The 115,343-nt window shown below is 59.7% G+C and carries 82 protein-coding genes, 3 pseudogenes and 1 riboswitch (1 of these 86 only partly in view); of the genes and pseudogenes, 29 read left to right on the forward strand and 56 right to left on the reverse strand.

Annotated features, from left to right (window positions below):
• Together EXY20_RS18625 and EXY20_RS18630 are read right to left on the reverse strand one after the other, a co-directional pair.
• Nucleotides 1-2,145: the 5' portion of an Ig-like domain-containing protein gene (locus tag EXY20_RS18625; protein ID WP_135553612.1), read on the reverse strand. It extends 1,005 nt beyond the left edge of the window; the window shows 2,145 of its 3,150 coding nt (coding positions 1-2,145); it begins with the start codon at nt 2,143-2,145; the stop codon falls past the left edge of the window.
• A gap of 371 nt (nt 2,146-2,516) precedes the next feature.
• Nucleotides 2,517-2,984: a RidA family protein gene (locus EXY20_RS18630; RefSeq protein WP_135553613.1), complete on the reverse strand. Its 468-nt coding sequence runs from the start codon at nt 2,982-2,984 to the stop codon at nt 2,517-2,519.
• A 221-nt stretch (nt 2,985-3,205) separates the two neighbouring features.
• Between EXY20_RS18630 and katG the strand changes: the two genes are divergently transcribed.
• The 3 genes from katG to EXY20_RS18645 all read left to right on the forward strand — a co-directional run bounded on the left by katG (nt 3,206) and on the right by EXY20_RS18645 (nt 8,085).
• Complete coding sequence (gene katG, locus EXY20_RS18635) at nt 3,206-5,386, forward strand: catalase/peroxidase HPI (RefSeq protein ID WP_135553614.1); 2,181 nt, start codon at nt 3,206-3,208, stop codon at nt 5,384-5,386.
• 589 nt (nt 5,387-5,975) lie between these two features.
• The gene (locus EXY20_RS18640; RefSeq protein WP_135553615.1) at nt 5,976-7,304 is read left to right on the forward strand and encodes a helix-turn-helix transcriptional regulator; all 1,329 of its coding nucleotides are present in this window, start codon (nt 5,976-5,978) and stop codon (nt 7,302-7,304) included.
• Nucleotides 7,279-8,085: a WYL domain-containing protein gene (locus tag EXY20_RS18645; protein ID WP_135553616.1), complete on the forward strand. Its 807-nt coding sequence runs from the start codon at nt 7,279-7,281 to the stop codon at nt 8,083-8,085. Before EXY20_RS18640 ends, EXY20_RS18645 begins: the two co-directional genes overlap by 26 nt.
• A gap of 4 nt (nt 8,086-8,089) precedes the next feature.
• Here the strand turns inward: EXY20_RS18645 and EXY20_RS18650 are convergent, their stop codons facing one another.
• Both EXY20_RS18650 and EXY20_RS18655 read right to left on the reverse strand, forming a co-directional pair.
• Nucleotides 8,090-9,322 carry a Gfo/Idh/MocA family protein gene (locus tag EXY20_RS18650; protein ID WP_135553617.1) on the reverse strand — a complete coding sequence of 411 codons (1,233 nt, stop codon included), beginning with the start codon at nt 9,320-9,322 and terminating at the stop codon, nt 8,090-8,092.
• A 206-nt stretch (nt 9,323-9,528) separates the two neighbouring features.
• Entirely contained in the window at nt 9,529-10,326 is a 798-nt protein-coding gene (locus EXY20_RS18655; RefSeq protein ID WP_135553618.1) for an AraC family transcriptional regulator, read from the reverse strand.
• Nucleotides 10,327-10,498: 172 nt separating this feature from the next.
• Between EXY20_RS18655 and EXY20_RS18660 the strand changes: the two genes are divergently transcribed.
• The 7 genes from EXY20_RS18660 to EXY20_RS18690 all read left to right on the forward strand — a co-directional run bounded on the left by EXY20_RS18660 (nt 10,499) and on the right by EXY20_RS18690 (nt 21,135).
• Nucleotides 10,499-12,166: a type 2 periplasmic-binding domain-containing protein gene (locus EXY20_RS18660; protein ID WP_167859353.1), complete on the forward strand. Its 1,668-nt coding sequence runs from the start codon at nt 10,499-10,501 to the stop codon at nt 12,164-12,166.
• A 109-nt stretch (nt 12,167-12,275) separates the two neighbouring features.
• Complete coding sequence (locus EXY20_RS18665) at nt 12,276-13,184, forward strand: ABC transporter permease (protein WP_235886087.1); 909 nt, start codon at nt 12,276-12,278, stop codon at nt 13,182-13,184.
• Nucleotides 13,185-13,211: 27 nt separating this feature from the next.
• Nucleotides 13,212-14,087, forward strand: coding sequence for a carbohydrate ABC transporter permease (locus EXY20_RS18670; protein ID WP_135553620.1), 876 nt, complete (start codon nt 13,212-13,214; stop codon nt 14,085-14,087).
• Nucleotides 14,088-14,117: 30 nt separating this feature from the next.
• The gene (locus EXY20_RS18675) at nt 14,118-15,275 is read left to right on the forward strand and encodes a TolB-like translocation protein (protein ID WP_135553621.1); all 1,158 of its coding nucleotides are present in this window, start codon (nt 14,118-14,120) and stop codon (nt 15,273-15,275) included.
• A 39-nt stretch (nt 15,276-15,314) separates the two neighbouring features.
• Complete coding sequence (locus tag EXY20_RS18680) at nt 15,315-18,254, forward strand: glycoside hydrolase family 2 protein (RefSeq protein ID WP_135553622.1); 2,940 nt, start codon at nt 15,315-15,317, stop codon at nt 18,252-18,254.
• Nucleotides 18,255-18,256: 2 nt separating this feature from the next.
• Nucleotides 18,257-19,168, forward strand: a complete 912-nt coding sequence (locus EXY20_RS18685) for a YitT family protein (RefSeq protein ID WP_135553623.1) — start codon at nt 18,257-18,259, stop codon at nt 19,166-19,168.
• A complete protein-coding gene (locus EXY20_RS18690) occupies nt 19,165-21,135 on the forward strand; it encodes an alpha/beta hydrolase family protein (RefSeq protein ID WP_135553624.1) in 1,971 nt (656 codons plus the stop codon). The genes EXY20_RS18685 and EXY20_RS18690 overlap by 4 nt, the downstream gene beginning before the upstream one ends.
• Before the next feature lie 409 nt (nt 21,136-21,544).
• Here EXY20_RS18690 and EXY20_RS18695 read toward each other — a convergent pair whose 3' ends face one another.
• The 8 genes from EXY20_RS18695 to EXY20_RS18730 all read right to left on the reverse strand — a co-directional run bounded on the left by EXY20_RS18695 (nt 21,545) and on the right by EXY20_RS18730 (nt 34,203).
• Nucleotides 21,545-22,153, reverse strand: coding sequence for an ECF transporter S component (locus EXY20_RS18695; RefSeq protein ID WP_135553738.1), 609 nt, complete (start codon nt 22,151-22,153; stop codon nt 21,545-21,547).
• A 53-nt stretch (nt 22,154-22,206) separates the two neighbouring features.
• Nucleotides 22,207-23,874: an ABC transporter ATP-binding protein gene (locus EXY20_RS18700; RefSeq protein WP_135553625.1), complete on the reverse strand. Its 1,668-nt coding sequence runs from the start codon at nt 23,872-23,874 to the stop codon at nt 22,207-22,209.
• Nucleotides 23,856-24,737: an energy-coupling factor transporter transmembrane component T gene (locus EXY20_RS18705; RefSeq protein ID WP_167859354.1), complete on the reverse strand. Its 882-nt coding sequence runs from the start codon at nt 24,735-24,737 to the stop codon at nt 23,856-23,858. Before EXY20_RS18705 ends, EXY20_RS18700 begins: the two co-directional genes overlap by 19 nt.
• Complete coding sequence (locus EXY20_RS39510) at nt 24,734-25,456, reverse strand: DUF4430 domain-containing protein (protein WP_207671295.1); 723 nt, start codon at nt 25,454-25,456, stop codon at nt 24,734-24,736. Before EXY20_RS39510 ends, EXY20_RS18705 begins: the two co-directional genes overlap by 4 nt.
• 427 nt (nt 25,457-25,883) lie before the next feature.
• On the reverse strand, nt 25,884-28,562 hold the full coding sequence (locus EXY20_RS18715) for an S-layer homology domain-containing protein (RefSeq protein ID WP_135553627.1): 2,679 nt from the start codon (nt 28,560-28,562) through the stop codon (nt 25,884-25,886).
• Between the two features lie 188 nt (nt 28,563-28,750).
• A riboswitch (cobalamin riboswitch) is annotated at nt 28,751-28,944 on the reverse strand.
• A 66-nt stretch (nt 28,945-29,010) separates the two neighbouring features.
• Nucleotides 29,011-31,140, reverse strand: coding sequence for a methyl-accepting chemotaxis protein (locus tag EXY20_RS18720; RefSeq protein WP_135553628.1), 2,130 nt, complete (start codon nt 31,138-31,140; stop codon nt 29,011-29,013).
• Nucleotides 31,141-31,414: 274 nt separating this feature from the next.
• Nucleotides 31,415-32,008 (reverse strand): Uma2 family endonuclease, encoded by a 594-nt coding sequence (locus EXY20_RS18725; protein WP_135553629.1) that lies wholly within the window; start codon nt 32,006-32,008, stop codon nt 31,415-31,417.
• Between the two features lie 845 nt (nt 32,009-32,853).
• Entirely contained in the window at nt 32,854-34,203 is a 1,350-nt protein-coding gene (locus tag EXY20_RS18730; protein ID WP_135553630.1) for a DUF455 family protein, read from the reverse strand.
• A 145-nt stretch (nt 34,204-34,348) separates the two neighbouring features.
• On the opposite strand from EXY20_RS18730, the gene EXY20_RS18735 reads away from it, so the two are divergent.
• A complete protein-coding gene (locus EXY20_RS18735; protein ID WP_135553631.1) occupies nt 34,349-35,239 on the forward strand; it encodes an AraC family transcriptional regulator in 891 nt (296 codons plus the stop codon).
• Between the two features lie 325 nt (nt 35,240-35,564).
• Here the strand turns inward: EXY20_RS18735 and EXY20_RS18740 are convergent, their stop codons facing one another.
• The 3 genes from EXY20_RS18740 to EXY20_RS18750 form a co-directional block, all read right to left on the reverse strand.
• Entirely contained in the window at nt 35,565-37,952 is a 2,388-nt protein-coding gene (locus tag EXY20_RS18740) for a family 78 glycoside hydrolase catalytic domain (protein ID WP_235886088.1), read from the reverse strand.
• A gap of 139 nt (nt 37,953-38,091) precedes the next feature.
• Nucleotides 38,092-39,297: a multidrug effflux MFS transporter gene (locus EXY20_RS18745; RefSeq protein WP_135553741.1), complete on the reverse strand. Its 1,206-nt coding sequence runs from the start codon at nt 39,295-39,297 to the stop codon at nt 38,092-38,094.
• A gap of 396 nt (nt 39,298-39,693) precedes the next feature.
• Nucleotides 39,694-40,041, reverse strand: coding sequence for a helix-turn-helix transcriptional regulator (locus tag EXY20_RS18750; protein WP_135553632.1), 348 nt, complete (start codon nt 40,039-40,041; stop codon nt 39,694-39,696).
• A 164-nt stretch (nt 40,042-40,205) separates the two neighbouring features.
• On the opposite strand from EXY20_RS18750, the gene EXY20_RS39060 reads away from it, so the two are divergent.
• From EXY20_RS39060 to EXY20_RS18765, 4 genes are all read left to right on the forward strand, one after another.
• Nucleotides 40,206-40,451: a hypothetical protein gene (locus EXY20_RS39060; protein WP_167859355.1), complete on the forward strand. Its 246-nt coding sequence runs from the start codon at nt 40,206-40,208 to the stop codon at nt 40,449-40,451.
• Nucleotides 40,452-40,615: 164 nt separating this feature from the next.
• The gene (locus EXY20_RS18755) at nt 40,616-42,004 is read left to right on the forward strand and encodes a spore germination protein (protein WP_167859356.1); all 1,389 of its coding nucleotides are present in this window, start codon (nt 40,616-40,618) and stop codon (nt 42,002-42,004) included.
• Nucleotides 42,001-43,107 carry a GerAB/ArcD/ProY family transporter gene (locus EXY20_RS18760; RefSeq protein ID WP_167859357.1) on the forward strand — a complete coding sequence of 369 codons (1,107 nt, stop codon included), beginning with the start codon at nt 42,001-42,003 and terminating at the stop codon, nt 43,105-43,107. The genes EXY20_RS18755 and EXY20_RS18760 overlap by 4 nt, the downstream gene beginning before the upstream one ends.
• Nucleotides 43,104-44,195 carry a Ger(x)C family spore germination protein gene (locus EXY20_RS18765; RefSeq protein WP_135553635.1) on the forward strand — a complete coding sequence of 364 codons (1,092 nt, stop codon included), beginning with the start codon at nt 43,104-43,106 and terminating at the stop codon, nt 44,193-44,195. Before EXY20_RS18760 ends, EXY20_RS18765 begins: the two co-directional genes overlap by 4 nt.
• 14 nt (nt 44,196-44,209) lie before the next feature.
• Here EXY20_RS18765 and EXY20_RS18770 read toward each other — a convergent pair whose 3' ends face one another.
• The 21 genes from EXY20_RS18770 to EXY20_RS18875 form a co-directional block, all read right to left on the reverse strand.
• Complete coding sequence (locus tag EXY20_RS18770) at nt 44,210-45,601, reverse strand: MATE family efflux transporter (protein WP_407944929.1); 1,392 nt, start codon at nt 45,599-45,601, stop codon at nt 44,210-44,212.
• Nucleotides 45,602-45,871: 270 nt separating this feature from the next.
• Nucleotides 45,872-46,519, reverse strand: coding sequence for an AraC family ligand binding domain-containing protein (locus tag EXY20_RS18775; protein WP_135553636.1), 648 nt, complete (start codon nt 46,517-46,519; stop codon nt 45,872-45,874).
• Between the two features lie 76 nt (nt 46,520-46,595).
• Nucleotides 46,596-47,639, reverse strand: coding sequence for an ABC transporter substrate-binding protein (locus tag EXY20_RS18780; RefSeq protein WP_167859358.1), 1,044 nt, complete (start codon nt 47,637-47,639; stop codon nt 46,596-46,598).
• Nucleotides 47,640-48,606: 967 nt separating this feature from the next.
• Entirely contained in the window at nt 48,607-49,713 is a 1,107-nt protein-coding gene (locus EXY20_RS18790; protein WP_207671296.1) for an eCIS core domain-containing protein, read from the reverse strand.
• A 191-nt stretch (nt 49,714-49,904) separates the two neighbouring features.
• Nucleotides 49,905-51,863: an FtsX-like permease family protein gene (locus EXY20_RS18795; protein WP_167859359.1), complete on the reverse strand. Its 1,959-nt coding sequence runs from the start codon at nt 51,861-51,863 to the stop codon at nt 49,905-49,907.
• Nucleotides 51,835-52,608, reverse strand: a complete 774-nt coding sequence (locus EXY20_RS18800) for an ABC transporter ATP-binding protein (RefSeq protein WP_135553641.1) — start codon at nt 52,606-52,608, stop codon at nt 51,835-51,837. Before EXY20_RS18800 ends, EXY20_RS18795 begins: the two co-directional genes overlap by 29 nt.
• A 425-nt stretch (nt 52,609-53,033) precedes the next feature.
• Nucleotides 53,034-54,029 carry a sensor histidine kinase gene (locus EXY20_RS18805; RefSeq protein ID WP_135553642.1) on the reverse strand — a complete coding sequence of 332 codons (996 nt, stop codon included), beginning with the start codon at nt 54,027-54,029 and terminating at the stop codon, nt 53,034-53,036.
• A complete protein-coding gene (locus tag EXY20_RS18810; RefSeq protein ID WP_135553643.1) occupies nt 54,026-54,727 on the reverse strand; it encodes a response regulator transcription factor in 702 nt (233 codons plus the stop codon). Before EXY20_RS18810 ends, EXY20_RS18805 begins: the two co-directional genes overlap by 4 nt.
• A 30-nt stretch (nt 54,728-54,757) precedes the next feature.
• Entirely contained in the window at nt 54,758-54,952 is a 195-nt protein-coding gene (locus EXY20_RS18815) for a hypothetical protein (protein WP_135553644.1), read from the reverse strand.
• Nucleotides 54,919-55,155: a hypothetical protein gene (locus EXY20_RS18820; protein WP_135553645.1), complete on the reverse strand. Its 237-nt coding sequence runs from the start codon at nt 55,153-55,155 to the stop codon at nt 54,919-54,921. The genes EXY20_RS18815 and EXY20_RS18820 overlap by 34 nt, the downstream gene beginning before the upstream one ends.
• A gap of 224 nt (nt 55,156-55,379) precedes the next feature.
• A complete protein-coding gene (locus tag EXY20_RS18825) occupies nt 55,380-58,829 on the reverse strand; it encodes a pyruvate carboxylase (protein WP_135553646.1) in 3,450 nt (1,149 codons plus the stop codon).
• 142 nt (nt 58,830-58,971) lie between these two features.
• Complete coding sequence (locus EXY20_RS18830; RefSeq protein WP_135553647.1) at nt 58,972-59,811, reverse strand: HAD family hydrolase; 840 nt, start codon at nt 59,809-59,811, stop codon at nt 58,972-58,974.
• Nucleotides 59,808-61,457: an extracellular solute-binding protein gene (locus tag EXY20_RS18835; RefSeq protein WP_135553648.1), complete on the reverse strand. Its 1,650-nt coding sequence runs from the start codon at nt 61,455-61,457 to the stop codon at nt 59,808-59,810. The genes EXY20_RS18830 and EXY20_RS18835 overlap by 4 nt, the downstream gene beginning before the upstream one ends.
• Nucleotides 61,458-61,590: 133 nt before the next feature.
• Entirely contained in the window at nt 61,591-62,472 is an 882-nt protein-coding gene (locus EXY20_RS18840; RefSeq protein WP_135553649.1) for a carbohydrate ABC transporter permease, read from the reverse strand.
• Between the two features lie 12 nt (nt 62,473-62,484).
• Entirely contained in the window at nt 62,485-63,480 is a 996-nt protein-coding gene (locus tag EXY20_RS18845; RefSeq protein WP_135553650.1) for an ABC transporter permease, read from the reverse strand.
• 1,525 nt (nt 63,481-65,005) lie between these two features.
• Complete coding sequence (locus EXY20_RS18850) at nt 65,006-68,188, reverse strand: lamin tail domain-containing protein (RefSeq protein ID WP_135553651.1); 3,183 nt, start codon at nt 68,186-68,188, stop codon at nt 65,006-65,008.
• 88 nt (nt 68,189-68,276) lie between these two features.
• Nucleotides 68,277-70,007: a type 2 periplasmic-binding domain-containing protein gene (locus EXY20_RS18855; RefSeq protein WP_135553652.1), complete on the reverse strand. Its 1,731-nt coding sequence runs from the start codon at nt 70,005-70,007 to the stop codon at nt 68,277-68,279.
• Between the two features lie 97 nt (nt 70,008-70,104).
• Nucleotides 70,105-71,709 (reverse strand): response regulator transcription factor, encoded by a 1,605-nt coding sequence (locus EXY20_RS18860; RefSeq protein ID WP_167859360.1) that lies wholly within the window; start codon nt 71,707-71,709, stop codon nt 70,105-70,107.
• Nucleotides 71,672-73,543, reverse strand: coding sequence for a cache domain-containing sensor histidine kinase (locus tag EXY20_RS18865; protein WP_167859361.1), 1,872 nt, complete (start codon nt 73,541-73,543; stop codon nt 71,672-71,674). Before EXY20_RS18865 ends, EXY20_RS18860 begins: the two co-directional genes overlap by 38 nt.
• A gap of 155 nt (nt 73,544-73,698) precedes the next feature.
• Nucleotides 73,699-75,306, reverse strand: coding sequence for a type 2 periplasmic-binding domain-containing protein (locus tag EXY20_RS18870; protein ID WP_135553655.1), 1,608 nt, complete (start codon nt 75,304-75,306; stop codon nt 73,699-73,701).
• Between the two features lie 120 nt (nt 75,307-75,426).
• Nucleotides 75,427-76,782, reverse strand: a complete 1,356-nt coding sequence (locus tag EXY20_RS18875) for a glycoside hydrolase family 18 protein (RefSeq protein WP_135553656.1) — start codon at nt 76,780-76,782, stop codon at nt 75,427-75,429.
• Between the two features lie 312 nt (nt 76,783-77,094).
• On the opposite strand from EXY20_RS18875, the gene EXY20_RS18880 reads away from it, so the two are divergent.
• On the forward strand, nt 77,095-77,724 hold the full coding sequence (locus EXY20_RS18880; protein WP_135553657.1) for a YfbR-like 5'-deoxynucleotidase: 630 nt from the start codon (nt 77,095-77,097) through the stop codon (nt 77,722-77,724).
• 44 nt (nt 77,725-77,768) lie between these two features.
• Here the strand turns inward: EXY20_RS18880 and EXY20_RS18885 are convergent, their stop codons facing one another.
• The 6 genes from EXY20_RS18885 to EXY20_RS18910 form a co-directional block, all read right to left on the reverse strand.
• Nucleotides 77,769-78,569 (reverse strand): alpha/beta fold hydrolase, encoded by an 801-nt coding sequence (locus EXY20_RS18885; RefSeq protein WP_135553658.1) that lies wholly within the window; start codon nt 78,567-78,569, stop codon nt 77,769-77,771.
• A gap of 48 nt (nt 78,570-78,617) precedes the next feature.
• Nucleotides 78,618-78,965: a DUF1801 domain-containing protein gene (locus EXY20_RS18890; RefSeq protein WP_135553659.1), complete on the reverse strand. Its 348-nt coding sequence runs from the start codon at nt 78,963-78,965 to the stop codon at nt 78,618-78,620.
• A gap of 35 nt (nt 78,966-79,000) precedes the next feature.
• Nucleotides 79,001-79,396 (reverse strand): VOC family protein, encoded by a 396-nt coding sequence (locus EXY20_RS18895; protein WP_135553660.1) that lies wholly within the window; start codon nt 79,394-79,396, stop codon nt 79,001-79,003.
• Nucleotides 79,397-79,806: 410 nt separating this feature from the next.
• On the reverse strand, nt 79,807-81,075 hold the full coding sequence (locus EXY20_RS18900) for an RNA polymerase sigma factor (RefSeq protein WP_135553661.1): 1,269 nt from the start codon (nt 81,073-81,075) through the stop codon (nt 79,807-79,809).
• Entirely contained in the window at nt 81,072-81,506 is a 435-nt protein-coding gene (locus EXY20_RS18905) for a YciI family protein (protein WP_135553743.1), read from the reverse strand. The genes EXY20_RS18900 and EXY20_RS18905 overlap by 4 nt, the downstream gene beginning before the upstream one ends.
• Before the next feature lie 506 nt (nt 81,507-82,012).
• Entirely contained in the window at nt 82,013-84,091 is a 2,079-nt protein-coding gene (locus tag EXY20_RS18910; RefSeq protein WP_135553662.1) for a sensor histidine kinase, read from the reverse strand.
• A 139-nt stretch (nt 84,092-84,230) separates the two neighbouring features.
• Between EXY20_RS18910 and EXY20_RS18915 the strand changes: the two genes are divergently transcribed.
• Complete coding sequence (locus EXY20_RS18915) at nt 84,231-84,956, forward strand: response regulator transcription factor (RefSeq protein WP_135553663.1); 726 nt, start codon at nt 84,231-84,233, stop codon at nt 84,954-84,956.
• Nucleotides 84,957-85,047: 91 nt separating this feature from the next.
• Here the strand turns inward: EXY20_RS18915 and EXY20_RS18920 are convergent, their stop codons facing one another.
• Nucleotides 85,048-91,041 carry an S-layer homology domain-containing protein gene (locus EXY20_RS18920; RefSeq protein WP_135553664.1) on the reverse strand — a complete coding sequence of 1,998 codons (5,994 nt, stop codon included), beginning with the start codon at nt 91,039-91,041 and terminating at the stop codon, nt 85,048-85,050.
• Between the two features lie 211 nt (nt 91,042-91,252).
• On the opposite strand from EXY20_RS18920, the gene EXY20_RS18925 reads away from it, so the two are divergent.
• From EXY20_RS18925 to EXY20_RS18945, 5 genes are all read left to right on the forward strand, one after another.
• Nucleotides 91,253-91,489, forward strand: coding sequence for a hypothetical protein (locus EXY20_RS18925; protein WP_135553665.1), 237 nt, complete (start codon nt 91,253-91,255; stop codon nt 91,487-91,489).
• Entirely contained in the window at nt 91,486-91,890 is a 405-nt protein-coding gene (locus EXY20_RS18930; protein WP_135553666.1) for a B-box zinc finger protein, read from the forward strand. Before EXY20_RS18925 ends, EXY20_RS18930 begins: the two co-directional genes overlap by 4 nt.
• A gap of 65 nt (nt 91,891-91,955) precedes the next feature.
• Nucleotides 91,956-94,103 carry an ABC transporter transmembrane domain-containing protein gene (locus EXY20_RS18935; RefSeq protein ID WP_135553667.1) on the forward strand — a complete coding sequence of 716 codons (2,148 nt, stop codon included), beginning with the start codon at nt 91,956-91,958 and terminating at the stop codon, nt 94,101-94,103.
• Nucleotides 94,104-94,193: 90 nt separating this feature from the next.
• Complete coding sequence (locus tag EXY20_RS18940; protein WP_135553668.1) at nt 94,194-94,709, forward strand: hypothetical protein; 516 nt, start codon at nt 94,194-94,196, stop codon at nt 94,707-94,709.
• Between the two features lie 135 nt (nt 94,710-94,844).
• Complete coding sequence (locus EXY20_RS18945; protein WP_135553669.1) at nt 94,845-95,357, forward strand: hypothetical protein; 513 nt, start codon at nt 94,845-94,847, stop codon at nt 95,355-95,357.
• Nucleotides 95,358-95,471: 114 nt separating this feature from the next.
• Here EXY20_RS18945 and EXY20_RS18950 read toward each other — a convergent pair whose 3' ends face one another.
• From EXY20_RS18950 to EXY20_RS18960, 5 genes and pseudogenes are all read right to left on the reverse strand, one after another.
• Entirely contained in the window at nt 95,472-96,998 is a 1,527-nt protein-coding gene (locus EXY20_RS18950; protein WP_207671297.1) for a DEAD/DEAH box helicase, read from the reverse strand.
• A gap of 63 nt (nt 96,999-97,061) precedes the next feature.
• Nucleotides 97,062-97,217: pseudogene (locus tag EXY20_RS40675) on the reverse strand (TOTE conflict system archaeo-eukaryotic primase domain-containing protein); the annotation flags it as partial.
• A gap of 32 nt (nt 97,218-97,249) precedes the next feature.
• Nucleotides 97,250-97,546 (reverse strand): annotated as a pseudogene (locus tag EXY20_RS40680) (restriction endonuclease subunit R); the annotation flags it as partial.
• A 131-nt stretch (nt 97,547-97,677) separates the two neighbouring features.
• Entirely contained in the window at nt 97,678-98,571 is an 894-nt protein-coding gene (locus EXY20_RS18955) for an Rpn family recombination-promoting nuclease/putative transposase (RefSeq protein WP_135553670.1), read from the reverse strand.
• A gap of 123 nt (nt 98,572-98,694) precedes the next feature.
• Nucleotides 98,695-99,543 carry a hypothetical protein gene (locus EXY20_RS18960; protein WP_135553671.1) on the reverse strand — a complete coding sequence of 283 codons (849 nt, stop codon included), beginning with the start codon at nt 99,541-99,543 and terminating at the stop codon, nt 98,695-98,697.
• A 232-nt stretch (nt 99,544-99,775) separates the two neighbouring features.
• On the opposite strand from EXY20_RS18960, the gene EXY20_RS18965 reads away from it, so the two are divergent.
• Nucleotides 99,776-100,171 carry a VOC family protein gene (locus tag EXY20_RS18965; RefSeq protein WP_135553672.1) on the forward strand — a complete coding sequence of 132 codons (396 nt, stop codon included), beginning with the start codon at nt 99,776-99,778 and terminating at the stop codon, nt 100,169-100,171.
• Between the two features lie 82 nt (nt 100,172-100,253).
• On the opposite strand, the gene EXY20_RS18970 is transcribed toward EXY20_RS18965, so the two are convergent.
• The 6 genes and pseudogenes from EXY20_RS18970 to EXY20_RS39880 all read right to left on the reverse strand — a co-directional run.
• The gene (locus EXY20_RS18970) at nt 100,254-100,655 is read right to left on the reverse strand and encodes a hypothetical protein (protein ID WP_207671299.1); all 402 of its coding nucleotides are present in this window, start codon (nt 100,653-100,655) and stop codon (nt 100,254-100,256) included.
• 138 nt (nt 100,656-100,793) lie between these two features.
• The gene (locus EXY20_RS18975; RefSeq protein ID WP_135553673.1) at nt 100,794-101,540 is read right to left on the reverse strand and encodes an RQC domain-containing protein; all 747 of its coding nucleotides are present in this window, start codon (nt 101,538-101,540) and stop codon (nt 100,794-100,796) included.
• Nucleotides 101,541-102,333: 793 nt separating this feature from the next.
• On the reverse strand, nt 102,334-102,648 hold the full coding sequence (locus EXY20_RS18980; protein WP_135553674.1) for a DMT family transporter: 315 nt from the start codon (nt 102,646-102,648) through the stop codon (nt 102,334-102,336).
• Nucleotides 102,648-102,998 carry a DMT family transporter gene (locus tag EXY20_RS18985; protein ID WP_135553675.1) on the reverse strand — a complete coding sequence of 117 codons (351 nt, stop codon included), beginning with the start codon at nt 102,996-102,998 and terminating at the stop codon, nt 102,648-102,650. The genes EXY20_RS18980 and EXY20_RS18985 overlap by 1 nt, the downstream gene beginning before the upstream one ends.
• 204 nt (nt 102,999-103,202) lie before the next feature.
• Nucleotides 103,203-103,418 carry a YiaA/YiaB family inner membrane protein gene (locus EXY20_RS39875; RefSeq protein WP_235886099.1) on the reverse strand — a complete coding sequence of 72 codons (216 nt, stop codon included), beginning with the start codon at nt 103,416-103,418 and terminating at the stop codon, nt 103,203-103,205.
• Nucleotides 103,419-103,454: 36 nt separating this feature from the next.
• Nucleotides 103,455-103,616, reverse strand: a pseudogene (locus EXY20_RS39880) (YiaA/YiaB family inner membrane protein); the annotation flags it as partial.
• Between the two features lie 305 nt (nt 103,617-103,921).
• Between EXY20_RS39880 and EXY20_RS18995 the strand changes: the two are divergent.
• Nucleotides 103,922-107,029, forward strand: a complete 3,108-nt coding sequence (locus EXY20_RS18995) for an ATP-binding protein (RefSeq protein ID WP_235886091.1) — start codon at nt 103,922-103,924, stop codon at nt 107,027-107,029.
• 55 nt (nt 107,030-107,084) lie between these two features.
• Here EXY20_RS18995 and EXY20_RS19000 read toward each other — a convergent pair whose 3' ends face one another.
• Both EXY20_RS19000 and EXY20_RS39070 read right to left on the reverse strand, forming a co-directional pair.
• Nucleotides 107,085-107,885 (reverse strand): amidohydrolase family protein, encoded by an 801-nt coding sequence (locus EXY20_RS19000; RefSeq protein WP_167859362.1) that lies wholly within the window; start codon nt 107,883-107,885, stop codon nt 107,085-107,087.
• A complete protein-coding gene (locus tag EXY20_RS39070) occupies nt 107,882-108,652 on the reverse strand; it encodes an amidohydrolase family protein (RefSeq protein WP_167859363.1) in 771 nt (256 codons plus the stop codon). The genes EXY20_RS19000 and EXY20_RS39070 overlap by 4 nt, the downstream gene beginning before the upstream one ends.
• A 200-nt stretch (nt 108,653-108,852) precedes the next feature.
• Here EXY20_RS39070 and EXY20_RS19005 point away from each other — a divergent pair, with 200 nt between their 5' ends.
• The 5 genes from EXY20_RS19005 (at nt 108,853) to EXY20_RS19025 (ending at nt 115,292) form a co-directional block, all read left to right on the forward strand.
• Complete coding sequence (locus EXY20_RS19005) at nt 108,853-110,466, forward strand: type 2 periplasmic-binding domain-containing protein (protein ID WP_135553677.1); 1,614 nt, start codon at nt 108,853-108,855, stop codon at nt 110,464-110,466.
• Nucleotides 110,467-110,559: 93 nt separating this feature from the next.
• On the forward strand, nt 110,560-111,468 hold the full coding sequence (locus EXY20_RS19010; protein ID WP_135553678.1) for an ABC transporter permease: 909 nt from the start codon (nt 110,560-110,562) through the stop codon (nt 111,466-111,468).
• Nucleotides 111,469-111,483: 15 nt separating this feature from the next.
• The gene (locus tag EXY20_RS19015) at nt 111,484-112,353 is read left to right on the forward strand and encodes a carbohydrate ABC transporter permease (protein WP_135553679.1); all 870 of its coding nucleotides are present in this window, start codon (nt 111,484-111,486) and stop codon (nt 112,351-112,353) included.
• An 87-nt stretch (nt 112,354-112,440) separates the two neighbouring features.
• Nucleotides 112,441-114,234 (forward strand): cache domain-containing sensor histidine kinase, encoded by a 1,794-nt coding sequence (locus EXY20_RS19020; RefSeq protein ID WP_135553680.1) that lies wholly within the window; start codon nt 112,441-112,443, stop codon nt 114,232-114,234.
• 2 nt (nt 114,235-114,236) lie between these two features.
• Entirely contained in the window at nt 114,237-115,292 is a 1,056-nt protein-coding gene (locus EXY20_RS19025; RefSeq protein ID WP_135553681.1) for a helix-turn-helix domain-containing protein, read from the forward strand.
• The last annotated feature ends 51 nt before the right edge of the window (nt 115,293-115,343 follow it).

The following is a 115,343-nucleotide window of genomic DNA, read 5'->3' on the forward strand; positions in this document are numbered from 1 at the left end:
ATCCGGTTTTTTGTCTGTTTTGATCAACAGGCCGGCAAAACCGGAATCGGCCACTTCCATGTAGGACAGCTCGAAGTTCGTCGCATAGTTGCCGATGCTGACGCCGTTGGTATTGCTGCGGCCCACCTCAATGCCGTAGTGGCCCGGGGAATTGGCGTAATCGCCGCCCTTATGGCCGGGATAATTGACATTGCCCGTCTTCAGGTCACTGTCGTATTCGCCGGTCAATATCCAGTTCGATCCTCCGCCGAGCACGACCGAGTATGTGAAGATGCCGGTCACCTTCACCTGCCCGCCGTAATTGGTAATAATAAGCGGCGGTTTGTTGGCTGCGCGCTTAGGCAAACCGTCAAGCTTGAGATACTGATAAGTGCCTGCGGGTATATACAAACGCTCGAGGTTCTCCCAATCGACATCGGGTAAATCTTTTGTAATGTCTCCGAAAAAAATGTCATTATGGCCCTGCACCGGAAGCACATACGACCTGAATTTGGTAATCTCGATTACGACCGATCCCACTACGTTTGAGCCGTCCTGGGCGGTTGCCGTGACGGTTACCGTGCCGTCCGTCACCGCAGACAACAAGCCGGTCGAACTGATGGTGGCGCTGCCGGTTCCGTTCGCGACCGACCAGGTATATGTGCTGTCCGTAGCCGTGTAGGGGAACACTTCGGCCGTCATTTGCAGCGTTTCGCCTTTCAGCACGCTGGTTGCGCCGCCGACGCCCGTTACGGTAATTTGCGTGACCGGAATTGTCGGCGCGTCCTGAATGCCGTTTCCGTTGGCGTCGATCCAGCCGATGATGGCGTATTCCTTCGCCCGATTCGTCATGGAAGCGGCGGAATGCAGGATCAAATACCGCGCCTTCGGCGCAACCGGGCTTCCGCCAACCTCGCTATCCTTGCGCCACGGCGTCGTCGTTCCGGTATTCAGTCCTTGCGCGGTGTTGAAATTGATCGCGATTTCCGTGAACCCGCTGTCATTGACGATGTTCTTGTCATTGTCCCACCACAATTCCTGATAAGGCGTCTGGTTGCCGACGGACGAGGCGCGATATTGGGTCCAGGTCGACGTGATTCTGACCTTGCTCCAATCGGGGCCAAAATCGATATAGCCGTACCGGTTGCTGTAATACGGGCCATCGTTCGTCCCCGCGCCGTCCGTCGGTTTGCCGTAGTTCGCATCGTAGGTCGGTTGACCGTCGAAAGCGTAGTTCATCGGAAAAAACTGACTGCCGGAACCGGTTGTCGTGCCGGCGTCGACGGGAGTAATGAGCTGCAGCACCTCATTGCCCTGCTCGGTCAGCGTCACCTGCTTCGTGCCGGAAACGCCGGATCCGTCCTGTGCTGTCGCCCGCACCGTTACGATGCCGTTCGACACTGCCGTCAGCAGGCCCCCCGCATCGATGGTCGCCCTTCCCGTTCCGTATTCCACCGACCAGGTCACCGCTTGGTCGGTTGCATTGGAGGGCGCAATCGCCGCCGACATCTGCAGCGAGCCGTGGTAGGTATCGATCGAGTCGACTCCGCCTGCCCCCGTCACCGTGATGCCGGTCACCAGCTTCTGGCTCGTGCCGACGATCGCATATTCGCTGGCCCGGTTCGTCATGCCAGAGGGAGACTTCAGCACCAGATACCGCGCCTGGGGCACAATCGGAACGGCATTGGCGTTGGTGTCCATTTTCCACTGCGCCGTTGCAAGGAACGGCAAGCTCTGCGCGCTGTTGAAGTTGAATCTCGTTTCGGTCAGGCCGCTGTCGTTCGTCGTATCCTTGTCGTCATCCCACCAAAGCTGGCTGTACGGGGTATGATTGCCCGCGCTGTAGGGACGATACTTGGTCCAGGTCGACGAAATCCGGATGTCGGCCCAATCCGGTCCGAAATCGATGTACCCGTACCGGTCCGAATAGTAAGGAGCGAAGACGGCTCCGTCATCGCCAACCGGCTCGCCCGTCACTGCATCCCAATGAATGTCCGTGCTGTCAAATGCGTTCTCCATCGGAAAATACGTGCTGTAGGTCGCCGTACCGGCAGCATACGGCGCAATAATCCGGAGCGGCGCGCTTGCCTGCGCCTGTTTCCCTCCGGGCAGCAGAAGCGCCCATACCAACGCAAGACTCAACACTGCACTGCACAACCTCTTCATCACTTTCCTCCTCTAATTGGGGATTAAAAATAAACCGCTTTCACGAAGGAGCCCAACTCCTGTAAAACAAGCCGCAGCCCCATCGACAACCTAAATCATACCAAATGGGATAATGTCCGCCTATGAGGGAATCCAACGATTTCCATTGTTATATTCCAAATTGTATACATTGAATACAAAATAAGAAAAGCTTCTATCGAAGCACTCCGAAGAAGTCGGCCCGGCTTTAGCGGTAACTTTTCATGCCGAATCAGGAAGTTCCGCTCCGAAGCTTATCCTTTCTGATTCTGTTAAAAATGACGATGAGCCTGTTTCCTTCTCCGAGGAAGCAGGCTCATCGTCATTTAACCGCCCTGTCGGGCAGATCCGAACTAAGCTTTGAACGAAACGATCATTTCGACTTCCGTCGACGCGCCGAGCGGCAGCGTATGGATGCCGAGCGCCGCGCGGGCATGGCGGCCGTCATCGCCGAACACGCCGACCAGCACGTCGCTTGCGGCGTTCATGATCGACGGGTGCTCCGTCACATGTTCGGCGCAGCTCAGGTAGCCGGTCACCTTCAGCACTTTGTCCAGCTTGTCGAGACCGATGACGCTATCGAGCGATTCCAGGCAATTGATGATCGACAGGGCGGCCGATTTTTTGCCGTCCTCGATCGAAACGTCGGCGCCGATGCGCCCCTTGTACTGGAGTTCGCCGCTGGCGAAAGCGACGTGCCCCGACACGTACGCGATATGGCCGTCAATGCGGACGCCCATCACCGGACCCGGCGCCTTCGTTCCCGGCGCCGGCTTGTAGCCGGCTTCCGTTTTCAACTGTTCGTACAACTCGCGATTCATTTGTGCTGCCTCCCGCTTGGGTCGATTTAAAGTAGAACGTGGAACGTTGTCCTTAACTAATTATAATACTAGGTTTGCGATCCATTGGACAGGCGAATCTTTCACCGCGTCAATTATCGCCGCACCTTGCCGATGAAAATTAATCCTTGCGCTACCCCTTCTCTTGTATAATGGAATGAGTATGATTCGCTCATTACGATTCATTGACGGGAGAGGTATGGATGGAAACTAAGAATGCCGCCGACGTCGGAAAATGCCCGGTGCATCACGGCAACAACGCGAGTCAAAGGCCAAGCAGCGTGTCGAATCGAGATTGGTGGCCGAATCAGGTAAGCTTGAACCTTCTCCGTCAGCATGACATCAAATCCAACCCGCTCGGCGATGATTTCGACTATGCCGAACAATTCGGCAAGCTGGATTACCAGGCGTTAAAACAAGACCTTCGCACGCTCATGACAGACAGTCAGGACTGGTGGCCGGCCGACTACGGACATTACGGCCCGCTGTTCATCCGGATGGCCTGGCATGCGGCGGGCACATACCGCACGGGGGACGGGCGCGGCGGCGCCGGAAGCGGCTCGCAGCGCTTCGCCCCGCTGGGCAGCTGGCCGGATAACGGCAACCTGGACAAGGCCCGCCGGCTGCTGTGGCCCATCAAGCAAAAATACGGAAACAATATCTCCTGGGCGGACCTGCTCGTTCTGACGGGGAATGTCGCAATCGAATCGATGGGCGGCAAAACATTCGGGTTCGGCGGCGGACGCAAGGACGTCTGGCATCCGGAAGAGGACATTTACTGGGGACCCGAGGCGGAATGGCTGGGCGACAAACGTTACACGGGCGACCGCGAACTGGAGAACCCGCTTGCCGCCGTTCAGATGGGGCTGATTTATGTCAATCCGGAAGGCCCGAACGGCAATCCCGACCCGCTGGGCAGCGGACGCGATATTCGTGAAACCTTCAAGCGCATGGGCATGAACGATGAAGAAACCGTCGCCCTTATCGCCGGCGGCCATACGTTCGGCAAGGCGCACGGCGCAGGGAGCGCCAGCCTCGTCGGCCGCGAGCCGGAAGGCGCTCCGATCGAAGCGCAGGGCCTCGGCTGGCTGAGCGGGCACGGTTCGGGCAAGGGCCGCGACACCATTACGAGCGGCGTCGAAGGGGCCTGGACCGCGAATCCGACACAGTGGGACAACGGCTTCTTCGATCTGCTGTTCGGCTATGAGTGGCAGCTGACGAAGAGCCCGGCAGGCGCCCATCAGTGGGCTCCCGTAAACCCCGCGCCCGAGCATCTCGCGCCGGACGCCGAAGATGCGTCGATTCGCGTACCGACGATCATGACGACAGCGGATATGGCGCTGCGCCTGGATCCCGCTTACGAGAAGATCGCCCGTCGCTACCATGAGCATCCGGAGCAATTCGCCGACGCGTTCGCCCGCGCCTGGTTCAAGCTCACGCACCGCGACATGGGTCCTCGTTCCCGCTATCTGGGGCCGGAAGTCCCCGAGGAGGAGCTAATCTGGCAAGATCCGGTTCCTGCCGGAAACAACAACTTGTCCGCTGCGGAGATCGAAGCGATCAAGACGAAATTGCTGAACGCCGATCTTACCGTCGGCGAACTGGTCGCAACAGCCTGGGCTTCGGCCGGCACATTCCGCGCAACGGATAAACGCGGCGGCGCCAACGGCGCTCGCATTCGCCTCGCCCCGCAGAATGACTGGGAAGCGAACGAACCCGCCCAACTGGCCAAGGTGCTTGCCGTCCTGGAAGCCATTCGGAACGATCTCGGCTCAAGCGTCAGCCTGGCCGATCTCATCGTACTTGGCGGCAGCGCCGCAGTCGAAAAAGCTGCGCGGGATGCAGGCTACGAAGCAACCGTTCCTTTCGCTCCCGGGCGCGGCGACGCCACGCAGGAACAGACCGATCCGGAAAGCTTCGCCGTGCTCGAGCCGGCCGCGGACGGCTTCCGCAACTACCGGAAGCAGCAGGATCGCGCAAACGCGGCGGAACGGCTTGTCGACAGAGCCCATCTGCTGGATCTTACGGCGCCGGAGATGACCGTCCTGGTTGGCGGCATGCGCGTGCTCGGCGCCAACTTCGGCGGCGCCGCACATGGCGTTTTTACGGATCGCGTAGGCACGCTCACCAACGACTTCTTCGTCAACCTGCTCGACATGGGCGTGCAGTGGGCTCCTGTCGGCAACGACGTATATGAAGGCCGCGATCGCAAAACCGGCAAAGTCGTCCGCACCGCAACTACCGTCGACCTTGTATTCGGCTCCAATTCGATTCTGCGCGCCATTGCGGAAGTGTACGCCCAGAACGATAACTGCGAGAAGTTTGTCCGCGACTTTATCGCCGCCTGGGTAAAAGTGATGAATGCAGACCGTTTCGATCTGTAGCGAAGGCTTCGTTCGCAAACCAACTCCCGCTGCGCGCGGGAGTTGGGATTCCGCTCAGCTTTTCCATACCACCTCCGCTCTCCCTGTTTGAACCATCGCCAAGCAGACACGTTGCACCGCCAACCAACAAATTCGCTTTTGTACCGCTCCCGATGAAATCTATTACCCACCTTCGCGTCCTCCATGCGGATGATGCGGTTCGTTTAAAGAGCAGTTGCGGAAGAGGAGCTTGCCGAAAGGCGGCTCCTCTTTTTGGGGTTTGTGCTTTGGCAGGGTTTTCGGAAATAAGCCATTTTTTATGGCCTATTTCGCTAAAAGGGGGCGGTCACTCCGAAATAGCCCATGATTTCGCTGGCTATTTGGCCGAAAACGCCGATTCAGGGCCAGTTCCATCGTAATAGCCAGTGTTTTCGCTGGCTATTTTCGGCGCAGCATGGGAAAACGGGCAAATAGGCCATTTTTTATTGCCTATTCGCCGCTTCTCCCTCCTCGCCTCGTGGAAACCGAATCATTTTTCCCCATTTCCATCCAGACCGGCAGTTGCTACAATAAAACGAGAACGATCAGCCGCATAACGGGAGGAAAACGCGTGGCCCGGGAAAGCTTCGATAAAGAGATCCAGTTTCTGCGCTTGCTGGCGCTGGCCGGGGGCGCGTACTCCAGGCAGCAGTTCGCTTCCCGCCTGGGCATTTCCGTTCACACCTACGACAAAACGCTGCGTTACCTCAAAGACATGAGAGCCTCGCTCGGCCGGCAAACGTTGTCCTCTGCGCAGGAGACCGATTTGACGGACGGCTTCCGCTACAATTATTACGAAACCGCCGACCCGCTGCTGCTTTTTCTGTTTCGCGCCAAAGCGGTCAAAGCGTCGGAAAGCGCCCGGCTCTCCCTCATCGTTGCCCTGCTGCAGGAGCAGGCGCTGACCGCAAGCGAGATTCTCGACGCCTGCAGCGACGGCATGCCGCCCGACCTCCCGTGCCCCGACGAAAAGACGATCCGCGCGGACCTGAAGTATTTGGAGGAAGTGGGCGTGCTTGCGCGTGCGGACGGCGGGCGGCCTTACCGGTACCGGGCGGCCAACGAGCTGATCGACCGGCTGACGGACGAGGAACTGCTCGATCTGTACGATTACGTCGACGTGCTGGCGGGCACGCAAGTGCCGGCCGTGCAGGGCTACTTGCTGCGCGATACGCTGAAGAAGGCGCTGCGGAGGCGCGGCTTCGACGCGGCCGCAACGGAAACCCACCTGTACAAATACCACTACCACTCGCGTATCCTCGACGAAGCGCATCTGTTCCCGATCGCCTCCGCCATTCGCTCGCGACGCATGCTGCATTTCCTGTACCTGTCGCCCAAACGGGGCAAAACGTACGCTTCCAAAAACACCAATCCGCTGTTCGAACGCGACACCGAAGGCAAAACGATCGCCGCGCTGCCGCTCCGGGTCGTCTACGACCACCAATACGGACGCTGGTATTTGATCGGATACAAGAGCGGAGCGGGCACGGTCAGCTACCGGATGGAAGGCATGACGCAGATCGCCGAGGGCGAAGCGGTGCCGGAAGCGGATTTCGCCGCAAGGCAACGCGAGATGGAGCGGCGTACGGAGCGGAGCTGGGTCACCGACACGACTCGTCCGGTCAAGGTCGTCGCCCGGTTCTACAATCCCGAGCGCGCCGGCGCGAACTTCATCCGCGAGCGCGTGGAGGCGCAAGGGCAGTGGGGGACGCTGACGGAAGAGAGCGAAGCGGCGTTTCGTTATGAGATTACGGTCAACGGGACGAGCGAAATCAAGCCGTGGCTGCGCAGCTTCGGCTCGAGCTGCGAAGTGCTGGAGCCCGCCTCGCTGCGCGAGGAGTTCATCGCCGAATGGAAGGAGCTTCGCGCTTATTATGAATCCGTTCGAGAAAATATTTAACTACCAGCTGATCTCCCGCCTGGACGAGTCGAGCGCGATCGCCCTGACGTCGCAGGAGCGGTCCTGGCTGCAGGCGATGCTGGCGCACGAGGCTTCCGCCGACGCCTTCGCCCCCGCCACGCTGGACAAGCTCCGCGAGCTGCTACGCGCCGCCGCTTCCGCCGACTTCCGCGGCATTGTCGCGGAAAAAGCCAAAAGCCGCGAGCGGCAAGTGTACCATCCGCTGCTGCGTCCGCTCCGCCGGCTCATCATGCGCGGCGCGGGCATCCGCATCACCTACCGGATCAAGCACGGGGGCGTGAAAGACGGCCAAGCCGGGCTGCCGCTCAAGCTCGAATACAGCATGGTCAAAAGAGAATGGTATCTGCTCTGGTACCACATGCGCAGCCGCGCGCTTTATGCCACGAAGCTGCAGCATATCGTCGCCGCGGAAGAAACGGCGCTTCCGCCCGAACGGGCCGCCCAACTGAAAACGTGCGCAGCGGCGATGCTGGAGGAGCGGCGGGAGAGCGCCGTGATCGAAGTCGTCCGGCTGTACAACGCCGAGTTGTCCCGCATCCTGTACGCTTTCAGCTGCTTCGACAAATCCGTCGACTACGATGAAGCGACGCACGTCTACCGCGTCCGGGTCCATTATTTGGCCGACGAAAGCGAATTTCTGCTGTCGAAAATCCGCTTCCTCGGCCTGCGGGTCCGCGTGCTCGAAGGCGACCACCTCCGCCGGCGCATGCGGGAATCGGCCGCACGCGCGCTGGAACGCTACGGGATCGGCGACGTCTGATTCCTCAATGCATGGCACAATCCGCTGCGGACAACAGCTCTTCAATGCGGACAGGCCGGAGCTCCAGGATCGATTGGTTGGCAGCGGCTCCGATCAGCAAAGACATGGCGCCGGCTCTTGAGCCTGCTTGTTGGCCCAGCACGTCCGGCACATCCTGCGCGAACAGCATGCGGCGCAGTCGCCGGTCGCCGCCGCCGTGCTCTCCGGAGGATTTGGCCATGCGCAGCGTCGATAATTCGCCGCGGTGATTGTACAGCCGGATCTCGTCCGTCGTATCGGCGCTGCCGGGACCGCTGTACGTCTCCCCTGCCTCCAGGCGTCCCTTTGAGCCGACGAAAGTCGCCCGCCAGCCTTCATAGGGACTGTAAGCATTCAGCGAATACGTCAGCAGCGCCCCGCGGCCGTACTTGACGGCAACCGACATCGTGTCGTAAATATCGATATTGTCGCCGAATACGCATTGATCGCGGTAATATCCATCGTGTCGCTCCGCTCCGAGATAGAACGATTGCGTAAACGCATCCGCCGCGACATCGTAGTAGAACGCGCACGTTGTTTTATGCTCGCACGTTGCGCAACGTTCGCCCCTCGACTCGCGCGTCGGCCCGTAAAATTGCCTGGAGCCGTTCGCAAATACGTACTCCGGCTCGTCGTCCAGCCACCAGTTCACCATGTCAAAATGATGCGTCGACTTGTGAACAAGCAGCCCTCCGCTATTCTCCATCCGCCGGTGCCAGCGGCGAAAATAATCGGCACCATGGCGCGTATCGAGCGACCATTCCAGCGTTACGCCATATACGTCGCCGATCGCTCCTTCCCGAAGCAGCTCTTTGACGCGAACGACATAAGGCATAAACCGGCAGTTGAACGTGACAATCACCCTTTTGCCCGTTCGCCGTTCCGCGTCGAGAATGGCACGGCATTTGGCCGCGTTCGTCGTCATCGGCTTCTCGGCGATAACGTCGCAGCCCGCTTCCAGGGCGCGAATAATGAAGATGTCGTGCAAACTGTCCGGCGTCGTGACGATGACCGCATCCGGCTTCGTCCGTTCGATCATCGCATCGAAATCGCCGAATGCTGGCACGCCTCCGCATTGCTCGCTCATCAATCTCGCGCGTTCAGGATTTGTGTCGCATATGCCTACGAGCGCCGCAACCCCTTGCAGCTCATTGGTCAGTGGACCGCTAAACATGTGATAAGCCCGGCTTCCGGCACCGACGATCGCTATTTTAGTCAATCCGGTTCCTCCTCCTCATTTTCCGCTGCCTCGTCCAAAGCCGCGTACGCTTTTCTCAGAAAAAAATCCCGATATTTCCATATAGTAATCGATTACTTTTCTATGGCTACGAGCATATCATGCCTCTCTCCTGCTGTAAAGATGGCGCTTCTCTTGATGAAGCTTTTCTTTTTTGCTTTTATCGCCGGCCGATGAAGGCCGATTGTCTACCATTCGATGGCTTTATGCTTCCGATAATCGCTGGCGCTCATTTTCATCTTCGTTTTGAACACGTGCGAGAAATGAGACAGGTCGTAATACCCGAGCCGGTTGGCGATCGCCTCGATCGACATTTCGGAGTTGATCAGCAGGGAGCACGCCTTGTTGATGCGCAGATTGTTGTGCAGCGCAATGACTCCGGAGCCGAATTGCTGCTTGGTCAGCTTCTCCAGTTGGGAAGTGCTGATGGAAAACTCCCGGGCAATGCCGTGCAGCGTCACTTTCTCCGACAGATTGCCGCTCAGCAAGTGGAGCAGCTTGTTGCGGAAGTCGATTTGCGCCCGGTTGTCCGAGTCTTCCATGCAAGAGAGCAGGAACTGATCCATCATGCTCGCCATTTTCAATCGGGCGTAAATGGTTTGGTTCTCGATTTCCTTCACCAACTCGGATACGGCGTACAGCAAGTCGGGTTTATTCAGCAGCGTGAAATCCTTGAAGCGATTGCCGAGCAACTCGCTTAACCCGCGGCTGTCCGGCTCCGCATTCAGATCGATGCCGAGCTGCTGGTATCCGTTGTCGGCAGTATGCAGCGAATGTTTCAGCAGAGGCGGGATGACCGCAAGCTGTCCGCGCGAAACGCCGACATGCTGGCCGTTCAGGGCAATAAACACAACGCCGTCGATGACATAGATCAGTTGATAGAAGAGATGGTCATGCTCATGAATGGACCAGCCTCCTCTCCGTAGAAACAGAGTGGCATTCTGGTACGGTTCGGGCAGATCGGTCACAATGGCATTGCCTTTCATCGAAACATCGCCTCATTCGCCTTCTATTGTAGCCGATTATACAAATTGATGATTCGTTCCTCAATGTAAATCAGGGATCGACTTCCGTATAATGAATGATGTAAGCGCAAGCATTGAGTAAAACTCATTATATCGGATCGTGCAAAAAAATACCATCCAGGGGGTAGTGACATTGACGAAAAAAGGGTTGGGCGCGGGGATCGTCTCCGGTTTGGTGACCGCCTCGCTTCTGTTTGCCGGATGCTCGAACGGCAGCGGCGATTCGTCGGGCGCGCCAAGCGCCTCAAGCGCTCCGAGCGCGTCGAATTCGCCGCAGGCATCCGCACAACCGTCGCAAGGGCAGAATACGGCCAAAGCTTCGGATAAGCTGATCACCGTTAAAGGTTGGGCTGCGTTTACCCCCCCGACAGGGTCGGAAGGAGTTTCGACCTACAACGATCATCTCGTCTGGAAGGAGCTCCCGAAGATCACGAACGTGAAGGTGGATTGGACCGCTACAACCGACGATTACAAAACCCAGCTTGGTCTCATTACCGCTTCGGGCAATTTGCCCGACCTGATCGGCCGCATCGATCCGCAGCTTGCTGCCCAGTACGGAAGCCAGGGCGCATTGATGCCGCTGGAAAGCCTGATCAAGCAGCATGCGCCCAATCTGCAGAAGATCTTGAACGACAATCCGCAGATCAAAGCGCAGCTGACAACGCCGGAAGGCCACATCTATTTCTTCCCCCGCCTGCTGTTTGACCCGCGCACGCAGGCATTTAACGGCTTCTTCATTCGCAAGGACTGGCTCGACCGGCTGGGCCTGAAGTCGCCGGATACGACCGACGATTTGTACAATGTGCTGAAAACGTTCAAGGAGAAGGACGCCAACGGCAACGGCCAGAAGGATGAGGTGCCGATGGCCGGCGATCCGCGGCCGCTCATTTGGGCGTTTGGGGTAGGCAGCCGGGGCAACGGCAGCGCCAACGATTTCTTCGTGGAAGGCGGCAAAATCAAATACGGGCCGACCGACCCGCGGTTCAAGGATGCGCTGGCCTACATCAACAAACTGTATACCGAGGGGCTGCTGGACAACGAGTATCTGGGGCAAACCTCGGACAATTATACCGCACGGTTCACGAATGAATTGTCCGGCTTTACCTACGGCTCCCATGCGGGCGTGCTGACCCGGTACAATTCCTTGCTGGAAGGCGCAGGCAAGAAGCCCGGCCTGGCCGGGGTGATCCCGCCGAAGGGCCCGACGGGCGAAAGGAATATCCTGGGCAAGCATACGGAAATCGACCCGGGCGTTGGCGTATCGATCGCCAGCACATCGAAGTACGGCGCGGAACTGGTCAAGATGATGGACTATTTCTATACCAAGGAAGGCAGCTTGCTGCTTTATTTCGGCAAAGAGGGCGTGACGTATACGATGAAGGACGGCGTTCCCGCATACACGGACAAAGTAGCCAAGGATCCCAAGCTGTCGGTGCTGAACTACATGAACGCCTATGTCGGCCAGGTCAGCACATGGGCATCGTCGGTTATTCCCGAACACTACCTTGCGACGATCAGCGATGCGGGCAAGCAGTCGAATGCGGTGACAGTAGCCAATGTCGGCAACAAGAAGCCGCCGCTGCTCAACTTCACCCAGGCCGAGCTCAAGGAAGTGCAGGGGCTGCAGCGCGATATCGATACCTTTGTGGACGAGAATGTGCAGGCGTTCATCCGGGGCAAGCAGCCGATCGGCGACTATGACAAGTTTGTGGCTGGGCTGCAAAAGATCGGCAGCGATAAGCTGCAGAAATTGTACGAAACCGCATATGAACGGTTCTTATCCGTCAAAGGCGGCAAATAATCCGTCCGGGCATCAGGGCATTTCCATCAGGAAGCGAAGCGGTCGGCGGCTCGTCCATGTGGACCGCTGCCGCCCGCTTTCAGGTTGTTGGGAAGGGGAATGAATACCAGTGCGCAGTCCAATTACGCGGGCGCTCATGCGGCATAAAGTGTTGTATTTGTTTCTGCTGCCGGCGTTGTGCTATTACGTCATCTTTCATTACGTTCCGATGTACGGCGCTCTGATCGCGTTTCAGGAGTACAATCCGTTTCGCGGCATGCGGCACAGCGACTGGGTAGGACTGAAGCATTTCGAAAGCTTCGTGCAGTCGATTTACTTTTTCCGGCTTATGCGCAACACGTTCCTGCTGGGGCTGTACAATGTCGTGTTCGGGTTCGCCTTCCCGGTCGCGTTCGCGCTTCTGCTGCGGGAGGCGAAGCATCGCGGCATGCGTACGGTGGCGCAGTCGATCAGTTATTTGCCCCACTTCATCTCTACCGTCGTCATTGCCGGACTGGTGGTAACGTTCCTTTCCCCTTCGACCGGCATGGTCAACAGCTTGATGAAGGCGGCAGGGCTGTCCCCCATCGACTTCATGAGAGAACCTTCGTGGTTTCGCACGATTTATACTTCCTCCGGCATTTGGCAGCATTTGGGGTGGAGCTCCATCATTTATTATGCCTCCTTGTCAAGCATCAGCCCGAGCCTGTACGAAGCGGCAGAAATTGACGGCGCAAGCCGGTGGCGCAAAATACGGCATATCAGCCTTCCGGGTATCCTGCCCACGGTAATCACGATTCTGCTGCTGGATCTGGGCCATGTCATGGAGGTAGGCTTCGAGAAAGTATTCCTGCTGCACAACACGAGCACCTATTCAACCGGAGACGTGCTGAGCACGTACGTGTACAGGGCGGGACTAGTCGACCAGCAGTACAGCTTTGCCGCGGCGGTGGGATTGTTCAATTCCGTGCTTTCCCTTGTGGTGATTGTTTCGTGCAACCGGCTTGCACGCAAACTAAGCGGCTATTCGCTCTGGTAGCACGACACGAAAGCAGGTGAGCGTAAATTGAATCCCCGAATGGGCAAAACGACATTATTCGACGTCGCGGTCTATGCCGTGCTTTTATTGGTATCGCTGGTTTTCGTCTATCCGTTTCTCTATATCCTGGCGGCATCGCTCAGCGACCCGGTACGGGTGTTCAACGATCCGCTGCTGTTGTACCCCAGGGGCTTTACGCTGGAGTCATACGATATTTTGCTCGGCTTCCGCGCGGTATGGACCGGGTACGCCAACAGTACGCTATACACCATCGGCGGGACAGCGCTCAGCACCGCCGTTACGCTGCTGGCGGCCCATTCGCTCTCCCGCAGGGACCTGGCGGGGCGAGGCGCCATCGTGTTCATTGTCGTCTTGACGATGTTCTTCAGCGGCGGCATGATCCCGCTCTTCCTGGTCGTCAAGTCGCTCGGGCTGCTGGATACGAGGTGGGCCATGATCATTCCGACGTTGATGACGACCTGGAACCTGCTTATTGCCAAGTCCTATCTGGAAACGAACGTGCCCGGCGAGCTGCGCGATGCGGCGGAGGTGGACGGGGCGTCGGAAATAACGTTTTTCGCCAGAATCGTACTGCCGCTGTCGAAGCCGATCATTGCGGTGATCGCGCTTTTTTACGGCGCCAGCCAGTGGAACGCCTATTTCGGCGCGCTGATTTATTTGCGCGATCGTTCGCTTTATCCGCTTCAGGTGTTTTTGCGGGAAATACTCATTCTGGATCAGAATAGCGAAATGATGGGGGCGGTGAGCGATAACCGGGCGATGTATGCCCTGACGTTAAAATACGCCATTATGGTCGTCGCTGTGGCTCCGCTGCTGATCGTGTTTCCGTTCGTGCAGCGCTATTTTGTCAAAGGGGTACTGATCGGCGCTCTGAAAGAATAACCATTCATCGGGAATAACAGGAGGAACGACATGTTTGCGATAGATCGCGGTACGGTTGGCGTCAAACGGATTACAGGCGACGACGGCCACTACTTTTACGGGTATTACGACAATCCGGCCTGGCATGTGAGCGACAAGCTTCATTTGTGCCACCGGGTGCAATTCTGGGATCGTCTTCCCGGGCCGGAGGACCGCGCGGAGCTGGGGGTGCTGGATCTGCACGGGGGGTTCCGGGCGGTTGCGGAAACAACGGCCTGGAACTTCCAGCAAGGCTCGATGCTGCAGTGGCATCCGGGATCGCCGGAGGACGAAATTATCTACAATACGAAAGAGAACGGCCGATTCGCAGGCGTCAGGCTGAATATTCGCACCGGCGCCAGACTGTTGCTCGATCGCCCGGTAGCCAACGTGGACGCTGCCGGCAAATACGCGCTGAGCGTCAGCTTCGAACGCATGTTCGATTTCCGTCCCGGTTACGGCTACGCGGGAATAGAGGATCCTCGCTTCGATTCGAACCATCCCGCGGATGACGGCGTGCATCTGGTAGACTTGGCGAATGGAACCGGCAAACTGATTTTATCGCTCGACGATATTTGGAGAATAGTAGAAACCTATTTTCACGGGCAGGACCGCAAAATTCTGATTAATCATATCACCTTCAATACGGACGGCAGCCGGTTTCTTTGTCTGGTCCGCTACTTCCCTCGCGAGGGAGAGAATTGGCAAACGGCGCTCATAACGGCGAATACGGACGGCAGCGATCCGTTCCTGCTTGCCGATTTCGGATATGCTTCCCACTATCACTGGCGCGACAAGGATCACATTCTGATCCATTCGTCGGGACTGCCGGCAAGTCCGGAAGGCCATCAGCTCTATGTGCTGAAGGACAAAACCCGCGAAGTCGCTGCGGTGGATACGCAATTTTTCCGCTTCGACGGCCATTGCAGTTATTCCCCGGATCGGCGGCAAATCTTGTATGACAGCTATCCGGGCAAGGACAGAATGAGGCAGCTGCTCGTCTATGATCTTGAGAGCCGGATGGGGAGCCGGTTGGGCAACTTTTATTCCTATCCGACGGCAGCCGGGGATATTCGCTGCGATCTTCATCCGCGGTGGAACCGTTCCGGCACCGCCATTTCGTTCGATTCCTCGCACGAAGGCCGCCGAAGCGTATATGTGATCGATTGAATCGGGGCTGGCCAATATCGCATACAAGGTGGAAACGACATGACAACTATCGTCTCGCGATCGTTCGAGCTCCGCTATTTCAGCAGCGATCCTGCCGCTGACGGGGAGACGGATTTCAAAGGGCAAACGTCGGTTTTCGATACGGAGCAGCGGGTGGAGTACTTGCGCCAGTATGCCCGGCATGCCCGCCATTTCTTCGGCAATCCGCAATGGAATCGCCTGGCGGTGACCGATGAAGAGGTCGCACGGGTTGCCGCCGCCATCAAGCCGCAGCCGATTCCCGGCATCCGCCGCCACATTACGCTTCGGCAATGGCGGCGGATCGGCAGCAAGGAAGGCAAGCGCGACTTGCGGGAGGCCAGGCTGGCCCACTGGCGCCAATTTTCCGGCGTCATGGTTGAGGAAGGTACGTTATGCCTGACGGAGGATGGCGCACATGCGGAGGTTCGGTTTGACGGGCAATCGTGGCGATTGTGGCTGGAGTGGCGGGTTAAGCATGCTGCCGGCAAAGCGGCGCGGTGCCTGATCGGTCATGCGCTGGAAGCGGGCTGCGACGAACGGGGCCGTCACTATTACCGGACGGATGGAGACAACATCGATTGCGGTCCGGCGGCGGCTGGGCAATGGACGGTCTATAAGGCGGAGATCGATCTGGCGTCAAGCCGGTTCAACTTATGGATCGGCGATCGGCAAGGGGCGGATTTTGCGCCATGGCCTTCGGTCGAACCGGTTGACTCCCTCCGCCTGGAGGGAGGGGCAGGCACGACGTTCGGCGAGTTGCTCGGAATCGGGTTTGCGCCCAAGGAGCTCGAGGAGAATGGGAACGGCGGCGACAAACCGTTTACGATCGCTACCTTCCTGGACGAGCCGTTCGTCGCGCATCCCGATCTGCAGGGGTGGACGACGAAGGCGTATGATGACCGGTTATGGGTACAGACGGACCTTCCCTGCGTTCACGGCGGCGAGCGTTATGCGGGCGAGAGGCTATATTTGCGCAGCGTGGTGGAAACCGGCGATTTCGCGCGCGCTTATCTGAATGTGGAATGTCTGGATCCGGGGGGCGAAATATGGATCAACGGCGAAGTGATTGCCGTTCGCTTCGACCGCCATCCGGGCCGGCTCGACGTCACTCGCTTCCTGTCGAAGACGGAGCCGAATTTGCTATGCGTGAAAGTATTCCCGAACGAAGCGGAGACGAACATGCGGCATACGTCCACCGACCGGCATACCGGCTGGTTCGCGGGGAGAATGTCGCTCGACTTGACCGCGGACCGGCATATCGAGGATGTCTTCGTCCATTGCCGCTCGCTGCACGAGGATCTTGCCGTAGCGCAGGTGCAGCTTACGCTGCGAAACGACAGGCATCCGTCGACCTCGCGGGAAGCGCTGGACAATCTGAGCTTTGCCGGCACGGTGCGGGTACAGTGGACGCCGTGGTTCCCGGACGAGTCGGAAACGGTTGCTGCGGAGATCGGTTTCCCGGTCGAAGTAGAGATGGGCCGAAGCCTCGTCCTGTCGAAAGCGATGCGAATCCCGAATCCGTTGGTCTGGACGCCGGAAAGCCCTTGCTTGTACAAGGTGCGCGTCACGCTCTACGATGAAAGCGGCCATGAGCTGGACGAGTCGGTCGCAACGACGGGGCTTCGTACGGTCGGTCAGGAAGGCGGCGTGTTCCGGATCAACGGCAAGCCGGAAATGATGAACGGTGCGCTGCTGTTCGGATTCCGTTACCCGATCGACAAGATTGCGGCCTGGGATCGCTGTTCGCCGCCGGAGTGGATCGTGCGCGACTTGCTGATGCTGAAGCGCATGAACGGCAATACGGCGCGCATGAGTCATCATAACAGCATGGTCGGCGGGATCAACGACCCGCGATATGCCGAAATCGGCGATCAACTCGGCATTCTGTTTCAATGGGCCACGTCGTCCTGGGTTCGCGACGCGAGTCCGTGGCTGCTCGACTTTGACGGCTTGCCCAAGTATGTCCGGCAAGTGCGGAACCACCCCAGCATCGTCATGTGGCAGCCGGCCAACCACCCGTCCTTCGCCGGCTTCGAGGCGGGCATGCCCTGGTACGAGCGGGTGTACGAGACGCTGATGAAGGAAGATCCGAGCAGGCTGATTGCTCCCTCGGCCAATCTGACCCGCCTCAAAGCGCGCAACGACGACGGGACGCTGGATTACGAGGGGCGAACCGTTCACCCGATTGCGGTATGGACGGCGCCCAATCTGACCAGAGGCAACATGGACGGCGCAACCGGTTACGGCGCGGAATGGAGCGTATTGCGCAAGTGGCCGTTCCCGCCGGAGTGGGAAGGTCAGGACGGCTGGCGGGATCCGACCTACAAAGCCGATTATTTGAACAGTGCGGAACGCGCCTACTTCGAATACGAGAACGAAGAGTCTGTCGGGCAGACGAATTGGACGCTTCACGGCGGCAAGCCGGAATACCGGATCAAGTCGTATGAATGGGACTATGACCGCGGCTCGATCGGGCGCGAGCTTGACTTTTCCGAGTGGGAGGAGAGCCAAGCATGGCAAGCGTTCAGCGCCTATGAGTCGATTCGCAAGAAACGCTGGCTTGGTTATGACGGCTTCGCCTGGTGCACGCTTCGCGGCGGCGGAAACAACGCCACCTATATGAAGCCGCTGACCGATTATTACGGGTACGGAAAAATGGCGTATTACGCCGTCGGCATGGCCTATCAGAAAATGCTGGCGGGAAGCGGCGACGTCGACGTCGTTTACGGCCCCGGCGACGCAATCCGGCCGGTGGTCATTCACACGGGCTCCGCTTGCCGCGTCGATCTGCACATTGCCGTTCTTGACGCTGAACGCAAGGTCGTTGCCGAGCGGCTCTACGCCGATCTGGCGATTCCGGCGGGCAAGACGGTGTCGAAGCTCGATTCCTTCCAGCCGGTTCTGCCTCCAGACGCGTATTACGCGGTGGAATACCGGCTTCTGTCGCGCGGTGATTGACCGTGATCGACGCTGCCAGAGCCGTGCTGGATCGTCATTTGTTCATCACCCACTCGATCATGATTCTAATCGGTGCGGCATTGTTCGCGCTGGCGATCCAGTTGTTCGCCATTCCCAATCAGTTTGTCGAAGGCGGCGCCACGGGCATTGTGCTGCTGCTCCATTATGCATTCGGCTTCAAGCCGTCGTTGACGACGTTTCTCCTGAATATCCCGGTTTTTATTGCAGGCTGGAAGGTGCTGGGGGGGCGTGGAATCGGGTTTTCGGCCATCGGCGCCTGCGGTTTGTCATTCTTCCTCTGGGTGCTGGAGTATTTGCAGCATGAGGGCTGGCTGGTTCCGTTCGTTGCCGGCGACTATTTGCTGGCCGCTTTATACGCCGGTCTGACCAGCGGTCTCGGTCTTGGCTTGATTCTGCGGTACGGGGGGTCGACGGGCGGAACGACACTGCTCGCCCGGATGCTTCATTTATCATTCGGCTGGCATCCGAGCAAAATGATTCTGCTGTTCGACGTCGTCGTCATCGGAGCCGCCGCTCTGTATATCCCGCTGGACAAAGTGCTGTACACATTGGTGATGGTTTACGTGGCTTCCCGCGTCATTCATCTGGTCAACAAGGAACAGTGCCCGGTCAAAGAAATGACGGTATATGCCAAGGCCGGTTCCGAATGGGCGTCGCAGCTGTTCGGCGGTCTCGCTCATGGCTATGCCGTGTTCGAGGTCACATTCGAGCCCGGCGGGCAGCGCATGCAAGCGATCCGCTGCCTGGTTTCCCGTTCGGAATGGTATCGCTTGAGGCGGGAAATCAGGAAAGCGGATCCGGCAGCGATCATGATCGTTCACGATGTGCACGACATGGCGGGGGAACGCCCGCCTTACGCAAGCGACTATAGCCAGGAGGCAGACCCACGATGAACGTGCGTGAATTGGAGCGGTATTCGATTCATCTGCATCAGGTGAAGGATCAGTGGAAGCGGATCGTTTACGAGCTGTCGGAGGAATCGTTCCGACGCGGCAAGACTGAGCGGGAGCACATCCGTACGGTTGAGCGGGTCAGGGAGCGCCAGCGATTTATTCGCTCGGCGTTTCTGTCCTGCATCGGAGGGCTGCCGACGCATGACCCCGGCGTTCCGCAGCAGTCCTTCATTACGGGAGTTGTTCCGCTCGAAGGCTTCCGAATCGAAAAAGTAGTCTTTTCATCGAGGGATGGCGTATGGGTGACGGCCAATCTGTACGTTCCGGACGACCGGAATGGCCCCGGCGGCGCCGTTCTGTTCCTGTGCGGCCATTACGACCGGGCGAAGCATGCTCCCGAATACCAGATGGTTTGCCAATACCTTGTTCAGGCCGGCTTGGTCGTACTGGCGATCGATCCTCCCGGGCAAGGAGAGCGGTTGCAATATGTCGATCAAGCAGGAGCGCCCCGCAGCGGGATCGGCGTCAGCGAGCACGACTACGCGGGAGCCCCGTGCCTGCCGCTCGGCGACTGTCTGGCGCGGTACTTTCTGCACGATGCGATGCGGGCGGTCGATTATTTAATATCCCGGCCCGAGGTCGATCCTTCCCGGATCGGAGTGACCGGCAATTCGGGCGGTGGGCTGCAAACGTCCATGATGATGATGGCGGATCCGCGTATTGCTGCGGCTGCGCCAGGCACCTTTATCATGAGCCGCCAGTCGTATCTGTATGCCGATCAAGCCCAGGATGCGGAGCAGATCTGGCCTTCCTTCAGCGCGAAGGGGCTGGATCACGCGGACATTTTGCTTGCGGTGGCGCCAAAGCCTGTGCTGGTGCTCGCTTGCGCCTACGATTTTTTTCCCATTGAAGGAACGAAGGAAACGGTCGACCACGCGCGGAATTACTGGCGGCTGATGGGCGAAGAGTCGCGGCTCGGCCTGCTGATCGACGATTCGCCGCACCGCTATACGCCTCGTCTGGCGCGGGGAGCGGCCGCATTCCTGGCCGAGCATCTGAACGGCGCGCTGCCGGAGCGCTACGAACCGGCTGCTGCGGTTGTCGATCCGCCGCAGCTCTGGTGCACGGGGCGCGGTCAGGTGCTGATCGACACGGCATTGCCGCAGCCGCAGTTGACGCTTCATGATGAAATCGCGCACCGCGCCCGCCAGCTTCATGCGTCAAGGGAATCGGTCCCGGAGCCGGAGCGCCGGGAGTCGGCGCTGCGTTGGCTGAAGAATGCCATTTACGCCAACCGGCAACCGGTTCCGTTCCATCCCAAACTGCACATGCTGCGCGAGCATGTGCATGAGATCGATGTCGATAACGCGATCTGGTGGTCGCAGAAACGATTGATGAATCATGGCATGCTGTTCCGCGATCACCGGTTTCGCGATATGAACCTTCCGCTCACGCTCGCGGTTTGGGAAGGCGGCACGCAAAGCCTGCAGCGGCACTGGGAATGGATCCGCACGGAATGCCGTTCGGGAAGAAGCGTGATGGTCTTGGACGTCACCGGCTCGGGAGCGCTGCAGCCGGAAACGAACGCCCTGCACGACCCGCTTGCTCTCTTCGGCATGGCGCACAAGCTGGCCGACGATATGATCTGGCTCGGGGACAGCGTGGCCGCGATGCGCGCTTACGATGTCGTCAGGGCGGTGCGGCTGGCGGCTGAGCTGCCGCTGACCGATGGACGGGATGTAACGGTCTACGCTTGCGGTCGTCAAGGCATGTATGCGGAGCTCGCAGCTGCGGTGGAGGACGCGTTCCCGCCGCTTCGCCTGGAGCAGCCGCTGGCCAGCTTGACGGAATGGGTGCAGACGAAATATTACGACCCCCGGGACAGCCGCAGTATTCTGTTGCCGGGTATGCTGCGGTATTTTGACTTGCCCGATCTCAGAAGATGGCGGGATGGTCGTCTGACATAGCAAGTAGAAATTGGGTTCGCTGACATTCCAATACAATGCAAAATTACGTGTCTGCTGGCTGGTTATCCCACCGACTCAAGCTGGCGCGATGGCGAGGGGGCGGTGGTCGACTGAAGGAAGTGTTTGCTGGTTATCCCGTTGGCTCAAGTTGGCGTTTGGGCGTATCGAGTTTGAAGTGTATACCTGAATGGCGTCCCTGCATCGTAGGGGCGCTTTTCTTGAAACGGGATAAAAGCTGCCGATGCTTTTCCACGCCCCATCGCTTGAAATACAAAGGCTTGCTCACGTCATAGCTCAGTTCGTCCGCGCCGGATTGTTCACCTCCATCATACCAAATTTTACCATATACTCAACGATAGATTCGCTCCTTGCTTAACCTGACAACATTGACCCCCGCCCCCCGCCCCGCCTACGGCTCCAGGCCGTACTTGACCTGGTACCGCTGCAAAATGCGCACCCACATCGCGCCGAAGACGGTAAGGAAAAAAACATTGCTGAGCGCATGCGCCAGGTCGAAGTAGAAGCTGGCCGCATAGGCGGCGGCAACGGAGCGCCAGGTGATGTCGGAGAGGTAGCCGAGCACGAACGTCACGTTCATGATCCAGCCGAAAAGAAACCCCCACACGAAGCCGAACGCCGCCCGGCCCCAGGTCAACCTCATGAGCAATGTGTGCCGCAGCAAGCCGGCGGTGAAGCCCATCATGCCCCATCCGAACATCTGCCACGGCGTCCACGGGCCTTGCCCGAAAAACATGTTCGACACGAGCGCCGCCGTCGCCCCGATCAGGAAGCCGGCCTCGGGGCCGAACACAAGCGCCGACGCGATGATCACGAACGAAGTCGGCTTGACGCTCGGCAGCGACGCGAACGGAATACGGCTCGCTGCGGCGAGCGCGGCCATCGCGGCGACCAGCACCAGCTGCCGCGTGCCGAACGATTGGCGCTCGAGCCGCACGTAGAACGGCACGAGCGCGGTGACGACCAGCATCAGGCTGATCAGCAAAAAGTGATCTTCCATCGCCTCCGACAGCGATGCGGCCAAACCCGCGGCGTACAGCACCACAAGTCCGGTTATGAAGAGAACGCGGGAGCGCACGCGCCGATCACATCCTTCACGGTTATCGCGTTCGGCTGCCACTCGCGGATAAGCCGGTTGACCGCCGTCGTGTAGAAATAGTTGCCGCTGAAGAACGCGGCAGGCTCGGCATCGGCAACGATCAGCCCGTCGAACAGCATCGCGCAGCGCGTCGCATGCGCCGCCGCAAATTCTACGTCGTGGCTGGCCATCACGATCGCGCCGCCTTTGTCGCATTCCGCACGCAGCCGCACGGCCAGCGCACGCTTCGCTTCGGGGTCGAGCCCTTTGGTCGGCTCGTCGAGCAGCAGCAGCTTCGGCTGCGTCGCCAGAATGCCGCTCAGCGCGAGCTGCTGCCGCTCTCCTCCGCTCAAGTCATAAGGGTGGCGCTGCAGCAGGCCCGCCGCGGCGAACGGCGCGAGCAGTTGATCTTCCGCCGCCGGCAAGCCAAGCGAATGCGCGCGGGCCGCGGCCGTGCGCAGCTCCGTTTCCACCGTTTCGCCGAGGAAGTGGAGCAGCGGATTTTGCGCCAAATAGCCGATCCGCACATATCGCTCCCGCTCGTCGATTCGTTTGAGCGGCTTGCCGGCGAACGCGACCTGCCCCGATTGAACCGGCAGCAGCCCGCACAACGCCTGCAGCAGCGTCGATTTGCCGCTGCCGTTCGCGCCGAACAACACGAGCAGCTCGCCGGCGGCGACATCGAGCGACACCCCGCGCAAAATCGGCGCCGCTTTGCCGTAACGGAACCAGACGTCGTCCGCGTGCAGCTCCGGCGCCGTGCGGCCGCGCGATCTCCTGTCCGCCGCACCGCGCGCGCCGCCATCGGCGGCAGCCGGCGGCGCGCCAAGATGCGCGCGCAGCGCTTGCCGCGCCTCTTTCGCACGCAGAAACGGCGCGCCGCCGATGCCAAGCGCGCGGAACAGCTTCCCCGCCTCCGGCAGGAAAGCGGCCGCGGCCGGGTCGTCCGTCCGCGCCAGCTCCGCGGGTGTTCCTTGCGCCGTCACCCGGCCGTCCTGGACGATGACGATCCGGTCCGCCAGCGGCCACACCTCTTCCATCCGATGCTCCGTGACAATGACCGTAATGCCGAATTCTTCGTTCACGCGGCGTACCAGCTGCAGAAACTCGCGCGCGGCGACCGGATCGAGCTCGGCCGTCGGTTCGTCGAGCAGCAGCACCTCCGGCTGGAGCACCAGCACCGCCGCCAGGTTGATCAGCTGCCGCTGGCCGCCGGACAGCTCCAGCGTCGGCCTCGCGAGCAGCGGCTCCAGATCGAACAGCTGGGCGATTTCCGCCACCCGCTTGCGCATGTGCATCGGCGCAACGCCGACATTTTCCAGCGAAAACGTCAACTCCTCCATGACGCGCTCCATCACGATCTGGCTTTCCGGATTTTGCATCACCATGCCGATGCGCTGGCTCAGTTCAAGCGGCCGGAACGACGCCAGCGGGCTGCCATTGAAACGGACTGCGCCCGTGAGTCGGCCAGCCGGAAGCAGGTCGGGCTTCAGCAGCTTGAGCAAGGTCGATTTGCCGCTGCCCGACGGGCCGCAAACGACGACGAATTCACCGGCTTCCGCCGCCAAGGTGGCGCCGGCGAGCGCGGCTTGCCGCTGGCCCGGGTACGTATACGCCGCATCGGTTATCGCAATTTGCGCCATCGGAGACGATCCCTGCCTTCCATCGCGAGCGGAATGCATAAGTACGCCGCATACCCCGCCCAAAAAATAACTTCCGTTCCTTGCGGCATCACCGTCGTCGGCAGCGTCGGATACACCTCGTACCTCGTGCGGCCCAGCGCCCAGCCGACGGCGCACAACGCGCCGGCCGCGGCGAACGCGGCCGCAAACCGGCCGTCCCGCCGCCGCCACCGATACGGCCAGAACAACGTTCGCGGCCCGCTGCCGTAGCCGCGCGCTTTCATCGAATCGGCGGTTTGCAGCCCTTCCTCCAGCGTCCAGGTCAGCATCAGCTGCACGAACGCCATGCCGTCGCGCGCCCGTTTGCGCAGCGGGCCTTCCAGCGGGTTGACGCCTTTCGTCCGCTGCACGGCGGCAATTTGCCCGAACCTTGCGGCGAGCAAGGGCAAGCTCCGCAGCGCCATTGCCAGCAGCAGCGCTCCTTTTGGCGAAACGGCGCCGAACAGGTGCATGATTTTGTCCGAGGTGAAGACGTGCTGGATCGAAAGAAACCAAATCATCACGGCAAACAGCGAAACCGCCGACAACGCGCCGTACGCAAACGATTCCAGCGTAAACGGCTGGTCCAGCCAGTAAAACAAAATGTGCGAGCCGCGGTGAGAAATCAGCGGATTGAGCAAAGCCGTCGCCAAGGCGACCAGCAGGAAGAAACGGATCGTTCTGCGCCGCGAGGCCAACCCTCCCTGCAGGGCGACCAGCAGCAGGCCTGCGGCGACCGCCGCCAGCAAGTACAGCGGCTGCTTGAACACGAACAGCGACACGACAACGCCGATGTAGTAAAACAGGACGGCCGCCGGATGCACGAAACGAAGCCCGGCGTTCATGGCTTCGCTCCGATATCTTTGCCGAGGTCGAGCGTATACAGCCATTCGATGCGATCGCCGGCCTTCACCTCGTAAGTCCCCGCACCCTTGCCGGCGAATACGTCGTTGACGCGGAACAGCCAACCGCTTTTGGCGCCGCGGTCGTATTCGTACAGGTTGTCGATCCCTTTCACGTACGCCATGGCTCCCTTGCCGGAGTACTCCATCTGCAGCTTTCGGGCGCGAGTCGCTTCACTCAGGACGGCCAATACCGTCGTTTCGCCTTTAACGGGGACTGACGTTTCCTTCAGGATCTCGCCGTGCTTGTCATCGCCGACGATGCGCAGCGTCACCGCTTCGACAGCCGGCGTGGCCGCCGGGGCGGCCGATGGCGGCGCGCTTGCCGCTGCGGACGGCGCGGCGGCTGTGCTCGCTGCCGCTGAAGCCGGCGGCGTGGCCGTTGCGGCCGCAGGCGGCGCCGACGGCATTGGCGTCGCGCTTGCCGACGCGCTTGGCGCGGGCTGCGTTGGCGTTGGCGCGGCGGAGGCCGGCGTGGCCGCGCTCGCGGGCGGCTGCGCCGTTGCCGCAGGCGGCGATGCCGATGCAGCCCCTGGCGCGGCCGAAGCCGACGGCCCCGCCGCATCGCCGGACTTGGCGCCGGCGCAGCCAACAAGCATGAACAAAACAACGATCAGCGCCGCCCATACGGCTGCGGTTCTCCTTGCATACCCTCTGGTCAAGAACGATCCCCTTTCCGCTTTCCCGCAAAATAGCCACTATCCGCGATGCACCCGCGCCTTGAAAACCTGTAGCAGCCCATCCAACTGCCCCCCGCGACCCGCCAGCAAAATAAGCCACATAAAATGGCTTATTGCCGCCATTTCGCCCGCCTCATCAAAAATAGCCAGCGAAATCATGGCCTATTTGGACCAAAACGGCCCCCATTCGAACTTTCGCAGCGAATAGCCAGTGAAATCGCTGGCTATTTCCGCGAGACCGGCCGTTTTGGGCGAAATAGGCCATAAAAAGCGGCTTATTTCGTCTGGCCCAACCTGCCCGGAGCGACGACGCCGATTTAAGCCGATTTTCCGGCTTATTTCGCCAGGCCCAGCCTAACAGCGCGGTAGGGAGCCCCAAACTGACGTCAGGCTCCCCGTCCACAACCGCTTATCGCACGCTTTCGTAAGCGCGAACCGCCACAACGGCCAACATCTCGCGCGTCACCGTCGCTTTCGGCGCAAAATGCGTGTCGTCCACGCCGGTCATCAGCCCGGCCTGTTCGACCGCAAGCAGCGCGTCCTGCGAGTAGTCCGCCGCTTCGGCGGCATCGCGGAACCGCGGAACCGCGACGTGCTCCGCCTGAAGCTGCAGCGCACGGGTCAGCATCAGCGCAAGCTGCTCGCGCGTCACTTTCGCCTCCGGCGCGAACCGGTCGTCATCGACGCCTTGCACGATGCCTTGCTTGCGCGCCGCTTCGATATAGCCGGCATACCAGCTGTCCGCCGGCACATCGGCGAAGGCCGACTTGGCCGAGCCGTCGACCGGGATGCCCAGCGCGCGCACGAGCGATGCCGCCAGCTCCGCGCGGGTCAGCTCCTTGTTCGGCGAGAAGCCTTCGCCGCCGGTGCCTTGCAGCAAGCCGAGCTTGCTTGCTTCCGCAATGTACGGCTTTGCCCAGTCTGCCGCTTGCTCGTAATCGGCGTACAAGTTCAGCGGCTGCGCATATCGGACCACGCTTGGCGAACCGTTCGGCTGGTAACCGGTCACCACGATGGTGTAATTGCCGTTCGGCAATCCGCCGGCGATCGTCGCCTTGCCTGCCGCGTCCGTCGTATACGACTTGCCGTCCACTTCCACCGCGAGCCCGGTTCCCGGTTTGATGACGCGCTCATTTTTCGTCCAGTCCCATGTTTCCTGGGTTACGGCAAGCTGAATGCTTTCTCCCGCCTTCGGCTGCTCGGGAGCGACGGCCACCTCATGAACGTAAGCGGCGGAATATCCGTAGTAGATGTATATGCGGTCGTTCGGACGCAAATCAAACTGATCCATGGCAAGCGACGGATACTCCCAGGCACCGTCGCGCAAGACGGCGAACATCCAGCCGTCCGCCGCGTCGGCAGCGGCGTCGCCGATAGCCGCGACGTAATTGCCGTATGCGGATGACTTCATTTCCACGTTGACGCCGTTTGCGGCGGCCAACCGCTGCAGGGCATCCAGCGCATAAACGGCAGTAACGACGCCTTCCGCGATCGGCCCTTTTGGCCCTTCGACGTGCAGCGTCACATTTACGCCCGCCGGGATCACGTTCAGGCTGGCGACCGCTTTCAACAACGACGGCGCCGCGCCTTCCTGATAGCCTGTAATCGTAACCGCCGCTGCTCCCGCGGCCGAAACGCCGTCGAACGCCGCCACGCCGCGCTCGTCCGTTGTCGCTTTTTTGCCGCCGATTTGTACGGTTGCTCCCGCCGCCGGTTCGACCGCTTCCTTGTTCGCCGTCCAATCCCACGACGACTGGTAAACCGTCACCGTAAACGGTTGCCCCGCTTTCGGCGCGGCCGGCTTCACGTTGACGTCGTGCACGAATTTCGTCGTGCCGCCGTAGTAGACGATCAGCCGGTCGTTCGGCTGCAGCTCGAAATCGCTCATCCCCACCTGCGGATAAACCCAAACTCCGCCGCGCTCGACTGCGTACTGCCAGCCGTCAAATCCCGACGCGGCAATGCCGTTGATGCCATTCACATAGCTGCCGAAAGAGGCAGTAACAATGTCGAGATCCAGCTTCTGCTGACCGGCAAATTTCTGCAAAGCTTCCATCGCATTGCTTGCCGACGCGTCGCCGGTTGCGAGCGTGCTTTGCGGACCTTCGATCCGCAGCGAAACGGCCGCATTCGTGCGGATATGATGAAACAGCGTGCCTTGCTTCGCGGCGTACAGGCGATAGGCCACGAGCGCTTCCAGCGCCTGCTCCGTCGACATGGCGGAAGACGCGCCTCCGGCCGCATGCGCATAACCGCCGTCCGCCTGGCGATAGCTCGCCAGGTGCTCGAGCAGACTCGCTTGCTTCGCGAACGTTTCGCCCGCCGGATCGAGCCCCAGGCTCGTCAGCCCCACAATGGCTTGCGCCGCGCTTTCGCTGCTGTTGCTCATGCCGTCGAAGCCGCCGTTGTCTTTCTGCTGCGCGGCCATCCAGGCAACCGCCTTGTCGGCGGCTTGCTTGACTTCTTCCTGCTGGCCGTACAACGGCGCCAGCGCCGCGACCGCCATAGCCGTGACGTCGACCGTGCTCGCTTCGCCGGTAATATACGACCAGCCGCCGTCCGCCGCCTGCTGCGCGAGCAGCCATTTGGCCAGGCTGTCCGGCGTATTGACCGCTCCCTCGGGAAGCGTGTGGCTGCCGCTGTTCAGCGCCAGCAAGCCAAAAATCGCGCCCATCGCCCCCGACTTGGCGATATTGCCTTCCGCGGCAATCGCCCGGATCAAGTTTACCCCGGCGAATGACGCCGGGTTCTCCCCGATCGCCTTCACGACCAAGGCATAACGCTCGGCGTCGGTGACACTGGCGAATTTGCCGCCCGTTTTGCCGATCGTTTGCTCGAGCTTGTCTTTATAAGCCTGCGGCACCTCGTACCCGGCGCGCGCCAGCGCAAACGCCGACCAGTCGGACAACTCCGCGCCCGAGCGCTGCAGCCAGGCGGCTGCCCCCGCAATCGCCTCTTCCGTCGTCGGCGCAGCCGAATCCGTCCGCGCCGCGGCCGCCACCCCGGCGAACGCATGCAGCGCCACCAGCAGCGCAAGCAGCGCGAGTGCCGCCCTCTTTTTCACCTGTCGTGCCGTCCAACCAACCATTCTTCGATCCTCTCCTCCGCCGAAATTCCTGCTTGCGCAAACAACCGAGCGCGCCGGTTTCCCCGCACGAACAAAAAAAGCACCCCCGCACCGGGAATGCTCGACTATGCTAGCGAATGAACGTTAAAGAAGCGGACAGCAAACCGCCGGACGGGTTCCCTCGCACACATAACCTATTCCTCGTAGGCTCCATGTTGTCGATTCGGGCAGGTCTCCTGACTCGCAAATCATCGCGGCTTCCTTCGCCTTCCCATCCGGCCCATCGCCGAACAGTGGCATCGATTGCGGAAGCGCTCCTCGCATACAGTGGCGGGACCGTGCCGGCGTTGCACCGGACTTCCCTATTAAGCTGACACGCAGCACCCGAATCTATGAAACTATGAAGTTGTTTGCCCCCCTATCTTAGCATCCGCCTTTCCGATTGTCCATGCAATCGGAAGGCGCGCCCCTATAACTTGAACGGCTCCACCAGCGTTTGCAGACGACCGGCCATAGCGGTCAAATGGACGGAGGACGCGGCGATGTCTTCCATCGAAGCGAGCTGCTCCTGTGCGGCGGCCGATACGTGCTGCGTGCCGGCTGCAGATGATTGCGCCACATCGGCGATGGCGGCGATCGACTGCACGACCCGCTCGGTCTCCTGCGCCATGTGCCGGGCCGCGGCCGCAACCTCGTTCACTTCGCCGCTGACGCCGCCTACGTGGCGCTCGATGTCGGCGAACAATCCGCCCGCGGTCTGCACGACCTCCAGTCCGATGCCGACTTCGCTTGTCGCCAGCTGCATCGACTGATGCGCGCTGCGGATTTCCGCTCGGATGCTGTGCACGAGGCCGGCAATCCGCTCCGCCGACCGCGCGGACTGTTCGGCCAGCTTGCGCACTTCGCCCGCCACCACGGCGAACCCTCTGCCTTCTTCGCCCGCTCTTGCCGCTTCAATCGCGGCGTTGAGCGACAGCAGGTTCGTTTGCTGCGCCACTTGGTTGATCGCTTCCGTAATGTCGCCGATTTCCCGGGAAGTGTCGGCAAGGCGGGCGATGACCAGCGCCAACGCGTCGACCGAGCCGCTGATCGCATTCATTTGTCCCGCGGCCGTCTGGATGGCGCGCCGGCCTTGCGTCGATTTCTCCGACGCCTGCACCGTGCTTGCGGCGACCGACTGGGCGCGGGCGGCGATTTGTTCGATGCGGCCCGACACCTCGCGCACCGTGCGGGCGCTCTCTTCGACGGATGCCACTTGAAGATTGGCCCCGTTCGCCATCCGTTCGACAATGCCGGCGATATGTTCGGTCGCGCGGGAAGTTTGTTCGGCGCTCGCCGACAGTTGGTCCGAGGAGGCGGCCAGTTGATGGGACGACTCGCCGATTTGCGCCAGAACGGCGCGGAACGATTCGCCGACGCGGCTGAAGCTGCCGGCGATCGCCTGAAACTCGTCCCTGGACCGAATCGCGAAGCCGGCCGTCAAGTCGCCGCTTGCCAGTCGAACGGCCGCCCGCTCCAATTCGCGCACGGCTTGCGCGATCGCCCGGTACAGCGCCACGAACAAATAAACGGACGCCAGCACCGCCAGTACGGCCAGCGATTGAATCAACAGCGCCGACTTCCGGTAGCTCGACGCCTGTTCGTTCAACTCCCGATCGAGCCAAACGAACCGGCTCTCCCGCTGCTCCTCGATCAGCCGATTCGCCGTTTCCGCTTGCTGCTGCCACTCCTCCCGAGTCCATAACGGCTTGATCGGCATCAGCAGCTTCGAGCGAATGTCCTCCAGCAGCCGCGCAATCGCTTCCTGCGCGGCTTCGTCGCCTGCCGTACTTCCCGCGACGGTTTCCCCGGCATGTTCGTAAATGGCCGCCCATTCCGTGCGGACCGCTTCGCCTTCGGCGGCGATCCTGTTTTTGTCGTCCGCTCCGATGCCCGTTTGGGTAAACGCCCACTGGAGGTCGGCCTGAAGGCTGCTCCATTGTACGAGCAGCGACGGGAACAGGCGGATGACTTCATTTTTCGTCTGGAACAGCTCCGCCCGCGTATCGAGCAGCAGCCCGGACGATTGGCCCGCCTGATCGATCAGCTTGACGGCCGATTTCATCAGCGAGGCATGTGCGTTGGCGCTTTCGATGCGGCTCCAACCGGCGCTCTTCGCTTTCAATTCGCTCCATTGCCTGGCGAGCTCGTCCCATGTCGGCAGCAGCGACGAATCGTCGGCCTGTTGTCCGATATACGCTTCCACCACCGCAAGCGACCGGTCGCCGTTCGCTTCGATTGCTTTCCGCTTCGCGTCGTCCGGCGCGCCGGCGCGGGCACGTTCCCCCAAGTCGCGATGCGTCTCCGCAACGGCGACGAATTCGCTCAGGGCGCGAACGGCTGCCAAAGCGTCCAACTGCTGATTCACCCGGGCAAACGATTGCCGCGACTCCAGCGCCGAACGGCCGGCGAGCACCAGCAGCGGGATCAGGACGACAAGCCCGATCAAAGCGAACTTGCGGCCGAAGGACAGGCGGCCGAGCAGCCAGATGCCCGGCTTCAAGCCGGCCGCCAGGAAGGCGAGCGGTTTCCGTGCGAATGTGTCGTCGTCGCGTTTCATAATAAGCTCCCCTTTGAATCGATGTTGTTTTACCAATAATTCATACCTATTTACTTGGTTTTAAATGTAGCATGACCGTCATATTCTGTCAATCGTCGTCAGCCGGGACGAGCCGCAGCGCGTCAGCGGCGGCAACGGGCGGGAGCTCGGCCTGTTCGTCGTCGTCTCCCGCGTCCTGAAGGACCTGCAGCACAAAAACGAAAACCACTATTACGGCTGCTAGGGATCGCCTCCAACGCTTCGACGGCCTGCCGCTTCTTATCGTTACACAGAATCAGGTGAGCAGTTTGCGGACAACAGGGTCCTGAAGCAGCTCGCCGACCGTAAACGACACGCAAGGAAGCTTGTCTGACACTACCTTGTCCCCCTCCTCAAACAGGTCGGCGATCACATATTGCTCCCCGCTAAGTACATATCGTTCCAATGTGCGCGCCCAAGCATCGATAATCCAGTATTCAGGCACGCCGTGTCTGGCGTAGATCGCCGCCTTTCTGACCTTGTCGCGTTTGCGGGAGCTCGGCGACAGCACTTCGACGACAAGATCGGGAGCACCTTCGATGCCCCGAAGGGTTACGATGTTGAGCCGATCGCGATGAATCATCACCAAATCCGGCTGCAGCACATTCGTCCGGGTCAGGATGATATCCAGCGGCGCCATAAAGATGACGTAATCCTCGGCGCAGCTCTGCATGAGCAGGTACAGTTTCCCGCTGACTCCCTGATGAACCGTCGACGGACCCGGAGACATCATCTCCAGCTCGCCGTCGAGAATTTCATACCGGTTGCCGTCATCCGGCATTTCCGCGTAAACCTCGTAAGTGACCGGCGACTCTTTCACTTTATCCTTGTTTTCTTTGCGATTGGACATGCAGCACGCCTCCTCGTTCAAAATAAAAGCACCCCGACAAAGCAACACACTGGTGTGTCAGGCTTTGGCAAGGTGCTTCCTCGCTGCAAATCATATAATCTCATTGTATACAGCAGCCGTTGCCCTGTCAATTATCGCGATAAGCGGCCCAGGGCAAACGCTTACGAATGGTTACGATTCACCGTCCCCCTGCTCCTGAGACACGATTCCATGAAGTAGCGGAAGGAGGTTCCGCTATTCCTCCAACGTTGGCCTTCCAACACGCCTTAGCGGAAGTCGGTTCCGCTATTGCGCCAAGGTGTCTTTGAGGCCCTGGACTATGGCTGGCTGCGAATCGTAACGATACCTTTTCAGGAAGCTGGAGGACGTTCCGTACGTTATTGGGGTCCAAGCCGCAAATGTTCCGCTTCGCACAGGTCATGTCCAGCGTCTCGTGCAGGGTGCTTTCACTCCTCCGGTGACTGCGGCGGACCTGCAAGAGTGGCTCGGCGGTTGCCCCTTTTCACTGTGAATGAAATAGCTGGTTTCACCCGATTGTGCTCCCATTGTCCCGCGGCTTGCAACGGAGCTTTCGCTTGGGGAGCACTTCGTGTTCCTATCGTTGACTTGCAGGATTGACTTGCGGGACATAGTCGGCCCCTTGTTCGATGATCGTGGCTGCACTCTCTTTTTGAGTGCGCATCGCATCAATCGTGACGATCCTTCTTTTGAGATCGAGCAGGTGCTTTCATTGCTTGTTTGATCATCGGCAACTCCCCTTGTCTTTTTCCAGCTTGGGTTTACTTTCGTAAGCGATTGCCCTGAGAAGCGGCCAGCCACTGCTTACGTGCATGCGGCGCCCCGCCTTAATAGTTCCCATACTCCAGTTTGCTCGTATGGAAGCCGCAGAACGCCGGAAAATTGCGCGACAGCTTGTCGATTTCGTCCGGCAGCACGTGCTGCAGCTCCTCCAGCCGGCGTTTGCGCGCCCGCTCGGCCATCACTTGCGGCGTCACCATATCGCCGATTTGCTTGTACAGCTCCGGCCCCCACTTGGTGCCGAAGTCGACGTGCAGCCGTTCGTCCACGATGTCGAACTCGCTCTGGATCGCCGCCATGGCGTCGCCGAATGACCAAAACGCCTCGACGGCCTTGCGCTTCTTCGCGAACGAACAAGCCTCCGCAACCATCGTCAGCCAGGCGTACATATCCGCGTAACGCGCGTCGCTATCCTCCGGCAGCACGGAGGTGCGCAGCCACTTGAAGTCCGTCGTCGCGTAGCCGTACTGCCCCAACCGTCGCATGCCCATCTCGCTGTGGCGGAATTCGTCCCACATGTGCCGGGCAAAATCGTAATAAAACGCCAGTGGCATCTGCTGGACCGAATAGTATAAATACGTCATGGTCTCCGCCGGGGCAATTTCCGTGGCGTTGATGTACACCATCTGCCGAACCGAATGGAACAGCGGCGACATGCCTTCGTCCGAATAAGCGGTCGCCGGGCCGGCATGGCTTTCCAGCGGCGGAAACCGCGCTTCGTCCATAACCGGCACCGCCGGAATCGGGCCGGCCGGCTCGTACGCCGGAGCGGGCGGGAACGACGGCGCCTGTCCTGCGGCCGACGCCGTCTCCAGCGCCGTCCACAGCCCGGCCGCGTATGCCTTCCATTCGTCGGCCCGCTGCGCTTCCGCGCTGTCCAGGCCAACGAACCGCTGCTGCTCGGCGAGCCAGGCAAGGATGTCGCCGCGGTCCAGCAGAACGATGCGAAGCTGGTCGACGGTCGGCGCGTCGAGCACCGGATCGGCCTGCTGCAGCAGCCGGTCGCAAGCGGCCAGCACCTGCCGGTAAAATAGTTCGTACCCCGCCAGAAAAGCCGCCGTCGACGGCGCCGAGGCGAGCCGCTCGTACGCCTCGCGAATCGGCGCCGGACTACGCTCCTCGCCAAGGCCGCCCGGCAGCTCGCGCAACCGTTTCTCCAGCGCTTCCACATGCCGGATATGCACATACGTCCAGCGCCCCAGCTTCAGCTTCGTTTCGTATGGCTTGACTGCCGTAACCCAGCCCGCCGCCGCCCGGGACAATTCAAATTCGTGCCACAGCAGCGGCTTCAGCAGCCGCGCCGTGTCGCTCGGCCGCAGAAACGGCGACCGCCGGACGGCGTCCCCCGCCTGCTCCCGCGCCACATCGACAATGCCTTGCACATGATGATCGCTCATGGTTCTACCCCTTCTCCTCTTCGTCCGCGCAATACGTCAACTGTAGCAAAACAAACGCCGGCCATGTCGCGCCGGAATGCGGAAAAAATGTTGCTACTTTGCGGTTTTTTTATTATGGTGAGGACAAGGGGAAGGACGTGCCGACATGAACATTCAACCGTTCGAAATGAACGAGAGCCTGGTCTATTTTGCCTACCGGCGAACGAGCCGCGAAACGAACGACGATCACGAAATTTTCCACTCCCATCAGGGCATCGAATTCCTGTTCGTCCACCAGGGCACCGGCACCCTGGTCATCGACCATAAAACGTACGAAATCAAGCCGGGCATGCTGATTGTGTACCAGCCCTACCAGTCGCACCATCTGCAGGTGGCGACAAATGCCGACGCCCCGTTCGTCCGCAGCATCCTGCTGTTCGAGCCGTCGCTGTACGAGACGTATTTCCGGCCGTGGCCCGAGCTGCACGCCTTCTTCAACCGTCTTGTCGGCAGCAAGCTCCCGTTTCCGTGCCTGTACGACGCGGCCGAGCATGCCGGCCTGGCCGGCTTCTGGGAAGACGTCAACAGCTGGCTGCCCGCCGTCGACAAAAAAGACCAGCTCGAACAAATCTCGCTGGCCATCGTGGTATTCATCCGCAGTTTGAAACAAATTTGGCTGCAGCACGAAACCCGCCCGCTTCCCGCCGTGCCGCGCAAGACGCACCAGGCCGAAGCCGTGCTGGAGTGGATCCGCCGCCACCTGGACGAACCGTTCCGTCTGGAGCATGTGGCGCGCGAGCTGCATCTTTCCACGTTCCATCTGTCGCATCTGTTCAAGGAAGCGATCGGCGTCAGCATCTCCGACTACATGGCCGCCCAGCGCATTCACAAGGCGGTGCAGCTGCTCACGACGACCCGCCTGCCCCTGCCGCAAATCGGCGAACGAATCGGGATCACCAACAGCTCGTATTTTTGCCAGTTTTTCAAAGCGCACATGGGCATCACCCCGCACCAATACCGCAAAAAGTGGTTTCGCCCGTCCGTCGATCCGTCATAACGGCAGGTAATCGGCTTCTATGTCCGTGAGCAAGACGGTTCTCGTCCGCAATCCCCCTCCGAAACATGCCGCCGCCAAAATAGCCCGCAAAAAATGGCCTATTCGCCCATTTTCCCGCGGCACAACAAAAATAACCAGCCAAAACACTGGTTATTCTCTGCAAATCAACTCCAAATCGAGCATTTCAGCGGAATAGCCAGCGTTTTCACTGGCTATTTCGTTGCTCCGCCCTATTTTGGGCGAAATAGCCCACAAAACATGGCTTATTCTGTGCCGCGGATGCCATAGAAGCAAGGGACGGCTCCCCCACTCTCCACGGAAGCCATTACCCGCTAACAACCGGCACCCCTTCCGGCGCCTCAACCTGCAGTTTCCCGTGTGCGTATGCAATCCGGATCGTCCCCGTCCGCACGCGGCAGGCAAAGTCGAAGCGCTCCAGCGAATCCGGGATACGCGGCGTCAGCTTGATCGTTTCCCACCCCGGCGCTCCGGGCTTCAGCCCCATGATCTCTTCAATAAACAGCGGGATCGGCCCGCTCGCCCATGGATGGCACAGGCTGGTGTTCCATTTCTGCTCCTTGCCCCACGCCTCGAAGCAAGTGGTTGCGCCTTCTTTGACCATATTGCCCCATGAATGCTCGTCATCCGCCGTCAGTCTGGCGTACACGTACTCCATTTCGCCGGCCGCCGCCAGCGCTTTCAGCAGGAAGTAGGAAAAATACACGCCGCAATTCATATTGCGGCTCTTGAGCCAGGAAGCGACGGACGAAACCGCCTCGTCCGGCACAAGCCCGAACAGCAGCGGCAGCGCGTTCGCGTGCAGCGAGGCGTGCTTCGAACCGACCGCGTCGACGAATCGCCGGTTGTCCGCGTCGTAGAACGCCCGCACAAACTTGTCGCGAAATTGCTCCAACTCGGCCGCCGCCCCATCCGCTCCCGCATCCATCCCCAGTGCCGCGCGAATGTCGGCAAGCGCCTTGCACGCGCCATAATAGAAGGCGTTGACCACATTGTGGCAGCCGGGTCCAACCGGACGCGTCAAGGGGAAATCGTAGCCGTCGCGCAGCCCTTCCGGCCAGTCGACAAGGTTCCACTTGTCGCTGACATGCTCGAGCAGCCCGCCGGCCTGGCGGTAGCGATCGAAATATCGCATCATCGCCCCGGCGATCGGCTCCATCTCGCGCAGGAACTCAATGTCGCCGCTATGGCGATAATATTCGAGCAGCTGCATCGGCCACTGGAAGGAGAAGTCGGCGATCTCCTGCATGAAGCTCCCCGGCGCCACCGCCATGCCGCCCGGACAAATATGCTGCGCGGCAAGCGCAAAATCGGCGAGCGCCTTCCTCACCATCCGCAAATCGCCGTTTGCGTACATATGGGCATGCATGATCACCGTGTTGTCGCCCAGGTATTGGCCTTTTTCGCGGCTCGGGCAATCGACGAATTGTTCCTGCGTGCCGTATTGCAGACCGTTCCGGCAGATCGTCCAGACCCGATCGAACATCGCGTCCGAGGTGTCGAGCCGGCAGCTGTCGCTGTCCAATGGATAGTGGCGCACGACAGCGGCGAACGATGCCGCCCGAATCGCCGCCGGCGAGCCGATCACCTCGACATAACGAAACGCCTTGTATTCGAACGGCTCCAGCATGTCAAGCCCGCCCGACAGCGTCCACCATTCGCTGTACTTGCAGTTGCAGCGCATCTCATACCGCACCTGCCCGCCGGTCTCGTCCAGTTCTTCTCCGCAGCGAATTTCCAGCCGTTCGCCGGGTTCGCCGCACGCTTCCATCGTGAACTGGCCGGTCAGCTCCGTGCCGAAATCGATCAAATAACGCCCCGGCTCCGGATTAACAACCGATGCCGGAGTGCGCCGATACACGGCAAGCGGAGGGGTTGATTGCAGCACCAACTCATGATCGTCATACGGCGCCGGATGACACGCGCTCCAGTCGCTGTCGTCGTATGCCGGCTCCCGCCAGCCGCGGTTTTCCAGCCTGCTGTCGATATGCTCGAGAAACTGCGTCTTGTAACCGACCGTCTCCGCGCTTCCGTCGCCGTATTGGCGGGCAACGGTATATTTCCAGGTATCGTCGCTCGCCAGCAGCAGCCGATCGTCCGCGAACAGCTCGGCGATCATGCCCTGCCGCAAGTCGCCGCTGTTGTAAGCGCGATTGATTAGCCCCTGGTAATATACATGCACGGCGATTGCATTTTCGCCCGGACTCAGCCATTCCGTGACATCGAGACGCAAGTACGGGTAATGAAACGCATATCCTTGCGCAGGACCCTGCGCGACGAACGCGCCGTTCATGTACAGCTTGAAATAGTCGTCGGCCGTTATATCGAGCCACATTCGTTTGCCCGCGCACTCATCCGCTCCGAGCGTGAATACGCGCCGCACCAGCATGTGCCGGTTCAGCAAATCGGCCGGGTGTTCCGGCAGTGCGATTGGCTCCATTTCCTTATGCAGCAGCTGCAGCGGCGCGAAACCGCCGAAGCTTGCGTCTTGGATCCATTTGGCTTGCCAGCTTTTCTGCTCATCCACCAGACAACAACCTCCTCTTATAACGAGTCTACTCCCTTGCCGCAGCAAACGACAAGGGAGCAGATGCGAAACGAACGCCTTGGCGAACGATTGCAGCGACAAGTAGCCCACTTGTTCGGCAATATCGCCCACCTTGGCGGCGGTTTCGGTCAGCAGCCGTTTCGCCATGGCGATCCGGCGCTCATGGAGCATCTCCTTGATCAAACACGATGGGGGGCGGGGAACCCGGGACTGCGGCGGCAAAATTAAAGACGCCTACCCGAATGGAACATTCGAGTAGGCGTCTTTAATTTTGCGGCACGTACCGTCAGCTTGTTTGCCGTTGCCGGCTGCTGCGGACGAGCCAGAAGTACGCCGCCATCGCAATCGCGCTGGTCATTAAAATAATGACGCCGAGCGGAACGGCCGTATGCTCGCCGGCAATGCCAACCAGCGGCGTCACCACGGCGCCGAGCAGGAACGGAATAACGCCGAGCAGCGCGGCGGCGCTGCCGGCCATGTCGCCCTGGCTTTCCATCGCCAGCGGGAACGCCGCCGTGGACGTAATGCCGATCGCCGCGACGAAGAAGAACAGCGGAATAACCAGCGCGTACAGCGGTCCGTGCGCAATCGCCACCGCCAGGACGGCGAGGCTTGCCGCGCCGGAGAGGCTCAGGCCGAGCAGCAGAAACGTATGCTCCTGTACGCGATGCGCCATCCGGCCGACCAACTGGGAGCCGATGATCAGGCTGATGCCGTTCGAGCCGAACAGCAGCGCAAACACAGTCGGCGAAACGCCGTAGATCGTCTGGTAAATAAACGGCGTCCCCGACACATAGGCGAACACGCCGGCGATCATAATGCCCTGCACCAGCATATAGCCGACAAACTGGCGATCGCGCAAAAGCGAGCCGTAATTGCGCAGCTGCTGCACGAAATCGGCGGGCCGGCGGCGCTCCGCCGGCAGCGTTTCGCGCAGGCTCCATTTGGTCATCGCCTGCAGGTAGCCGCCGAGCGCGGCCAACGCGACAAACACGCCGGTCCACGCGGCGATGGCAAGCACTCCGCTGCCGGTTACCGGCGCGACGAGCGGACCCAAATTGCCGACCAGCAGCAGCAGCGAAAAAAACTTGGTCAACTCATGGCCGCTGTACAGGTCGCGGGCGATGGCCCGGGAAATGACGATCCCTGCCGAAGCGGCAAAGCCCTGGATGAAGCGGAAAGCGATCAATAGTCCGATATGCGGCGATAGGGCGCAGGCGAGCGAGGCAGCGACATACACGGCCATGCCGATCAGCAGCGGATTGCGTCTGCCGTAAACGTCGCTGAGCGAACCGGTCACGAGTTGGCCGATGCCGAGCCCGAGCAAACAGGCGGTCAGGCTGAGCTGCACCAGCGAAGCGGTTGTATCGAAGCGCTGCACAATCTCCGGGAATGCCGGCAAATACATATCAATCGTAAAAGGCCCCAGTGTGGAAAATAAACCGAGCAGCAAAGCCAATCTGAATACATGCGGTTGATTCTGGTTGGTCATCGTATAGCGTCTCCCGTCTCCTGTTCCTTGTTCCGTCTTCTGCGACTCTTCCTCTGTCGTTCGCTTGCGAATCCACGTCCGCCCGGCGAAAGCCGGCCGGCCTGTCCGTTCCGCAGCCGAGAGTCTATCGATCATCCTATCACAACTCCGGCAAAGCCAACAAATGAAATGAACAAGCAAAAATCCCCTTCCTCGTCCCCCGTGTCGGAAAGGCTGGTAGTTTCGGTAGTGCTGGAAGTCTCGGAAGAGAATCGCCTGTTTTCGGCTTGAGGTTTTGGCGGCATCGTGGCGATGTTGCGCAGGTTAACGCGGAACCGGAAGAGGATGGCGAAATAGGCCATTTTTTATGGCTTATTTCGCCAAATATGGGCTATAACCGAAAAATAGCCCATGATTTCACTGGCTATTCCTGAAAATGTGCCCGCCCGGCGACACGGGAGGAAATGAATCCATTTTGCGGTAGCTGCCTGCCGTTTGGCCGGTCCACTTCTTGAACGCGTTGTGAAATGCGACCGGGTCCGAAAAGCCGAGCGCATACGCAATTTCGCCGATCGACAAGGACCGGTTGCGCAGCATGCTCTCCGCCATGCCGCGCCGCACGGCCGCAAGCAGCTCCTGAAACGTCGTCCGCTCTTGCTGCAGCTGCGACTGTAGCGAACGAACGCTTACGCCAAGCTTGCGGCTGATGTCGCCGATGCGGGGGACGGTGCCGTCGAACTGTTTGACGATCGCGTGGCTTACCATTTCGGCAAAAGTTGTCTCCAGCCGCAGCTAAAAGCGCAGGTTGGTTGATGATCGTGTTTTCGCTGCTGATTGCAGGCAGTTGGACGGGGTTGATGACAAGTGATGAACGCGTATTTCGGCGTCTCCGTCGGCGAAACGCTGGGCTATCAGCACGGGAATATGGGATGCTTGCCGTCTCCGTCGCGATGCAACAAACCCGCTTCATGCACCGGATCGTACCGATCCTCGGCATCGCGTGCGGCGTCGGCACGATGGCCGGCGTGCTCGAATGGACCGGCGTGCCGTTCGCCGCCGACCTGAACGCTCATGCGCTGCAAGTGTGGCTGCTCCTGCTGATCGTCATCGGCGCGCGACTGGCATTTTGGCGCCCCTCAACCGACAAAAGGCCCCTAAACCTGCTTCATTATTAATGCCATATCCGTTTGTGCTGCCTGTTGTACTTTTTTGCCCTTCCGCCGGATGTTCAGCCGCATTTTATAGCTGCATTTTCGCCAAACTCCCCATACATCATTTGGCAATTGCCCGGGCAACCTACATTTGCCGCACCCTATGCCGAACTGTCCGGAGGACGCTCTTGCGCGATATTCCTGCCGACCTGTCCCGCCTCTCCGATCCGGGCGACCCGCTTTCGTTGTTCGAACGGCTCGGCGAAGCGTTTGCAGGCTCGTCCGACTATACGACAATACCGATCGCAACGACGGACGGAGACGAATGGCACCTGTGCCTGCTCCAGTCGCTCTGTTCGACGCAGAAACTGGGCTACTGGCTCGATGCGCCGGCCGACGGCGTTTGGTCGGCGCGACTGGAACGCTACACCGGCAACGAACTTGCCGAAGGAAGCTTCCTCCGCTGCAAGCAGGCGATCTGCGACGGATATGCCGTTATTTGCCGGCAGCGGTCGTCTTCCGGGCTCATTCTGGATTTGGCGGAAAGCCGGCACCGCTCCGTCTCGACGCCCATTACCGAAAATGTGCTTCAAGGCCCGATGAACGCCTTCATCGAAAGCCTCGACATCAACACCGCGCTGATCCGGCAGCAAATTCGCTCCTCGCGGCTGAATCTGTGGGAGACGGTCGTCGGGACGGACAGCCTCACCCGGGTGGCCGTGTTTTCCTATGCGGGCGCGGTCGATCCCGACCTGCTGGTCCGTCTGCAAGCCAAAATAGACCGCATCCGCACGGACGGCGTCCAGGACACCGGCCAGCTGCTGCGGCTGCTGAATGCCGACAAACGGCTGACGCTGTTCCCGCTTGCCGTCTCGACCGAACGGCCCGACCGCGTATCGGCCGAGCTGCTGGCGGGCAAAGCCGCGATCATGATCGACGGTTCGCCGTTTGCACTGATCGTGCCGTCCGTGTACACCGACTTCTGGCATTCGCCGGAGGATCGTTACGTGAACCCGTACGTGACCTACTTTTTGCTGGCGCTGCGATTTTTGGCCATGCTGATCAATTTGTTTCTGCCGGCGATGTATGTGGCGATTACGTCCGTCAACGTCGACGTCAATCGACTGGAGATCAGCCTTGCTGCCGCCGCCAGCCGGGAGGGCGTCCCGTACCCGGTATTCATGGAGACGCTGCTGATGCTGATTGTGATCGATTTTGTCACCGAAGCCGGTTTGCGTCTGCCGAAGACGATCAGTTCGACCGTCACGATGGTCGGCGGCGTCGTTCTGGGGCAAGCGATCATCCAGGCTCATATCGTCAGCCATCTGCTCGTCATCGTGGTGGCGATTACGGCCATTACGAACTTTATCGTGGTCGATTATCAAATGGGACTGGTACAGCGCATTTTGAAATATTTTACCGTGATCGGGGCGACGGTTGCCGGCCTTCTCGGCATTGTGTTCATCTGCGCCTGCCTGATCATTTATGCGAGCTGCCTGGAATCGTTCGGCGCGCCTTATCTCACTTCCATATGGCCCCGGAAGAAGCGGCCGGAAAGAAACGGAGCAAGTCCATGAAAAGCGCGGCGGCTCTCAAGCCTTACGAGATGCTTGCGGTGCAGACGCTTTATTTCGGCGCTGCCGCAGGATTTATTTACCCCGGCTTTCTGATCCGCAGCACGGCGGGAGCTTACTGGATTCCGATCGTCGTCTGGACGGCAAGCGCGCTGCTCAGCTCGTGGCTGTACAGCCGAATGCTGGGGCGGCTCAAAGGCGGCAGGCTGATCGAGTCTTTCCGTTCGTCGATCGGCGCCTTTGGGACCGGGCTGCTCTGCCTCCCCATCGCGCTGTGCCTGCTCGGCGCGCTGGTCGTCACGCTGCGGGCCTACTCGGAAATGGTGACGATGACGATGCTGCCGACGACGCCGATCTCGTTTCTGAACGGCATGGCGCTTGCGCCCGTCGCGCTGGCGATGGCCGGCATGATGCCGATCGTGCGCACGGCCAAGCTGTTCTTCCTCATCTCGCTGCTGTTCACCGTGGCGCTTCTGCTCCTCGGCCTAAGCGATATCCATTGGTCGTTGGGAGCGCCGTGGCTGCGGACGAACGGGGATTTCCTTGCCGACAAACGTTTCTATGCCGGGTCGTTCCTCTGGATGGGCTTTGCGATCGTGGCGCTGACCGGCCCGTATACGCGGCAGACGGCGCGGAGCGCCTGGAGCATTTACGCCCTTGCGCTGCTTGTGTCGCTGCCGATACTTGCCTGCTACATTTATTTGCCTGTACTGACGTTCGGCAGGGAATTGAGCCAGCGCATGACGCTTCCGTTTATCTCGAAAATGGATACGATCACCCATTATTGGGTCGTCTTCGAGAATGTGACCGCCATCTTCGTTTCCGTGGCCATGCTGAATGTGCTGTTCGTCATGGCGCTGATGGTGCACGCCCTGGGAGAAACGATTCGGCCGCTCGCGCCCCGCGCGAAGTCCGGGCCGATCTACGGCGCGCTGCTCGTCGTCGTATATGCAGCGGCAACGGCTCTGGCGTCCTGGCGAGAGCTCGAACAGCTTGCGATCGTGGCGATCGGCTTCCGCGTCTACATGATGTTCGCGTTCCCGCTGCTCGGCTTGCTGATCCTGCGCCGGTCGCCCGGCAGGCTGGGGAAGGGGGATGAAGCATGACCGCCAAATGGCGCTTGTGGAGGACGGCAGCCGCATGCTGCCTGATGGCGGCAATGGCAACCGGATGCTGGGATTCCAAGGATGTCGACAATCGCCTTCTCGTCGGGGCGATCGGGCTGGAACGAACGGCGCCGTCCGGTTTGCGGGTATGGTTCCGGTTCCCGCTGCCCAAATCGACGCAGGAGCCGTCGTCAAGCGATTTTTTTACGATCAGCCAGGACGGGCGCACCGTGCCGGATGCGCTGAACAGGGTCAAATACAAGCTGCCCAAGTCGCTCGACGCCACTTCCACGCGCGCGATTTTGCTGAGCGAATCGCTTGCCTCGTCGAACCTGGATCCGTATCTGGAGTTTGCGATCCGGGAGCGCTCCGTTCCGCTCGATGCGCTTGTCGCCATCGTCAGAGGCGACATGGAGCGCATCTTCCGGGGGCGGAATCCGACAGGAGAGCTGTCGGGTATTTATACGAAGCTGTTTTTTGAGCCGTATGCAGGCGGCATTCCGCGCAAAAACGTGACGAGGCTTTGGGAAGTATATGCCAAAGTGACCAACCCGTACCAGTCCAACCTGATTCCCATCCTGACCGAAAGCGCGCAAAATTCGTTTGAGTTTACCGGCAACGCGATCTTTGCCGGCGGGAAGATGGTCGGAGAGCTGGACAAGGACGAGTCGCTGCTGTACGAAATGTTCACGCGCCGGTTTCACGATTCGGAGGTCGAACTGATGAACCGGTCGGACGTGCGCATCGTGCACAACCGTACCCGCGTGTCCACCGCGTGGAAGGACGGCGCGCCGATCATCGGGCTCGATTGTTCGCTTGTGGCGACGCTGATCGACAGCTCCCGCTCGCAGCGGCAAACGGCCGCCGATATTACGGCCGAGCTGGACGCCAGATTGTCCGCTCTCGCCGATTCCATGTTCCGCAAAACCCGGCAGGCGGAAGCCGACATCTTCGGCTTCGGCAATCGTTTCCGCAGCCGGCTCGGGCCGGAGCAGGCCGACCGGTGGCCGGTGCTGTTCAAGTCCGCCCGGATCAGCTACCGGTTTCATATCGATCTGCGAAACACGGGCCTGGAATTTCTCGACTGAATGCGCCGGGCGTGTCAGCCGATCAGTCGGTGGGCATACCACTTCTTGCCGCGAATCCGCCAGAGGAAGATGGCGCCGCGCACGCCCCATTCGCAGTTCATCGCCGCCCACACCCCGATGATGCCGAAGCCGAGCGTAATGCCGAACACGTAGCCGAGCACGACGCGGAACAGCCACATGGACAGCATCGACGTGATCGAGGTGAACCGTGCGTCCCCCGCAGCCCGCAGCCCCGCCGGCAAAATAAAGCTGATCGACCACAGCGGCACCTGTGCGATCGCATTAATCACGATCAACCAGAACAGCTCGCGCCGGATCTCGACCGGCGGTTGGAACAAATCCATCAGCGGATACGTCAGCGGCAGCAAAATAAGCGCCATCAGCAGCAGCGATACGGACGACAGAACGACGAAAGCCCGGATGAATTTGCGGGCGTCGGCCACGTCCTGCCGGCCCATGCATTGGCCGACTACGGTGACGATCGTCAGCGACAAGGCGCCGGCCGGAATCTGGTATACCATCGCCAGCGTGTTCCCGATCGCGTTGGCGGCAATCGCGCCGGTTCCGAGGCTGACGATGAACACTTGCGTCAGCATCTTGCCACCGTTGAAAAACATTTGCTCCGCCGCGAACGGCAAGCCGATCGACATGATTTTGCGCAGCATGGACCACGGCACGATGACGAGCTCGCGCAGGCGCAGGCGCATCGTGGCGTCCAGCCGCAGCACGTAATAGAGCGCGCACAACGCCGCCGCGTAGCGGGCAATGTTCATCGCGACGGTCAATCCGAGCACGCCCATATCGAGGACGGTGATGAACAGCACGTTCAGCAGGACGTAAGTCAGGTTCATAATGAGGGAAAGCGCCAGCGATACGCGCGTTTTCCCGATGCCGCGCATCGCGCCGCTCACGGCCTGCACGATGCCGATGCCCAGATAGGAGGCGCAGCTGCCGATGAAATACAGCTTGGCATTCGCGAACACTTCCTCCGACGCGGCGCCGAACAGCAGCTTCAGCATCGGGTTGTGCGCCGCCGTCAGCAGCAGGCCGAGCCCGAGCGCAAGCAGCGAAACGGTTGCCACCGAACCGGCCGACGCCTTGGCGACCATCGCTTCGTTGCCGCTTCCCTTGTACTGGGCGACGATGACGGTGCCTCCGGTAGCTACGGCGACGAACACGTTGATGAGAAACATGTTCAGGGAATCGACCATGCTGACCGCGCTGATGGCCGCCACTCCCGACGAGCTGATCATCGCGGTGTTGAACAGGTTAAGAATAATAATGAATGCCTGATCGATCAGGATCGGCACAAACAAGGCGGCAATTTGCCGGTGATCCATCGATTCGCCGGTCAAATAGTTCGCCAGGAATCCGCGGCCGGGCCATTTGATTCGCACTGGTCTCAAGGGATCACATTCTTTTCGTTCGTAGTGTCGTTGCCGGACAGTAGTCCGGGGCGTGACTGGAAACCCCGAGGGCAGCAAATTGGGCCGAATTTTCGTTCCATGCAAGGAAGTTTTGCGCAGGCTTACCGGGGGTAAGTCAAGCAAAAGTGACGCAGCAGGGGGCGAAAAGGCGGTGCAAGATGCCACTGAGCGGGTTTTCAGACACGCCCAACGTCATTTTACACCACGAACGAACGCTTGGCTATTTGGTGAATGATTCCGACCTTGCGATTAATGAAGATGCGCTTCGTGCAGCGCAACCGTTTCGCGCAGCTGCGCTTCGATCGACAGCGGGTCGCTCGGGTACCACGGCGCCGCGTCGCATATCGCGACCCGGCCGCTTTGTACGGCGGGATAGGCGGCCCAGTAGTGGCTCGCCATCACCCGCCGCAACGTAAGCTGCGTCTCCTCTTCGTCCGACACCAGCAGGATCAGCCGGTCGGCGGCGTAATCCGGCAGCTGGTGCAGCGCGATGATCGTCTTGAACCGGTCCTGCTTCATCCGCAGCTCGCGTTCGACTTGCTCCGGCGGACGCAGCCGCAGCAGATCGTACAGCGGCAATTGAGGCGGAAGCGCAGCCTGTTCCGCTCCATAGCCGGACACGCGCGCGACGTCGAACGCCAGCGCGTACAGCCGCCAGTCGGCGGCTGGCTCCGCTTCGAGCGCCAGCGTTTCCGAGCCGGCCAGCAGCAGGCATTCGCCGCGCTTCATCCCGATGCGACGCATGCCCAGCCGCAGCGTGCCGCTGCCGCGCTCGGCCGCCAGCAGCGCGTACGAGCCGCCGCACTTCCACTCGTCGCCCGGGCGCAACCAATCCAGTGCCTTCGGCGCATAACAATTTTCCGGAAACATGCGCTCCTTCGTTTCCCCGTCGTTCATCACTTCTCCACCCCCGCTCGAACCATGTGCAAAAGAAGCCGCCCGACCGCAGTCGAACCGCTTCTTGCCTGTATCGTTATGGCGCCAGCGCCTTCAGCACGGCGTCGATCGTCAGCTTGTTCGTCGTCGGGCCGCTGCCGAAGAAACTGCCGTCCCGGCTGACCTTGATGACGTGGCCGGCTTTTACGGCCGGATGATCCCGCCATAGCGCATTATCCAGCAGCGGATTTTTGTTCAGATCTTCATTCGGATCGGCAACGATGAAGAAGATGTAGTCCGCGTCCAGCTTGGCAATCGCCTCGGTGGAAAGCGTTTCGTACGACTTGCCCTTGGCTATTTCCGGCGCGGCGAGGCCAAGATCCTCGTACAGCACCGGCGCGCTGTTCCACCAGCCGGTTCCCATCATGCCGAGCGTTTTGCCGGAAAGGTACAGAATCGCTACCTTCTTGCCGCCGACCGTCGCCTGCAGCCGGTTTTTGGCATCCTTCGCCTTCTGCTCGTATTCGGCGATCGCCTTTTCGGCCACGTCCTTCTTGCCGAACAACTCGCCGAATTTCAGCAGCGTCTTTCGCCAGTTGTTCGACCATTTTTCGGTGCTTGTCGCTTCCTCGTTGAAGATGTAGGTCGGCGCGATTTTGCCGAACGTATCGAACATTTCCGGCTTCAGCCAGCCGCTGTTGCTCAGGATGATGAGGTCCGGGTTCAGCGCCAGCACCGGTTCCGGCTTCAAACCGCCGGTGTAGTCGAGCGGCGGTACGTCCGACAGCCATTGCTGCAGGTACGTCTTGACCGCCGTGCCGAGCGCGTATTGCGCCACCGGCTTCATGCCGAGCACGAGCAGCGGGTCCTCGAAGCCGGGCGCGATCAGCCGCTGCGGCTTGAGCGGCAGCTTGACCTCGCGGCCGTAGTCGTCCTTGACGACGGCGACCGACGGAGACGGCGACGCGCTGGCGGCCGGAGACGCGGCGCCGGCGGCCGGGGATGCGGCGCTCGATGCCGGGGATGCCGGCGCGGCGGACGCAGGCGGGGATGCGGTCCTTTCTTTTGTTCCGCAGGCCGACAGGAGCGCCAGCATGAGCATGAGCCCCGCGATCGTAATGGAAGTTGCAAATCGACGCACAGCATTTCCCTCCAAATTGATATTGATTCTTATTATCAATGAAGAGTATACCGCATTCTTCTCCGTTTGGACACAGACGATCGGGCGATTTTCGCCGGACAATCCGGCGGTCGGCTGCCGGACAATCCGACGATCGGTTCGGCACCAAGCGGCGCAAAGCACGGATACCCCAAACAACCCGCCCCGCACATGCCAGCCCGGCTCACTGGCGGCAGCTCCCCCCAAACAACCTTTGCAACCTTGCAAACCACCAGCCTTTCAAACCGCCATCCGTTCAAACCTCCAGCCTTCCAAACCTCTAACCAATCCCCTTCATCAAAAAATAGCGGATGAATCGAGGCTTTCGATTAACTGTTTATCACTTCTGAAATCCGCGAGGCGCACGAAATTATATGCGAAAAATCATCTATATTCTCTGCATCCATCCGTTCTCGCCAATCGATCCACAGTTAATCGACAGCCTCGAATCACAACCTATTAGGCAGACTTGGCCTAATTCATGACAAATCACCATATCATCACCGGCATTGCAGAAATAGGCCATGTTTTATTGGTTATTTCACCAATAATGGCCCTCCACAACAAAATAGCCAGTGAAGTCGCTGGCTATTTCGTAGAAAAGATCGATTTGGCGGCTGGTTGGCCCGAATAGCCAGTGTTTTCACTGGCTATTTTCGACGAAGTGCCGAAAAATGGGCCGATAAGCCATTTTTTAGGGCCTATTTTCCGAGAGAGGTCGCGTCAAGTTCGCCTGGAAACGTTTCTCGCGAAGAAACTGGCCGGCTCGCCACCTACAGGACTGCGATCGGGTTTGTCCCCACCGATGCAGCTTGCCAAAACATGCATGCGGAGCAACCCTCCCGAATAATCCGCTATCGGATCGACACGATCCGATCGCGTTTCTCTCCCCGCAGCCCGTATGCAACGCCGGGAGCGCCGCCGCTCCGGACTGCCGCCGGCTTGCCGCTTACGAGAACCGGTGCGTACCGCTGCTCACGTCCCCGTCGAGATCGACGCGAATAATCGGATGCCCGTCCCAGTTGGTGCCGAGCTGCGTAAACGTGCAGACGTAGTTGCTGCCCAAATCGTGCACGTACGGCGTTTGTTTGGGGGCGCCGGACATTTTATCCGAGCGGTGGATCTTCGACGTGTCGCCATTGGCGATGTCGATCAAATCCTTCAACGCCTTGGGCGTCACGCCCTTGCCGTTCGTATTGACCCACGCCTGCATGCCGCTGTTCGTTTGCAGCGTGCAATTGGCCGGCGGGACGAAATGAGACGCCACCGCAGCAGCCAAATTGTCCTGCACGTCGTAAGCGTTCATGTCGGAGCCGGCGATGAACTGGTCCGCCGCCGTCTGCGTCGCGCCATTAAAGTCGCCCGCCAGCGTCACGTTCGGCAGCCCGAGCGTCGACAACTCCGTGTTAAGCGCGGCGAACGTCGTAATCTTTTTGTTGCCGGTGCCGTTCCACATCAGCTGCGCCGGTCCGCCGGTAGCCGGGCCGGGCGATGCGGCGGCTGCGGAGCGCTCGCCCGGCGCCGAATCGGCAGCGCTCTCCGGCAGCGCGCCGTCATGGCCGGCCGCTTGCGCCTGCGCGCCCATGTCGCTCGCTTCCTGCTCAAGCGTTGCGTCGTCGTTGATCGCCGTGTCGCCCATCTGCATCGACGGCTGCACACGGCCTTGCCGCTGCTGGACGACATGCCACGCTTCGTGCGGCAGGTGCGTCTCCTGCCCCGGCCCGAGGTGGATGTCGTCGCCCTGCGCATAAGCAAGCGCGTCCAGCTTGGCCGGCTCGGGCGAATTGCGGTGCACGTTCACGTCCGACAAATCCATGCCGGATAGATGCTCCAGCCCGGCCTGCAGCTCTTCCGGCATACCGGAGCCGTCCGCGGACGCCGTCGTCGGCGCCGCAGCGCCGGCTAGCGACGTCATCAGCTGCATCGTGCCCCGGTTGCCGAGCTTGCGCTGCATCTCGGCGACGGCCGATTCGGGCGCGCCCCCGCCGGCCTTGCGGCCCGTGGGGGTCGGAGCGGAGCGCGTTGCCCGGTTCGGCCTGCGCGAAGTGGTGTACATCATATCCCTCCCGTCATGATGCGATCGTCTGTTCTCCGCTGAAGGAAGCATCGCTCCCCTTTCGCTCCCCCTAGCTTCGACTTCCGCCGCCCGATTTCCTTCCCTCCCCGCCAAAATATGCCTTCCGGCGCAACCCTCCGGCTCGCAGCGCCCGTTTTCCTGCGTCGAAACTCCCGGCAACGCGCCTGCCGCTACACCATCGCGCGCCCCAGATGGCGCAAGTAGCGGCTGCGCACCGCCAGGAAATACGCCAGCTGCGCCAGCGCGAACAAGCCGATGCCCCGGATCGACGGCGCGAAGGCGTATGCGATCGCATGCTGCGATTGCAGCACATACAGCGCAGCCATGGCCAGGAGCGCCGCGACCAGCACCGGCAGGAAGAACAACACGCCGAGCTGGATGGTGGCGGAGCGCCTCATTTCCCGCAGGCTGAGCCCGATGCGGGACAGACCGTTGTACAGCCGGCGGTCCTGATTCAATTCCGCGTACAGCTTGAAATACAGGAAGCTGACGGAAGAGAGCGAAAAAATCGCGGCTACGAACATCCCGATAAACGTCAACACGTTGGTCGGCCGGGTCATGTCCGCGTACGATGCGGCGCGGGCGTGAAGGAAGCCGCGCGGCTGCACGCCGATCTCGAGTCGCGGCCCCAGCTTGTCCTGCCACTCGACGCTGATCCGGGTTTCGTCGTCATCCATTCGCGGCATGCCTTTGCCCCATCCCGGGACAGAGTAGAACACCGTCTCCTGTCCCCTCCGGCTCTCCCGCTCCGACCGCTTCAGCCGCTCGAATACGGAGTCCGACACGACGAGCACATCGCTCTCGGCAACGTACGGCAGCGCTTCCGGCTCCCACTGCTGAACCACGCGGATCGTTTCCTGCCTTTCGCCCACCGTCAGCCGGTCGATTTGCCGCCGCGCCGCGTCCTTGTCGTTCGTCGAACGCTTCGACACGAGCCGAATCGCCTCCGCATCCCTAAGCGGACCGGACGGCTCCGCCAACAAATAAGGCGCCAGCCGATCGAACGCAGACTTGCCAATGACGGTGGCGAGCTCAAAATCCGCTATCGCATCATATTCGCGAACGACAGGGTGGACGTAGGGAACCGCAACGGACGCAAACGCCACTCCTCGTTCGGCCAGTCCCTGCTCGAATGCGGCGATATCGCCCTTCCAGCCGTCCCCGGGGAAGGCGTCGTAGCGGAAGGCGAAAGGATTTTGCCGATACTCCTTCTTGCCGACTTCCTCCTGGGTGATGACAATGCCCGCCGCCACGCACGCCATCGCCATGACTGCCGTCACCATAAAAAACATCCGCGCATTGTCCTTGATTTTATAGGCCATTTCCGATATCCAGAGCAGGTTGACGCCGCGCCAGAAGAGCGGCCGGTTCCGCTTCAGCAGCCGGATCAGCAGCACGCTGAGCTGGGTGTAGAACAAGTAAGTGCCGATCAGCATGAACCCGATCAGCAGCAGTACGACCGGCAGCTGTTCCAGTTCGTTCGTGCCGAGCAAGTAGAACGCCGCGGCAAAACAAAGGGCCGACAGCGCCCCCAGCCATATGGACACGCGGGGCTCCGGCTTCGGCTTATGCGCGCCCTGCAGCAACTCGAGCGAGCGGCTGCGCCGGATGAACGCCGCCGTAAACAGCGATACGAGCATAAACAGGGCAGCGAACGCCGCCACCGTCAGCAGAGCGGCTTGCCACGACCAGTAAAACGGCAGCGGCTTCATTTCGATCACCTTGGCCCCGTACAGCAGAAACAGCTTGGACAGGACGACACCCGCGGCGATGCCGGAGACGATTGACGCCGCGCCGATCGCCATATTTTCGAGCCAGATGAGCCGGTTGAGCTGGCTGCCCGTCGCGCCGAGCAGCGTCAGCAGGCCCAATTCCTTCGAACGCGCCTTCAGGAAAGCGCTTGTCGAGTACAGCACGAACAGGAACGAGAACAGAAACACGACCGCTTCCGCCGCCTGCATGCCCATGCGCACGCTGGCCCCCAGCAGCTCCTTGTCGAAGTCCGGATGAAACATGAACATCGCGTACATGAAGAAAATCGTCACCGAAAACCCGCTGCTCAGAAAAAAGGCGGCGTACGCCCTGGCATTGCGCTTTACGTTAAGGAACGCGAACCGGCGAAAGCTCATGCGCATTCCCTCCCAGAAACGACAGCATGTCGAGAATCGACTGAAAAAACGTTTGACGGTTGTCGCCGCGATGAAGTTCGTTGTACAATCGGCCGTCCTTGATGAACAGGACGCGGTGGCAGAAGCTGGCCGCCAGCGGATCGTGGGTGACCAGCATCGTGGTCGTGCCGTCGGTTTCGTTCAGCTTCGCCATCAGCTCCATCACGGTGCGGGACGACCGGGAATCGAGCGCTCCCGTCGGCTCGTCGGCGAGCAGCAGCGACGGAGCGTGGATGACCGCCCGGGCAATCGCGGCCCGCTGGCGCTGACCGCCCGACACTTCGTACGTCCGTTTGCGCAAAATATCGGCAATTCCCAGCTTGTCCGCGACCTCCTGCAGCTTCGCTTCCATCTCGCGCAGCTTGACGTTGTCGAGCGTCAGCGGCAGGACGATGTTTTCCGCGATCGTCAGCGTGTCGAGAAGATTGAACTCCTGAAACACGAAGCCGAGGTTCCGGCGGCGAAAGCGGGCAAGCTCGTTTTTGCCCAGCCGAAACGGGTTGTTTCCGCCGATCAGCAGCTCGCCCGCGCTCGGGGCGTCGATCGTGGCCACCATGTTGAGCAGCGTCGTTTTGCCGCTTCCCGACGGCCCCATGATGCCGACGAACTCGCCTTGTTCGATGACGAGGCTGATGTCGGCCAGCGCCCGGGTCAACACCTGGCCTTCGTATACTTTGCTCAGCTTGTGGATACGGAGCATCTCCATCCGCTTTGTTCTCTCCTTCCCGCTTTCGGTTGTTTCTATCGTATCCCATCCGCCGCCCGCGAACCATCGAATCGTCTTACGCGAACCTTACACCGGTGTAAGGCGGCGTTGTCGCTGCGCTTCAAAAAGCCAGGTGCGTCGCTCGGTACCCCCTGTCACCAAATAGCCCATAAAAACTTGCTTATTCGTGCCATTACACTCGTTTAGGGAGAAATAGCCAGTGAAAACACTGGTTATTTCCCTGTAACATTCGGATTTGGAGCGATTTTGCGCGAATAGACCATGTTTTCACTGGCTATTTTTGAGGAAATGGAGGGAAATGAGGAAATAAGCCATTTTTCATTGGCTATTTCGATGATCAAGCTCCATGATTGCAGGGGCCCCGGACGCCAATCGTTTTTTTGTAAGCAAAAAAAAACCGCCCCTCAACAGGAGCGATCTTTCGCTGCAAATACAATACGCACCGTCGTGCCGGCGCCGACTTCCGATTCCAGCTCCACCGCGTGGCCGAGCCGGGCGCAAATTTCGCGCACGAGGTACAGCCCCATACCCGTCGATTCACTGAACTCCCTTCCGCGGCTCCCCGTAAAATAAGGCTCAAACACGCGGCGAATGTCGTGCTTCGGGATGCCGATGCCGTAGTCCCGGACTTGCAGCACCGTCTGCAGCTCCCGTTCGTCCGCCGAAATCTCGACGTTCCGCCCCGAGCCGGACGAGTATTTGACGGCATTCGTGACGAGCTGATCCAGCGCAAACGCCAGCCACTTCTCGTCGGAGTAGACGAGCGCCGTCTCCGCGATCCGCACGTCCGGGTACACCCGGTTGCGGATAAACAGCCGCCGGTTCGCCGTCACCGCCTGCCGGGCGATCCGCAGCAGCGACACGGGCTCCACGACAAAGTCGTGCTCGAACCGGTCGAGCCGGGACGTGTAGAGCACCGTCTCCAACCCTTTCTGCAGCCGTTCGGCCTCCTCCTGGATGCCGAGAAACGGCGGGCCGTCTTCCTCCTGTACCGTCATCTGGATGACCGACAGCGGCGTCTTCATCTGGTGCGCCCATTGGGTGATGAACGTGTCCCGCGCGAGCAGCTTCTCCTCCAGTTGGCCGATTCGTTGCGCATACCCGGCGTATTGTGCGGTCGTCAGCCGGCTCACCGCTTCGGCGAGCGGGGTTGGCCCGAGGTCCGGCGGCGCCGTTTCCTCCGGCGCTTGCGGCTGCGCGGACAACCGGCCATACAGCGCGCGCTGCGATACGAAACGATAGCCAAGATAGCCGGCAAGGATGGAGCCGCTGACGAGAGCGGCGTAGCCGATAATGGCGCCGTCCGTGAACCCGCCAAGCCAGTAGATCAGCGTAACAACCGCCAGCTGCGCCGCATACGCGGCGATCAGCGGGAACTGCTCGCGCACAAACAGCTTCACGACGGCGCCCTCCAGACGACGCGCAGCAGGTAGCCTTGCCCGCGCACCGTCTCCAGCGCTTCTTCGATGTTCAACTCCCGCAGCTTCCGGCGAACGCGCGTCACGTAAACGTTCAGCGTGTTGTCGTCGACGAACCTCTGATCGTCCCACAGCTTCTCCAGCAGGCGCTCCCGGCTGACCACGCGGCCGGCGCGCTGCATCAGCGTTTCCAGCAGCAACGCTTCCTTGTGCCCGAGCTCGGTCCTGTTCCCGTCCAGCGCCGCCTCCAGCCGCTCCGGGTACAACGTCAAGCCGGCAACTTCGACGGTCCGTTCGCCCCGCTTGCCCGAATAATCGCCGTACGATCGGCGGAGATGGCTGCCAATCTTGGCCACGACCACTTCATAATGAAACGGCTTCGTGATGTAATCGTCCGCCCCGTTCTCCAGCGCCATGACCTGGTCCATCTTCCCTTCCCGCGCGGAAATGAACAGGATCGGGCAGTGGGACAACAGCCGGATCTGCCGGCACCAGTAGTAGCCGTCGAACTTCGGCAGGCTGACGTCGAGCAGCACCAGCTCGGGCCGCAGCTGCTGAAACTGCTCCAGCACGCGATCGAAGTCCGCCGCCACGACAGCCGCATACCCGTACCGCTGAAGGTGCGCCTGCAGCAGCCGGCTGATGTTGGGATCGTCTTCGACGATGAAGATCGTGAACAAGGCGAACCTCCTTCCTGGCGTCGGAAGCGCTCAATGCGCTTTGGCCAGCTTGGCGTCCAGCGTCTTCAGCTCATCCAGCAAGGCGGCGCGGCGCGGGTATTTTTCGCCCAGCAGCCGAATCGACTCCCGCGCCTCCGTTTTCGCCCCCGCGTCGAAATAGCTTTGGATCAGCTGGGCCTGATAAAGCTCTTTCAGCTTGCCGTAGTGGCGCTTGCCCCCACGCAAGCCCACTCGGATTCATGGACGCGATAGTACCCTTCCTGCCTCAGCCCGTCCAGGCACAGCTTCTCCGCCGCCTCGTATTGCTTCGCCGCCATGGCGCGCTCGACGGCCATTCGCCGCATTTCCACCGCGTCCAGATGCTCCATGATGTAACGCTCCGCCGCCGCTGCGCCGTCGAGCCGTTCCGTGATGCGGGCGACGATCACATGCGATTCGCCAACGAGTCCGTCATCGTCATCCCGCCATCCACTGAAAATTGGGTCAGCCGCCCGTTTGCTGTTTCCCTGCCTGACGCGCGACCGGGTTCACTGGTATTCTAGCATACTTGTCCGATTCCACAAGCTCGCCTCTCTCCCCGCAGCGACAAAAAAACGCCGCCGACGCGCAGGTTTCCCCGCATCGCCAAGCGGCGCCTAGCGCCCTCCAGCTCCTACTCCAGCTCCAGAAGCAAATCCTTCACTTCGATCGCGTCGCCTTCCTTGACGTGGATCCGTTTGATCCGCGCGTCTTTCGGCGCCTGTACGGTCGTCTCCATCTTCATCGCTTCCGTGACGAACAGATGCTCGCCCTTCTTGACCGAGTCGCCTTCCTCGACCATGATTTTGAGCACCTTGCCCGGCATCGTCGCGCCGACCTGGCTGGCGTTGCCCGGCTGCACCTTGGCCCGCTTCTTGACCGCCACATTCGCCTCCCGGTCGGCGATTGCCACTTCCCGCGGCGTGCCGTTCAGCTCGAAGTACACGATCCGCGTGCCGTCCGACTGGACCGGACCGATCGACAGCAGCTTGACGATCAGCGTTTTCCCTTTTTCGATCTCGATCGTCGTCGTTTCCCCCTGGCGGAGGCCATAGAAGAACGTCGGCGTATCCATGACGGCCACTTCGCTGTACTCTTTCAAATGGGCGTCAAAGTCCAGATACACTTGCGGGTACATGACATAGGAAAGCAAATCCTCCGTACCGAGCTTGCGCCCCAGCTTCTCTTCCAGCTCGGCGCCGAGCTTGGCCCAATCGACCGGCGGCAGCAAGTCGCCCGGCCGGCAGGTGATGCGCTCGCGGTCCTTCAGCACGATGCGCTGCAGCCGCTCCGGGAACCCCTGGTACGGCTGGCCGAGATAACCCTGGAACAGCTGCACGACCGAATCGGGAAAATGAAGCGTCTCCCCCTGCTCGTAAACAGCCTGCTCGTCGAGGTGATTTTGCACCATAAAGAGCGCCATGTCGCCGACGACCTTGGAGGAAGGCGTCACCTTGACGATATCGCCGAACATCCGGTTGACGACCGCGTACATGTCGACGACCTCCTGCCAGCGCTCGCCGAGCCCCACGCCTTGCGCCTGCTGCTGCAGGTTGCTGTATTGCCCGCCCGGCATCTCGTGGTGGTACACGTCGGTGTGGCTGCCCTTCAGCTGGCTTTCGAAGCCATGGTAGTAGCCGCGCACGTCTTCCCAGTAGCGGCCGATCGACTCGAGGCCGTCCCGGTCCAGCTCCGGCGAACGCTCGTCGTACGCCATCGCCGCCGCAAATGCATTAAGGCTCGGCTGCGAAGTCGAACCCGACATCGAGCCGATCGCCGCGTCGACGATATCGACGCCGGCTTCCGCCGCCTTCAGCAGAATCGCCACGCCGTTCCCGCTCGTATCGTGGGTGTGCAGATGCACCGGGATGCGCAGCTCCGCCTTCAGCGCCTTGACCAGTTCGTAAGCCGCATACGGCTTCAGCAGCCCGGCCATATCCTTGATGCCGAGCACATGCGCGCCCGCCGCTTCAAGCTCGAGCGCCAGCTTGACGTAGTAGTCGAGGCTGTATTTGGTCTTCTGCGGATCGAGAATGTCGCCGGTGTAGCAGATCGCCGCTTCGGCGATTTTGCCGCAGCTGCGCACGCTGTCGATTGCGCCCTTCATGCCTTCCACCCAGTTCAGGCTGTCAAAAATCCGGAACACATCGATGCCCGCCGACGCCGACGCGCGAACGAACCGGTCCGTGACATTGTCCGGATAGTTGGAGTAGCCGACGGCGTTCGCGCCGCGCAGCAGCATCTGGAACAGCACGTTCGGCACCTTCTCCCGCAGCTGGCGCAGGCGGTCCCACGGGCTTTCCTTGAGGAAGCGCATGCTCGTGTCGAACGTGGCCCCGCCCCACATTTCCAGCGAAAAGAGCCCGGGAGCCAGCTTCGCCGTCGTTTCGGCGACCTGCAGCAGGTCGTACGTGCGGACGCGCGTCGCCAGCAGCGACTGATGGGCGTCGCGGAACGTCGTGTCCGTGAGCAGCACCCGCGGCTGCTCCAAAATCCACGCGGCGAGGCCTTCCGGGCCGAGCCGGTCAAGCAGCTGCTTCGTGCCGTCCGCGAACGGCATGTCGAACGGCAGCTTCGGCAGGCGCGGCTTCGGCGCGTGCGGCTTTTTCTCTTTCTTCGGCAAACCCGGATAGCCGTTGACGACCGTGTTGCCGATGAACGTCAGCAGCTTCGTCGCCCGGTCGCGCCGCTCGGGGAATTCGAACAGCTCCGTCGCCGTGTCGATAAAAGCAGTCGTATAATTGCCGTCGAGAAACCGCGGGTGATCGATCACGTTTTCGAGGAACGGGATATTCGTTTTGACGCCGCGAATGCGGAATTCCTGAAGCGCGCGGCGCATCTTGGCCGCGGCCTTCTCGAACGTAGTTGCGCTTGAGCAAATTTTGACCAGCAGCGAATCGTAGTGCGGCGTAATCGTCGCCCCGGCGTAGGCGTTGCTCGAATCGAGCCGGATGCCGTAGCCGCCGCCGTCGCGGTAGACGGAAATTTTGCCCGAATCCGGCAGGAAGCCGTTCATCGGGTCCTCCGTCGTAATCCTGCACTGGATCGCGAAGCCGCGCAGCCGGATGTCCTCTTGCTCGCCGATGGCCACTTCCGGATCGGTCAGCTTGTAGCCTTCCGCGATGCGAATCTGCGAATGCACGATGTCGATGTCCGTTACCAGCTCCGTAATCGTATGCTCGACCTGGATGCGCGGATTCACTTCGATGAAATAAAACTGGCCGTCCGGCGTCACCAAATATTCGACCGTGCCGGCGTTGATATAGTCGGCATGCTTCATCAGCCGGATGGCCGACTGGCAGATTGCCTCCCGCAGCTCGCCGCTCAGCGATACGCCGGGGGCCACTTCGACGATTTTCTGGTGCCGGCGCTGGATCGAGCAGTCGCGCTCGAACAGGTGCACCGTGTTGCCGTGGCGGTCGGCGATAATTTGCACCTCGATGTGCTTCGGGTTGTCGATATATTTTTCGATGTAGACCTGAGAATTGCCGAACGCCTTCTGCGCTTCCGAACGCGCCCGGTTGAACGCTTCCTTCAGCTCGTCCTGCTCGCGCACGATCCGCATACCCCGCCCGCCGCCGCCGGACGCCGCCTTGATGATGACCGGATAGCCGTGCTCCTTGGCGAACTTCATCGCGTCCTGCAGCTCTTCGATCGGCTCCTGTGTGCCCGGCACGACCGGCACATTCGCTTCGATCGCCGTTTTGCGCGCTTCCATCTTGTCGCCGAACATGCGCAGCTGGGCCGGTCGCGGGCCGATGAAGGCGATCCCCGCTTCTTCGCACCGCCGGGCGAACGTTTCGTTCTCGGCGAGGAAGCCGTAGCCCGGATGAATCGCATCGACCTGGTTGCGCACGGCGATTTCGATAATGCCTTCGATGTCGAGGTACGCTTCGATCGGGCCTTTGCCTTCGCCGACCAAATACGACTCGTCCGCCTTGTAGCGGTGCAGCGACAAGCTGTCCTCGTCGGAATAAATCGCCACCGTACGTTTGTTCAGCTCCGTGCAGGCGCGGAAAATACGCGTGGCGATTTCGCCGCGGTTGGCGACCAATATTTTACGAAATTCGGAAATGGTTGTCATATATTCACTCCTATTCAAGGTGAATAGCCTTAAATAGTATATAATATATATTTAATGTTGTACATTATTTAGTGGAGACAAAAAATCGGCAGCCCGGGACATTCCGCCCCCGCTGCCGATATCATTACGAGCTTCATACGCGCTATCGCGACCCGGCCCCGGCTCCGGTCGTCGGGTCGTGCGCCGGCAAACGGTCCCAGCCGTTCGCCTCCGCCAGCTGCCGGAACGCGTCGATGACGCCGTCCGAGCAGGCCGCTTCGCCGACGAAGCCGCCAGTCGCGCGAACGCGCTCTTTTACCTCTTCGTGGGCGTTGGCCGGACCAATCGCGTGCGTCGCCACATCCGCCGCCATCATGCTCAAATCCATTCGTTCGTCGCCCGCGACGACGATCTCGTCCGGCGCCAAGCCGAGCAGCCGCGCCATCTCGCGCACCGCCGTGCCTTTGCGCAGAAACGCCGGATGGGCATAAAACCGACGCTCCTCCGCGATCGTTTCGATCCGCAGCTCCGGGCGGCGCAGCGCCTGCTCCTCCATAAACGCAAGCAGCCGCTCCGCATCCCGATCCAAGGCGGTCATCGCGTACCAGTAGCCGTTGAAGCTCATCGCCGCCGGGTCGAACCGGCTTGCCGTTTCGCGCATTAGCGGATACAGCTCGGCTTGCACCGCTACGGCCAGCCGCCGCTCCATTTCGCCCGTGTACGGCTGCACCTTGACCAGCGTCCCGTCAAGCGGCCGGGTCAGGTACAGGCCGGAACCGCCGACCACATAGGTCGGCGGCGTTTGCACCGTGCTGGCGTGCAGCAAGTTCAGCTGCGGCGGCAGCTCCCACGTCGTGCAGGTCGCCCAGCCGCATCCCCGCCCGGCCAGCTGGTCGAGGAAAGCCGCGAAGCGGTCGGGGAACCGCGCATAGGGCCGATAGCCGCCGCCGAGCGCCGTGCCGTCCAGATCGGTGACGAACAGCTTGGGGAACGGGCGCGTCATTTTTTGTACCGCTCGTAGGCGGCTTCGTAAATTTTCATATAACGGTCCAGCCCCATCTTCTTCAGCGTCGCCACATAGTTGTCGAATTCGCTGAACGGCGCCGTGCCTTTGACGAACTTCGCCATCATTTCATCGACATAAGTGCCGAGATCCGTTTCCAGCGCCTTGAACTCCGTCATTTCCGTCGTCGAGTACGTGAACTCGGGCCACAGCTCTTTCGGGAAAGTCGGCTTGATCAGCTCGGACACGCGCATGTTTTCCGGATCGCTTTCGGAACTGATGATGTATTTCGGATTGTCCATGCCCGGGTACCAGCCGCCGGCCCAGGTGACGTGTTTGCCGAGCTGGCTCGAGTCCTTCTTGAGCGCGTCGACGTAGTCGAACTTGCCGTCTTTTTCCGTGTAGCTGACGTCCTTGACGCCGAGGCGGAACAGCTTGCTGCCTTCGTCGCTGTAGAAGTAGTCGACCCAACGCACCGTTTCCGCCGGGTACTTGTTCGCTTTCGTAATCGCCATGCCGCCGGTCAGCACCATAAACGAGCGGGCGCGCGAGAACAGCTTGTCGCCGTGCGGTCCGGCCAGCGTCGCCACGCCTTTCATCCCGGTAATGTTCGGGTACGTCATGTTCGGGTTCGTGTACAACGAGCTGCCGACGGCGCCGGGCACGTACGCGGCCGTTACATCGTTAAGCGTTACGGTGAAGATGTCCTTGTAGAACAGTCCTTCCGTATACAGCTTGTTCAAATATTGCAGCACTTCCTTGTATTTCGGATCGGCCGGAATATACCGCAGCTTGTTCGTTGCCGGGTCGACGTCCACCCGCGGGTGCGTGTTGCCGCGCGTGCCGAGTCCCCAGGCGCCTTTCAGATGGTCGTACAGCATCGTAATGCCGCTGGCAAGGAACGGGATTTCGTCGGCTTTGCCGTTTTTGTTCGGGTCCTGCGTTTTGACCGCCTTCAAGTAGTTGTAATACTCTTCGGTCGTCGTCGGCATCTTCATGCCAAGCGCGTCGAGGAAGCTTTGGTTGACCCACAGCTGCGAGCCGATGATGCTCGACGTATGCTCCGGATCAAGCAGCGTCGGGAACGAATAGATGTTGCCGTCGGGCATCGTCAGCCCTTTTTTCACCTCGGGGTACTTGTCGAGAATTTTTTTCAGGTTCGGGGCGTACTTGTCGATCAAGTCGTTCAGCTTGATGAAAATGCCCTGCCCGCCGTAATTCGCCACGTCGACAGACGACAGCCGGGCGGTGTGGAACGCATCCGGCAAACTGCCGCCGGCCAGCGCCAGATTGCGCTTCTCGACGAGCGCGTCGACCGGGACGAGCTGGAAGTCGACGTCGACGTTCGTCATTTTTTTGTACTCTTTCCAGACGGTCGTGTCGTTCCAGTTGCCCAGGTTCGAATTCGACTTGCTGCCAAAAAAAGTGAGCTTGATCGGCTCCTTCACAATCGGGAAGCCGGTCGCGTTCAGGTTGGTTGCCGGCTCGTCCTTTTTGCCCGCCGTCGGCGACGCGGATGCGGATGCGGGCGAGGACGAAGACGCCGGGGACGCGCCGCCGCTTTCCTTGTTGCCGCTGCACGCAACGAGCAACGACATTGCCACTGCGGTCGCCAGACCGCCGTAAACCACTTTCCTCTTGTTCATTCTGATTCGGACCTCCTGTTTATATCGCTATTGAAAACCTCCTGCGCTGCCGCCCCGCGGACAGGCGGGCTGCTCTGCAGGAAGGTTTTAACGCCGGATGCAAGTGCAAGCAAGCCAAGCCGTCAAGCCGGGGTCAGCCTTTGATCGCGCCGACCAGCATGCCTTTGGTGAAATACTTCTGCAGGAACGGGTACAGCATCAGAATCGGCAGATTGGCGATGATGACGGCGGCGTATTTGGCCGTTTCCGCTTTCATCATCTGGGCGACCAGATCCTTGTTCAAATAAGAGATCGAGTCGGTCATCGTATCCTGGACGAGCATCTCGCGCAGAAACAGCTGCAGCGGGAATTTGTGCCGGTCGTTCAAATAAATCAGCGCGCTGAAGTAGGAATTCCAATGCCCCACACTGTAGAAAAGAATCATCACCGCAATAATCGGCATCGACAGCGGCAGAACAATCCGCATCAGCATGCGCAGCTCCGAGCAGCCGTCGATTTCGGCCGACTCGAGAATTTCCCCCGGGATGCTTGCCTGGAAGAACGTGCGCATAATAATGATGTTCCACATCGACACCGCGCCCGGCACGATCATCGCCCACATCGTGTTGAGCATGCCGAGGCTTTTGATCAACAGGTAAGTCGGGATGAGCCCCCCGCTGAAAAACATCGTAAACACCAGAAACACCGTCACCATATTGCGACCCCACAGCTGCTTGCGGGACAGCGGATAGGCGGCGCAAACCGTCATGGCGACATTCAGCGCCGTGCCGAGCGCGGTGTACAGCAGCGTATTGCCGTAGCCGACCAGCACCTCGTTGTTCGTCAGCACCTTCGTGTAGCCGCCCCAGTGAAAGCCGCGAGGCCACAGCCATACCTCCCCCCGCAAAATGGCGTTGGCATCGCTGACCGAAGCGGCGACGATAAACACAAGCGGATACAGCACCAGCAGAACGATCAGCGCCAGGACGGCGTAGACGAACAGGCCGAACAGGCGATCGCCGGAAGACGTTGACATGCGGGATTCCTCCTACCACAGGCTCGTTTCGTTCATCCGCTTGGCCAGCTGATTGACGATGATGAGCAGAATGAAATTGGCGACGGCGTTGAACAGCCCGATCGCGGCGGAATAACTGAATTGCGAGCCGATGATGCCGGTTTTGTACACGTAGGTCGAAATGACTTCCGACGCCTCGATATTGACCGTGTTCTGCATCAGGAACACCTTCTCGAAGCCGACGCCCATGATCGTCCCCGTGTTCAAGATCAGCAGCACGACAATCGTCGGCATGATGCAGGGCAGATTGATGTGCACAATACGCTGCAGGCGGCTGGCGCCGTCCACCCGGGCGGCCTCGTGCAGCTGGGGGTCGACCGAGGACAAGGCGGCCAAATAAATGATCGAGCTCCAGCCCATTTGCTGCCAGACGCCGGAAAACACATACACCGTTTTGAACCAGGAAGGATCAGTCATGAAGGAGACGGGCTTCGCGCCGAACAGGCCGAGCACCTGATTGACCATTCCTCCGTACGGCGAAAGGAACAGGAACAAAATCCCGACCAGCACAACCGTGGACAGGAAATGCGGCGCGTACGTGACCGTTTGCACGAACCGTTTGAACCCTTGGTGGCGCACTTCGTTGAGGAACAGGGCGAGCACGATCGGGATCGGAAACGACACGGCCAGCTCGTACAGGCTGATGCCGATCGTATTGCGCAGCAGCCGCCACAAGTAGTAGCTGTTGAAGAAGCGTTCGAAATGGGCGAAGCCGATCCAATCGCTGCCGGCGATGCCTTTGACGGCGAGGAAATTTTTGAATGCGATTTGCACGCCGTACATCGGGATATAGTGAAAAATCACGTAGTAGGCGATCACCGGCGCCAGCAGCAGGTACAGCTGCCAGTATTTGCGGATTCGTTTGCTTGCCCGGGAGGAACGCCGCTGATGCTGGCGCTGGCGCTGGTGCCGGGCGTGCTGGTCGGACGAGGCGGGGCCGGTTCCCGAGTGACGGACGGAATGCTCCATGAATGCGATCGACCCTTTCGTAGTGGATAGGTCCAGTATACGAAGCGGGCGGATCCGGCACATTCCACAAATTAAAGCACCGGCATGGAATAATTTTAGTAGTTTTGTTGTGCTGCTTTGCTGCAGCCGCCTGAGCACCACCACTCCCCTTCCGCTACTCCGGCGCTTCTGCTCCGCATCCCTCGCTTCCGCTACTCTGCTACACTTGCTCCGTATCCCTCCCCCTCCGCTACTTTGCTGCACCTGCTCCATATCTCTCCCCTTCCGCTACTCTGCTACACTTGCTCCGTATCCCTCCCCTTCCGCTACTTTGCTGCACCTGCTCCGCATCCCCTCCCGCTACTCTGCCACACTTGCTCCGATCACTCCCCTTCCGCTACTCCGGCGCTTCTGATCTTGAACGTGCGATGAGGGCGATATTTCGCGAGAACCCGGTTTCTGAGCCTTGTGCATATATCGTATGGCGGGAGACAATCCAAAAATGCGACGAAGTATCGGCAGCAGCACACTCGTGCATGATTTCACAATGTCAATGTTCAAAATAACCGCTCTTGCTCCGACCATCCGCAGCCAGCCCCGGTTATCCCGACAGCCCAGCAGTCTTAGCGGGAAAACCTCCTGTTATTTTTTCGTTTTTTACGGAAAAATGAGAAATAGCGGGAAAACCTCCTGCTAATTTCTTGCCAAATCCCGATTTTCGGGTAAATGGCGAAAATTAACGTGAGGTTTTCCTGTTATTTTGGTAAAATGACGTTTTTTTCTAGAAATAACAGGAGGTTTTCCCGTTAATCGTAAACCCTAACTGACCATCGTGTAGAGAACGCCCGTGAGGGAGCTTTATGTCTGGAGTAAGGTGCTGCATATAGGCACATCGATCAGAAAACGGGTGCCGGCGATATATAGTGAGCATGGAGAGCGGCGCAATGGGGCAGATGCAAGAACGGTGAGGGCGGCGGACGACAGTCGGAAGGTAGCAAGCTTCTGAGCGATGTGCATATATGCACATCGTTCAGAAAATGGGCACCTGCGATATATAGCGAGTTTGGGGAGCGGCGCAATGGGGCGATGGGGCAGAGGCGCGAATGGCGAGGACGGCGGTCAGCGGTCGGGCGAGAGCTCCTTCTGAGCGACGTGCATATAGGCACATCGCTCAGAAAATGAGCGTCGGCGATATGCAGGCCGCCCCCGATCCGTTTGACAAAAGGAAAAATAGGCCATGAAAAGTGGCTTATTTGCTTCTTTTCGGCGATCTCATCGAAAATAGCCAGTGAAAACACTGGCTATTTGGGCCAAGTAGCGCCAATCCGGGCAGATTGACACGAATAGCCAGTGAAATCACTGGCTATTTCGGAGTCAAGGCCAATTTCTGGCGAAATAGGCCATAAAAGGTGGCCTATTCCGCCACCAGCCACCTGTTCCGCGTTAACCTGACGACATTGGCCGCCCTTCTCGCTCCATCCGCCCGCTCATCCACCCGCCTGCAGCCCCGCCGAATCCGGCGGAGCTGCGCTTTTGCCAACCTGCCTTACGGCGCGATCTGATCGCTCGTCACCGTGCCCGGCGTCGGGGTATTCCCTTTGCTCATCTCCTGCAAATAATACGACCCGTTCACCGGATATTTGAACTTCAGCGCCTTGCCGTCGACGGAAGGATCGGCGCCGTGCGTGCCGACCGGCCCGTTCACTTCGCGCGTATCCGTTCCGTTGTTGTACCGCGCCTGCAGGATGCTGACGCCATCCGAGTCGCGCACCAGCTCGATGCGCGCCATGCCGTTGAATCGCAGCGGATTGTCTGCCCGCGCCACGCTCGTCTGGTACAGCTCGAGCACGTCGCTCGACGTCAGGCTCGTGCCATAGGCGGTGTTGAATTGGGCCAACGTCTTCGTGCTGCCCGTCTTTTTGAACCAGATTACCTTGGCGCTCTTGGCCGGAATGTAGAAGTTCGTCGTAATGTCGACCGGCGTTTCATACGTATCCTTCAGCTTGTAATCCTTCAAATTGACGGTGTTCTTGGAGTTGTTGTACACCTCGACGAAATCGTAATCCTCGTCAATATAATCGCCATGGCCGGAGCCGTCGTCGACGCCGGTGTTGCCTGGCGAGTTGGCGACGATTTCGGTGATGTATATTTCCGGCAGGTGGATGCCGCCGGTAACTCCCTTTACGACCCCGCCGACCGTTGCCGTCACGCGGACGAGAATCGTATACGTGCCCGCGCCGCCGGTCGGCGCCCAGGTCGAAGACGCGGTCTGCGTCGCCCCGGCCCCGATCGAAGAAAGCGTCACTTCGCCCAGCTTGTTCGCCGCCGCGTAGTTGTCGGTAGACGTCGTAAAATCATCCTTGTAAAACTCCACCTTCACGTTCGACAGTGTGCTGCCGGTCGTGTTCTTCACGCCTGCGTTGATTTGCACCGGCACGCCCGCGGTCGCCGTCGACTGCGTGCTCATCGTCAGTTCCAGCCCCGACGAATCTTCGATCCAGATCGGCGCGGATACCGCCCAATCGCCGTCCGTTTGCTCCACCTTGGCAAAATAATACTTGTACGTAGGCGCAATCGAAGTCGTATAGTGAGCGATGCGCGAGCTGTAAGTCTGGGAACCGATCACCTGACCGCCCGGGCCGTAAAGCGTAATTTTCGAAATCGTATCGTTGGTCGGGTTGGAAGCCATCACCGATACGTTAAGCGTCGACCCGGGATTGCTCAGCCGCGAGCCCATCGGTTTGCCGTTGATTTCGAAATTCAGCTTGAAGTCGCGGTCGCCGAACGTGGCGTACGTGCGCCGCTCGCGAATGGCGTCCATGATTCCCTCGCGCGTGTTCTCCTTCGCCAGCACGATCGTGCGGTCGTTGTTCTGCATCCACGTTTCGTTGTGAATGTCGCTGTTCAGCGTCGGCGATACATGCCAGCCTTTATCCAGCGCGCGGAAATACTTGTCGAAATGCTCCAGCATCAGCGAGCCGGCCTGCAGCTCGTAAAGCGCAACCTGATCGTCCGCCGCCTGGTTATAATAATCGAAGTCCTCAAAGTCGCCCCAATACCCGCTCGGATGGTTCATCTGCATAACCGCTTCCGGGTATTCCGCCATGTCGTCCCACAGGTCGTGCATGTTGTACTGCTCGCCGCCGATCGTGTCGTACCGGTCGACGATCCACGGCACGTTGAACACGTTGGCGTGGCCCCAAATGCCGGACTCCGTATTGTACGTCATCTCGAAGCCGGCGAAGGCGGAAAACTGGTACGGCACCGTCGCGTAATCGGCCTGGTATTTGTTGTCCGCCCACTCGCCGTTCGCGACGTTCGGGTCGCCCCCGTCCATCCGCTCCGAATGGTCGCTCAAGCCGTAAAAATCGCCGTCCTGCGCCTTGGCCGCCAGGTAAGCGTTGGCCGGCGTGTTCGTCGCCGCAGTCGAACCTTCGTGCGAATGCTTCGTGTGGTTGTGCAGCTGGCCGTTATAGTATTCGTACGGGATGCCCGGCGTCGGATATTGGCCGCTGGCCAGTTTGCGCATGCTTTTCGTGCCGTCGACCGGATAGCCGTACATGACGCTGGTGTCCGAAGCCGTATCGATCGTCGTGCTGCCCGGGCTCGCCGTACCGTCGTTGTACGTCGCGTCGACGATAACGGTACCCCCGTCAGTGCGCAGCTCGATTTTTTTCTGCCCGCCGTTGCCCATGCCCTGCGTCTGCGTTACGGTCTGCTCGTAAACCTTGGACGAAGTCAGATACGTGCTGGCGAGGTCAAAATGGTCGGCGAACTGCGCCAGCGTGTACGCCGGACCGGTGCTTTGCGTGCCCCGCGTCCAGACGACCATGTAGCCGCGGGCGGGAATGCTTTTGCTGGCGGTCAGGTTGTAGTCGTAGTAATTGGCCAAATTGGCGTAGTCCCAATAATACCGGATCGTATAGGCCGACAAATCGATCGCCGCGTCGGTATTGTTGTACAGCTCGATGAACTCGAACGCCTCCAGGTCGTCGACCGGACTTGACGAGTTGACCATCAACTCGGTGATCCACAGGTTCGGCGGCGTCGGCACCGTGCCCGGCGTCGGCTTCTGGTTGACGGCGACTTTGCGCATCGTGATGTTGCCGTCGACGAGGTAGTCGGGAAACTCGTATACGACGGAGCTGTTTTCCACGAGTGCATCTTCGTCAAGCGTGGTGCTGGTCGCGATGCGATCGTTGTATTTGGCGATGCTGACTTCGGTCCCGGCGTCCGTCGCCACGATCAGCTTCTTGAACCCGGTGTTGCCGAGCCCGCCGTTCGCGCCGAGATCGAGTGTGTACAAGGTCGAGGAGGTGAAGCTCGTGCCGTAATGGCTGTTGAAATTGGCCAGCGTTTTGCCTTGGGCGTACGTGTTCTTGATCCAGACGACCCGCACCGCGCCGGCAGCTAGCGTCTGGCTCGTCGTCAAATCCCAGGTCACGGACGCCGTCGGCGTGTACCAGAAAATAAACTTGTAGCCGGCAAGATCGATGCTGCCGCCCGTATTGTTGCGCAGCTCGACGTATTCGTAGGAATCCGTGATCGAGCCGGAATCGCCGTTCGAGTTGGCGAGTATTTCCGTTACCGTCAGCGCGGGCACGGTCGAGCTGGCATAAGCGCGGCCCGGCCCCGCTGCGCCGGGAAAACCGAAACCGGACAGCAGCAGCACGGCGGCCGCCAGCAGGGTGAACGCTTGTCTGGCGAATCGCGCAAGTCGTTTCGACATGAAGAATCGCTCCTTTTTCCAACGTTTGGTGTTCCTGTGCCTCCACAAATTGAAACCGCTTTCACAAATCGCATGCGCCTACCGCCCGCTAAGGGCCGATAGCCGCCAACGCTTCCTTGTATTTCGTTTCGTAATACGCGAATACGGCCGCCGCTCCCTTGGCCTTGTATTCCTCGAGAAACTTCGCTTTCGCCGCCGCAAATTCCGCATCCGACCGCTGGAAAATAACCCGGGCCACGTTCGCGATCAAATAGGCGTTGAGCTGCTGCTCCTGCGCCTGCACGTCGCTTCCCGGCTTCGCGGACAAATTGGCGATCACCGACGTATCGAACACGTAGGTCGGCACCCGGGTGAACGGCTCGGTCACCGTCTTGTAGCCGTAATGCGCCTTAAAATCCCGCTGCGCCGGAGTCAAAATCCGCTGCAGCGTCTCCGGCACGTTGTCGAACTTGGCCGGATACCCGTGCGGGTCGTTGAGCGGGCTGAACCGGATCAGACCGGCATATTTGCCGATTCCCGTCCGCAGCATGTAATTCGGGTCGTTCCGCCGTCCCTCCAGCTCGGACGCGCGGACGACAGGAACGCCGCCGACCATGTCGTAATGTTTGCCCTCCACGCCGTTCAAGAGCAGCTCGGCGCCTTCGTAGGAGTACAAATAATTGACGACCTTCATCGCCGCTTCCGCATGTTTGCTCGTCTTCGGAATGAACAGCTCGTACGTATTCCCGTTGTAGGTCGACTGGCCGGCAAAAATGCGTTCCGGATTCGCGTCGACAAGGAGCGGCACGAACCCTTTTTCCGTATCGCCGTTGGACTGGAACACCGAATCCGCGCCGCCGAGAAGCGTATAGGACGGCGCGGCCAAATAGCGGCCTGTCTTGTACTTTTCGCTCAGCGTGACCGCCTTCATCGTCGCCGATTCCGGATCGAGCAAGCCTTGGCGATACGCGCGATTGTAGAACGCCATCGCCTTCCAGAACATGCTGCCCGGATCGGATACGCGCGGGACGAGCTTGCCGGTGCCCATGTCGAGATACGCGTCGTTGGAGGACGTTTGCACGTATCCCTGCAGGTTGGCGATCGCCCGGTCCAGTATCAGATGCCCGGACGCATCGGCCAAACCGAGCCCCAAACCGTACGTCCGCTTCCGGTCGCGATTCGTCGGCTCCAGCTGCTGCATCCGCCCGAGCGCCGTCAGCAGATCGTCCAGCGTCGCAAGCGGAGGATAACCAAGCGCCTTGTACAAATCCCAGCGCACGTTCCAGGCGTAATCGTTCGTCAGCGGCGAAAATTCGACGTCGCCCACGCCGCCGGGCAGCACGTACAAGCTGTGCGTGTCGTCGGAATTGTTCGCCTTCGAGATGCTGATGGCCGAAGCGGCGTTGCGCCGAATGTCGGCGCCGTACTTGTCGATGAGCTCATCCAGCGGCATCGCCACCTTGGCGGCGAGCACCTTCGAACGGTCGGTCATGGCGTTGTAGATGACGATGTCCGGCAACTCCTTGTTCGCCAGCATGACGGACAGCTTCACGGACGGATCGGCGACGTTCAGCCCGGGGCTGAAATCGAGCCGGACCCCCGTCCTTCGCTGCAGCTCCTTCATGACCTCGTCGTCCTGGAAAGCCTGCCGCAGCACGGCGGTGTTCGCCGCTCCGAATACGGTCAGCGCGAAGCCGCCCTCCACGGCCGCGGTTGCTTCCGCGCCTTTGGTCGCGCGATCTCCCTCCGTTTCCTCGTGAACTCCGAAGCAGCCGGCAACAAGCCCGAGCAGCGCGATCGCCGGCGGGATTCGCCGGGCGCACGTTCTCCAATCCGCCATCCGATTCGCCCTCCGAACGCAAGCGGGGCCGCTTCCTGACTCGATTATAGAACCGGCAGGCGCCAGCGGCACTCCATAAAGTATAGGAACCGATTGGTTAAATTAAAGCGTCTTTCGCACCGACGGCGGGACGGGAGCGGCGGAATTCGCCGGGGTTCATTCCGCGCGCCGTTTTGAATTGCCGGTAGAAGTGGTCGACGTACTTGTACCCGACCTTCTCGGCGATTTCCGCGGCGGCCAGGCTCGTGTCCAGCAGCAGCCGGCAAGCGTGCTCGATCCGCAATTTATTGATGAAATCGTTGAAATATTCACCCGTTTCCTTCTTGAACAGCTGCCCGAGGTACACCGGGTTGATGTAAAACAGCCGCGACAGCTCCTTCAGGTTCAGTTCGCTGGCGTAGTGCTGCTCAATGTGAGCGAGGATGTCGCGCACGCGGCTGTCCATGACGCGAGTGCGCACCGTCGCGACGTGCCGGCAAAGCGGCAGCGCCAGCCCGTACAGGAAAGCGTCGAGCTGCTTCATCGCCCCGCGCTCGAGAATGCGCTCGAGCTCCCCGAACTTCCCGGCGTATAGCGACTGCCATTCGCCGTGAAACTCCTCCGTCAGCTTCGCCAGCCGCAGCAGCGTGGACATCAGCGTATATTTCAGCAGCTCGCGCGACATATACCGGCCTTCGAGCGGCGCAAGCAGACGCGTCGTTTCCGCGCGCAGCCGCTCCTCCTCCCCGTCGCGGATCGCCAGCAGCAAGCCGGCGTCGTCCCAGGCGATGTCCTGCCGCGCGGCGCTTTGCTCCTCCGGCGCATACACGAACACCCGCTCCGTATCGACGAGGAACTTGTATTCGAGCGCCTGCAACGCCGTCCGGCACGCGTGTCGGATCGCATTCGGCGACCGCACGGTTTCGCCGAGGCCGACCGTCACTTCTTCCTTGACGAACCGCGGCATTTGCCGCGCGATCGCATCCGCCGCCGCCTTCCCGGCTTCCTCGAACCGCTCCGCCGCACCGGTCAGCAGCACGCCGAACCGCTGCTCGCTCAGGTCGAACAAGTAGCTGCCCGGCGGCAGCAGCTCCGCAATGACGTTGCCGATCGCATACCGCTTCCAGCCGATCTCCTCTCCCGGAAGGGAGAGGAGAAAATCGCCGTAGCGGTCGATCGACACGACCATAACCGCGAACCGCTCCGCCTGCAGGTTCACGCCGTAAGGGCCGGCAGCGGCGACCGGATCGCCGTATATTTCCCCGCGCATCAACTTGCCGAGGAAAAAGTCGCGCAGCTTGCCGGCCTGCTCGTTCTCCTTCATCTGCTGCTGCAGGCTGCCCCACAGCCGGTCGTACACGCGCCCGAGCGAGCGGCCAAGCTCGTCCGGATCGACCGGCTTCAGCAAATAATCGGACACGCCGTGCTGCAGCGCTTCCTTGGCGTAAGCGAATTCGTTGTAGCCGCTCAGCATCAGCACCTGCGTCGCCGGCGAGCGCCCTCGCAGCTCGCGCGCCAGCTCGATGCCGTTCATCCGCGGCATTCTGACATCCGTGATGACAAGGTCCGGCCTGCGCTCGCCCGCCGCGTCCAGGGCGTCGGCGCCGTCGGCCGCTTCTCCGACGACGGTGAAGCCGTAGCGCTCCCATTCGATGATCGTCCGGAGGCCTTTGCGAATGTGCGGCTCATCGTCCACGATGAGTGCTTTGAACATGGTCGTCATCCCCCGTTCTTCCCTCATCCGCGAACCGGATCGGGATCGTAATCGTCACGCGGACGCCGACCGCGCCGCTGGCAAGAGACAGCCCGTAAGGCGGCCCGTATTGCAGCAGCAGCCGGTCCTGCACGTTTTTCAGCCCGATGCTGCCGGACTTTCGGATGTCCCGGACGGCCAGCTGCTGCTGCAGCTCGGCCAGCCGTTCGGGAGACATGCCCGCTCCATTGTCGCTTACTTCGATCGTCATCGCATCGGCGCCGATCGCCCGAACGACGATGGCGATGCGCCCCGGCCCCGCGATCGTTTCGATGCCGTGCTTCATCGCGTTTTCGACGAGCGGCTGGATCGTCAGCTTCGGGATGCGCGCTTCGGCCAGCTCCTCCGGCAGCTCCAGCTCGTAGCGGATGCGATCGCCGAACCGGTACCGCTGGATGGACAAATAGTGGTCGATCATCGCCAGTTCCTCGCCGAGCGCAACGAACTCCCCTTGCGTATACAGCGTGTTGCGGAACAGCTTCGACAGCTTCAGCACGATGACCGACGTCTCCGCGTCGCCTTTGTTGTGCAGCCCCATGCGGATCGACTCCAGTGTATTGAACAGAAAATGCGGGTTGATCTGGTTCTGCAGCGCGTACAGCTCGGCTTCCTGCTTGCGGATCGTAATGTCCTTCAGCTCGAGATTAACGACGTAATTGTCGTGAATCGAACGCTGCAGGTCGACGATCATGTCGTTGAAGCTGCGGGCGAGCGCGCCGATTTCGTCGGAGGCGCCGGTGTTCGGCATGACCGACAGCTTGCCGTTTTTCACCGTCTGCATCTTGCGCACGAGTTGCTTGATTCGCGCCGTAATCCGACCGAGCACGAACAGGAACACGACGCACGACGCCGCAACCGCGCCGGCCATCGCCAGCAGGAACAGCCGGCGGATCCGCTGCTCCTCGTCCATGATGCGATCGAGCGGCACCAGCGTCAGCAGCCGCCAGTCGAGAAACTGCTGCCCGTCGCCGAGGCTCGTTTCGATCACCTTGAACGTGCGGCCGGACACCGCATCGACAAAATCGAACGTATCGGACGCCGCCGCCTGCGGGCGGAAATAGGCTTCGCCCAGCAGCGAGCTGCCGACCAGCTCGCGGTCGCTGGACGTAATGACGGTGCCCCGGCTGTCGGCGATCAGCTCGGTTTTGCCGCTTTTTTCGCTTTCGGCGAGCAGCGCGAACAGCCGGCTCTCCGGAATCTGCAGCGACACGACGGCGGACAGCTGGCCCTGCGTGGCGTACATCGCCCGGGCGACATAGATGCGGCCGCGGGACGTGCCCCAGACGAGCCGGCCTTCCGCGGCGCGGGCCGCCCGGTATTCGGGCAAATTTTGCGCCTCGAAGTCGGCGCGGACGAAGATGATGCCGTCCTGCAGCAGCGTTTCGTTGTGAAAAAAGATTTTCAACTGCGCGTCCGGTTCCTTGTAGTTGTAGTCGTAGAACGTGGCCGGCCGCAAATACAGCTCGTACGCGTCAATGCTCTCCAGATCGGTCTTGTACACCCGCGAGGGGGTCAAATAGTCGTTCAACTGCTGGTCGTAGCTGAACCGGTTGACGATGTCGACGTATTGCGCCAGCAGCGCCTGCAGGTTGCGGGCCGTCTGCAGCGTATTTTCCCGCGTGATGCTCGACGTCTGCTCGATCACCTTGCCGCCGTAGACCGAAATGCCGATATACCCGATCACGGCCAGCGGCAGCACAATCGTCAGCATGTACAGCAGCACCAGCTTGGCGCGCAAATTCGCTTTCGGCACGGAGCGAAGCGGAAAGGCGGGCTTGCCGAAAGACAGCGGTTTCATTTTCATGCGCATGGCTCCCGGTCATTCAAGTTGGCGCGGCCCTTGCTCCCGTTATAAACCGGAAACGCCGTTTCGTCATTCCATAAAGTAAAGCTTCGGATTGGAAAAAATAAAGCCGTTTCGCCGGCTGCGCTGCGCCGATGCGCCCGCCCGGCTCGCGGTCAATTCGTTTTGTAGCGCCGGTAGGCGGCGTCGTACAGCTCCAGGTACCGGTTCATGCCCATCCTTTTCAACGTCGCTACATACTCGTCCCATTTCAGAAACGGCACGCTGCCGGTAATGAATTTCATCGCCATTTCGCTGACGTAGGCGTTCAAATCCGTCTCGAGCTCCGCATATTCGCCAACCTCTTCCTTCGTGAAGCTGAACGGCGGCCACAGCTCCTGCGGAAAATACGGCTTGATCCGCTCGGAGACGCGCACATTTTCCGGACTGGACTCGTGCCCGAGAAAATATTGCTGCTTCAGCACCGACGGGTACCAGCCGCCCGCCCACGTGACGTATTTGCCGATGGCGCCCGGGTCGGTGCGGATTTCGTCGATCCACTCCGGCTTCCCGTTCTTTTCCGTATAGCTCTTGTCCTTGACGCCGAGCAGGAACAGCTTGATGCCTTCGTCCCCGTAGAAATAATCGGCCCAACGCACGGTCGCTTCGGGGTACGGGTTTTTGCGCGTGATCGCCATGCCGCCGACCAGCGGCATCGGCGACTTCGCCCGCGAAAACAGCCGCTCGCCTCCCGGTCCCGCCAGCGCGCCGACGCCGATGTAGCCGGACACGCCCTGCAGCGAAACGTTCGGATTGACGCCGAGCGTGCCGCCGAACAGCCCGTCCGGGAACTTGGCGTTCACTTCCGCCGGTTTGATCGTAAACACGTCCTTGTAGAAGAAGCCTTCGGCATAGAAGCGATTGAGGTATTGCAGCACTTCCTTGTATTTCGGATCGGCCGGGATGTAGCGCAGCTTGCCGCCGGCCGGGTCGACGTCGACCTTCGGATGGTTGTTGCCGCGGTTGCCCAGCCCCCATGCGCCTTTCAGCTGATCGATCAGCCAGGACATGTCGTACAGCGCCAGCGGAATTTCGTCGGCCAGCCCGTTGCCGTTCGGGTCCTTCGTCTTCACCGCCTGGAAATACCGGTACAGCTCCTCCGTCGTCTGCGGCTCGCTCATGCCGAGCGCCTTCAGGAACGGTTCGTTGATCCAGAGCTGCGAGCCGATGATCGCCGACGTGAAGCCCGGGTCGATCAAGCTCGGGAACGCGTAGATGTTGCCGTCGGGCATCGTCATGCCTTTGCGGATTTCCGGGTAGCGGTTCATGTAAGCCTTGAGATTGGGCGCGTACTTGTCGATCAGCTCGTTCAGCCGGATCAGCACGCCCTGGCTGCCGTACGTCACCAGATCGCTGGTCGGCAGCACCGCGGTGTGGAACGCGTCCGGCAATTCGCCGCTGGCGAAGACAAGGTTGCGTTTCTCGGGCAGCACGTCGACATTCGTCAGTTGAAAATCGATCGTCATATTCGTCATTCTGGCGTATTCCCGCCAGATCAGCGTGTCGTTCCAATTGCCGGTATTCGAATTCGACTTGTGGGAGAAGAAGGTCAGGCGGATCGGCTCTTCGACAATGGGGAACCCGGTTTCGTTCAGGTTGGCGAGCCTGTCGCCGCCGCTTGGCTGTTGCGGGGTGGAAGCGTAGTCGCAAGCGGCCAGGGCGATCGCCAGAAGCGCGATCGCGAGCCCGGTCCGGACACTTGCTATCGTCGGTCTGCTGCTCATCTCTTGCGATCGCCCCTTTTGCTGCAACGAATGCCGGTCTTAAAAACAAGCCGCGGCCGGGCGTAAATGTTGGGTGGCCTGTTATTTACATCTTACTGTAGGGGACAGCTTCGCCATTTGTCAATAGCGCCCTTGGAATGGCGCTTTCGGCGACGGCGGCTGAGTCCGGCGAACAATCCGGCGCCGCTCCTGCTTCTTCGTCACGTTGAAATTGTCCTCGATCAGCAGCCAGTTCTGCGGGAAGCTCAGGCCAAGCTTCCAGTAGCTGACGCCGCGCAGCCCCAGCTCCTTGACCAGATCGAACTTGGCCTGGATCGAACGCGCATCCTCGAACCAGACCCGGTGCTCCTTGCCGTTATCGTCCCAATAGGCAAAGTGGGGCGCCTGCGCCTCCTCGTCGTACGCGATCGAGGCGTTCCGCTTGCGGGCGAGCGCGATCGCCTGCTGCGGGCTGAGCGCCTTGGCGTAAGCGCCGCCCGGCTTGTAAGGCAGCGTCCAGTCGTAGCCGTACAGGTTTTGGCCCATCATGATTTTGTTCGCGGGCATTTCCGTGATGGCGTATTCGAGCACCTTGCGCACCGGGCCGATCGGCGACACCGGCATCGGCGGCCCGCCGCTGTAGCCCCATTCGTACGTCATGATGACGACGAAGTCGGCGATTTCGCCGTGCGCCTTGTAATCGTGCGCCGTATACCAGGCGCCGGTCTGCTCCGCGCTCGTCTTCGGCGCAAGCGCCGTCGAAATCAGCAGCCCTTCGTTATGGATGCGGTCCGCCGCCTTGCGCAAGAAGCGGTTGTACGCTCCGCGATCCTCCGGCCGCAGGTGCTCCAGATCGAAGTGAATGTCGCGGAAGTTGTGCTCATGCGCGGTTCGGATAATCGTGTCGAGCAGCCGGTTCTGCACCTGCTCGACGTTCAGGATCACCTGCCCCAGCTCCGCGCTGAACTGATCGTTCTCCAGATTGGTTACCACCATCATGAGCACCGCTTGCTGCTCCGCGGCGATGGAGGCGAGATCGTCCAGCGGCGGCGGCGTCAGCGTGCCGTCGCGGTTGATGCGGAAGCTGAACGGCGCCAAATACGTGAGGTGCGGGGCCGCTTCGCGGGAAGCCCGGCGCAGCTCCGCCGACACGCTGCCGCCGCGCGGCTCGACGTAGGCGTTGAATTCGGCGTCCCGGCGCGGACGAGGCGGGATGTACAGGCGCGTGCCCGTCGCCAGCGTGCCTTCCGGCGGGATGCCGTTAACGTCCGCCAGCGTCTGCGCGGTAGTGCCGAATTGGCGGGCAATACTCGTCAGCGTATCGCCCGGCTTCACCCAGTAATAGGAGCCGACGATCGGAATGACCAGCGTCTGCCCGACAACCAGCGCGTCTTTCGGCGAAATTTCGTTCGCTTCCGTTATCGTTTCCACGGATACTCCGTATAATTGCGACAGTTGATAGAGCGATTGTCCGGGCTGAATCACATGAATTTGCATGGAGGAGCCTCCCCTCGCGGAAAACGCCGTTTCCCGGCATCCTTACAGCTTATTCGCGGGGCATATGCTTTATGAGCGGAAGCTTCGCCGGGGCCGAGCGCAGCGAAGAGCGGGGCAAAGCCGTGACTTCTGCGGCAAAATGACATATGGTAGGAGAAAGAGACGATGCGGCGGGGCCGGCCGGGTTACAGGCGAACCAGCAACTTCCGTCTTGCGGTTAATCGTCCCTTAACAATTGCAGGGTAAACTAACATTGGATGGTCGGGACAACCGCCATCGCCATTTTATCCAACCGGGAAAGGAGCTTGATACATGGGGATTCATTCTTATTTTCAATCGCTGACGGATTTGGAGCGCATCATTCGCTGCCCGGGGAAATTCAAATTTCAGGAGCACAGCGTTTCCGCCCATTCGTGGAAAGTCGTGCAGTACGCCAAAACGCTGGCCGACATCGAGGAATACAACGGCGTCGCCGTCGACTGGAAGAAGCTTTATGAAATTACGAGCAGCCACGATTACGGCGAAATTTTCATCGGCGACATCAAAACGCCGGTCAAGCACTATTCGGTCGAGCTGAAAGCGATGCTGCAGAAGGTCGAGGACGGCATGGTCGCCCACTACATCGACAACCACATCCCCGAGGAGTTCAAACCGATTTTCCGCCGCCAGCTGCGCGAAGGCAAAGACGGTTCGGTCGAAGGGCGCATTCTTGAAGTCGCCGACAAGCTGGATCAAATTTACGAGGCGTTCGCCGAAATGCAGAAAGGCAACACGGAGAAGGAGTTTATCGCGATGTACCGCAACGCCATCATCAAGATCAAACAGATCAAGCTGCATTGCGTCGATTATTTCCTTCAGCATATTTTGCCGGATCTGGTCAGCGAAGGAGCCCGCTCGCCAATCGATATCGAGCAGATCACGAACGAAGCGCTGGCATCCTGATTGTGGGCGCTTCATCCGTTTTCCCCCTCGTCCGACGTCTTCCCTTATTTCCCTGCAAAAAAATGCGTTAACACCGGCGCAAGCGCCGCCGGTTTGACGATATGCGTCTGGCCGGCCAGCGTCCGGTGCTCCGCGTGCGGCAGCGCATTTGCCAGCGCCTGCATCGCGTTCCGCATCCAGGCCGGGCTCTTCGAACCGGATGCCACAAGAGTCGGCGCCGTCACGTCGGCCCAATAGTCCGTCGGCAGCGGTTTGCCGCGCTGGAACGCCGCTGTCAGCTCGGTGTCGTAAGGCAGCGTGTGCGCGACGCCTTTCAGCTTCTTCCAGGCCGGCATCAGCGGCATGATCGCCACGACGAACGCCGGCAGCCCGACTCCCCGGCGCATAAAATGTTTGACCGCGGCGCCGCGGCTGCCTGCGGCGACAAGCTCGTCCATGCGCCTGGCATACGACTCCGGCACGGGAGGCCGGCTGCCGTCGACGACGAACGGCGCCTCGTACAGCGCCAGCTTCGCAATCTGCGGCAGCCGTTTGGCCGCTTCGAGGGCGAGCGCCGCCCCCGACGAAATGCCGTAAACGCCGGCCGAACCGCCGGCTTCGTTCAGAAGCGCTTCGATGTCCTCGACTTCGCGCCCGATCGCATACAGCGGCTCGTTGCCGCTTTCGCCCCGACCGCGACGGTCGTAGGTGTAGACGGTGAAATGCTCCGCCAGCAGCGCGGCCAGCGGCCCGTTCGGCCCGGACGCGCGGTAGCAGAGCGCGCCGTCGACGAGAATGAGCGCCGGCCCCCGGCCGATGCGGTCATAAGCGATGGCGGTGCCGTCTTTGGAAATGACGTGGGCCACGAGTCCCCACTCCTCCGTTTGAAATGGCGTTTGGCGACTGGCCGCCGGCTACAGCGTGGCGGAAGCCTGCGCCAGCAGCGGCGCAAGCAGCTCGCTGTCGACCGACTGGTCTTTGCGCAGCTTGATCGTTTTGCGTTCGGGCGGTCCGTCGAACAGCTTGTCCGGAACGGTCAGGCCGGCCGCGTTAAAAATCGTAAAGCTGACCGCATCCTTGGAAAGCGACATGACGGCGGCATATTTGCCGTTTTTTAGAAAATGCGGCTTCTTGTACTGCATGCGCTCCTGCGCATCCGGCACCGTCGCATGCACCAGCTCGTGCAATTCGCCCGCCAGCTTCGCCTGCCAAGGCTCCGCGATCGCGGCCAAATAGTCTGTTACTTCCGGGTTTCGGTTCATCGTTGTTCTCCCCTCGTTCGACACGCCCTGAGTGTCTATTGCTGCACGATTTGCCAGGTTACGCCAAACCGGTCTTCGATTTCGCCGTAGTTGGCGCCCCATGGCTGCGGCTCGAACGGGAACTTGATGCTGCCGCCTTCGCCTAGCCTGGCGAACGCCTGGCGCGCATCGGCCTCGTCTGCGAACGAGAGCGCCAGCGCGATCGCGCGATTGCCGGCTGCCGGCGCGGCGGCGTCGGTCAGGAACAGCGCGTTGCCGCCCGCTACCGTGATCGCCATGTGCATGACGCGGTCTTTGAGTGCGTCGGGCGTTCCGGGCAGTTGGCCGAACGTCATCACCGACACGACCTCGCCGCCGAGCGCCTGGATATACGTTTCCGCTTGCGTTCTTGCGTCTTCCGACAATACATAGGGAGTCAATTGAGCTTTCATTTTCTTCAACCTCTCTTTGATCGATATAGTGGCCTGTTGCGGCCTGTTCGGCAGGCTTGAATGCCGGCCTCTATACGGACAACGAACGGCCATCGACCAAATCGACACGGGTGAAGAAAATTTTTTTTGCAAAATGCGTGGGGCCGGCCGGATCGGCGGCGCGTCGGCGAAATAGGCCATGAAAAATGGCTTATTCGCCCGATTTCAGCTGCCCGGTTGGAAATAGCCAGTGAAATCACTGGCTATTGTGCTACATGCAGCCCCGAAATCGGGTTTTGCCGGCGAATAGCCAGCGAAATCGCTGGCTATTTTGCGGCGACCGGCCATTTGGGGCGGAATAACCAATAAAATCGGGCCTATTTCCGCGGATGCCCGCTTCCCGGCGCCGTTGGCGCGGCGATTCACGGCTTTCAGCCGCGTTCCCCCGCGGGCGCCGCGCAATCTGCGGCGCGCCGCAGCAGCAGCTCGCGCTCGCGGGCGTTGCGCGTCATCGCCGCGGCGCGTTCGAACTGCTCGCGCGCCTCTTCAATCCGCCCCACCTTCGCCAGCAAGTCGCCGCGTACGCTCGGCAGCAGGTGGTACTGCTGCAGGGACGGCTCGTCCGCCAGTTCATCGACGAGCCGCAAGCCGAACGCCGGGCCGAACGCCATGGCAATGGCGACGGCGCGGTTCAGCGCCACGATCGGCGACGGCGCGACGAGCAGCAGCGCTTCGTAGAGCGCCGCGATGCGCGGCCAGTCGGTCTCCGCCGCCGTGCGGGCCTGCCCATGGCAGGCGGCGATTGACGCTTGCAGCGCATACGGCCCGAGCGGACGGCCGAGCTGGCGGGCGCGCTCCAGCGCGGCGAGGCCGCGGCGGATCAGCAGTCGGTCCCAACGCGCCCGGTTCTGGTCCAGCAGCAGGACCGGCTCGCCGTCCGGTCCGACCCGCGTGGCCAGCCGCGACGACTGGATTTCCATCAGCGCGACCAGCCCGTGCACCTCCGGCTCGTCCGCCGCGATTTCCGCCAGGACGCGGCCGAGCCGCAGCGCCTCCTGGCACAACATCGGCCGCATCCAGTCGCCGCCGGCCGTCGCCGTGTAGCCTTCGTTGAACATGAGATACAACACCTCAAGCACGGACGCCAGCCGTTCCTGCAGCTCGTCGCCCGCCGGCACCTCGAAGTCGGCGCGCGCCGCGGTCAACGTCCGCTTCGCGCGGACGATCCGCTGGGCAACCGTTGCCTCGGGGATCAGGAAGGCGTGGGCGATTTCGTCCGTCGTCAGCCCGCCGAGCAGCCGCAGCGTCAGCGCGACACGGGCCTCTTGCGACAGCGCCGGATGGCACGTCGTGAATATCAGCCGCAGCAGATCGTCGCCGATTCCGCCCATCGCCGATTCCAGATCGGGCTCTTCGTACAGGTCGCTGCCGCGCCCGACTTCTTCGTACTTCCGGTCGCGCACCTTGTTGCGGCGCAGCAGATCGATCGCCCGCCGCTTGGCGGTCGCCATCAGCCAGGCGCCGGGGTTATCCGGTATGCCGGTTTGCGGCCACTTCTCCAGCGCGATGACCAGCGCGTCCTGAGCCAAATCCTCGGCGATGCCGACATCCCGCACCATCCGCGCCAACCCGGCGATCAGCCGGGCCGACTCGATGCGCCAGACCGCATCGATTTTCCGGCGGGCGTCGATCGCCGTCACGATTGTTTTTGCCTCGCCACGATTTCGCGCACTGCCGCATCCTTCGCCAGCGCCTCTTCATCGTCCGTGATATCGGCCGCTCCCATCACTTGCCGCAGCTCGATGACACCTTCGCCGAAGCCGTGCGGATCGGGCATGCGCATCGCCCACTCGATCGCTTCCTCGCGCGACTTCACTTCGATCAGCGTAAAACCGGCGATCAGTTCCTTCGCTTCCGTAAACGGCCCGTCGATCACCTTCGGCTTGCCGCCCGGCTCCGGAAAAGCGATGCGAATGCCGCTGGAGCTTGGCGCCAGCCCGTCCGCGGCCAGCAGCACCCCGGCGCGCGCCAGCTCCTCGTTGTAGCGCATGAACGCTTCAATCAGCTCCGGGCTGGGCGGAATGCCCGCTTCCGTATCCTGGTTCGCCCGAACCATCATCATAAACCTCATCATCGTTTCCTCCCGTTCGGTATGGCTTCAACCCAAACTTGTCGCACCACTTCCAACGATAGCATTTTCCGACTCTCTCTCATTATCCCGTCCGGAGCACACTATTGTAAACAAAATAACTTTTCTGACACCGCCGGGTTAGAACACCCCGGTGTGTTATACCGTGCATCCCGCGTCGAGCCTGCCGCGTCGAGCCTGCGGTGTGGAGTCGTACAGTTGGTGGAGTTGCTCGAACGTTCGCGCGTGGTGGACAGTTGGTGGAGCTATTCTATAACTTTCGGCGCGGGACGGGCAGTTGGTGGAGCTACTCTATAACTTTCGGCGCGAGGCGGGCAGTTGATAGAGTTGTTCAGTGTGGGCGGCGGCTTATTGCCACGGCCCGCGTGCAAGCAAATAAGAGATGCTTGAAACGTCAGCGAACTAAGGCCGATTTCAGCCTTACAGAAGCGTTTCGGCGAGTGGCGAACAAAATAAGGCTGATTTCCGATTAACCTGACAACATGGCCTTACTCCCCGCCAGCCGCCGCTTTCGCCGCCGGCAAAACCACCACAAACCGGCTCCCCCGCCCCGGTTCGCTCGACGCCGTGATCGTGCCGCCGTGCCGGTCGACGATCTCCCTGGCGATCGCCAGGCCGAGGCCGCTCCCCGTCGACGGGTCGGTTTGCTCGCCGCGGTTGGCGCGGTCGAATATGCCGCGCAGCGCCTCCGCCCCGATCCCGTTCCCTTCGTCTTCGACGGCGATCTGCACCCCGCCCGCGTCGATCTTCGCCTCCAGCCTGACCTGCCGGCCAGCCGGCGAATATTTGCAGGCGTTGTGCACGAGATTCGACAGCACCCGCCGCATGCCGTGCGGGTCGATCGTCATCACGGGATCGCAGTTGGCGAGCACCGTCTTTGAGCATTGCAGCCCGGCGATCTGCACGAATTCCTCCAGGAAAACGAACTCCTGCACGATCCATTGCTTCATGTGCAGCGCTTCGGTCGACTCGTACGCCGCCGCCGTTTCCTGCTCGGCCAGGCTCAGCCGGAACAAGTCGTCGATGAACCGCGTGATATAGCGTACCTTGCCGTACAGATTTTCCAGGTGCTTGTTCTGCTCCCCGGGCTGCACCTGGATGCCGAGCATCATCGCCCGGATGCCGGCCTGCACGACGGTCAGCGGCGACCTTACGTCATGCGAGATATTCTGCAATAGCTCGCTGCGCCGCCGCTGCGATTGCACCAGCTTCTCCGTGCGCTCGTGCACGGTCATCTCCAGTTCCTCGTTCCACCGTTCCAGCGTGCGCACCAGCTTCTCCTGATTGGCGATCATTTGCCGCTGCGCCTGATTTTTTTCCCGTTCGATCTGTCTGGTTTGGTAGGACAACGCGGCAGCCAGAATAATAAACTCCGCAATCGAACCGATCTGGTAGCCGTAATGCGTGAGCACGCTGTAATCGGCCAGACCGAACGTATACAGCACGGAAGGCGCCGCGCAGCCGATAATGGCCATCCCCCCGAGCACCATGTATCTTGCCGCAATATTGCCCTGGAACACGCTGAAGAAAATCGACGCGATCAGCGTCAGCCCAACGGCCATCTCGTACCAGATGGCGATCGTCGAGAAGCCCGGCCAATGAAACAGCAGCGCCAGAATAACGAACGGCGACACCCATTGCACCGCCTGCGCCGCATAACGCAGCCCGGGAGCGTACTTGTCCAGCTGAAGCATCCGGCGCAGGAACAACAACGCAAACCACAAGCACATAATAAAAAGGATGAGAAACACGCCTTCAGACGTATCGAACGTGCGCAACAGCAGTCGGATGACCCCGCTGCGTTCGCCGAACAGCTCCTGCGGCAATCCGTTCCAAATCAGCTGGGACAGCGCAAAGAAAAACACATACAACGCATAAAATACGTAAGCGGCATTCCGCATAAAAACGAAAAGGGAGAACATGTACGCCGCCATAAGCAGCACGAAGCCGTAGTACAAGCCGAACAGCACGTATTCCGTGCGAAGCTGGCCCTGGTATGCCATCGGCCGCATCAAGTCGAGCGGCAAAATCATCGAACCTCCGGTCGTCGCCCGCAGGTAGAGCGTCACGTCCCGCCCCTCGGGCAGCGCCAGCTCGTACGCCCAGTAGTGATCGTCCAGCCGGAAACCGGCTGCGCCGCCCGTTTCCCCGGACAATGCCTGTCCGTCCACGTACACCTCGACCGTATCGACGGTCGCGTTCGACAACCGCAGCACCCAGCGCTCCTGCTGGCTTTCATTGCGGATCGTCGCCCGCATCCAGTACGTGCTCCCGTCCAGCCCGAAGGCGGATCGCCCCGCCGCGGGAACGAAACGCTCCGCTGCCGGCGACGCCTGTGCCCCCGCATAAGTCAGCGCCCCTTCCGGATCGGGCAGCACCTGCATGCCGGCGTTCAAGCTGACGGTAGCAGACGCTGCGGTCAGCCGCACCTCGTCCCCCCGCCCATTGTCCGGCGCCTTCTCCCGCTCGTCCGGCATAAAGAAGAACCATACAAACGCAATGCCGACGACGAACAGCAGGATGGCGAGCAGGAACAACCGGTTGCGCTCCGCTAAGGTCTTGCTCATGAACGGACCTCAATTCTTTCCCGAATACTGGCCGATTATCTCTTCCCTCCCATAGTACCACCACCCGCGGAAAAATGTTACTATACCGATAGAACCATTCCGCAAGCCAGTTTCGCAAGTGGAGAGGAGTTTGGCGGAAGTGGAGCATCCGATCATTTTCGTCATTGACGACGACCCGGATATTCAGCAGGTGGTGACGGCCTTTCTGACCCACGAAGGGTATGTCGTGCGCAATGCGCTCAGCGCCGCCGCGGCGCTGGAATGGCTTGCGATCGAAGAACCGGATCTGATCGTGCTGGATATCGGGATCCCCGATATGGACGGCATTACGCTGTGCCACAATATTCGCAAGCAGTACCAACGGCCTATCCTGTTCGTGTCCGGTACGCTGCAGCAGGAGCAGAAGACGCTGTCCCTGAAGTCGGGCGGCGACGACTTTATTGCCAAACCGTTCGATCCCGAAGATCTGATGCTGCGGGTAAAAGCGAATCTGCGCTGGAGCCGGTTGCTCGGCCAAGCTCCCGCAAAGGAAACGAAGCTGGAATTTCCCGGGCTCAGCATCGATCTGGAGCGGATGACGGTAACGGTCAACCGCCAACCGGTGCCGCTCCTGGCCAAAGATTTTCAACTGCTGGTCGCGCTGGCCAAAAACCCCAACCAGGTGTTCCACCCGCGCCAGCTCTATCGCCAGGTGTGGGAGGACGAAGCCAACTATTCCAAAGACACCGTCAAAGCCCACATCTTCAACCTGCGCAAAAAAATAGAACCCCTGCCGTCGCTCCCCCGGTATATCATCACGGCGGGACGGCTGGGCTACAAGTTCAATCCGTACGGCGCCGTGGAGCCGGCCGCCACTTCCGAATAATCTTTTTCCGCCGCATCCGGATACTTGTCCGTTCCAATGCGGAAACAAGCGGCATCCCCGGGGGATGCCGCTTGTTCTGTGAACCCGCCGATCAGTGGGTGAAATAGTACATCATCGCCTTGTTCATCGCGCCCCGCAGCACAGACTGGAAGGTCGTCAAATTGTCGGCCAGGCCAAGCGAGGCGAGCGGCGCGACGGCCGTCATGATATTGAGAATTTGCCAGCCGAGCTCGTTATGATAGATGTCCCACAACGCGTCCCAGGTGTCGCTTGCGCCGTAGCCGGCCTGCACCAGCTGGATGCACGCCGGGATCCAGTCCCAGCCGAGCCGCTTCATGATGCGGGCGGCGTCGTTGCCGCTCATGCCCGCTTCGCGCATGATCGCGAACGGGATGCCTTCGCGGAGGTCGGTCAGCATGGCGCTGATGGCGCTGTCCAGGTCCGCTTGAATGAAGCTTACGCCGATATTGGTGGCCAGCGACTTCAACGCTTCATACACCTGCATATCCGTAAAATAGCGCTGAAAGTGAATCTGCGCTTCCAGCATCGAACGCCCCAGTTGGGTTAGCGTCAACGGCGAGTTCCGGGCAATCGCATCCCCGACCTGCGCGAGCGTCCACGAGGCGCCGATCGCCTGCTTGCCTTCCCACATATCGGTGACGTAATACCGCGGGTCGTCCTTGATCGCCACCAGCGCCTTGGCCATGTCGTCGATGCTCCGCCAGCCGCCGTCGTACAGGTTCTTGAGCATCATGCTCGTGCGGCTGTCCATGGCAAACGCCATGACAGCGGCTTGTTCCAGCGTGCCGTTCCACGACCGCAGATAAGCCACGGCCTGGACGGGAGTGAGTTCGTCGCTCCCCACCGTACGGCCGATATCGGCAGGCGCATACCCGAGCTGGAACAGCAGGCGCAGCGTTTCCTGCGCGCTGTAGCGCCAGGCGTCCTGCAGGACGCGGCGCGCCTCGTTCGCCGGCAGGCCGAGATTGCGCAGCTGCGCGGCCGCCGTCGCGTCTCCCCGGCCGAAGTCCGAATCGAGCATGGCTTTTTCCAATTCGGTGTAGAAGTACCCGCTCTGCTGCAAGGCAATGAGAATGTCGCCTTGCGCGCTGGCCGGAAGCGCGCCCCTGATCGCCAGGTAAGCGTCAAGCGCGCGGTAGTTCCGCTTGGCCATCTCCTTCGCAACGGTCTGCACATCCGTGGCGCCATACAGCTGCACCATGGCGAGCGCAATTTGCGGCGCCGCGTCCCCGTGATAATCGTAACCGAGCGCGTAAAGTATACTCGTTTGCGTATAGCCGGCCTTCTTCAACAGCAGCGCGATCTGCACGCCGTCGTTCACGCCGAAATACCCCTGCAGCAGCGGGAATGCGTCGGAAGCGCTGTAATACTGGGCGGCCAGCATGCTGACATAAAGGTCGACGCCCGCTTGGCCAAAATGGCTGCCGACCGCACCCGCGACATCCTTCGCAAGCGCGTGCGACCGATTCTGCAGCATGGCGCTCAGCATATCGACCGCATTCAAATGGTACACATGGTCGAGAATGTCGATCGTATCGCTCAGCGGACTGTTCAGCGACTGCAGCACGGAGATCGCATATTTTGCCGTGCGCGCGTCCGAAGCTTGCAGCGTGGTTTCCAGCCGGTTCGACACTTCCGGATACACGGCGGCAATGACGGCGTCCATCTTCGCGATGGCGCCCGTTGCGTAAATATAACCGTCGCAATACGTCTGGAAAATCGCGATCAATACGTTGTTCTGCGAGAAGCCGGCCGTTTTGAGCCCGCTCGCCATAACGACAGGATCGGCGACGCCAAACGAGGCTTTCAAGGATGTCGCCGCGAACGTCGCCGAATCCGGTCCGTCATGGTTGCGGTCGAACAGGTCCTTGGCCAGCACCGCAAACGGATCGACGCCGAATGCGTCGGTCACCGCTGCGGCCACGTCCGCCGGCGCATAACCGACGCCGGGAGCGTTCAGCATGTTCGTCACCTGCACGGCGTAGTTGCTGCCGGAGCCGAACATGTTGCGGAGCGCCATTGTCACTTCGTTCAAGGCATAGCCGAGGTTTTTCAACGCCAGCGCCATGTCCTCGAGCCGCACATTCCGTTTGCCGTAGAGGAACCAGGCCACGTCCGTCGCGCTGTAGCCCGCTGCCTTGAACGACTGGCCGTTCAGCGTCAGGCCCTCGCCGATCTGATTCGTCGTATAGCCCGCGGAAGCCAGATCGAGAATCAAGGTGGTCGTATCGGTATGGCCATATACTTGTTTCAAGATTTGCGATACCGCATATATGCCGGTCAAATCGGGAACGTAGGAGCCTCTTAACGCTCGGACGGCTTCCACCGCAGTCGCCCCGTACTTGTCTTTCAGCACCTGGCCCACGAACAGCATGTCAGGCAAGGAGCCTCGAAACAGACCGGCGTCCTGCAAAATCCGGATCGTGTCGACCATCGTCGAGCCGCTGACGTTCACCATGGCGCCGACCGCATCCATTTTGGCGAATGCGGGCTGCAGATCGTTCACCAGACTGATGTTGTTCGCCAGCCCCGCGCCGATCAGGAAAGCGGCGATTTCATCCGCGGAGCAGCCCGGAATCGGCTGGTTTGTCGCCGTATTCGTGCCGCTCATCGCCAGCAGCTTCGTATACCCGCTATTGGACGCGCTTCGATACACCTTGTAGAGCAGCGCGCCCAGGATGCTTTTCATGCTCGCCAGTTGGAATCCGCTCGCCCGCAGCTCGAGAATAACGGCGCTTGCCTGCGCCTCCGTCAGCGTCGATTGCGGAGCCAAATAAGAGACGATATCCGCAGCGCTGAAATTGGCGGCGCCGAGAGCGGCGGCGATCGTCATTTGCCCCGGCTGCCTCGTCGTTGCCGTCGGAACGCCGAACTGGGCGAGCAAGGACGCGATCTCGGCGATGGGAGCGCCGTACACCTGACGCAGCGCTGTGGCCACTTCGCCCGGATTGTACGCCTGGGGAACGCTTGCCGGCATCGGGTCGATCTGGAACAGCTGCGCCACCATATCCGCTTTGGTATGGATTTCGGCGTTGCCGAGCAGCGCTCTTGTCGTTTCCACCGCCGAATATCCGGCCTTGTTCATAAAATAAACCGTGTAATTCAGCCGCGCCCCGGTGAGCCTGTTCATGAGGTCGAAATATTCCGGCGCCGTGAAGGCGCTCTTCAAGGCGGCATACGGATTGTCTACCGTAAGCAGTCCTTCCCAAACCTGCTGGGCCGCGTATCCTGCCTTGCGCAGCGTCTGGGCCGTTTGCTCCGGCGTCGCCTCGTAAGTTTGCAGAAGCATGACTCCGATATCCGCAGCCGCGTAACCGGCTTCGCGCAGCAAGTCCGTCGCCCGGTCCCGGTCGACGCCGTAAACGGCTCGCAGCACTTCCCCCGCCTTCCCGGTATCGATGCCGGCTGCTTTCATCGCGGCTGCGGCCTGTCTGTCATCGTTCTGGTACACCTGGTACAACACTTGTCCGACATCGGCGCGGAAATTCGAATAGACGCTCAATAATTTTGCGGCTCTGTCGTTGCTCGTCCCGTAAAAGGTTCGCATCGACGCGGCCAGCTGAAGAGTCGGATAAAACCAACTGATGGCCACAACTTGCTCGTCGGTGTATCCCCCCTCCTTCAACGCCCTGATCCAATCGTCGGAATTGCCGTTCAGGTAGCTGAAGTTTTTGCCCAGGTTGTTGACATTCAGAATCCCCGCTTCCTTCATCCCGATCAGCAGATGATAGACGCTGATCCCGTAGGGCAGCAGCATGCCGGGCATGTTCTCATTGCTGATCCCGTACACGGTATTCAGCGCTTTGACCAGCGCATTCGTATTGTAGCCGCCGCCCAAGATCGCTTTCACCGCGTCGTCCGCATTGATACCCGCATTGTTCTTCAAATCGGTCGCCGTCTGCACGGCGGTCATCCCGAGCATCCTGTCGTAAGCCGCCCGGCCGCCCGGCGTGCCGCCGTTGGCAAACACCCGCCAGGTGAAAGCGGGCAGCGCCTTGTCGTCGGCGGAACGGACCGTACCCGGCGCATAACGCAGCTCCAGCGTGTTCGGGTGAACAGGCGCGCCCAGCGCGAACTCGATCCGCGTCGCCGACGCCGACAGCGCCGCACCCGTAATCGCCACCGGCGCGCCGGAGTCGGTGAGCGTGAAGCCGGCCGGCGCTTCGGGCAAGTCGGCCATCGTTTTGCTGAACAGCACCACAAGCTTGCGTTGATCGGGGCTCGTCATGGCTCCGGTGACCGCCGGCACGTCGGGCACGACAACCTTCATGCCGCTGCTGAACACATACCCCGGCATCGCCAGCGTCAACGCGTAGGAGGCGCCCCCGGTCAGGAAACCGTCTACCCGGTAGGTCGCGCCGTCATCCGTGCTGCGCAGCTTGGAGACGAGGGCGGGCATGCCGTCGGCATTCACCATGACAAGATTGGCGATCGACAGGTTCGGAACCGCCGGCGACAGCGACAGATCGAAGCCGTTCGCCGCCGGGTTGCCGACCGTTGCCGTCGCCCAAATCACCGACGGCCCGCTGTCTCCTCCGTCTCCCCCGCCGGCGGCGTTCCCGGCTCCCGCACCTGCTCCCCCCGCCGGCGCGCCGTTCGTTGTCGTTCCGCCGACATTCGCGGAAATACCGCCTGCCACGATCGTTTGCGCCGGCTTCTGGGCGACGGTGACGCCCGCCGAAGTGATCGACACCGTGTTGATCGCGCCGTCGCCTTTGATCGTAGCCGCTGCGCCCGCGTTGACAATGCCGACCTGCGTATTTTTTTGCAGCGTGACGCCGGCTCCCGCCGCTTGCTCCGTCAGCGTCAAATTGTCGACCTTGCCGCTGGTGACGTTCAGCTGCGCCGGCGCAACGAGGACGACGTTCGGGAAGTCGCCGTCGAGCGTCACTTCCCCTGTCGTCGACACCGTTACGGTGCCGTAGCTGGCTCCGCTGCCGCTGGCTACCTGCAGCGTGGCGCCGGATGCGACCGTCACTTGATCGACGGCCGTCGAACCTTCGATCACTACCCGCACTTGCCCGTCCACCTTCGTAATGAAGACGCGGGTCAACGTCGAGTCCAGCACGTGCACGCTGTTGCGGCCGCCGCCTTTGACGGTCGTTGTGCCCTTGACGACAACGCCGTCCAGCGCAACATCGCCTTCGCCAATGCCTTCGCCAAGCAGCAAATCGCCGGTGATCGTCACGTTGCGCAGCACGACGTTCGGCACGTTGATCGCCATGTCGCCTTCAAACGTTTCCGTGCCGGAAGCCGGCCCGTACGTTCCCGCCGTGTCGATGGAGGAAGCCAGTCCGGGTGGCGGAGTCGTTTCGCTTTCGGCCATCTTGCGCACGCGTTCCAGCAGCACGACCGCTTCGGCCCGCGTCAGCGGCCGGCCGGCACGAAATACGTTGCCGTCGTATCCTTCCATGATGCCGGCTGCGGTCACGGCGCCGATCGCGCCCCGGCTCCACGCCGCCATCTCCTGCGCGTCCGCGAACGGAGCGGCAGCAGCTGCGCCTTCGGCGTCCAGCTTCAGCAACCGCGCGATGACAACCGCCGCCTCCTGCCGGGTAATGGATGCTTCCGGACGGAACAAACCGTCGCCGCCGCCCTGCATGTACCCGGCTTCCAGCGCCCGCGCCACCTCCGGCGCATACCAGTCCGTCTCCGCTACGTCGGCGAACGGGACCGCCGCCGCCTTCGTATAACGGAACGCCCGGTTTACCAGCGCGGCCAACTCCACGCGGGTCACTTGGCCGTCCGGGCGGAAGCTGCCGTCCGGGAACCCGTTCGCCAGCCCCTGCCGCAGCCAGGCCGTTATGGCAGGCTCCGCCCAGTGCCCGGCGATGTCGGCTGCTGCCGGCAATGAGCCCGCGGACGCCTCTGCCGCCGGTGCTCCGGCCTCGGGCGTTGGCGTTATTGCCGCAGCCGTCGCTGCAGCCAGTCGTTCGGCGGCCATCGCCGCCTCCGCATACGACGTCTCCCGCTGGCCGGGAACCGCCACGAACGAGGCGAGCAATGACAGGACAAGCGCCACGACACCCGCCCGTTTTCTCCATCCCAAGCATTTCTTTTGCATCAATATTCCCGCCTTCCGATCCCATGATGATTCGCTTTCCTTGCGACTCGTCCCACGGCGAACAGCCGCCGGAAACGACGTCTTTAGCTTCATTTTAGCGGCAATCGGTAAAATAGCGGTTTTTGGGCAAACAAAATTTTTACGGGAGATAAGTCCGAACGAATCGTTTATAATGGACAAAGCCTATCTATCCCATGTAAAGGTGGTTGCCATGGCAAAAACGAACAACGGCGTTTGCGCATCCTGCAATAAAACATTCAGCAAAATGGCCATTGCGAGGCATTTGCAAAACTGCCCCGGCAGGGCGCCGAAAGCCGGGACCAGTCCGTATTTTCTGCTGAGCGCGCAAGGGCGGTATTCGCCGGAATACTGGCTCTATTTCGAGGCAAGCGCGGACGAAACGCTGGCGAAGCTGGACGATTTCCTGCGCGATACGTGGCTGGAATGAGCATGTTCGAGTTCGCGGATGAAACCTACTCTTCCGCCCCCGACCCGGACTATGGCGACAAAAGCATGCGAATCAAGCTGGGCCGCTTGCTGCACAAAGGCTTGACCTTCCGGCACGAGTACGATATGGGCTCAACGACCGAATTGACGCTGAAGGTGGTCGGAGAACGATCCGGCGCCAAACGCGCTTCCGGCATCGAGCTTCTCGCTCGCAACGATGCCCCCGTCCTCACCTGCACCGCATGCAAAAATGCGGAGGCGGCCTACGTCTGCTCGGATTGCCAGTATGACGAGTCCGGCTGGTTGTGCGAATCCTGCGCCGAAGAGCACGAATGCGGAGAAGAAATGCTGCTTCCGGTCGTCAACTCGCCGCGCGTAGGCGTTTGCGATTACTCGGGATGAGCTTCTTTTCCGCCCACTAACGAACCCCGCCTATGAACCACTACTGCCGAGAGGGGTGATTGTGTTTGCGTTTTATTGGAACCCTGATGCGCCTCATGCTGCCGTACAAGGCGCTGGGCTGGATGTTCGTGCTGTGCCTGCTCGTCGAAGTCGCCTATGCGGCGGCGGCCCCCTTGAGCTTGAAATATATGGTGGACGAAGCGTTCACGCCACGGAACTTTCATGCTTTTCTCGTCATCCTGCTGCTGTTGCTCGGCGGCGGATTGCTTAACATCGGCGCCAGCTTCGGCGGGGATTATGCGCTGGGCAACCTGGGCGGGCGAATGATCCGCAAGCTGCGCATCGACCTGTTCACCCATCTGCAGCGGCAATCGCTCCCTTTCTACCAGCATTACCAAATCGGCGATCTCGTCACCCGCTTTTCCACCGATATGAACGCCGTCGAGCGGGTCGTACGCGTGGCGCTTCCCTTTTTCCTGAAGGAGGCGCTTGGGGTTGTGCTCGGCTTGATTCTTCTGTTCTCCATCGAGTGGAAACTTACGCTGGCCATGCTCGCCGGCTCCACGCTGATGTTCGTCGGTCCGCGGCTGATGCAGAGACGTACGGAAACCGCCAATGTTCGCTACAAGGAAGCGCAGGAACGCTTCACCAATACGATCGACGAGATGGTCAAAGGGCACAAAACGATCCGCAGCCTGCACCTGCAGGAGCGGTTCCAGGAGCGCGCCCGGAAGCAGGCGCACGAGCTGTTCTCCTTCGGCCTGAACGTCCATCTGGCCGGCTCCCTGATGGAGCGGCTCCCGCTGATGGCGCTGCTTCTGCTGAACGGGATTATGATCGGCTTCGGCGGTTATTTGATTTTTCATGACCAGATGACGGTCGGCGGGTTCATGGCGTTCTTCACCTTGTTCCTGAGCGTGGGCCAGTCCGGATCGAGCCTGTCGTTCCTGATCCCGAACCTGATCGATTCGTCGATCAGCTTCCGGCGCATTCGCGACGTGCTGGACCAGCCGCCGAGCGTGCCGGAGGCTCCGCATCCGCTGGCGCTCCCACCGTCGCTCCCCGGCGTGCGGATGGACGAGGTGACGTTCGGCTACAGCGAGGAAACCGAGCAGCTCAAGCAGGTGAACCTGCGCATTGCGCCTGGAAGTTATGCGGCGTTCATCGGCACGAGCGGCTCCGGTAAAAGCACCGCGCTCCAGCTGCTGTCGCGCTTCTACGATCCGCGGCAAGGTACGGTGGCGATCGGCGAACACGACCTGCGCACCGTCAGCGAAGCGTCGCTAAGAAACACGGTGACGCTCGTCACCCAGGATACGTTCCTGTTCCATACGACCATCCGCGACAATTTGCTGCAAGGCAGCGGCGTGTCGGAGGAAGACATGATCGAAGCGGCGAAGCAGGCGAATATCCATGAAGTGATTGCCGGCTGGCCGGACGGCTACGATACGATGGTGCACCACGGCGGCGGCTCGTTGTCCGGCGGCGAACGCCAGCGCATTGCCATCGCCCGGGCGCTGCTGCGGCGGCCGAAGCTGCTGCTGCTCGACGAAGTGACGTCGGCGCTCGATCCGGCCACCGAAGCGGACATCAACGGGCTGCTGGAGCGGCTCCGTTCGAAAACAACGATCGTCGCCGTCACTCACCGGCTCGCCTCCGTGCAGCATGCCGACTGCATCTATGTGTTCCGGGACGGCCGCATCGCGGATTCCGGCACGCACCGGGAGCTGCTTGACCGGAGCGAGCTGTATCGCAGCCTGTGGGAGAAGCAATTCGGCTTCCACTTGTCCCAGGACGGTCTCCATGCCACAGTGGAACTGGAGCGGTTGGCCAAATTCCCGTTCTTCGAAGGAGTTGCGCTTCCGCTGCTGCAGGACATCGCCTCGCTGTTCGCCACCGAAACGTGCAAGGAAGGCGAGCCTGTCGTGAGCGAAGGCGAGCAAGGCAACAAGTTTTACATGATCGTGCGGGGCAAATTCGAAGTGCTGAAACGGATGGAGAACGGGGCGGAACGAAGAGTCGCCGTGCTCCAGGACGGGGATCATTTCGGCGAAATCGCGCTGCTGCACAACATCCCGCGGACAGCTACGGTGAAGGCGCTCGGGCCTTCCGTGCTGCTGTCCCTTCGGCAAGAAGCGTTTCACCGGCTGATGGACGAGCACCCGAACCTGAAGCTTGCCTTGGAGCGCATCCTCCTTACCAGAATCGGATGACAACAAATGCCAGGGCGTGTTTGAATACTCCGAAGACAGCAGATTGCACCTGAGCGAGTGTTCAAATACGCCCCAGGGAGGCGATACACAATGACGACAACATGCCATCTATGTGCCAGCGAGGACGATTTTGCCCGGGCGAGTTTGTTTCTGCTGGCCCACAAGCGCGACTTGCATCCCGCTTACACCACGCTCGAAATGGTGACGCTGATCTACTCGTACGCAACCAAGGGCCGCATCGTCAGCGCCATGGACGACAATCGCTGCGTGGTAGGCGTATCGGCCTACTATATCGGAACGCCGGAGCGCGATTTCATGGATCGGGACGTGGCGCTGCTGGATGTGGCTATCGCCGATCCGGCCTATCGGGGGGCGCGGCTGTTCCTTCAGGGGCTTGTTTACATGGTGCAGTCGATAATCGAGAAGGAACCGGAAGTACAAGAACTCCGGCTCGCCGCCCTCGCCGACAACGATTATTTGTGCCGGCTGTACGCCAAATTTGCCAAACCCGGTTACGAACGGGAGGGCAGTCACGGCAAAGAAATCGTATTTTGTGTGAAAATTAACACTCTTAAGGGTACCCTAAACAAATGGGCCAAGGTATAATGGAAGAGACTAATTACAACAGGAGGCGATCCCTATGTACCCGGCAAAACCAGATGTTAAAGAAATCGTCAAAGGAAGCGGCTTCGGCAGAATCGTCAAAGACAACGACTCCCTTCGCGTGATTGTGCAGTCATAATGCCGTTTGTGTTTCGCGCCGTCGAATTCGAGATGGATCATGAAGCCTACATTGACTTCCTGCTCCGTCATCACGACGAGCTGAACTTGCCTTACCCGTTCGCCATGAAGCTCAGCTTCATCAGCAGTCCGCTTTTCCTCGGCCAAGCGATGCTTGCCATCAACGAAGAGTCGTACGAGTTGGTCGGCGCCGCCGGCTTCGGCTACGGGACCGGCCCCGGCAACTACGAGGACAAGCATATTTGCCAGATCGAAGTAGCTTTCATCGAGCGGGAATGGCGGCGCTCGCCCTTGTTCGCACATGGCTTGCGCGCGCTGGTCGAGGCGATTCGGGCCGGCAATCCCGAGGTGAGCCAGGTGCAGTTCTGGATCGCCGCAGCGGATGCAGCCGGACGGCTATTCGCCAAATTCCTCGCCCTTCCCGGGGCGAGCCAAACGTTCGTCAATCAGTTGGCGCTGGTCACGGTGCCGTTCCACGAGCTGGAGCGGTACTGCCTCCGGCTGCGTTGCTGAAAAGCCTGTCGCTATGCAGCGGCAGGCTTTTTCGTTTTCGTGCGGCGGGAGCCGCGTTCCTTCCCGAAATAGGCCATGAAAAATGGCCTATTTCGCTCCCCCGCTGCCACATCGTCATTCCACGCCGCGGTAGCCCATTTTCCGGTATCCTTTGACCCGTTTCTTGAACATCCCCATCAGCATCGGGACTTGAAAATCGATATAGTCGTAAATCCGCACCTCTTCCTTGTTCGCATGCGATCGATGCAGCCGGCCGGCATATTGCTGCAGCGTTCCGGACCAGGAAATCGGGTGGACGAGAAACAACGTATCCAGCCGGGCATCGTCGAACCCTTCGCCGATCAATTTTCCCGTCGCGATAAACACCCGCTCTTCGCGATCCCCAATTTCCGCAATTTGCCGGCGAATGGCCTCCCGCTCCTTTTTTCCCATCCCTCCGCGAAGGACAATCACATTTTTGGCAAAGTTGCGCAAACGCTGCTCGAAATATTCCGCATGCGCCGTCCGTTCCACCAACAGCAGCGGCGAACGTCCTTCATCCAGACATTTCAGCAAATCATCAAAAATCATCGTGTTCCGCTCCTCATCCCGCACCAGGTATTGGTAAATTTCCTGGATGCCCGGGTTCGAAGCGTGCTCCGGCTGCATCGCAAACGTGGTATACCGCGGAATGACCGTCAGCGAAAATCCGCGGGAGCCGCTCAGCATCCTGGCATCAATCTTCATCCGGACCGGACCGAGCTGCATCGTGACGATCGGTTCTTGTCCGTCTTGCCGTTTAAGCGTGGCTGTCAGACCGAGCACATATCGAGCTGTCGCTTTCATGAGCACCTGTTCGAAGCTGAAGGCGGAGAGATGGTGACATTCGTCGACGATGATGTTACCGTATTCCGCGATGACTTCATTTACATTGCCCTTTCGATTCAGGCTCTGGATGACGGCAATATCGACCATGCCCGTGCGTTTGTCTTTCCCGCCGCCAATGACGCCAACGGCACCTTTCGGCAAGTCCAAGAACGTTTGCAGCCGTTCCTTCCATTGCTCCATCAGCTCTCGTCGATGCACCAGAATCAACGTATTGACTTGACGTTTTGCGATGATGTTTGCGGCAACGACCGTTTTGCCGAAGCCGGTTGCCGCCGACAAAATTCCCGTTTCATGCGCGAGCATGGCCCTTGCCGCTGCGTCCTGCAACGTGGTCAACTGTCCGACAAAAGAGGCTCCGATCGTTACTCCTGCGAATCGTTTGTCCTCCAGCGCTACAGTTGCGTTATTTTGCGTGGCGAAATCCGTCACCGCCTGATAACAGCCTCTCGGCAACGCGATGTGGCGAGGCAAATCTTCGGCGCAGGCGATTACCCTTGGTATGCCGTAAGTGGAAAGCCGCATCGCCTGTGCCTTGTAAAATTCCGGGTTGGCAAAAGCCGCCAGCCGCATGATGGCGTTGATTGCACGAGCCGATAAATCCTTCTTGGAAACATACAGCCGATCGGAAAGCGTAACCGCAATCTGCGGCGGCAGCGGTTCATCCAACAACCCGGCAGCAACAGACGGCATGCCGCTGTCTTCTGCAGGATCGCCTTCTCCCTCTTTTTCACCCCATCCGGCGCCGAAATGTTCGTCTTCCCGATTCATTTGCATGAAGCGGGATACTTCCTCCTCCGATAATTTCCGGACCCCGGAAAGAAAGCGCCACTGGTCCTCGTAAGGCACAAGGTTTTCATCAACGAATACACTGTTCCCTTGTTTCCGTGGTCCTCCTTGAAGCGGGAGCGCGATGAGATTGCCGAAGCCTCCTCTGGGCAGCGTATCCTGGTTGGGAAACAGCCGGTCGTAGGAGTCGAGACCGAGTTGCCGCATGCGGGCGAGTAGCCCGACTTTCCCTGTTTGCTGTTCCAACGAACCGGATAAACATCCTCCCTGCCGCGAAAATAACTTCGAAACAAAGCCAGCTTGTCTTCCACTTTGGAATATTGATGAACAGAAGCTGCGGGTTCTTGCGTTTGCTCCTCGTGGCGGACCTGCCCCTCATCGCGGATCTGAACCCGGCTCTGTTCCACCGCCTCCGCCGTAGCCGGTTCTGTGATCGGGGACATGAGCTTTATTTGGAGCTGCAAAGAAGCCACTTCTCGTTTCAGCGATTCGATCTCGAGCAAGGCCGCTTCGTACTTTTGCCGCATGTTGTCCATTCGCTTTCACTTCCTCGGAAAAAGTCCCGTTTGACCTAATCATTATAACAAACATTGTAGACAAATCCGCTGCAGCGAAAAAACCGCAGCGGAATACTCCGGCTGCGGCTTCATTCTAGGGCTTGCCAGGGCTATTCGCCCAGACGTGCAATTTCTTCCTCGGATAAGCCTGTCATTTCGGCAATCAGGCTTACCGCAAAACCTTTACTCAACATACTCAGCGCCACTTTTTCGATGCCTTGTTCGATACCCTTTTCGATACCTTGTTCGATGCCTTGTTCGATGCCTTTTTTGAGGCCTTTGGCTTCCGCCTCTGCCATCAGGCTGTCATGCTCGATGCGCGAAAACTCGCGCGCCTCATACAATCGCAATGTCTCCTCGTCGCCGCTAAGCCATTCCAACCATGCCTCTGTTTTCTGTATGACCGGATCCATACGAATCAACTCCTCCAACTGATTTTCCGGCAATTGATCATCCAGAAACAACAACCATCTGTGCAAAGGATCTTGCAAATTTTTATGCGCCGCGGCAAACTTCGGACATTCGATCATATGCACTTCGAACACGTCCGTCATCATAAACCGCTGTTCGTGATCCTCGTAAAAATGATACGTACTATGAAACCGCTCGAAAGCGAACAGATTGAAATCGAGCAGATTGATGGTGATCGTCTTTTTCAAATTTTCGTATTTGCCGCCGGACTTGATCGACTCCACATACATTTTGCTAAGATAGAACAAAGTACGTTTGATCATATTTTGCCGATCGATCAATTGCACTTCGATATTGATTTGCACCCGATCCAACGTTTCTGCGCGGATGTCCAGTCGGCCCGTTTTGTCGGTTACGAGTTCTTTCAATAGTTCCTTGTTCTTCTCCACCACAGTGAGGTCGACAATGCGACGATGATCCTCAAGCCGGAGAATCGCGTTCAACAGGGAAATCAAGCTTTCTTTCGTTTCCCGTTCGCCGAACAACCGCTGAAAAATGAAATCATTTTTCGGCTTGAGCCGCTTCCCCTTCATCGTTTACAGCTTCTCCTTATTATACCACAATCTATCGCCCCAAACGACACGAATAAACCTCCTCGAATTCCTCAAATAACCTGCATTGCCATACTAGCAGCAGACTGTTGATCTCTTTCTGTATTACTTCAGCAGCCTCGCTTTCCCGTGCCTCACCAAAAACATATTGCCGGACACCGGATAAGGATAAAGGTGAACGTTGCGATGCACAATCGAGTCAAACCCCGATTCGCGCACCAGCTCCGCCGCCTGAAGCATCGTCTCCATCGGCTCCTTCGAACGCAGCACCAGCGTGCACTGCCGATTGGGAAAAGCAATCACGTAGTGGCTCGGCATGCGGTTCTTCACCAGCTCCGCCTGCAGGAATTGGCACTCCATCGGAAACGGCGGCTCCAAATAAACATCGACCGTACAGGTGGATCGCAGCGGGCTGCGCAAGCGCAAACGCGGCGATTGCCAGCCTCCCTTTTGCAAATTGCGGTACGCCTGACGCTTCACCTCCGCTTCCGTCAGATGAGGATTTGCCGCCAGGAGGGAATGGGTTACGATCTTGGAGCAGCCTCCCTTGATTTCCAGATAAATTTGCCGAAGCCCGGGCAAATAATCGTCCGAGACGAAGGGCATTTCCTCGCCTGCCTCCTCCACATATCTCGTGTCCCTAATCGCGGGATAAAGATAGGCGGGATCGATTTGATACCCCTCTTCCAACCCGCTCATGTAACGGGAGGTTCGGACCACATCGTTCAGGTAATCGATCGTCACATTCAAATCTCCGCTCGCCCGATACAGGCGATACGTGTCGTGAAGACTCACGCGGACCTGGTGGTCCGGCTTGTTCGGATCGATTCCGATCTCCAGCAGCAAGGGTTCCTTCGCTTTTCGGCGCACGCTCATCTTCAGACTCTCCTTCAAATGCTGCACCATCATTTCCGCAAACTCTTCCGGCGTATTGTACAATCGCACAACCTTCATCTCAACTTGCCTCCTTTTCCCGGGAAAAGCAAAAAGCCCCAACCCGACGTCATCATGGACGTCGAGTCAGGGCGTGCTTCGCCTCTGTGTATGATGCTTTATTTTACCATATAAACAATCGAATGGGAAGCCGGATTTTTCAAAATATTTATACAAATCACTCCGGCATGGAAAGTATAATGGGGAGGAGCACGACGAAAAAGAGACAAGCCACACCTGGGAGGAAAGATCGATGGGCCGATTGATTCATTTTGAAATCCATGTCGACGACATGGAGCGCGCAAAGAAGTTTTACGGCGAAGTATTCGGATGGACGTTTGAAGATTGGAGCGAATACGCGGGAACACCTTATTGGGGCGCCATTACGGGCGATGCCAATGAAATGGGCATCAACGGGGCGCTGATGCAGCGCCGCGGCGCCGCGCCCGCGCCGGGCCAAGCGATGAACGGCTACGCCTGTACGATGGGGGTGGGCGATTACGACGCTGCCGAAGCCGGCATTATGCGGCTGGGCGGCAAAGTTGCGGTGCCGAAGCATGCACTGCCCGGAATGGCATGGCAAGGCTACTTCGTGGACACGGAAGGCAATGTGTTCGGCATTCACCAGCCGGACCCGAACGCGAAATAACGCTTCCGCCATGCGCGAAAAGGCGTCCTTCCCGGCAATCCGGGCGGGCGCCTTTTGGCTGTTTTTAGCCCTATACGTTAATCTATTCCGCAATAGCAACAGAGCGCTGCTCGGGCTTTTGCTCGATACGAACCTTGACATAGTGGGTCGAATAGTGCTTTTCAATTTGCGCTTCGCCCGATTTGGAAAATCGCAGCGGACGCTTCGGCCCTTTTCCCCATGACATGTAGGCGGTGACAGATTCCTTAAGGCCCATTTCCTTTGCCATTTTCCTGAACTCCTTCATGATGAAGCTGAACTGACCCAAGTTGCCATGAATCACACGCTCCAGATAAGGAACCCTGCCGAACCGCCATTCTTCCACGAGCTTGGGCGTCAGCTTGTCCAGCTTCAGGAACAACTCCAGCGGGCTGGCATATCCTTTCTCCCACACTAATTGATGCATCGCATGACGAACCTTTCGCTGCAATTCTTGTCTGTTCAAGCCTTCCGCTCCTCACTTCCTACTGCCCTCTAAAATATCTTGGCGAATCACGCAGCATGCGTATGTTAGCTTCAGTTATTCGCCGCACTCACCAAGAACAATGGGCAGAGCCTCTCCCAGCCGCCGCTATCACCCGACTCAACCCTTCCCCTCCACACATTCCGGGCACCAATCCGGAAATCGCAGTCCTGCTTCTCTCGTATAGTGAGCCGGATTCTCCTCATCGAAAATAAACAGTTCCCCACAGCGATGACACACCTGGAAAATCGGATCCTCCAATCGAACGATCAACGAGGCGGCCTGCTCCTTCGTTACACGTTCCCATTCCGCATGCTCCATTTCATGCCGCCGGCTCAGCGCGTCGGCTACTTTGCGGATTTCGGCCTGCACCTTTTTGAATGCCGTGCGTTCCCATATGGCCAAGAAGGGAATATACTTCGGATCCCCGGTGCACAACACCTTGTACAGGATCAGCAGGATCATGCCGCGATTCCGTTCCTTCAAATACTCCATACTGACCGGAACCACGCCGTTCGCAATCCAGTTGTCCCACTCCTGCAGAAACTCTTCGGCACGCCTTTCCCGCTCAAGCGCCCACCCGCGCGGAGTGGACACAATCATCGGAAGCTTGCCGCTGTACTGAATCTCCAAAAAATCGGTTTTAATCATATGATCGACTTTGGCCATGACCTGCTCCAGGCTCAGGTCCTGGTAAAACCCGTAGGAAGGGTTTCGCTCCAGGCCGAGCTCAAGCAGTTTTTTGTTGCGAGAGCCCTTCAGTATGTTGGCGAGCATCGACCGTCCGGCTTGGCCAATGAGGTCGTCGGCGGCCCGGAGAATCGCCCGCAGTTCGGCGTCGGGCAACGCCCGAATTCTTTTTCCCATCTCTGTATCAACTCTTTGCCTATTGGATTTACATAACCATTATAACCAATCACCCGCGCTGCAACGAAAAAAGCTGGCCCCGAACCGTCATCCACTTCGGCAAACCAGCCTCGTATCGTCCGCACTCTCGCCGCCTCATCCTTTCACCGAGCCAAGCAGCATGCCTTTGGCAAAATGCTTTTGCAGAAACGGGTACACCAGCATGATCGGCGGGCAAAGATTGCGGGCAACCATGGTGGAAAGACGCCACGCTCCCGCCGAACCCGCCGGGCGACCTGATTCCCGTCATCTGCCTGGAGACGGCCGAGAAGCAGGTGCTGCCCAACTCTTTGGATTCGTTGTGAGGGTACGCAAATAAAACCCGGAAGCTTGGCCCGCTCCATAGCGGCGGCAAGCTCCCGGGTCCCAACACCCCGATTGAGAGACGAAAGCAAGGCGCTGGATGCCTCACTCTCCTCTCGCACAAAGCGCAGCATTCTCCCCTCCGCCAACCAACAAATTTGCTTTTCATGCCGCTCCGATCAAGCGTCCTGAAAATAGGCCCTGTTTTATTGCCTATTTCACCAAAAACGGCCGCCCCTCCAAAATAACCAGTGAAATCACTGGCTATTTCGGCTGAAATGCCTGATTTGGGGGCCTGGCGGAGCAAATAAGCCCTATTTTCACTGGCTATTTCCGACGAGACACCCCAAATCGGGCAAATAAGCCATTTATTATGGGCTATTTTCGTTACCAGGCGCACACGAGATGACTTGCTTCGCGATCGGAGAAGCGAATCTTCCGCGCAGTCCCGTCAACCGACCAGCTTTAAGCCAACGACCGAAAAAATAACGCCCAACATACAGCCGATCCGCAGCCAACTCCTCGACTCTTTGAAAAAGAGCATGCCGACAACAGCGGCGCCGACCGTGCCGATGCCCGTCCAGACGGCATAAGCGGTGGCGAGCGGGATCGTATCCATCGCTTTGACCAGCAGTTGGAAACTGAGGAGGAAGCCGACGATCAGGATCAGATTGTTGGGCCAGTTGTTTTGGCGGGCGACGCGTTTGATGCCGATGACCCCGACCACCTCCAGCAGCCCGGCCGCTACGAGCAGCATCCAGTCCATTACGCTCCCCCTTCCTTGCTCGACAATTTCAGGCCGATGATGCAAGCCAGCAGAGTCAGAATGAACAGGATTCGCCACCCGCTGACGTTGCCGCCGGACATCGCCATTTCCACCACTGTCGTCCCGAGCGTTCCCATCCCGGCGAAAACGGCATACACCGTGCCGACCGGCAGCACCTTGCTGGCGCGAATAATCAGATCGAAGCTGGTCAACAAGGCGGCAAGCACAACAATGCCGGGAACCTCGTCATATTTGAACCCGCTTGCCCATACAATCTCCAACAGTCCGCCCAGCACCACGTACGCCCATGCCCGCGTATCGCTGATTCGTTTTTCGGCTTTTTCCGCCATGGCCGCTTTCCACCTCCAGTAACGCGCACGCGCCAAGTATGTTACGCAAGTCTAAGCCTCTCGTTTCGCGCCAAGAAGCCGCCCCTTCGCCGGGCATCGCCTGCATATGACGAAAAAAAAGCCCGAACCGCACGGCCTGCCGCTCCGTGCGAAATCGTGGCTCTCTTCGAAGCGGCCGCTCTCTCGGGGAAACGCCGCTCCCTTTTACGCGTCCGCGTTCGTATGGTAGTTGTCCTCTTCATTGTCGCGGATCGTCTTCTGCAGCACGAAGCAAGATACGATCAGAAACGCTCCGGCGATCGCATAGTACCCTTTGACATAAAGCGGCTCTTCCAGCGTGGAAAGTCCGATGTACTCCGCAAGCACCGCGATCACAAAGCCTCCCCAGGCGAGAAAGGTGAAGGCGCCCGTATTTCTCATCCGGTGGTTGGCATTGATCGAATCCTTGATGAATTTGTCCTCGTCGTTGTCGCGAACCACCTTCTGCAGCGTAAACGAGCTCAGGATGAGAAGGATGCCGCAAACGCCGTAATACCCTTGCACGGATAGCGGCTGCTTGAGCGAATAAATGCCGACAAATTCAAACCCGGCCGCCAGGACGAAAGCCGCCCAGGCCATAAAGCTATAGGCCGGCGTATTCCGCCGACGGTAAAAATTCGTTTTCTTCACAGGCGTAAACTCTTCCACAGTGAACCTCCCCGTTAATGTTCGAGCCGCGCTCCCTCCAGCGTTTGCCGTTTTCCGCCGCCCCGCATACACAAAGAGAACGCATCCAAATCCGCATGCGGGGATAAGATACGTTCCTCTAGTTTGCCAAAATTATGCAAGTTGACGTCAGTATAGCATGGGACAAGAAATACTTGCAATATCTTCATCTTCTCCCAAGCTTCCTGCCCCGCGCAACAGAGGAAAACCCGGTCCGATTGTCGAACGTAACAGTCATGACAACGAAACGGATTTTTCTCATTCTCGGCATTTATCTGTTGGTCATCACCGGCATTCGCCTGGCATGGAGCGTTTGGCAGGCGCCCGCTCCCCATCCCGATGCGGCCCTGGGCACCCTCGACCTGAAGGCATGGGACAAGTCGTCGAACCGAACGTTCCCGCTGAACGGCGAATGGGAGTTTTACCCGTTCGCCTTCTATAGCCAGGAGAGCATGCAACCTGCACCGCCGAAGCCGACTTATATTCGCGTCCCCGGAAACTGGAAGCAGGCGCTGACCCCGGAAGGCGACTCGTCGATCGGCTACGGCTCGTATCGGCTCGTGATCCGGATCCCCGACGCCGGCGAACGGTTATTCGCCCTGCGGATTCCTCAGATCAAGAACGCATCCGAATTGTACGTGAACGGACGCTTGCTGGCCCATTCCGGCACGCCGGGAACCGACGCCGACACCTACACGCCGCGCCGGGTACCCTACTCGGCCAGCTTCTCCGTTGCCGGCGATACGATAGAAATCGTCATCCAGGTCGCCAATTTCGATTATGCCTCCACGGGAGGCATCACCTTGCCGGTCAAATTCGGCACCCAACAGGCGGTCGAAAAAGAGGTATGGTTTTCCCGGAGCTTGCAGCTGCTGGTTTGCACCATTCTGCTGATGCATGCCTTCTATGTATGCCTTCTGCTGTTCATCGGCGGCAGAATGCCCGGTCTGATCAGCTTCTTCCTGCTCATCGTGAGCGAAGTCGTGTCGATCCTGATCGACACCGACCGTCTGCTGCTCGTCTGGCTGCCAATCGATTTCGAATGGTCGTACAGGCTGTTTCACCTCTCCTATCAAGGCATCATTTATTTCCTGTTCCGTTATGCCGGACAGCTGCTGGGCGGACCGGCTTTCTCCCGCCGCTTCCGCTGGTTCGGCATCGCCTGCGCGCTGTCGGCCGGCATTGCCTTGTTCCTGCCGCTGCATACGCTGATGCGGCTGGGCTATTTCAATCTGCCCCTGTATCTCTTCACCATTCTGGCCGTGCCGACGCTTGCGTTTCGCGCCGTCAGGCGCGGCGAGCGGAACGCGATCTTCCTGCTGATCGGCGGGGCGACCATTGCCGTAAACGCGCTATGGGGCATCTTGAAGACGGGATATTTTAGCGAAATCGGCAACTACCCGCTGGATCTGATTTTCACTGTGCTCGCGGTGGCCGCGTACTGGTTCAATCGTCACATCAGCTCCGCGAGGCAGACGAAGCTGCTGGCCGAAAAGCTGCAGGAAGCGGACAAGCGCAAGGACGACTTTCTCGCCCACACGTCCCACGAGCTGCGCAACCCGCTTCACGGCATGCTGAATATCGCCCAGGCGGTGCTTGACGACGAAAGTGTCCGGAAGGACGGGAACCACCAAGACAGCCTGCGCCTGCTCATTACCGTTGGCCAGCGCATGTCGTTTCTGCTGAGCGATTTGCTCGACATCGGCCGGCTGCGGGACAATGCCGTCATCCTGCACCTGTCTCCCGTTCGCGTGCAGGCGCTGGCTTCCGGCGTCCTCGACATGCTGCGGTTCATGACGGAAGGCAAACCGATCCGGCTCGTCAACCGCATCCCGGATTCTTTCCCGCCGCTATGGGCGGACGAGAACCGGCTGATGCAAATCGTATTCAACCTGCTGCATAACGCGGTCAAATTTACGGCGGCCGGCCAGGTCGTCATCGACGCCACGGCGCAAGACGGACGAGCGCGCATCACCGTATCCGATACGGGAATCGGGATGGACGAAGCGACGTTGCGCCGGATTTTCCAGTCTTACGAGCAAGCCGATTCGAGCATCACGTCGCCGGGCGGCGGCATCGGGCTCGGCCTGAGCATCTGCAAGCAGCTGGTCGAGCTGCACGGCGGCACGATCCGAGCGGAATCGGCGCCAAACAACGGATCGATATTTACGATCGAGCTGCCGCTTGCGGCAGCTTCGGCTGCGGATGTAACGGAGGCGGCCGCCCCTTCGCCGGAAGCCGCCTTCGCATCGGCCCGCGAAGAAGTCGCGGCCGCAGCCGCCAACATTTCCGCGCTTCCGCCCGAAGCTGCCGGAGAAATGCCAACCCTCGGCACCGACGGAATCCGCATTCTGGCGGTCGACGACGATCCGGTCAACCTGCGGGTGCTGGCCCGAACGTTATCCTCCGAGCTCTACCGGCTCGGCACCGCGACAAACGGCACCGAGGCGTTGGCCATGCTGGACGCGGTCCATTGGGACGTGGTGATCGTCGACGTCATGATGCCCGGCATGTCCGGCTACGAGCTGACGCGGCGCATCCGCGAGAGATATACCTTGTCCGAGCTGCCGATTCTGCTGCTGACGGCGCGCAGCCAGCCCGAAGACATCCAGACCGGCTTCCTCGCCGGGGCCAACGACTATATCGTCAAGCCGATGAACGCGCTGGAAATCAAATCGCGCATTCGCGCGCTCACCGACCTGACGCTGTCCATCCGCGACCGCATGCACATGGAAGCAGCCTGGCTGCAAGCGCAAATCAGGCCGCACTTTCTGTTCAACACGCTCAGCGCCATCGTTTCGCTCGGCGAAACCGATACGGACCGCATGCGCAAGCTGGCGGATACGTTCGGCGTCTATTTGCGCGCCAGCTACGATTTCAAAAACTCCGACAAACGGGTTCCCTTGCACGACGAACTGGAGCTGGTCCGGGCCTATTTGTCGATCGAAAAGGAGCGTTTCGGGGAACGTCTTGAGGTGCAATGGGACGTCAATGCCTCTTCGCAGCTGCTTGTCCCGCCGCTATCCATTCAGCCCCTGGTCGAAAATGCGGCTCGCCACGGCATTCTGAAACGAACCCGCGGCGGGACTATCGGCATCCGGATCGCCGAATACGAGCGGCATGCGGAGGTCAGCGTCGCCGACGACGGCGCGGGGATGGACGACGCGACCCTTCAGCGCATTCTGGAGCGCCGGTCCGCCGCGGAGCGAAACGGGATCGGGCTGATCAACACCGACCGACGGTTGAAGCAGTTGTATGGGCAAGGTCTCCATATCGAGAGCCGGCCGGGCCACGGCACGACCGTTTCGTTCCGGATCGTGAAATGAGGCTTCCTTATCGCCTCCGTGAGGAGGCGCGGGTCCTCCCCTGGTCCGCCCCCTCCTATTCCAGCTTCAGCAGTCGTTTCATGTTGAGACCGAATATAGCCCGCTTCTCCTCCTCTTGGATATCGGCGAGGGCTACCCTGCCAAAGGTCGGGCGCGGGTCGAAGAACGGCATGTCGGTGCCGAACAATATTTTGTGAGCCCCCATCTCCCGCACAAACCATTCCACGTTGCCTTCGTAAGCGAGGGAAAGCGCCAAATCCACATAAGCATTGTCGAGGCGGTTGACTGCCGCAATCGCTTCTTCCATCGCGCGAACCTCCGCTCCCGCGTGCGCCATGATGATCTGCGCTCCCGGATAATGCGCTGCAATGCGGGATGCCGCCGCTACATCGGCGTGCCCCCATACATGAATAAGCACCGGACAACCGCGCTCCTCCGCCGTTTCATAAGCAGGATGATAGGTTTTATAATCGATCGTCACTCCGTGAAACGACTGATGCACCTTGATCCCCTTCATGCCGGGAACCGCGAAACACCGGTCAAGCTCCGCTTTCACCCCGTCCGGATAATGGGGATTAATCGTCACATAACCAACGAAACGTTCGGGATAACGGCGCAGCGCGTCCATGACCAGATCGTTGCCGTATCGATAATCGGGGCCAACGGACGCCATGGCGGTAACGCAGGCGACATCAATGCCGACCGTGTCCATGGCCTGCAGCATGCTCTCGGCATTGCCGCCGTGCGGAATATGAAAATTGGGCCAACGCCCCATATGGGTGTGGCAGTCGATAATCAATACGTCGCGAAGCGGCTCGCCTGCTCTTGCCCGGTCCGCAATGGATCGCATCGTCATAACCGCACCTCCTTCAACATGGCGCGCAAGTTGTCTCCCGCAATCAATCGCTTCTCCCGTTCGCCAATGCCCGCGTAACGAACCATGCTTACCGCGGCAGCCCCGGAATAAAGCGGCATTCCGCTGCCGAACAGCAACCGCTCGGCGCCGAAGCGCTTGCATAACTCCTCGATGCCGAGGTGCACTTTATAGCCGATCGTCTCGATCCGCAGCTGCGGGAAACGCTCCAGCAACGGATAAAGCCGCCTGTCCATGCGATAATTAACCTCGGTCAGAACGATCGGAAGCGCGGGATAGCTTCGGCACAACTCGAACAGATCGTTCCAGCCAAGCTGGTCCATGCCAAGGAACAACGGAATCCGGCAGTGCTCCAGCGATTCAAGCAACTCCCCGCAGCTCCACGCTTCCAGACTGAAGTTATGCTCCGCTGCCGCCGGAAACATGCGTACCGCCTTGATGCCGGCCAGTTTCATCCGGCTGACGAGCGCTTCCGGCTCCGGAAATTCTGCGGTATGGTGAGGAAGCGCCACCCATACGCCGTGCAGCTCCGCATGCCCTGCCGTTTCTTGAGCCAATAGCTCGTTGCCGACTTCCGGGCTATATTCCCGCGCCATGTTGTGATACACAAGCGCTTCCCCGATTCCGCACGCTTTCATTCGTTCCAACAGCACATCCGTTTCATAGAACGACCCGGGATGAACAATGGCTCTCCGGCCGACTCTGCAGGTCGCATCAAAAAACAACCCTGTTTCCGGGATACTCCCCATGCACGCTTCCTCCCTGCATTCCTCGTTGTTTCGGTCCGATCAATCTGATTGTACCAAGCCGCTTGGACGGCCGGTATGCAGGAAATTATGATTTCATGAAAAAAAACAACCATAGTTTTATAAATTATTGCCTTATTTCCCGTTCGCCTTGTTTGGTAGGATGAACTTGCAAGCAAAATGTAAACAAAGGGGTTAGCGCGATGAAAAGTAAGCGGATTCAGTTGCTCGCACCAGGCACGTTAAGCGTCTTGCTATTGGTCTCGGCTTGTTCGGGCGGCGGCACACCGTCCGCCACCTCTCCCGCGGCGAGCGGCTCGGCGGCAGTCTCCTCGAAACCGTCCTCTTCCGCAACGCCGGCGGAAAGACCGAAAATCAGCGTCCTGTCCTACAACCTGGCGGGCAATACGCCGAACGTGAGCAACTGGAATGAAAACATTTATGTCAAAAAACTGGAGGAGCTAACCGGAACCGATCTTGAATTCGAGTTTCTGAATGCAGCCGATTACAGCACGCAATTGACGCTTCGCTTCGCCTCCAACGAGTTGAAAGACCTGATCGCTACAACCGGGATCGATTCGCCGGCGCACCCGAATGCGGTGAAGCAAGGAGCCTTCCTGCAATTGAACGACTTGATCGATAAATACGGTCCGAACCTGAAAGCGAAAATACCGGAAAAAGTATGGAAGTCGCCGCAAGTATCCGTCGATGGAAAGATTTACGCGATTCCGTTGCTGTCGCCGCATTCGGAGCTGGGAGCGCTGTACATTCGCCAGGACTGGCTGAAAAAATTGAATATGCCCATGCCGAAAACATTGGATGACTGGCTCGCCTATTTCGAGAAGGTCAAGGTCGAGGACATGGATGGCGACGGCGATCCGAACAACGAGTACGGCTTCGAGGTGCGGGAAAACTTCAGCAGCAGCGCGGAGTTTTTCTATCAATTCGGCGTTGCGCTGGATTACTGGGTGATGCAGGACGGCCAGTTCGTTCCGTCCGTCATTACCCCGAAGATGAAAGACGCCCTGGCGTTCTGGAGAATGATGTACAAGAACGGTTACATTCCGCCGAATTCGTTCACGAACAAACTCGCCGATTGGCAGGCGGCCATCTATAAGGATAAGGCCGGCAGCTGGCTGCATTTCGTGGACAACGCGGCAACGTGGTGGGCGCCGTCGAACTTCAGCAATCCGAATGCCGATCCGGTTATTGTCGAACCTCCGCTCGGGCCGGGAGGACAAGGGACGTATCCGGAGACCACGGGACTTTACCGGGTATGGGTCATTCCGTCGAAGGAGAAAAATCCGGAACGATTGATCAAATTCCTCGACTTCGTCTGGGGCAGCCCGGAAGTGCAGAAGTTCTTCACCTTCGGCATCGAAGGCTATAACTACGATATGGTCGACGGCAAGGTCAAATGGGATATCACCTCGCCCAACAACGCCAAAAATGAAGAAAATCTGCTGTATATGTACAATATGAATTTTTCGGGCGTCAGCAGAAATAACGATGAACAAATCAAGCTGAATCCATTCGCGCCGAAACTGATCAAAGGCTATGAGATTGCCGAGAAATACAAAATCAAATCCGAAGCCATGTACATGCCGGTCATGGAAGCATTCAAAACACGGCCGGAATTGCTGCCGAACTTCGGAAGCGGCAACACGCTGCTGATGGAAATGTTCGCGAAGGTCATTACCAGCAATGTAGACATCGACGCCGAGTTCGACAAGTTCGTGAAGGAATGGAAAAGCCGTGGCGGCGACGAAGCGATCAAGCAAGCAACGGCATGGCACAAGCAGTTTTACGGCAACTGACAACGCCGCGAATTTCCGCAAATGATGAACGCCGGGGTGCCTCACGGGGCATCCCCTGCTTTTCCAGCACGAAACGGATTGGTGGAATAACCGATGAAGAACACGAGAAACAGACTCTATACGAACGACACGGCGATTCTTTGGCTGATCGCGTTGCCCGGCTTGCTTTATTTTGTCATTTTCAAGTACATCCCCTTGTTCGGAAATGTGATCGCTTTCCAGGATTACAACATCTTTCAGGGAATCATGCATAGCCATTTTGTCGGATGGAAGCATTTCGCCTTCATGTTTCGTTACGAAGAGTTTGTCAATATATTGAAAAACACGGTCCTGCTCGGGGTGTATCAGATCGTGGCGGGTTTTCCGGCGCCGTTGATATTCGCCTTGCTGCTGAACGAGATTCGCTTCTCGTCCTATAAGCGCGTCGTGCAGACGTTGCTGTATTTGCCGCATTTTTTGTCCTGGGTCATTGTCGGCGGCATCTTTATCAATCTGTTGACGATCGATGGCGTGTTCAACCGGCTGCTCCATTTCCTGGACCTGCCCACCATTGATTTTATGCTGCAAAAAGGTTTTTTTCGCACGATTGTCGTAGGCTCGGGCATCTGGAAAGAAGTCGGATGGGGCATGATCATTTATTTGGCTGCAATGAGCGCCGTCAATCCGCAATTGTACGAATCGGCCGTCATCGATGGCGCCAACCGCTGGAGGCGGATGTGGTCGATCACCATCCCCTCCATCTCGCCGGCGATCATTACGCTGTTCCTGCTCCGGATCGGCGGCATCCTGGACGCGAATGTAGAGCAGCTGCTGGTGCTGCTTAATCCGCTCGTTCGCCCGGTAGGAGAAGTCATCGATACGTACGTGTACCGGTCCGGATTGCTCGGCGGACAATTCAGCTTTACAACCGCCGTCGGCTTGTTCAAGTCGGTCATCGGGTTCTTCATGATTGTCAGCCTGAATCAACTGAGCAAACGAATGACCGGGGAAAGCATCTATTAGAAAGGAGCGGCATCGATGGTATCGAACAAGTCGGAGCGAGTATTCCAGACGCTCAACAATCTGTTCTTTTTGCTGGTCAGCCTCTTGATGATTGCTCCGATGGTGAATCTGCTGGCGATCTCGCTCAGTTCCCCGCGATATGTCAATACGAAGGAAGTTGCCTTTTGGCCGAAAGGATTCAGTTGGGGCGTCTACGAGAAGTTGTTCGGTTTATCGTCCATATGGAGATCGCTGGAGATCAGCTTGATCATTACGGCCGCAGGCACCTTGATTACCTTATGCCTGGGCTCGACGCTGGCCTTCTCCCTGTCGCGGCCGCGGATGAAAGGCCGCAAGCTGATCCTGACGGCCATTATCATCACGTTTATTTTTTCCGTTCCGCTGATTCCGAGTTATTTGCTCGTGACGGCGCTCGGGATGAAGAATACGTTATGGGCGCTCATGATCCCCAGCGCGCTCAGCGCTTTTTATATTTTGATCCTGAAATCGTTCTTTGAAGGCATTTCGGTCGAAGTGTTTGAATCCGCGAAAATCGACGGCTGCACCGAGCTCGGCATTTTTACGCGGATGGTGCTGCCGTTGTCCAAGGCGGTGCTGGCGACGATAGCCTTGTTCCACGCCGTCTATCAATGGAACAACTACTTTAATGCCCTGGTATTCATCAGCAAGCCGACGCTGTATCCGATGCAGATCATCCTGCGCAATATGATTGTGAACGATATGGCGCAGAACACGCTAAACACCGTTGAAGCGACAAGCCACACCACTCCCGAGATGATCAAGGCCGGCACGATCCTGTTCGCGACGGCTCCCATTCTTCTGGTTTACCCGTTCATTCAGCGATACTTTGTCAAAGGGGCCATGTTGGGAGCGGTAAAAGAATGAGCCCCGCGTGTTTATAACGATCTGCCCGCGTGGTATGATTTTGCGAAAGGACATGCGTCAGCAAACCAACCTCCGAGGCGGAAACCCATGAAATTATCGCTGAAACAGAAGCTTACCCTGGTCGTCACGGTCAGTTTGTTTCTGCCTTTCTTGCTGCTGGGTTATTTATGGTACGACCGCACGGAGCGAACGATCGAGCAGAACGCTTCTTATTACGGCAAAGTGCTGCTGGAGCAAGCGAATAAATCGATCGACTCCTATCTTTCCGAACTGGACCGCCTGGCCATTCCGTTCCTGCTCAATCCGGCGATCCAGAGCTTTCTCAGCCTGGAGCCCGACGATTATTACGGCCAGTTCCTGTTGCAGCAGAAAATAAGAAGCGAGCTTTATAAGGACCTGTATTCCAGCCGCAGAGATATTTACAACTTCACCATTATCATGCATGAAGGCCTCGACCTGAGCAGCCGGGACAATTCCCTGATGGGGGAACGCAACCGCAGCTATTTAAAGCTCCTCGATCGCGAGACGGACACGGATAAATTTACCGTTGAGGGCATCAACCGGATCGACGGCATGCCCGTCATGACCTTCTATAAAATCATTTCCGATCCCAACCAGTCCGCCCATCGCGGGATTCTGATCGTGGATCTGAAATTGACCAAGATTCAGGAGATCATGAGCAACCTTTCGGTCGACGGGGTTGGCGAAGCCTTCATCGTGAACGAATCGGGTCAATATTACTACCACCCGCAAAACAGCCTGATCGGCACATTCGCCGACAAAACCATGATGGGCCAATTCGCGGACAAGAACGGTTTCCGGGTGAACGGGAGCGACGGGCAGAAGAGCATCGTCAGCTACAGCACCTCCGCGCTGACAGGGTGGACACTGGTGCTGGAAACGCCGATGGCGCACCTCACTTCCGGGCTCGTTCGATTGAGAACGGCGGCTTTTCTCATCTTCGGCTGCATCGCCATCGTGGTTTTGCTGATGATGGGCAGCTTTACGTACTATTTGATCCGTTCGCTGTCGTTTATCCAGCAGTTGATGAAACGGGCGGCAGCCGGCAACCTGAACGTGCGCGCCCCGGAGAAAGCCAGCGACGAAATCGGCATGCTTTTCCACAGTTTTAATACGATGATGGACGAATACCGCCGGCTGATTCGCGTCGAGCATACCTCGCAATTGAAGGCAAAGGAAATGCAGGTGCGGCAAAAGGAATCGATGCTCATCGCGCTGCAGTCGCAAGTCAACCCGCATTTTCTATACAACACGCTGGGAACGGTTCACTCCATCGCCATTCTGGAGGGGGTGCGGCCGATCAGCCGGATCGCCGCCAACCTCGCCAACCTGTTCCGGTACAGCCTGGAAAGCGATACGCAAATGGTGTCCCTGCAGGAGGAAATTCGCTACATCGAAATGTACCTGGATATTCAGAAAGAACGGTACGAGGACTTGCAAACGGTGATCGAAATGGAGGCGGAGGCGCGGCTCAAGGCGATTCCCTGCCTTCGGCTTATGCTGCAGCCGCTGGTGGAAAACGCGCTGCTTCACGGCTACCAGCAATACGGACAACATCCGGGCTATGTGGCGGTGATCGGCCGGAGCGCCGGAGCCTGCTACGAAATTCGCGTGATCGATCACGGACAGGGCATGCCCGCCGATGTGCGGGAACGGTACAATGCGCAATTTCGCGGAATGACGGAAGACACGCTTGTGGACGATGCCCAGTGGGCGATAGCGGGAAGCATCGGCTTGTACAATGTGCATAAACGGCTCAGGCTTGTGTACGGAGAACCATACGGCATATGGATTGAAGATTCGGGGACAGGCGGTACCGTCGTACGTATCGTGATCCCGGACAACAACGAGGCGGTGTAAGCATGCTGCAAATAGTTGTGGTTGAGGACGAGCGCTGGATTCGGCAAAGCATATGCAGGATGCTCGAACAGATTCCCCGCTGCCGGATTGCCGGCGAAGCGCGGGACGGGCGGGAAGCGCTGCGTTTGCTGCGGGAGACGGGGGGAACGCACATCCTGATGACCGATATCCGCATGCCGGTGATGGACGGCCTGCAGCTTGTCGGCGAGGCGCGCCAACTGCTCCCGAACCTGGAAATTGTACTGTTTTCCGGTCACAACGATTTCGATTACGTACGCGAAGGGCTGCGGCTGGGAGTCCACGATTATCTCCTGAAGCCTGTTCAGCCGGATGACCTGGAACGGGTCATTCGTCAACTGGAGCGCAAGATCGTCCAGAAGCAGGATCGGTTGCCCCGGCAATTCGAACGGCTGGGGATGTGGCGCGACCGTACGAAGCGTCTGGCCGAAGCGATCTGGCTCGCGGATCTGCCTCGTTTCGAGGCGGAGTGGGAAGCGCTGGCCGGCGAGTGGCTCCAGCTCGATCGGCACGCCGAAGATGCCTACGAGTTTCTTCATCTGCTGCTCTATACGATGAATGAGCATATTCACGAAAGCTATGGCGCCCGGCTGCCGGATCAGGCCTTTCATCCGCTTGATTTTACCGGCGACCTGCCGCGGGATGCCGAGTGTATCCGGGAGCTGCTGCGGGCGGTCATCAAGTCGCTGCTCACCCGGCGCAATTGGCGCAAAAACCATATGGTGGTCAAAGCGCTCGACTACATCGAAGCGCACTTTGCCGATCCCGACATGTCCTTGCTGGAAGCGGCCGAGAAGAGCGGCCTGTCCTCCCCCTATTTGAGCCGCATGTTCAAGGAGGAGACGGGACAAACCTTTGTGGAATACGTAACCGAGCTGCGCATCTCCAAAGCCCGTTCGATGCTCAGCGACCCGAATGCCAAAGTGTATGAAGTGGCGGACGCGGTCGGCTATACGGATTACGGTTATTTCGTTCGCGTCTTCAAAAGAGTCGTCGGCTATTCCCCCTCCGATTATCGCAAGCAGCTCGGCATTCGGTGAACCAGACGATTCCGCGCACCTACACCCTCACAAGCGAGGCGGGAGGCAGCT

Origin of the sequence: Paenibacillus cymbidii, assembly GCF_004764705.1 — a bacterium.
In the GTDB taxonomy this organism is placed as follows: Bacteria; Bacillota; Bacilli; order Paenibacillales; family NBRC-103111; genus Paenibacillus_AN; species Paenibacillus_AN cymbidii.

What these genes read in the sequence shown, in the direction of transcription:
- EXY20_RS18745 (WP_135553741.1), bottom strand. Translation starts at nt 39,297, where the DNA reads ATGACCAACCAGAATCAACCGCATGTATTCAGATTGGCTTTGCTGCTC.
- EXY20_RS19010 (WP_135553678.1), top strand. Translation starts at nt 110,560, where the DNA reads ATGAAGAACACGAGAAACAGACTCTATACGAACGACACGGCGATTCTT.
- EXY20_RS18825 (WP_135553646.1), bottom strand. Translation starts at nt 58,829, where the DNA reads ATGACAACCATTTCCGAATTTCGTAAAATATTGGTCGCCAACCGCGGC.
- EXY20_RS18945 (WP_135553669.1), top strand. Translation starts at nt 94,845, where the DNA reads ATGCCGTTTGTGTTTCGCGCCGTCGAATTCGAGATGGATCATGAAGCC.
- EXY20_RS18975 (WP_135553673.1), bottom strand. Translation starts at nt 101,540, where the DNA reads ATGGGAAAAAGAATTCGGGCGTTGCCCGACGCCGAACTGCGGGCGATT.
- EXY20_RS19020 (WP_135553680.1), top strand. Translation starts at nt 112,441, where the DNA reads ATGAAATTATCGCTGAAACAGAAGCTTACCCTGGTCGTCACGGTCAGT.
- EXY20_RS18675 (WP_135553621.1), top strand. Translation starts at nt 14,118, where the DNA reads ATGTTTGCGATAGATCGCGGTACGGTTGGCGTCAAACGGATTACAGGC.
- EXY20_RS18790 (WP_207671296.1), bottom strand. Translation starts at nt 49,713, where the DNA reads ATGTACACCACTTCGCGCAGGCCGAACCGGGCAACGCGCTCCGCTCCG.
- EXY20_RS18630 (WP_135553613.1), bottom strand. Translation starts at nt 2,984, where the DNA reads ATGAATCGCGAGTTGTACGAACAGTTGAAAACGGAAGCCGGCTACAAG.
- EXY20_RS18735 (WP_135553631.1), top strand. Translation starts at nt 34,349, where the DNA reads ATGAACATTCAACCGTTCGAAATGAACGAGAGCCTGGTCTATTTTGCC.
- EXY20_RS18895 (WP_135553660.1), bottom strand. Translation starts at nt 79,396, where the DNA reads ATGAAAGCTCAATTGACTCCCTATGTATTGTCGGAAGACGCAAGAACG.
- EXY20_RS18960 (WP_135553671.1), bottom strand. Translation starts at nt 99,543, where the DNA reads ATGAAGGTTGTGCGATTGTACAATACGCCGGAAGAGTTTGCGGAAATG.
- EXY20_RS18775 (WP_135553636.1), bottom strand. Translation starts at nt 46,519, where the DNA reads ATGAACGACGGGGAAACGAAGGAGCGCATGTTTCCGGAAAATTGTTAT.
- EXY20_RS18850 (WP_135553651.1), bottom strand. Translation starts at nt 68,188, where the DNA reads ATGTCGAAACGACTTGCGCGATTCGCCAGACAAGCGTTCACCCTGCTG.
- EXY20_RS18730 (WP_135553630.1), bottom strand. Translation starts at nt 34,203, where the DNA reads ATGAGCGATCATCATGTGCAAGGCATTGTCGATGTGGCGCGGGAGCAG.
- EXY20_RS18910 (WP_135553662.1), bottom strand. Translation starts at nt 84,091, where the DNA reads ATGAGCAAGACCTTAGCGGAGCGCAACCGGTTGTTCCTGCTCGCCATC.
- EXY20_RS19015 (WP_135553679.1), top strand. Translation starts at nt 111,484, where the DNA reads ATGGTATCGAACAAGTCGGAGCGAGTATTCCAGACGCTCAACAATCTG.
- EXY20_RS18840 (WP_135553649.1), bottom strand. Translation starts at nt 62,472, where the DNA reads ATGTCAACGTCTTCCGGCGATCGCCTGTTCGGCCTGTTCGTCTACGCC.
- EXY20_RS18700 (WP_135553625.1), bottom strand. Translation starts at nt 23,874, where the DNA reads ATGGCGCAAATTGCGATAACCGATGCGGCGTATACGTACCCGGGCCAG.
- EXY20_RS18715 (WP_135553627.1), bottom strand. Translation starts at nt 28,562, where the DNA reads ATGGTTGGTTGGACGGCACGACAGGTGAAAAAGAGGGCGGCACTCGCG.
- EXY20_RS19000 (WP_167859362.1), bottom strand. Translation starts at nt 107,885, where the DNA reads ATGACGATGCGATCCATTGCGGACCGGGCAAGAGCAGGCGAGCCGCTT.
- EXY20_RS18920 (WP_135553664.1), bottom strand. Translation starts at nt 91,041, where the DNA reads ATGCAAAAGAAATGCTTGGGATGGAGAAAACGGGCGGGTGTCGTGGCG.
- EXY20_RS18940 (WP_135553668.1), top strand. Translation starts at nt 94,194, where the DNA reads ATGACGACAACATGCCATCTATGTGCCAGCGAGGACGATTTTGCCCGG.
- EXY20_RS18965 (WP_135553672.1), top strand. Translation starts at nt 99,776, where the DNA reads ATGGGCCGATTGATTCATTTTGAAATCCATGTCGACGACATGGAGCGC.
- EXY20_RS18955 (WP_135553670.1), bottom strand. Translation starts at nt 98,571, where the DNA reads ATGAAGGGGAAGCGGCTCAAGCCGAAAAATGATTTCATTTTTCAGCGG.
- EXY20_RS18680 (WP_135553622.1), top strand. Translation starts at nt 15,315, where the DNA reads ATGACAACTATCGTCTCGCGATCGTTCGAGCTCCGCTATTTCAGCAGC.
- EXY20_RS18875 (WP_135553656.1), bottom strand. Translation starts at nt 76,782, where the DNA reads ATGCAAATTCATGTGATTCAGCCCGGACAATCGCTCTATCAACTGTCG.
- EXY20_RS18645 (WP_135553616.1), top strand. Translation starts at nt 7,279, where the DNA reads ATGAATCCGTTCGAGAAAATATTTAACTACCAGCTGATCTCCCGCCTG.
- EXY20_RS18695 (WP_135553738.1), bottom strand. Translation starts at nt 22,153, where the DNA reads ATGGAAGATCACTTTTTGCTGATCAGCCTGATGCTGGTCGTCACCGCG.
- EXY20_RS18930 (WP_135553666.1), top strand. Translation starts at nt 91,486, where the DNA reads ATGAGCATGTTCGAGTTCGCGGATGAAACCTACTCTTCCGCCCCCGAC.
- EXY20_RS18950 (WP_207671297.1), bottom strand. Translation starts at nt 96,998, where the DNA reads ATGCAAATGAATCGGGAAGACGAACATTTCGGCGCCGGATGGGGTGAA.
- EXY20_RS39070 (WP_167859363.1), bottom strand. Translation starts at nt 108,652, where the DNA reads ATGGGGAGTATCCCGGAAACAGGGTTGTTTTTTGATGCGACCTGCAGA.
- EXY20_RS18690 (WP_135553624.1), top strand. Translation starts at nt 19,165, where the DNA reads ATGAACGTGCGTGAATTGGAGCGGTATTCGATTCATCTGCATCAGGTG.
- EXY20_RS18860 (WP_167859360.1), bottom strand. Translation starts at nt 71,709, where the DNA reads ATGACGACCATGTTCAAAGCACTCATCGTGGACGATGAGCCGCACATT.
- EXY20_RS18765 (WP_135553635.1), top strand. Translation starts at nt 43,104, where the DNA reads ATGACCGCCAAATGGCGCTTGTGGAGGACGGCAGCCGCATGCTGCCTG.
- EXY20_RS18855 (WP_135553652.1), bottom strand. Translation starts at nt 70,007, where the DNA reads ATGGCGGATTGGAGAACGTGCGCCCGGCGAATCCCGCCGGCGATCGCG.
- EXY20_RS18905 (WP_135553743.1), bottom strand. Translation starts at nt 81,506, where the DNA reads ATGAGGTTTATGATGATGGTTCGGGCGAACCAGGATACGGAAGCGGGC.
- EXY20_RS18985 (WP_135553675.1), bottom strand. Translation starts at nt 102,998, where the DNA reads ATGGCGGAAAAAGCCGAAAAACGAATCAGCGATACGCGGGCATGGGCG.
- EXY20_RS19005 (WP_135553677.1), top strand. Translation starts at nt 108,853, where the DNA reads ATGAAAAGTAAGCGGATTCAGTTGCTCGCACCAGGCACGTTAAGCGTC.
- EXY20_RS18655 (WP_135553618.1), bottom strand. Translation starts at nt 10,326, where the DNA reads ATGAAAGGCAATGCCATTGTGACCGATCTGCCCGAACCGTACCAGAAT.
- EXY20_RS18845 (WP_135553650.1), bottom strand. Translation starts at nt 63,480, where the DNA reads ATGGAGCATTCCGTCCGTCACTCGGGAACCGGCCCCGCCTCGTCCGAC.
- EXY20_RS18750 (WP_135553632.1), bottom strand. Translation starts at nt 40,041, where the DNA reads ATGGTAAGCCACGCGATCGTCAAACAGTTCGACGGCACCGTCCCCCGC.
- EXY20_RS18870 (WP_135553655.1), bottom strand. Translation starts at nt 75,306, where the DNA reads ATGAGCAGCAGACCGACGATAGCAAGTGTCCGGACCGGGCTCGCGATC.
- EXY20_RS18795 (WP_167859359.1), bottom strand. Translation starts at nt 51,863, where the DNA reads ATGAGCTTTCGCCGGTTCGCGTTCCTTAACGTAAAGCGCAATGCCAGG.
- EXY20_RS39875 (WP_235886099.1), bottom strand. Translation starts at nt 103,418, where the DNA reads ATGAGAAATACGGGCGCCTTCACCTTTCTCGCCTGGGGAGGCTTTGTG.
- katG (WP_135553614.1), top strand. Translation starts at nt 3,206, where the DNA reads ATGGAAACTAAGAATGCCGCCGACGTCGGAAAATGCCCGGTGCATCAC.
- EXY20_RS18800 (WP_135553641.1), bottom strand. Translation starts at nt 52,608, where the DNA reads ATGGAGATGCTCCGTATCCACAAGCTGAGCAAAGTATACGAAGGCCAG.
- EXY20_RS19025 (WP_135553681.1), top strand. Translation starts at nt 114,237, where the DNA reads ATGCTGCAAATAGTTGTGGTTGAGGACGAGCGCTGGATTCGGCAAAGC.
- EXY20_RS18880 (WP_135553657.1), top strand. Translation starts at nt 77,095, where the DNA reads ATGGGGATTCATTCTTATTTTCAATCGCTGACGGATTTGGAGCGCATC.
- EXY20_RS18830 (WP_135553647.1), bottom strand. Translation starts at nt 59,811, where the DNA reads ATGACGCGCCCGTTCCCCAAGCTGTTCGTCACCGATCTGGACGGCACG.
- EXY20_RS18980 (WP_135553674.1), bottom strand. Translation starts at nt 102,648, where the DNA reads ATGGACTGGATGCTGCTCGTAGCGGCCGGGCTGCTGGAGGTGGTCGGG.
- EXY20_RS18705 (WP_167859354.1), bottom strand. Translation starts at nt 24,737, where the DNA reads ATGAACGCCGGGCTTCGTTTCGTGCATCCGGCGGCCGTCCTGTTTTAC.
- EXY20_RS39060 (WP_167859355.1), top strand. Translation starts at nt 40,206, where the DNA reads ATGCTTGCCGTCTCCGTCGCGATGCAACAAACCCGCTTCATGCACCGG.
- EXY20_RS18760 (WP_167859357.1), top strand. Translation starts at nt 42,001, where the DNA reads ATGAAAAGCGCGGCGGCTCTCAAGCCTTACGAGATGCTTGCGGTGCAG.
- EXY20_RS18725 (WP_135553629.1), bottom strand. Translation starts at nt 32,008, where the DNA reads ATGTCCAATCGCAAAGAAAACAAGGATAAAGTGAAAGAGTCGCCGGTC.
- EXY20_RS18925 (WP_135553665.1), top strand. Translation starts at nt 91,253, where the DNA reads ATGGCAAAAACGAACAACGGCGTTTGCGCATCCTGCAATAAAACATTC.
- EXY20_RS18740 (WP_235886088.1), bottom strand. Translation starts at nt 37,952, where the DNA reads ATGGCGAAACGGCTGCTGACCGAAACCGCCGCCAAGGTGGGCGATATT.
- EXY20_RS18890 (WP_135553659.1), bottom strand. Translation starts at nt 78,965, where the DNA reads ATGAACCGAAACCCGGAAGTAACAGACTATTTGGCCGCGATCGCGGAG.
- EXY20_RS18720 (WP_135553628.1), bottom strand. Translation starts at nt 31,140, where the DNA reads ATGAAACGCGACGACGACACATTCGCACGGAAACCGCTCGCCTTCCTG.
- EXY20_RS18835 (WP_135553648.1), bottom strand. Translation starts at nt 61,457, where the DNA reads ATGAACAAGAGGAAAGTGGTTTACGGCGGTCTGGCGACCGCAGTGGCA.
- EXY20_RS18865 (WP_167859361.1), bottom strand. Translation starts at nt 73,543, where the DNA reads ATGAAAATGAAACCGCTGTCTTTCGGCAAGCCCGCCTTTCCGCTTCGC.